This window comes from Micromonospora sp. NPDC048842 (genome assembly GCF_040649935.1).
Classification (GTDB): domain Bacteria; phylum Actinomycetota; class Actinomycetes; order Mycobacteriales; family Micromonosporaceae; genus Micromonospora; species Micromonospora hortensis.
This window is the reverse complement of the sequence record NZ_JBEZGK010000014.1, coordinates 56,158-166,251: the sequence shown is the minus strand read 5'-3', so window position 1 is coordinate 166,251 and position 110,094 is coordinate 56,158. Positions and strand designations below refer to the sequence as shown.

Genomic DNA, 110,094 nt, shown 5'->3' with positions numbered 1-110,094 from the left:
AGCGGATGCAGGGGCCGGATGCCCGGCCGCTGCCGTCGGCGGCGGCCGGGGTGAACGCGCACATCAACTTCGACCTGCCGTTCGCCCTGGTGACCACGTTCGATCACCTGGAGTCGGAGCCGGTTGACGGCAGCGACCAGCACCACGACTACCTCGAGATCAACAACATCTTCGCGGACAAGATCCCCGGCCTACGCCGGGGCTACCTGGAGCGGTGGCAGCTGCTCATCGACATGCTCAACGGCGACATCGACGACTGGTACCAGGGGGAACTGGTCGAGTACACCCGCGATGTCGCCTGGCGTAACGCGCAGAAGATCTGGCGGTGCCGGCACGATCCGGACGCCCGCGAGTGTGAGCGCACGCGGTTGGACGACAACGCCGCGGCGCTCGGCCGGTTGCTGCTCTCGCCCCTCGGGGCGTTCCTGCAGTAGCCGGGACGGGGGGCCTCCGCGCTCCGCCCCGTGGGGGGCGGCGGAGCGCGGGGGCGCGTCCCACCAGTTCCACCCCGCGTGGCCGCCCGAGGTCGGGTCGGTCACGCAGGGGACAGCCGGTCGGCCCGGGGGGTGTCGACCGTCTGCCACCGTCGGCCGGCCCGGGGGGTGTCGGCCGGCGGTGGGGGAGCGCCGAACGGGGGTCACGCCGACGGCGTGTGGATCCGGGGGTGTCGGCGGGCTCGGATCGGGTACGCCCGCGCCATGACCGTCCTGGCCCGGCGTCGGCCCGCCGCCCGCCCCCGGCCCGCGCGGCCCGGCCCCCTGCGGCCGGGCGGCCCGGTGTCGCGACCCACCGCTCGGCCCGGCGCCCGATGACCGGCGCCGTGGCCCGTTTCCCGTTCCGCTTCGATCCGGTCTTCCGCCCGGTGCTGGCGCTGCTGGGGGTCCGCCCGGCGACGGCCTGGGTCGCCGTCACCGAACGGGACCTGATGATCCGGTACGGGCCGTGGCGGCTGCGGACCGACCGGGACAACGTCACCGCCGTCGAGCTGAGCGGGCCGTACCGCTGGTGGCGGGCGATTGGTCCGCACCTGTCGCTGGCCGACGGCGGGGCGACCTTCGGCAGCAGTGCGGCCGGCGGGATCTGCCTGCGCTTCGGCGTACCGGTGGCGGCGCTGGTGCCCGGGGGGCGGCCCCGGCACCCGGCGGCCACTGTGACAGTCGCCGACCCGCCCGCGCTGGCCCGGCTGCTCGCCGTCGCGGACCTGTCCTGAGCAGGCCGAACAGGTGCCCGGTTCCGCCGATCGGGCGGCGGGGCACCGCCTACCGTCAGATCAGGACCTGTGAGGGTGGGACTGGCGATGGCTGACGAGCACCGGGCGAAACCACGGCGCTGGAGCGGGCGCCGCCACGCGCCGAGCGGGCCGGACCCGGCGCTGCGGGCGGCCCGCGATCCGGCGCGCCCACACCGGGGCGGCCGGCAGGGTGTCGTGGTGCCCGACCGCGTGGCCACCCCGACCCGCTCGGCGCCGCCGGCCAGCCCGCTGCGCCGGTGGCTCTTTCAGCACCAGGTGCAACCGCCCGGCCCCGAGGCGACCGAGGGACAGAACCGTCGGCACGCCTGGTGGCAGGTGATGTGCCTGACCGGCGTGGACTACTTCTCCACGCTGTCGTACCTGCCGGGCATCGCTGCGGTGGCGGCCGGGGCGCTCTCCCCGTTGGCGACCCTGTTGATCGTCGTGCTCACCCTGTTCGGCATGCTGCCGATGTACCGGCGGGTGGCCCACGAGAGCCCGCACGGTCAGGGTTCGGTGGCGATGTTGGAGCGGTTGTTGCCGTTCTGGCGGGGCAAGATCTTCGTCCTCGTGCTGCTCGGCTTCGTGGCCACCTCCTGGATCATCACGATCACCCTCTCCTCGGCCGACGCCACAGTGCACCTGCTGGAGAACCCGTACCTGCCGGACGTCCTGCACGGGTCCCTGGTGCCGGTGGTGGTGACCGTGGTGCTGCTGCTCATCCTCGGCGGGGTGTTCCTGCTCGGGTTCCGCGAGGCGGTGGTGGTGGCCATCCCGCTGGTCGCGGTCTTCCTGGTGCTCAACGCGGTGATCGTCGTGGTCGCGGTGGCCCGGATCGTCGAGGATCCGGGCATCGTGTCGAACTGGATGGCCGCGGTGACCTCGACCGGTGGCGGACCCGGCCAGGTGCTGTTCACCGCCGTGTTGGCGTTCCCGCTGCTGGTGCTGGGGCTGTCCGGTTTCGAGACCGGGGTCAGCATGATGCCCCTGGTGGCGGCCGACGGCCCGGACAAGCAGGCCCGCCTTGCCGCCCGGATCCGCAACACGCGCCGGCTGCTCACCACCGCTGCGCTGATCATGTCGGTGTACCTGATCTCGACGACCTTCGTGACCACTGCGCTCATTCCGGCGGAGGAGTTCCGGCCGGGCGGCGGCGCGAACGGACGCGCGCTGGCGTTCCTGGCGCACGCCTACCTGGGGGAGGTGTTCGGCAGCGTCTACGACGTGAGCAGCGTGCTCATCCTGTGGTTCGCCGGCGCCTCGGCGATGGCCGGGCTGATCAACATCGTGCCGCGCTACCTGCCGTCGTACGGCATGGCGCCGGAGTGGGCGCGGGCGGTACGCCCCGTGGTGATCGTCTACACCGTCGTCAGCGTCGCCATCACGATCGCCTTCCGCGCCGACGTCAACGCCCAGGCCGGGGCGTACGCCACCGGGATCCTGGCCATGATGGTGTCCGGGGCGGTGGCGGTGACGATCTCCGCGGCCCGTCACCAGCGGCGTGGCTCCGCGATCGGCTTCACAGCGCTGACCCTGGTGCTGCTGTACGCGCTGCTGGAGAACGTCATCGAACAGCCGGACGGCATCACGATCTCCGCGCTGTTCATCCTCGGCATCATCGTGGTCTCGTTGGTCTCCCGGGTCACCCGGACCACCGAGCTGCGCGCCGAGCGGATCGAGTTCGACGAGGCGGCCCGTCGGTTCATCACCGAGTCGCTGGCGCACGACGGGCAGCTGCACCTGATCGCGAACAAGCGGCAGAAGGGGTCGGTGAAGGAGTACACGCTCAAGGAGCGGGCGCAGCGCGGGATGAACCCGGTGCCCGGGGCCGCGGACGTGCTGTTCCTGGAGATCGATGTGGTCGATCCGTCGGAGTTCAGTCAGGTGCTGCGCGTGCACGGGATCGAGGTGGGCGGCTTCCGGGTGCTGCGAGCCAACAGCCCGGCCGCGCCGAACGCGATCGCCGCGATCCTGCTGGCCCTGCGGGACGCCACCGGGGTCCGGCCGCACGCGCACTTCGAGTGGTCGGAGGGCAGCCCGATCGCGCACCTGGCGCGCTACCTCATCCTGGGCCGGGGGGACACCCCGCCGGTGGTGCGGGAGATCATCCGACGGACCGAACGGGACCCGCTGCGCCGGCCCGGCATCCACGTGGGCGGGTGACCTCGATGCTGCTCTGACAGCTTTGAAGATGAAAGAGTGCACTCTTCACGTTCACGCCTTCCTGTCCGTATTGCGGACCTATCGTGACGTTTGGTAGCCGGCGAACACGTCGAGCCCCCCGCGCCCGAATCGGCGCGCGGCCACGTCACGTACGCAGGAAGGTAGGCACCGTTGATGTCCACGTACCGAGAGGGAGACCGCGCGACCCGACCCAGACGGCGCTCCCGATGGTTCCTAGCCAGCGGCTTGCTGGCGGGGAGCCTGGTCGTGGGAGCGGCCGGCGCGGCCGCCGCCGCCGACCGCGCCCTCACCCTCCCCGGACTGGCCCGGCTGACCCCGGCAGCCGACGACGACCGCCGCGACGGCGACCGGCGGGGTACGCAGCCCGGCCAGGACGACGCGGAGCGGGCCCGCCCGACCACCCCGGGCACCGGCAAGCGGGGCGTCGTGTCGGTGCCGTGCGACGCCGCGAAGCTGGTGGCGGCGCTGGTCACTGCCAACGCCGAGGGCGGCGGCGAACTCCGCCTCGCGCCCAAGTGCCGCTACACCCTCACCGAGGCGTTCCACGAGACCGACCAGTACGACGGCGGGATCCGTGACGCCCGGGAAGCCGCCGACGCCGCCGAGACACCCGGCGACGCCGAGGCGCCGCCACACAACCCGGCCGACGACACCGCCGGCCTGCCGGTGATCTACCAGCCGATCACTGTCGACGGCGCGGGCGCCACCATCGCCCGGGCCGCCCAGGCCGCCTCGTTCCGCTTCTTCACCGTCCGCGACGGCGGCGAGCTGACCCTGCGCGACGTGGAACTGCACAACGGCCGCTCGGCCATCGAGGGCGGCAGCGTGCACGTGGTGCACGGCGCCACCGCCGTTGTGGAACGTGTCACCGTCACGCAGAGCACCTCGCTGTCGCCCGAGGGGGGTGGCGGCGGCATCTTCAACGACGGCAACATGGTGGTCACCGACTCCACGTTCGTCGGCAACAGCGCCTCCGGCGCCGCGGGCAAGGGCGGGGGCCTGCTCAACGGCGGCGTGCTGACGCTGAAGCGCTCGGAGTTCCACCGCAACAGCGCCAACGCCTACGGCGGCGGGCTGGGCAACTACCGTGGTGCCGCCGAGGTGGAGAGCGCCTCCTTCACCCAGAACAGCGCCGGCCAGGGTGGCGGGCTGGCCAGCTTCTCGGCCCGGACGAAGGTCTCCGACACCGAGCTGCTGGACAACACAGCGCAGGTCGGCGGCGGTGCCGCCAACTCCGACGCGGTGCTGGTGATGCGCACGATGACCATCCGCGGCAACACGTCCACAGTCAACGGCGGCGGCGTCTCGACGGTGAAGGGCCTGACGCCGATCGACGACAGCGTGATCGACGGCAACACCACCCACGGCCTCGGAGCCGGCATCTACTCCGACAAGGCGAATCTGCTGGTCCGCGGCAGCGACGTGACCCGTAACGAGGCTGTCGGCGCCGCGTCCCAGGGCGGGGGCATCTACGCCAGCGCGGGCTCGGTGGCGATCTACACCAGCAAGATCACCCACAACGCGTCGACGGTGAAGCCCGGCGGCATCTTCGGCATGCACGCCCAGGTCAAGATCGACGATGAGAGCGTGGTGGTCGAGAACGAGCCGACCAACTGCGAGGGCAGCCAGGTGCCGATCGCGCACTGCTTCCGCTGAGCGTCGACCCGCGCACCATCCCGAGCGCGTTCATCCTGTGTGCACCGCCCGTCCGGACGATCGTCCGGACGGGCGGTGCACCGTCCTGCTCCTCGTCACGGCGTCAACCCATCGCGCGCAACCGGCCGGAGAGGTCGCCGGCGAAGAAGTCGAGGAAGCCGTCCGGGTCGGGGCCGGCGTTCTGCAGGACGATGTGGTCGAAGCCGGCCTCGACGTACGACCGGACCTTGGCGACGTGGGGTTCCGGGTCCGGGCCGATGGCGAAGAGCTGCCGGATGTGCTTCTCCTCGACGTACGCGCTGGCCGCGTCGAAGTTGACCGGGTTCGGCAGTTCGCTCATCACCTTCCAGCCGGTGACCATCCATCGGCTCGTCTGCAACACCGCCTGCACCGCCTGGTGCTCGTCGGTGGCCCAGGCCAGTGGCACCTCGGCGTAGCGCGGGCCCGAACCCTGGGCGCGTCGGTAGTGCTCGACGATCGACGCGTCCGGCTCGGTGGCGAACAGGCCGTCGCCCAACTCGGCGGCGAGCCGCGCCGACACCTCACCGCTGGCCGCCACCGCGATCACGGGCAGGGTGTCCGGCAGATCGAAGATCCGGGCGTCCTCCAGTTGCAGGTGCCGGCCCTCGTACGACTGGTAGCCGCCCTGCCAGAGCAGCCGGACGATCTCCAGCGCCTCGCGCAGTCGCTCGTGTCGCCCCCGCACGCTGGGGAAGCCCTGCCCGACGACGTGCTCGTTGAGCCGCTCTCCGGCGCCCACCCCGAGGGTGAACCGGCCGTCGGAGATCAGCGCCATGGTCGCTGCGGCCTGTGCGATGATCGCCGGGTGGTAGCGGACGGTCGGGCAGGTGACCCCGGTGGCCAGGCGCAGGGTGCTGGTCTTGGCCGCGATGGCGCCGAGCACGCTCCAGGTGAAGGACGAGTGCCCCTGAGCGTCCAGCCACGGGTGGAAGTGGTCGCTCATCTCGACGAAGTCGAAGCCGGCTCGCTCGGCCAGGACGGCCTGCCGGATGATCTCCTGCGGGCCGTACCCCTCTGCGGCCAGCTTGTAGCCGATCTGCATGCCCACACTCCCGATCCCGTTCGCTGACTGAGGCATCGGCGGTTCCCGGCCCCGGCGCGGACAAACGCCGACGGGCTGCAAACCAGCCTCCTAGGATGCCTAAGGCGGTGTGCGGAGGTCGACGTCAGGCATGAAGGACAACATCCAGCCGCCGGACATCGCTCAGCGCACCAGCAGATCAATGACGCCCGTCAGGTCCTCCTCGCCACCGCCCTCCGCCAGGCGGCGGCGCATCAGGTCGAAGTAGGGGCGGAGCAGTTCGGGGCTGACGCCCTGCTGCTCGGCGGTGCGCAGAAAGGTCGGCGTGCCGGCCACCTGCATGGCGAGAGGGGAGACGACGCCAGTGGTGTAGTCCCCGCTGCGCAGTTGGTCGGCTGTCTGGTGCACCGCCGGGACCATCGCGACGAGCCAGTCGGCGAGCAGTGGGGCGAGCGCCGCCGGGTCGATGTCCTCCCGACGGATCAGGGCGAAGGCGTGCGCGGCCCCGGCGAACATTCCGTACATGGCGCTGAGCAGAGCCACGTCGTGCAGGGCCGCGAAGCCCGCGTCCTCGCCGACGTAGGTGGTGCCGACCGGGACGCCCAGCGTCTCCCGGTGCCGTTCGAACAGCGCTGGCGAGCCGCTGTAGAAGACGTAGCCGCCGGCCTCCGGCACGCCGACCATCGGCGGGACAGCCATGATTCCACCGTCCAGGTAGCGGGCGCCGCGGCTGCGGGCCCAGGCCGCGCGGGCGCGGGCCTGGGCAGGGGTACTGGTGGTCAGGTTGACCAGATCCCGGCCGACCAGGTCGACACCAGCCAGCACCTCGTCGACCGAGCTGTCGTCCAACAGGCAGACGACGACCAGGGTGCTCGCCGCGACCGCCTCAGCGGCGCTGCCCGCGACCCTCGCCCCGTCGGACGCGAGCGCTGTCGCGCGGGCCGGAGTGCGGTTCCAGGCGGTGAGCGGGTAGCCGGCGGCAAGCCAGGCGCGGGACAGCGCGGTACCCATTGCGCCGAGCCCCAGCATCGTGACGCGGGGCTTCTCCACAGTGTTCTGTTGTTCCATGCTGATTAGGCTGGTCATCGGCCCCCAGGTGATCAAGTACGCACTTCGGAGTGCGTGGTTACCCGGGAGTGAGCGAGCACGTCGGAGGGGTGGGTATGGCGACGGTGAACCGGCCGGGCACCGCGGACGGACACATCTGCGGTATCGACACCGCGATGGAGGTGATCGGCGGCAAGTGGAAGGTGCTGATCCTCTGGGCACTCCACGAGCACCCCCTGCGTCGCTTCGGCGAGCTGCGTCGACTGCTTCCGGGGATCACCGAGAAGGTGCTGGCCTCCCACCTACGGGAGATGGAGGCGGACGGCGTCGTGCACCGCGCCTCCTACGACGAGGTGCCGCCCCGCGTCGAGTACTCGTTGACCGAGGACGGCACGCGCCTCAACGACGCCCTCGAGCCACTGGCCGCCTGGGGACGCGACCGGTCGACCGTTCGACGGTCGGGGGAGGAGACGGGCTAGTGCTCCCGAGCGACCTCGCCGAAACCGCCTCGGCCCGTGCCTCCGCAGTGGGGGCACGGGCCGGGATACGTCTGTCGTCTACTTGGAAGGCTCGGGCAGCTTGCAGTCGACCTTCGGGTTGGCGCCGATGTAGTTCAACGGCCCGGCCACGATGGTGACCAGGATGGTGCCGGCCTCGGCGCAGTTGGTGTCGTCGCCGCTGTAATAACCGCGCTGGCCACCGGCGATGGCGCCGATCACCAACCAGATCACGACGATGACTCCGAGAATCGAGGTGCCGCGCATCGCTGCCTCCTGAGGTATGTGGTGGATCTGAGGTGCAGCCGTTGTACCCAATCGGGTCGCGCGGCTAACGGTTGCGCGCGACGACCCCCCGCGGATCCCCCATCCGGCCGATGCCGTCCGCCGTTGTGTACCGCCCGGGCATCCGCCGCCCGCACCGGGTAGCGCCTGTCGGCTATCGGATCGGCGACCGACCTTGCCGTCATCCGGGTGGGTGGACGTAGAACTGCCTCACGGCCCCGCCGAGGAGGACTCATGGACGCCCCGACACCGCCCCTCTATATCGACCGCCCCGAGGACGTCGCGGTCGCGGCCCGCGCGCTTGCTGGCGGCGCGATCGTCGCGGCGGCGTTCGCCAACTTCTACGTCATCGTGACGCGTCCCGACGCGGCCACCGTGCGCCGGGTCAACCTGGCCAAGGGCCGACCTGTCCACCAGGTCGGCAGCATCACCACAGCGATCGGCCGGATCCCCGGGATGTTCGACTGGACGCGGATCTCGCCGCGGTTGCCGGTCGGTCGGGTGCGGGCGCTGATGGACGCCCTCTACGGGGCGGGGCCGTTCGGCTTCCGCGGGCCCGCGGCGGATCGGCTCCCCGAGCACCTCACCCAGATCGACCAGGGGATGCGGACCACCCAGGTGATCGCACCGGGGCTGACCTGCCCGTCCAACGCGTTCTTCGAGCGGGCGCTCGCCGAGACTGGAACGGATCACCTCTACATCACCTCGGCGAACCGGTCCCGGCATCTCACCGGAGCGGCGGAGGAACCGGCGCACTGGAAGGCGGGCGCCCTCGCCGCCGACTTCGCCCACCTCGACGATCTGGTGGTGCTGGTCCATCGGGACGAGGCTGCGGCCCGCGCCGCGTACCCGGGCTACCTCACCACCTCGGTCACCCTGCTCTCGTTCCACGCGCCCGAGGGTGACCTCGAAGAACCGCCGGTGCTCACCGTGGACCGGCACGGCTCGCTGCACCTGGACGATGTCCGCCGCGCAGCCGCGCCGCTCGGTCTCCAGGTGCGCCTGGCCGGAGGTGCCCGGGAACGATTGCAGGTCCGGGGGTACGCCGGGGCACTGGTGTGAGCGGCTATCGCATCGGCCTGGTGGTGCCCAGTTCCAACACCACGATGGAGACCGAGATCCCGGCGATGCTGCGCCGACGTGAGGTCGTCGATCCGACGGTCCGCTTCACCACCCACGCCAGTCGGGTACGGCTGCGTCAGGTGACCGCCGACGAGTTGGCCCGGATGAACCGCTCTGCCCTGCGGTGTGCCGCGGAATTGGCCGACGCCCGCTGCGACGTGCTCGCGTACGCCTGTCTGGTGGCGGTGATGTGCGAGGGCGCCGGCGCGCACGAGCGGGCCGAGCGGCGGTTGGGCCGCGCGGCCGGTCGCGCCGGGCACGACATGCCGGTGGTGACCAGTGCCGGCGCGCTGGTCGCGGGGCTGCGGGCGTTGGGTGCCCGGCGGGTGGCACTGATCGCGCCGTACCTGCCGCCGTTGACAGCCACCGTCGTCGCCTACCTCGCCGCGTACGGCGTGCAGGTGACCGACGCGGTGAGCCTCTGCGAGCCGGACAACGTGGCGGTCGGGCGCATCCCCGCGGAGCGGCTGGTCGAGCTGGCCGGTCGTCTGGACGTGACCGGCGTGGACGCAGTGGTCCTCTCCGCCTGTGTGCAGCTGCCGTCGTTGGCGGCCGTGCCGCTGGTGGAGGCCCGTCTCGGCCGCCCGGTGCTCACCGCGGCGACGGCGACAGTGCATCAACTGCTCAGCGGTCTGGGTGTCGAGCCGTACGTGCCCGACGCAGGTCGGCTGCTGGCCGGCCCGATTCCGCGGTGAGTGGCGGGCGTGGTTCAGTGCGGCGGTGAGGGCTTCTCCGGCGGCTTGCCGTGGCTGCGCCGGAAGTCCGCGTAGGCGACGCCCGCCAGCACCAGCAGCCCGCCGAGAGAGGCGAAGCCCGGCGGCAGGTAGAGCAGGGCGGGCGCGATGGTCAGCAGCGCCAGCACCCCACCGGGTCGGGACCACGACACCCGGCTGAAGACCTCGTACTCGAAGGCGGCACGGCCGGCCAGGAACAGTGCCGGGCCGCCGAGGATCACCGCCAGCCAGGCCGGTGGTGTCCGTCCGGTCGGCTCGTGCAGCACCAGGTGGAAGCCGGCCGCCGTGGTGACCACGCCGGCGATCATCACCAGATGGGTGTACGGGGCGCTGAACAGGAACTTGCTGGGCGACTCGGCGGCCTGGATGGCGGTCGGCAGCAACTCGCCGGACTTGTGTACGTAGATCCGCCAGAGCAGCAGCGTGGTCAGGAACGCCACAGCGAAGGCCCCGATGTTCTCGGCCTCGTTGTGCTCCATGCTGAACATGGTGCCGATCGTCAGGATGGCGTCGCCGAGCGCGATGATGAAGAACTGCTGGTAGCGCTCGGAGAGATGCTCCGCTGTGACGTTGCGCTGCTTCTCGGGCACCACCCCGAGCCCCGGCACCGGGTACGCGAGGCGGAAGCCGACGTAGTCGATGGCGAGCGCGATGGCCCAGCACACGATCCGGGCGTCCCCGCTGACGAACGCGCCGATGAGCCACGGGATCGCCGATACCGCGAACCAGAGGAAGATGCGGGCCGCCCGACGCTGGGTCTGTGGTTCGCGGCGTACCGCTGGCATCAGGAACAGGCCACGCCCGAGGTGGATCGCCACGTAGGTGCCGGCGAAGACGAGCCCCCGGTCGTTGAACGCCTCCGGGATTGCCGTGGTCATCAGCAGCGCGCCGAACATCACGGCGCTGATCAGTAGCTTGATCTCGGTGCGTTCCGGGTTGTACAGGTCGGTGACCAGCGTGGTGATCGTCCAGGTCCACCAGACGGCGGCCAGCATGATCAGTGCCTCGGCGGCGCGGTGCCAGTCGAGCTGCTCGACCATTCCCCGTGAGATGAGCGCCAGCGCGACCACGTACACCAGGTCGAAGAAGAGTTCGAGGAGGGTGACCCGGCGTGGGGCCTCCGGGTCGCGTACCGGCGGACCGCTGGCCCGTGGCGATCCGGGCTGCGGCGCGGCGAGGTGCACGGGATCTCCTGCGGAACCGCTCGACTCGATGGACCTGTCCGATCCACCTCTACGGACGGTAACGAGCGGGCGAACGCGGGATTCCGCGTTCGCCCGCTCGTCCCCCGACCGGGTCGTGTCGGGTGGTTATCCCGCTTGCGGGGATGGCGAAGGCTTCTCGCCGCCACGGGGGGCGGCGAGGGCGTCAACCAGGCGGCGGGCCGAGCCGGCCAGGTTCCATCGTTGGGCGAGCTCGAGCAGCCGGTCCGGGTCGGCCGGCGCGCTCGGCAGCGCGGTGGGCAGCTCCGGCAGGGGCACGTCCAGGGCGACCCGGACCACGGTCGGCGCGACGCCCAGGTAGTCGCGTGCCGCGACCAGCTTGGCGCGCAGGCCCGGTGCGAAGGACGAGTCGGAGTCGTCGAGGGCGGCCAGGATGCCGGCGATGCTGCCGTACCGCTCGATCAGCCGGGCGGCGGTCTTGTCGCCGACGCCGGCCACCCCGGGCAACCCGTCGCTCGGGTCGCCGCGCAGCGCGGCGAAGTCGGCGTACCGGTCGGCTGGCACACCGTAGCGGGCCCGCACGGCGGCGTCGTCGCAGTCGTCGAGCTTGGCGACGCCGCGCCCGACGTAGAGCAGCCGGACCGGTCGGGCGTCGTCGACGAGTTGGAACAGGTCCCGGTCGCCGGAGACCACCTCGACCGGGCCGGGCTGGGTCACCGAGAGGGTGCCGAGCACGTCGTCCGCCTCGTAGCCGGTCGCGCCGACCGCTGTGATGCCCACAGCGGTCAGCACCTCCAGGATCATCGGCACCTGCGGGGAGAGGGTGTCCGGAACGATCTCGCCGCCCTGCGGGGCGACCCGGTGCGCCTTGTACGACGGCAGCAGGTCGACCCGCCACGCCGGGCGCCAGTCGTAGTCCAGTGCGCAGATCATCCGGTCGGCGCCCCGCACCCGGATCAGGGTGGCGAGCATGTCGAGGAAGCCGCGCACCGCGTTGACCGGGGTGCCGTCCTCGGCCTTGGCGGCGGACTCCGGAATGCCGAAGTAGGCGCGGAAGTAGAGGCTGGCTGCGTCGATCAGCAGGATCGGGGGTCGGTGTGCCACGCCGGACAGCCTGGCACAACCGTCCGACGATCTGGCGTACGCCCGGCCGCTGGTGGTGTCAGCGTCGCTCGTTGGGCCGGTAGACGGTGTCCCGCCGGGCCAGGTGCTGCACGACGTAGCTGGTCACCAGCAGCAGGATCGCTACCACCACCTCGACCCAGGCCGCGACGCCGTCGGCGACGGTGACGCCGATGACCAGCAGGACCAGGCCGACGAGTGCGAGGACCCCGGCCCACAGTTGGCGGCGACGGCGGGTCGCCGCCCGGTTCGCCTGGTTCCCTGCCACGTCGGTCCTCCCGGTCGGGTCGCCCGCGCGGGCGTCCCGATCCCAGGCTAGGGCCGCGGGGACGCGCCGGGCCGGAAAACGCAGGCGGAGCACCTGCCGGCCGGTGTGCCGAAGTCGTGACGAGCTGGGCAATCGGGTGGCGACGTAGCGTCGATGTCGTCAGCGAACGGCACCGGTCGGCGGCGGGGTGTGAAATCGCCGTTGTGACAGAGAAGAGGAAATTCTCTGTCACGCCGCTGATGTCGTTCGGGTCTGAGACCGCGTGCCGCTGACGGTGCGTCCACGCCAGGGTGCCCCGGTCACCACCTGGGGCGGTGCGGCCAGGCCCGCTGCGGCATCTCCGCATCGGTTCACCGGCGAGAGCCGGTGTTATCGCTTCTGTCATCAATCCATCACCTTCAGTGACGGCTCTTTCCTGTCTGTCGATGGAAGGCTGTCGATGGCCATCCGACCCGCTGTGCCAGCCGTCGAGGGCCGAGCCGCCCATCAGGGGCAGACATTCCGCCGTTCTTCTTCAGAAGAGGTGTCACATCATGCGAGATGGATTCGCGGATCGAACCAACGACGAGTTCCTGCAAGAGGTGCTGAGCAAGGTCAACGAACTGCGGGCGCGGCACGGATCGTCGTTGCTCACCCTCGACCTGGAGCTCGTGGAGTACTCGAAGTCGCGGGCGTCCTTCATGGCCGAGAAGGGCAATCTCACCCACGAGGGTCTGCGACCGGACACCGGTGAGAACGGGTCGTGGGCGGGCGCCTCGACTGGCCCGACGGCAGGCTCCGGGACCGCTGCCGTCGACTCCTGGTACAGCGAGATCAGCAACTACGACTTCGCCACGGGGAAGGCCATCGACTCCACGAAGGCCATCGGGCACTTCACCGCGCTGGTCTGGAAGAACACCACGAAGCTGGGCGTGGGGCGGGTCGCCGGCCAGGGCACGAAATGGTGGGAGACCTACATCGTGGCCAACTTCTCGCCGCCCGGAAACATGGGAGGCCAGTACGTGATGAACGTGACGTCCGCGAGCTGAGACGCCGACCCCCGGGGGGCGTACCGGTGGTGACCGGTGCGCCCCCCGGGGCTGCCCCCGAACCGCCCTCAGGGCCGAGGCGACGGGTATGCCCGCCCCGCCCCGGCCCGTTCGTCGACGGGAATGTCGCCGTCCCCCGTTCGTCAAGCCGGCGCGTTCCAATCTGGAACGGACTATAGTCGGACGGGACCAATGGAGGTAGCCGGTGCGGCGAGAGGATCTCGCCGATGCGGACTGCGGCATCGCGCAGGCGCTCGGCGTACTGGGGGACTGGTGGACGTTCCTCATCGTGCGTGACGTCGCCGGCGGGACGACCCGCTTCGACGGGCTGCAACGCGAGCTGGGTGTCAGTCGGCGGGCGCTGACAGAGCGCCTCGGCGCGCTTGTCGAGCACGGTGTGCTGGAGCGCCGACCGTACTCACGACACCCGCCGCGCTACGACTACCTGCTCACCGCGAGGGGCGAGGGGCTGTTGCCGGTGCTGATCGCGCTGCAGGAGTGGGGGACGAGGCATCTGATGGGTGACGGTGACGTGACCGCGACGGCCGACGCCGGCTCGGCCGAGGCGCGCCGCGTGCACGACCTGGTCGGCCGACGGTTGCCCGATGTCGTCCTGACCGCCGCCGCCGGGCAACCGGTGGCGGTGGCCGCGACGGGTGCGTGGACGGTCCTCTACCTGTTCCCCGGGGCGTACGCGCCGGGGACGCACGGCTACCCGCCCGGCTGGGCGGAGATCCCCGGCGCCCGTGGGTGCACCCTGGAGTCGACCACCTACGCCGAGCGTCATCCGGACTTCGTGACCGCCGGTGTCCGGGTGTACGGCATCAGCACTCAGCGGCCCGACCAGCTCGCCGACTTCGCCGCGTACGCCGAACTGCCGTTTCCGTTGCTGTCCGATCAGGACGGTCGACTGGGGGCGGGACTGCTGCTGCCGGTGTTCCGCGCGGGCGGGGTGACCCGGTTCAAGCGGCTGACCCTGCTGGTCGACCCGACGGCGGTGGTGCGGGCCGTGCAGTTCCCGGTCACCGACCCGGCCGGCTCGGTGCAGGAGATGCTCGCGGTGGTCGGTGAGCACGCAGGGGCCCCCGGCTGACGCCTTCGCGTCGACCGGGGGCCCTACGAGCCGGCTGGTCCGGGGCCCTGCGGGCGCCAGCGTCAGGCCGGGAGCGTCCAGCGCTGGTTGGCGCCGGCGAAGCAGTCCCAGATCTGCAACCGGGTGCCGTCGGCGGAGCTGTTGTCACTGGCGTCGAGGCACTTGTTCGACTGCGGGTTGCGCAGCGTGCCGTTGGACTGCGCCTGCCAGACCTGCGCGCCGCTGCCGTTGCAGTCCCAGAGTTGGACCTTCGCGCCGTTGGCGGTGGAGCCGCTGGTGATGTCGGCGCACTTGCCGAGGGCGCGCAGCGTGCTGTCGCTGGCCACGGTCCAGGTCTGCGCGTTGGTGCCGTTGCAGCCCCAGAGCTGGACGGCGGCGCCGTTGGCGGTGCTCGCCGAGGCCACGTCGACGCACTTGCCGGCGATCCCGGTGATCTGACCGGTGCGACCGGTCGGCGGCGGGGTGGTGCCGCCCATGATGGTGTCGTACATGGCGCTGAGCAGTGAGGTCGAGCCGCTGGTGTCCTGCGACAGCTCCCAGTTCATCACGCCGCCGGCGTTTGCGAGGGCCCACTGCGTCTTGCGCTTGACCGTCGGAATGCCGTTCCAGCACTGCTGGCTGCCGCCGATGGTGGCGCAGTCCCGGTTGGCGTTCGCCGGGTCGAGTCCGACCAGGTACGAGTAGTTGTAGTAGACGGGGCGGCTGTAGAACGGGATGCCGAGGACGGCCTTGCTGGCCGGCAGGCCGCGGGCCTTCCACAGGTTGATGCTGTTGATCGACCAGTCGTAGTTGGCGTGTGGGCTGCCGCCGTCGTACGCCATGATGTTGAGCCAGTCGACCTGGTTGAACACTGCCGTCTGGACGCCCTGGACGCTGCCGCCCTCGCTGACCACGGCGGCGGTGAGCAGCTTGCCGCGACTGTGCAGGGCGCTGCTGAGCTGCGTCATGAGCGCCGTGTAGTTGTTGGCCGAGGCGCCCGGGTCCGGGTACTCCCAGTCCATGTCGACGCCGTCGAGGTTGTACTGGTTGACGAAGTTGATCAGATTGTTGACGAAGTTCGTGCGGCTGGTGGCGTTGGCGGCGAGTGTCTCGAAGGCCGAGTCGTTGCCGTCGTTCCAGCCGCCGACGGCGATGGAGACCTTGACGTTGTTGGCGTGCCCCTGGGAGACCAGCGAGGAGAGCCGCGCCCCGTCCACCCCTTGCAGGGTGCCGTTGCTGTTGGGCAGGACGAAGGCGTAGTTGATGTGGGTGAGCTTGTTGTACTGGATGGTGTTGATGTTGCCGGCCCAGGAGGGCATGTAGCCGACGCTCTTGAAGTTGTTCGGCAGCACGACGGCCTGCGCGGGGGCGCTGGTGACGGTGAGGGTGGCACCGGCAGTGGCCAGCGCGAGCAGGCCGGCGGCGAGGGCGCGGCGCAGTGGTGAGGACATCGGGGGCCTTCCCGTGGGCGGGGGACGACACCCGCCCGCGCAGGGTTGTCGCGGGCGGGGGGTGCGGGGACGCAGGGACGGGTGGGCCTCGAGGCAGCCAAATCTTAAAGAGTGTTAACTGTCCGCGTCAATCAACGTCGATGGATTTTCCGACGATCGGTGTCGATATGGGGTTTGCCCAAACGACCGTTAAGCTGACGGGGTGGGAATCGACGAGCTGTATCCGCCGGATCGGTTGATCGCCGCGCAGCGCGCGACGGCCGCCGCCGGTCTGGACGCCCTGCTGCTCACGCCCGGCTCCGACCTGCGGTATCTGACCGGGTACGACGCCCACGCGGGGGAGCGGCTGACCTGCCTGGTACTGCCCGCCGAGGGTGAGCCGACCCTCGTCGTGCCCCGGCTCGAACGCCCGGCCGCCGAGGCGTCCCCCGCGCCGGCGACCGGAGTGCGCATCGTCGACCACGTCGACGGCAGCGACCCGTACCCCCTGGTCGTTGCCGCCCTCGACGGCCCGGTCGCGGCGGTCGGGCTCGCCGACCGGATGTGGGCCGAGCAGGTCCTCGGCCTGCGCGCGGCGCTGCCCGACGCCGCGCAACGGCTCGCCGGGGAGGTGCTGCGCGAACTGCGGATCCGCAAGTCCCCGGCGGAGGTCGCGGCACTCGCCGAGGCCGGCGCGGCGATCGACGAGGTGCACCTGCGGATGGGCGAGTGGCTGCGCCCCGGTCGCACCGAGGCCGAGGTCGCCACCGACATCGCCGCGGCGATCCGCGCCGCCGGGCACGTCACAGTCGACTTCGTCATCGTGGCGGCCGGGCCCAACGGCGCCAGCCCGCACCACGGCACCTCCGACCGGCCGATCGGCGTCGGCGAGCCGGTGGTTGTCGACATCGGCGGCACCATGGCGTCGGGCTACCGCTCGGACTGCACCCGCACCTACCTGGCGGGCGGGTCGGCGCCGGCCGACTTCCTGGACTACTACGCGGTGCTGCGCGACGCCCAACGCGCCGCCGTCGAGGCGGTGCGGCCCGGGATCACCGCCGCGGCGGCCGACGCCGCTGCCCGCGCGCCGATCGCCGCCGCCGGCCACGGTCCCGCGTTCCTGCACCGCACCGGCCACGGCATCGGCCTGGACGGGCACGAGGAGCCGTACCTGGTGGCCGGCAACGACCGACCCCTCGACGCCGGCATGGCGTTCTCCATCGAACCGGGCATCTACCTGGCGGGCCGGCACGGCGCCCGCATCGAGGACATCGTCGTCTGCACAACGGACGGCGTGCAACGGCTCAACACCACCCCCACGGAGCTCATCGCGCTATGACTGTCGACCGGATCCTGCCCACCGACGAGGCCCACGACCTGCTGGGTCTCGCCACCGAGCTCGCCGACGGCGAGCTCGCGCCGAAGGCCGCGGCCTTCGAGGAACGCGCCGAGTTCCCCCGCGAGGTGCTGCGCACACTGGGCCGCGCCGGCCTGCTCGGCCTGCCCTACCCCGAGGAGTACGGCGGCGCGGCGCAGCCGTACGAGGTGTACCTGCAGGTGTTGGAGATTCTGGCCAGCCGTTGGCTCGCTGTCGCCGAGGCGGTCAGCGTGCACACCCTGTCCTGCTACCCGGTGGCGGCGTTCGGCAGCGACGAGCAGCGCAAGCTGCTGCCGGACATGCTCGGTGGCGAGTTGCTGGGCGCGTACTGCCTCTCCGAGCCCCAGGGCGGCTCGGACGCGGCGGCGCTGACCACCCGGGCGGATCGCGACGGCGACGCCTACCTGGTCTCCGGCACCAAGGCGTGGATCACCCACGCCCGCACCGCCGACTTCTACAACGTCTTCTGCCGCACCGGCGGACCCGGTCCGAAGGGGATCTCCTGCCTGCTCGCCGACGCGGGTACGGCCGGCATCACCCCGCAGGCGGCCGAGCGGACGATGGGGCTGCGCGCCTCCCCGGTGGCGCAGATCGCCTTCGACGACGCGCGGGTGCCGGCCGACCGGTTGATCGGCGGCGAGGGGATGGGCTTCACCATCGCCATGTCCGCGCTGGACTCCGGCCGGCTGGGCATCGCGGCGTGCGCTGTCGGGCTGGCCCAGGCCGCCCTGGACTACGCAGTCTCCTACGCCCGGGAGCGCCAGCAGTTCGGGCGCTCCATCATCGACTTCCAGGGGCTGGGGTTCCTCCTCGCCGACGCGGCCACCCAGATCTCCGCCGCCCGCGCGCTGACCCTGGCGGCGGCCCGGCTGCGCGACGCCGGCCGCCCGTACTCCATCGAGGCCGCCAAGGCGAAGCTGTTCGCCACCGACATGGCGATGCGGGTGACCACCGACGCGGTGCAGGTGCTCGGCGGCGCGGGTTACGTGGCCGACCACCCGGTGGAGCGGTACATGCGTGAGGCGAAGGTGCTGCAGATCGTGGAGGGCACCAACCAGATCCAGCGGATGGTGATCTCCCGGGCACTGGCCAAGGGCTGACATCGGCACGTGGTGGTGGGCCGCGGTGGGTGCGTCACGGCCCACCACGGTCCGCCACTCGGGTACCTCGTCGCCGTGCGACGGTTTTCCCGGTAGGTTGCACGCCGTGGAGGAGATCGACCGCGCTATCGTCGCCGCGCTGACCGCCGACGGCCGTCTGTCGTACACCGACCTGGCCGAGCGGGTGGGGCTGTCGGTGTCCGCCGTGCACCAGCGGGTCCGTCGGCTGGAGCAGCGCGGGGTGATCAAGGGGTACGCCGCCAGGGTGTCGTTCGAGGCGCTGGAACTGCCGCTGACCGCTTTCGTGGCGATCCGGCCGTTCGATCCGTCGCAGCCGGACGACGCCCCGGAGCGGCTGGCCCACCTGCCGGAGATCGACTCCTGCTACTCGGTGGCGGGGGAGGACTTCTACCTGCTGCTGGTGCGGGTGGCCAGCCCCACCGACCTGGAGCGGGTGCTCCAGGAGATCCGCACCTCGGCGAACGTCACGACCCGGACGACTGTGGTGTTGTCCACGCCGTACGAGAACCGGCCGCCGAAGATCAGCTCTGCGGCACCGAGTCGGTCGCGGTCCCGGGCGCCGGAGGAGCCGGCTGGTTCCACCGCAGGATGACCTGCCGGCCGTGTTCGTGACCGAGCGCGCTGACGGTGGCGGTCTCCAGGCGTAGCCGTCCGCCGGCGGACGGGGGCAGGCCGATCCAGCGGGCACCGAGCACCCGCAGGCTGTGCGCGTGCCCGACCAGCGCGACGGTGCCACGGTCGAGCAACGGCGTGACGCGGGCCAGCACCCGGTCGAGCCGCTCGCCCACCTGCGCGGGGGACTCTCCGCCGGGGCAGCCGTCGGTCCAGATGTTCCAGTGCGGATCGTCGTCGTGGATGTCGACTGTGGTGCGGCCCTCGTACTCGCCGTAGTTCCACTCGCTGAGGTCCTCGTCGACGGTGTCGACGGTGAGCCCGGCCAGCTGCGCGGTGCGCAGCGCCCGGGAGCGGGGGCTGGTCAGCACTGTGACGAAGCGCCGGCCGGCCAGGAACGCGGCCAGGGTGCGCGCCTGTCGCTCGCCGTCGGGGGTCAGCTCCAGGTCGGTGTACGAGGTGTGCCGCAGGCTGGCGCTCCAGGTGGTCTCGCCGTGCCGGATCAGCAGGAGCTCTCCCATCCGGTCAGTTAACCATCGTGGGGCGGTGCCGACAGGCGACCCTCCCACTACCTATCTTCCTAGGATGCCTTAGTGGGTGTGCCGACCGGCACTGCCGGTTTCGGCACCCGGAGACCGGGCAAGCGAGCCGGGACAACCGCCAGACCGAGGAGGCGCGATGAGCTTCACCGAGAAGGCAAAGAACAAGGTTGAGCAGATGGCCGGCGCCGCGAGGGAGCGCGTCGGCGATATGACCGACAACGAGCGGATGCGTGGCGAGGGCGCCAGCCAGCAGAGCGACGCGCGCGCCAAGCAGGCCGGTCAGAACGTCAAGGACGCTGGTCGCAACGTGAAGGACTCCTTCACGAAGTGACCTGAGCGGTCCACGGGTCCCCGGGCGCACCGTCGCCCGGGGACCTGTCGTGCCGGGGTTACCGCGCTGCCCTCTGCGCCGCGATCTTGCACTTACTGCTCCGACATAAGGGATATTCAAACCGATCTTGACAACGGAAAGTGCAAGATCGACGGGTCGGGCGTGAGTGGACGGGGCAGTGAGACGTTTTCGCGTCTGCGATGATCTGCGGCGTGATCCGACCCCGGCTCCGCCCACTGTGGTGTGGCGTACTGGTTGCGGCGGCCGTTGTCGGCAGTGTCGCGTGTACGGCGTCCCGGGTACCACCGCCGGAGGGGCCGGTCTTCGTCGGCTCGTCCGCCTCTGCGGCCGCGCCGCAGGCGGTTGCGACGCCGACGGCTGCCGCCACCCCACAGGGTGCCCCGACGCCGACGGTTGCGGCTGTTCCGGGGGCGACGCGGGTGGGGAGCAGGGCGCCGGTGGTGGATCACGGGCCGCGCACCGGCGCCACTGTCGCGCTGACCTTCGACGCGGACATGACCGACGGGATGTTGGCCAGCCTGCGGGCCGGCCGGGTGAAGTCGTACGCGAACCTGCGCATCCTCGACCTGCTGGAGCGCGAGCAGGTGCCGGCGACGTTCTTCCTGACCGGCAAATGGGTGAAGCGGTATCCGGACGTGACCCGGCGGATCGCCGGCAACCCGCGCTTCGAGTTGGCCAACCACACCTACGGGCACGCGGCGTTCACCGCCGACTGTTATGACCTGCCCCGGCTGCCGGTCGACGAACTGGCCGGCGATGTGGCGAAGACGTTCGAGGTGATCGCGCCGTACGGGGGTCGGCAGACCCGGTACTTCCGGTTTCCGGGGTTGTGCCACGACGCGGCGGCGTTGGACGCGTTGGCGCCGCTGGGTGTGACAGTTGTCGACGGGGATGTGGTGAGCGGCGATCCGTTCGCGACGGCGTGGAAGCCGTTGGTGCGGGCGGTGTTGGACCACGTACGCCCCGGCTCGGTGGTGATCATGCACGTGACCGAGGCGAACGCGGCGATGACCGATGAGGCGTTGCCGCACATCCTGGCGGGGTTACGGGAGCGAGGGCTGGTGCCCGCGCCGTTGTCCGAGGTGCTGGCCGAGGGCTGAGGCTCAGCTTCCCTGCACGTCGTCGACGGTCAGGACGATCTTTCCGCGGCGGGATCCGTGCTCGGCCGTCTGGTGCGCCTCGGCCGCCTTCTCAAGCGGGAAGGTGGCTTCGATGGGCACCCTGAACCGGCCCTCGGTGAACAGTTCGGCTGCGGCGGGCAGGCCGTGGCGGCCGTCGGGTTCGCCGGCCAGTTGCCCCATGGACAGGCGGACGCCGTGGGTGGGGGCGGTGAAGTCGGCCAGGGTGAGCACCGCTGTCGGGTCGCCGGTGAGGTGGAGCAGTTCGGGCAGGGACCCGGCGCCGGCGACGTCGAGAGCTCGGTCGATCCGGGTCACGCCCAGGGCGTCGAGGCGGCCTGTGAGGTCGGGGCCGTAGGTGACCGGTGTCGTCCCGAGTTGGCGGAGGAGGTCGTGGTTGTCGGCACGGGCGGTGCCGATGACGTGGACGCCGCGGGCGGTGGCGAGTTGGACGGCGGTGCTGCCGACGCCGCCGGCGGCCCCGTCGACGAGGAGCGTCATGCCGGGCCGTAGGTCCAGCATGTCGAGGGCCCGGGTGGCGGTCTCGATGCTGGTGCCCGCCGCGCCCGCCTGGGCCCATGGCATGGTGGTGGGTTTGTGCGCCCAGAGTTGTAGTACCGCGAACTGTGCGCTCGCGCCGCCGAGTCTGGCCAGCTCGACGATGCCGAAGACGTCGTCGCCGAGGGTCACGCCGTCGACGTCGTCGCCGATCTCGTCGACGATGCCGGCCGCGTCGACGCCCGGGATGTGTGGCAGCGGCAGTTGGGCGCTCATCGGGGTGCGGCCGGAGCGGAGGCCGACGTCGACGGGGGAGACACCGGCGGCCTGGACGCGGATGCGGATCTGGCCGGCCCGGGGCTGTGGTGCGTCGGTGCTGCCGAGGTGGAGTACCTCGGGACCGCCGAACCGGTCGTACTGCACGGCGAACATCAGGGGCTCCTCTGCCTGGGAAGACGGGGTGATGGTCGTACCGTAGGCCGGAAACGGAGCAGGCGTTCCGCTGTGGGGTCAAGTGAGAGGGAGGCCGGTCGGAGATGTCTCAGATGCAGCGTGCCGATGCCCGGTTCAACCGTGACCGGGTGGTGGCGGCGGCACGGGAGGCGTTCGCGTCGGCGGGGCTCGAGGTGCCCATGCGGGAGGTGGCGCGACGGGCGGGGGTGGGTGTGGCGACCCTGTACCGGCACTTCCCGACGCGTACGGAGTTGGTGGCGACGGTCCTGGCCGAGCGGGTGGACGACTGCGGTGTGCGGATGCGCCGCGCGCTCGACGACCCGGACCCGTGGCGGGCGCTGTCCGGCGTGGTGCGCGAGTTCGCCGAGCGGCAGATCCATGACCGGGCGCTCAACGAGGCGTTGTTGGGGCCGGGTGAGGTGAGTGCGGCGTTTCAGCGGGAGCGGCGGGAGCACGCGCAGGCGTTGAACGTGCTGGTCGGGCGGGCTCGGGCGGCGGGTGTGCTGCGCGACGGCGTCGACGCGGACGACGTGCGGGCAGGCCTGTTGGCCATCGCGTCGCTTCGGCGGTTGCCGGCGGCGACGAGCGCCCGGGTGATCGGTCGAGTCGCCGATCTGGTGCTCGCCGGTATCCGCGCCTGACCGGTGTGGGCTGTCACAGTTGTCGTCGCAGCGGACATGGACTGGATGTGAGCTCAGGGACAGAGCAGGACGAGGACCGCTTCCGGTGGGTCTACGCCGAGGACTTCGAGGCGTTGTTGGCGTACGCGTTGCGTCGGGTCGCGCATCCGGAGGATGCGGCCGACGTCGTCGCCGAGACCTTCCTGGTGGCGTGGCGTCGCCGGCAGGACATTCCGGTCGGCGGTGAGGCTCGGCTGTGGCTGTACGGGGTGGCCCGGCGGGTGTTGGCCAACCAGCATCGTGGTGGCGTTCGCCGGCAGCGCCTCGGTGAGCGGTTGCGCCAGCAGATCGTGGTTTGGGTCGCCGATCCGGGGAGTGAGGTGCCGGAGCGGCTTGCCGTTCGGGCGGCGTTGGCGGGTCTGGCCGAGGTGGACCGGGAGGTGCTGATGCTCACCGTGTGGGAGGGGCTGCGGCCGCATGAGGTGGCCGCGGTGCTGGGGGCGACTCCTGCCGCGGTGCGGACCCGGCTGGCGCGGGCGCGGGCGAGGTTGCGGGGGCTGGTCGGTGACGACCCGGGGCCGCCCGGACATGTGCTGGATGTGTTGACCGCGCCTACCCGTACGGAGGACTGATGAGCGGCGATGAGCGTGTTGACCGGCTGGTTCGGGATGCCGACCCGGGTGGGCTCGGTGGCGTCGGGGACCTCGCAGGGGTGAAGCGAACCCTCTTGGAGGAGATCGTGTCCGAGTCGGGGGTCGAGAGCGTCGCCAGGATTCCGCGGCGGCGGTTGCGGGTGCGTCGCTTCGCAGGCGTGGTGACGGCGGCAGCGGTGCTCATGAGCGTCGTGCCGGCCTCCATGGTGTTGCGGGGGCAGGCCGAGGGCGGTGGGGTTTCTCCGATCGTCGCCCCGGCCGAGGGGGTCGTCTTTTCGCCGTTGGTGATGGCGGCGGCGCAGCGGAACCCGCGGCTGCTGATCGATCGGTCTGGCTGGAAGGTGACTGATCTGTCGGGGTTCACCGAGGAGCTGGGCATGATCCGTTTTCGCCGGGGTGGGCAAGAGTTGGAGATGAACTGGTATCCGGCGTCCGGTTATGCGGGTCGTTATGCCGATCGACTCCAGGTGAATCGGCCGAAGTCGGTGCGGGTCGATGGCTGGCCGGGTGACCTGTTCGAGTATTCCGGCAGTGATTTTGCGGTGCTGACGCGTCCCCGCGAGGACATGTTCGTGGAGATGAGGACCTCCGGGGACTGGTCGCGTAAGGAATTCGCTCGGGTTCTCGCGGACATCGTCCGGGTGGACGCGCGGACGTGGTTGGCCGCGCTTCCGGCGGAGATGGTCATGCCGGTGCGGGAGCGGGCGGCGAAGGTGCTCGCCGACGTGCCGCTGCCGCCCGGGTTCGACGTCGCGGCGTTGGAGGACATTGGTGTGAGTGACTCGTACCATTTCGGTGTGGGTGTGACGTCCCGGGTCGGCTGCGGGTGGATCGCGGAGTGGCAGCGGGCGAGGGCGAGCGGGGACGAGGCCGGGGTGCGGCGGGCCGCCGACGCGTTGCGGAGCAGTCACGGGTGGCGGATGCTGCGGGACATGGACAAGGCCGGCGACTGGCCAGAGGTGTTCTGGGAGTACGCCGACGAGATCGCGGCCGGGACGTTGCGGGCAAGCTATTCGCAGGGTCTGGGCTGCGCCTGACCACGGAGTGCGCGACACCCCCGGGAGTGGTCTCCCCGGGGGTGTCGTCGTCGGTGGGTCAGTCGTCGCGGTGGTCGTTCCACCACTGCTGGCCGTCGGCGGGCAGGGTGTCGATCGGGTCGTAGTAGGCGTAGCGCTTGTTGAGCGCCTCCAGGTCGGCGGATTCGATGGAGGTGCGGTAGTTCTTCGTCCAGTAGGAGATGCCGCGCTCACGGTCGTAGTCGGTGAGCATGTGCACCCAGCGCTTACCGACGAAGGGGACGTCGCAGACGATGCGGGGGGTGGCGTAGCCGGGGAGGTAGCCCATGATGTCGTGCTGGAGTTGCTGGGCGTGCCAGACCGGGACCCGCCAGTGTTCGGCGTTGGGGATCATGTCGCACATGTAGAAGTAGTACGGCAGGATCCCGGCTTCGCCTTGCAGGGCGAAGCAGAGGTCGAGCAGTTCCGGGGTGGTGGCGTTGACGCCGCGCATGAGGACGCCCTGGTTACGGACGTCGCGGACGCCGACGTCGAGGGCGGTCTGTGCGGCCTTGGCGACCAGTGGGGTGAGTGACTGGGCGTGGTTGACGTGGGTGTGGATGGCGAGGTTGACGCCGCGGCGGGCGGCGGTGCGGGCCACCCGCTCCAGGCCCTCGACGACGTCGGGCTGCAGCCAGTGTTGGGGCAGGCCCATGAGGGCCTTGGTGGCGAGCCGGATGTCGCGGACCGTCTCCAGTTCCAGCAGGCGCATGAGGTACGACTCGAGGTTGCGCCAGGGGACGTTGGCCACGTCACCGCCGGAGACGACAACGTCGCGGACGCCGGGGTGGGTCTTGAGGTAGGCGATGTGGGCGTCGTAGCGGTCGACGGGCTTGAGGGTGAGTTTGAGTTTGTCGACGGCGGGGGTGGAGTTGCCGACGAGGTCCATGCGGGTGCAGTGCCCGCAGTACTGGGGGCAGGTGGAGAGCAGTTCGGCGAGGACCTTGGTGGGGTAGCGGTGGGTGAGCCCTTCGGCGACCCACATGTCGTGCTCGTGGAGGCTGTCGCGGCTGGCGTAGGGGTGTGAGGGCCAGTCGGTGCGTCGGTCGGAGGCGACCGGGATCATGTAGCGGCGGATGGGGTCGGCGAGCAGCGCCTCGGTGGTGAGGGTCGCGAACGGCACCATCGTGTTGATCATTTGTGGTGGCACCAGCATGGACATGGTGGCCATGGCCGACTGGTCGGCTTCGAGGTCGGCGTAGAAGGTTTCGTCGATCAGGTCACCGAAGACGGCGCGGAGCTGCTTGATGTTCTTGACGCAGTTGACGCGCTGCCACTGGGCGGATTCCCACTGGTCGCGGGTGACGTGGCGCCAGCCGGGGAAGCGGGTCCAGTCGGGTTCGACCAGGGGGCGGCGGTGGTACTCGTAGGGCTGCCCGGCGGTCGGTGTGGCGGCCGGGACGTGACGGGGGTGCGGGATGGTCTGGGTCACGGCCCCTCCTCGGTGTTACGGCTGATCATCGAAGCCCGAAGGCTACTGGAAAATATTCGGTACAGAAACTAGTCTGCCGTAAGTTTTCCCGTTACGCGAGCCTTGACCGGGGCTTCGGGCGGCTGGCAGGGGGAGGTTGGCGTGACGTCACCGGTGGGACTGCACCGCGTCGTGCAGCCGGCGGGGGTGCTGCCGCAGGCGGCCTGGCGCCTGGACACGTCGGCGGCGATCGCGCCGAACGAAGTGCGGATCCGGGTGCAGCGACTCAACCTGGACGCGGCGAGCTTCCGGCAGTTGTCGGAGAAGCACGGCGGCGACGGTGACGCGGTCCGCGCCGAGGTGCTGGAGATCATCGCGACCCGGGGGAAGATGCAGAACCCGGTGACCGGTTCCGGCGGGATGCTGATCGGCACTGTCGAGGAGGCCGGTCGACGGTCCCCGCTGGGGCTCCGGGCGGGGGAGCGGGTCGCGACCCTGGTGTCGTTGACGTTGACGCCCCTGGTGATCACCGATGGGTTGGCCCGCTGGGACGGGCGCAGCGAGCAGGTGCCCTGTGACGGGTGGGCGATCCTGTTCGCGCGCTCCATCGCCGCTGTGCTGCCCGACGACGAGGACCCGCAGTTGTCGCTCGCCGTGCTGGACGTGTGCGGGGCGCCCGCGCTGACCGCCCGGGTGGTGTCGCGCTACGTCGAGGAGCGTCGCCGTAGCGGTGATCCGACGCCGGTGCGGGTCGCGGTGATCGGTGGGGCGGGTAAGAGCGGGTCGCTGTCACTCGCCGCGGCGCGACGGGCGGGCGCCGCGCGTACCGTCGGGGTGGTTCCGGTGGCGGCGGAGCGCGACGCGCTGACGGCAGCCGATCTGGCGTCGGTGGTGGCGTTGGCCGACGCGCGTGACCCGGTGGGGTTGTCCACTGCGGTGACCACCGCGCTGGGGGTGCCGGCGGACGTGACTGTGGTCTGCGTGGACGTGCCGGGGTGCGAGCACGGGGCGGTGTTGGCCACCGCCGACGGCGGCACGGTGATCTTCTTCTCGATGGCGACGAGCTTCTCCGCTGCCGCGTTGGGCGCGGAGGGGTTGGCGGCGGACGTGACGATGCTGGTGGGCAACGGGTACGTGCCGGGGCACGCGGAGTTGGCGCTGGGGCTGCTGCGGGCCGAGCCTGGGGTGCGTCAGCTGTTCGCGGCGCGGGTCGCGGCACACTGAGGTCATGACGAACCCCTCGACGTTGTACCGCGGCGGCGTGCTGCACTGCCCCGCCGACCCGAGCGCCACCGCGCTGCTGGTGTCCGGTGGGCGGATTGCCTGGTTGGGGACCGACGGTGACGCGCCGCCGGCCGACCGGGTGGTGGACCTGGGCGGGGCGTTGGTGACGCCGGCGTTCGTCGACGCGCACGTGCACGCCACCGACACCGGGTTGGCGTTGTCGGGGTTGGCGTTGTCCGGGGTGCGCTCGGCGGGGCAGCTGCTCGACGCGGTGGCGGGGTTCGCGGCGGGTCTGCCGGCGGACGCGGTGGTGCTGGGGCACGGCTGGGACGAGTCGGGTTGGTCGGATCCGACGTTGCCGGACGCCGCGGCGCTGGACCGGGCGGCCGGTGGTCGGCGGGTGTACCTGTCGCAGGCGTCGATCCACTCGGCGTTGGTGTCGTCGGCGTTGCTGGCGGCGTGCCCGCAGGCGGCGCAGGCGGCCGGGTACGACGCGTCGGGCTGGTTGCGGCGCGACGCGCACCACGTGGTGCGGGCGGCCGCGCAGGCCTCGGTGAGTCGGGCGCAGCGGGTCGCGGCGCAGCGGGTGGCCCTGGCCCACGCGGCGTCGTTGGGGATCGCGGCGGTGCACGAGTGTGGTGGCCCGGAGATCTCCGACGAGGAGGACTTCACCGGTCTGCTGGGCATCTCCGGCGCGGGTTTGCCGGAGGTGTACGGGTACTGGGGTGAGTTGGGTGGCGCGGCGCGGGCCCGGGAGTTGGGCGCTGTCGGCGCCGGCGGGGACCTGTTCGCCGACGGGGCGTTGGGCTCGCGCACGGCGCACGTGTCGCAGCCGTACGGCGACGGTGACGGCTGCGGGCACGGGTACCTGTCGGTCGAGCAGGTCCGCGATCACCTGCTGGACTGCGCGGCGTACGGCATGCAGGGCGGTTTCCACGCCATCGGTGACGCGGCGATCGGCACCGTCCTGGACGGGTTCGCGGCGGCGGCGCGGACGGTGGGGGTGGAGCGGCTGCGCGCGGCCCGACACCGCATCGAACACGCGGAGATCATGAGCAAGGCGTTGATCGCGCGGTTCGTGGAGTACGGGGTGGTGGCGAGCATGCAGCCGGCGTTCGACCGGTTGTGGGGTGGCGCGGGCCGGATGTACGAGACGCGGTTGGGGTTGGACCGGGCGTTGGAGTCGAACCCGATGGGTGCGATGCACTCGGTGGGGGTGGCGTTGGCGTTCGGGTCGGATTCGCCGGTGACGCCGCTGGACCCGTGGGGTTCGGTGCGGGCGGCGGTGGCGCACCACAACCCGGCGCAGCGGATGAGTGTGCGTTCGGCGTTCGCGGCGCACACCCGGGGTGGGTGGCGGGCGGTGCACCTGGACGTCGAGGGGGTCCTGGCGTTGGGTGCGCCGGCGACGTTCGCGGTGTGGTCGACGCCGGCGGGGGTGGAGCGGGGTCTGCCGGTGTTGCAGGCCGAGGACCCGGAGGCGCGGGGTCCGGAGGACCCGACGCCGTTGCCGGTGTGTCGGCGTCTGGTGCTGCGCGGTGAGGTCATCTACGAGGAAGGGTCATCATGACCGGGAAGCTTGATCTTGATCCGGTGCTGGTGGCACGGGCGCGGGAGTTGGCGCGTCGGGCCGGGCAGCCGGTGGTGGACCTGGCGCGCAGCCACACCACGGTGTCGGTGGAGCGGGCGGTCCTGCGGTTGGCCGGGGTGACCGGCGCCGACCCGGACGGCATTCCGTGGGTGAACCGGCTCGTCGACGCGGTCGCTGCGGACGTGGGGTTGGGTCACGGGGTGGCGGTGCCGGTGTTCGACGCCCTGGTCCGTGAGGGCAGCACCGACGTGACGTTGCTGGCGCAGAAGGCGGCGGCCGGGTCGGTGCGGTTCACCCAGCCCGCCGGGCGGGCGGCCACGGCGGCCCGCTCGGCGGCGCGTAAGGCTGTCGGCGCGGGTATTCGGCGCATCGACCGGCGGCGCGCCGAGCGGGACCGGCTGGTGAAGCGCCACGGCGACCCGGCGCAGCGGCCGTGGATCTACCTGATCGTCGCCACCGGCGACATCTATGAGGACATTCCGCAGGCGCAGGCGGCGGCGCGGGCCGGTGCGGACGTGATCGCGGTGATCCGCTCCACCGGGCAGTCGTTGCTGGACTACGTGCCCGAGGGCGCGACCCGGGAGGGTTTCGCCGGCACGTACGCCACCCAGGAGAACTTCCGGCTGATGCGCGCGGCGTTGGACGAGTCGTCGAAGGAGGTGGGCCGCTACGTGCGGTTGACCAACTACGCGTCCGGGCTGTGCATGCCGGAGATGGCGACCCTGGCCGGGTTGGAACGCCTCGACATGATGTTGAACGACTCGATGTACGGGATCCTGTTCCGCGACATCAACCCGGTGCGCACGTTCGTCGACCAGCGGTTCTCCCGGCAGGTGCACGCCCGCGCCGGGATCATCATCAACACCGGTGAGGACAACTACCTGACCACCGCCGACGCTGTCGACGAGGCGCACACGGTGACGGTGTCGCAGCTGCTCAACGAGTTCTTCGCCCACGAGGCGGGGTTGGCGGACTGGCAGTTGGGGTTGGGGCACGCGTTCGAGATCAACCCGGAGGTGCCGGAGTCGTTCCGGTTGGAGTTGGCGCACGCGTTACTGGCCCGGGAGTTGTTTCCCGACGCGCCGTTGAAGTGGATGCCGCCGACGAAGCACATGACCGGTGACGTGTTCCGGGGCAACCTGCTCGACGGGTTCTTCAACCTGGCCGGCGCGCTGACCGGTCAGGGCATCCTGCTGGTGGGGATGATGACCGAGGCGGTGGTGACGCCGTGGTTGTCCGACCGGGACATCGCCCTGCAGAACGTGCGTTACGTCCTCGGCGCGGCCGGTGGGTTGCACGAGGACTTCGTGCCGGCGCCGGGCGGGTTCATCCGCCGCCGCGCCAACCAGGTCCTCGGTGAGGCACTGGACCTGCTGGACCGCATCGGGGAGCAGACGCTGCTCACGGCGATCGCCGAGGGCACCTTCGGGATCATGAAGCGGCCCGCGGACCGCGGCAAGGGCCTGTCCGGGGTCGCCGCGCACGAGGCCGACTACTGCAACCCGGCCACCGACATCCTGGAGGCGGCGGCGTGAGCGGGGAGAAGCAGATCGTGCGCCCGTACGGGGACACCACCGGTGACGGCATGGTGCAGGTGTCGTTCACCCTGCCGGTGGCCCACGACAAGCGCGCCGAGGGCGCGGCGGTGCAGTTGGCCAACAAGATGGGTATCGACCCGGCGATGGTGGTGCACGCCAAGCCGATGGGCGACGGGTTCACGTTCTTCGTCGTCTACGGGCGGGTCAACCACCTGGTCGACCTGGGCGCCGTGCAGGTGGTGGAACGCGACTTCGCGTTGCTGTCGGCGAAGGACGTCAACACGGTGATCAAGCAGCGGTTGCGGCGCAAGCTGTCAGTGGTCGGGGCGTGCATCGGCACCGACGCGCACACGGTGGGCATCGACGCGATCCTCAACGTCAAGGGCATCGCGGGGGAGAAGGGCCTGGAGTACTACCGGGAGTTGAAGGTCACCAACATGGGCGCGCAGGTCAGCGTGCCGGAGTTGGTGGAGACCGCCCGGGCGGAGAAGGCCGACGCGGTGCTCGTGTCGCAGGTGGTCACCCAACGCGACGCGCACCTGCACAACACCCGGGAGATGTCCGCGGCGTTCCGGGAGGCGATGCCGGCGGGGCGGCGTCCGCTGCTGATCGTCGGTGGTCCCCGCTTCGACGAGACGATGACCGACGAGTTGGGCGTGGACCGGATCTTCGGTCGGGGCACCACGCCCGGCGAGGTGGCCAGCTACCTCGTGCACGCCCTGATCACGCAACGGAAGGCGATGGCATGACCGACGCACGGCTCGGGTTGACGGTGACGCACCGGCGGTATGTGCCGTACTCGCACGCCCACTACGCCGGCAACCTCGTCGACGGGGCGTACGCCCTCGGGTTGTTCGGCGACGTCGCCACCGAGGTGTGCATCCGCACCGACGGCGACGAGGGCCTGTTCGCCGGGTACGCCGACGTGCGCTTCCACGCGCCCATCCACGCCGGGGACGTCATCGAGGTCACCGCGCAGGTGTCGCGGGTGGGCACCCGCAGCCGCACCCTGGAGCTGAGCTGCGCGGTGGTGTGCCGGGGCCGACCGGAGCGCTCCGCGTCCGCCGCGGAGGTCCTCGACCCGCCGATCGTGGCGGTCACCGCGACCGGCACCGTGGTCGTCCCCGCCGGAAAGTCGTGACCCTGGCGGTCTGCGCCGACGTCGGCTCCACGTACACGAAGGTGGCGGTGGTGGACCTTGCCGCCGGTGTCCTGGCCGGCGCGGCGTCGGCGCCCACCACTGTGGGCACCGACGTGCTGCACGGCCTGGACGCCGCGGTCGCGGCGGCCACCGCCGGGCTCGGCGTGCGCGAGATGCCCTGGTACGTGTGCTCGTCGGCCGGTGGTGGTCTTCGGCTGGCCGTGATCGGCTACGAGCCGCTGGTCACCGCGCAGGCCGGCCGGCGGGTCGGGTTGTCCGCCGGCGCGCACGTGGTGCACGTCGCGGCCGGTCGGCTCGGTGCCGCCGACCTGACGGCGTTGCGGGCGGCCCGCCCGGACGTGGTGCTGCTCGTGGGCGGCACCGACGGCGGCGACGCCGACACGGTCACCCACAACGCCACCCGCCTGACGCGGGCCCGGTGGCGCCGGCCCGTGGTGTACGCGGGTAACGCCGACGTGCGCGAGCAGCTCACCGGGTTGCTGCGTGACGCCGGGGTGCCGGTCACCGACGCCGACAACGTCCTGCCGCGCATCGGGGTGCTCGCCCCCGCGTCGGCGCGGGCGGCGATCCGCGCGGTGTTCCTGCGCCACGTCATCGGTGGTAAACGACTGTCGCGGGGTGCCCGGTTCGCACGGTTGGTGCGGGCGGCCACCCCCGACGCGGTGCTCACCGGTGTGGAGGTGCTCGCCGACACCCTCGGCGGTGACCTGGCCGTGGTCGACGTGGGTGGGGCCACCACCGACGTGTACTCGGTGCTCACGCCCGACGAGCGGGCCACCGGGCCGGGCCGGGAGGTCGCCGGCAGTCTGTGGCGGGCCCGCACCGTGGAGGGCGATCTGGGCATGCGGTGGAGTGCCCCCGGGGTGGTGCGGGCCGCCGCGGAGGAGCGGCTGCTCGCCGACGGTGAGGCCGACGATCTGGGTGCCGCGGCGGCGCGCCGCGCGGCCGACCCGGCGTTGCTGGCCGTCGACGACGTCGAGCGGGCCGTGGACCGGCGCATCGCCACCCTCGCCGCGACGGTGGCGCTGCGCCGGCACGCCCGGGGCGCCGCCACCGGTGAGCGGGCCGGGCGGGACCTGCGCGACGTGCGGATGCTGGTGGGCTCCGGTGGGGTGCTGCGGCACTCGCCGGCGGACGTGTCCGGGCGGGTGCTGACGGCGGTCCTGGCCGACCACGCCGGCGGGTGGGCGCTGCCGCGCGCCGCCGCGGCGGTGGTCGACGCCGACTACGTGTTGGCCGCCGGAGGGCTGCTCGCCGAGGAACACCGGGGGGCCGCGCAGGCGCTGCTGCGTCAGCATCTGCGGACGCATTGAGACTCGCCGACCCGACACGCCGTGTCGCAACACACGACAGGCCGGCTGCGGGTTGACAACCGACGGGGGTCGGCACGTACCGTCTTTGAGTCCTACCACGGGAAGCGGCTGTTGTTCGCTTCGTCCCTTCGTCCGCTGGCCGAGCGACATTTTTGAGCGTCATCGTCGCGGCGGCCAGGTCCAGCGGGCGGGGGTCGGCGGGGCGGCGCGAACCGGCCGCGGTTACCGGTGTACGGGCAGGGTGAGGTGCACGGCCAGTAGACAACGGCCCGGCGGGGGCAGCCAGTCCACGTCCGGTCGGTCCGAAGGTCGTCGTGCCCCATCCTCGCCACACCGGCCGGGAAGGGCCTGGGAGCATCGGGGCGCGGCGCGAGCCGCGCCCCGATTTCATGTTCCCCGGGCGGTTCGTGCCCCGACGGCCCGACGCGGCCGGTGCACCCGCCAGCCAGGTAACCTTCGCCCCGTGATCGAGGTGAAGCGGTGACGACCCTGGACCGGGACGAGACCCACACGCCGGCGGCGCTGCCCCGGCCGGTCGTTCCCGGTCGGCCGCTGCCGCTGCGGGTCGCCGTGACCCTGGCCGTGGCCGCCGGGCTGGCCCTGCTGGTGGCGTTCCCCCCGTACGGGGTGTGGCCGCTCGCGCCCGTCGGGGTGGCGTTGCTGGCCGCCGCCGCGCACCGGCGGCGGTTGCGCGCCGGCGCCGGCCTGGGCTTCCTGACCGGTGTGGCGTTCTTCGCCCCGCTGCTGGCCTGGACGAACCTGCACACCGGCTACCTGCCGTGGGTGCTGCTGTCGCTGCTGCAGGCCGGCTACCTGGCGTTGCTGGGCGCGGCCACCGCCTGGGTGTCGCCGCTGGTCGACCGCGCCCGCTGGGCGTGGCCGGCGCTGACCGGGCTGCTCTGGGTCGGGCAGGAGGCGCTGCGCGACCGCACCCCGTTCGGCGGGTTCCCGTGGGGGCGGTTGGCGTTCAGCCAGGACGGCTCACCGTTGCTGCGCCTGGCCGCGCTGGGCGGCGCCCCGTTGGTCACCTTCGTCGTGGCCCTCATCGGTGGGTTGCTGGTCACCGCCGTCTGGCGGGGCTGGGTCACCGCCCAACGCCGCGTAGCTGAGCCCACCACCGCCCCGAGCGACGCCGCGCCGGGCGCTGAGGGCCCGCTGGACGGCCCGGCACGCCCCGGGGGTGCGGCGGCGCGGCGGTGGACGCCAGTGGTCGTACCGGCCGTCGTGGCCGTCGCGCTGACCGTCGGGGGTCTGCTGGTGCCGGTCGCCACCGCCGGGTCCGGCGACACCGTCACCGTGGCGATCGTGCAGGGCAACGTGCCTCGGCTGGGCCTGGACTTCAACGCCCAGCGGCAGGCGGTGCTCAACAACCACGTCGACGCCACCATCGAACTGGCCGGGCAGGTCGCCGCCGGGCAACAGCGGCGACCCGACCTGGTGGTGTGGCCGGAGAACTCCAGCGACATCGACCCGCTGCGCAACCCCACCGCCGGTGCGCGCATCTCCCAGGCCGCCGACACCATCGGCGCGCCGATCCTGGTCGGCGCGGTGCTGCTGGGCCCCGACGCCGGGCAGGTCCGCAACGCGGGCATCCTGTGGCGCCCCGGCACCGGTCCGGACCTCGGGCAGTTGTACACGAAACGCCACCCGGTGCCGTTCGCCGAGTACGTGCCGCTGCGCGACGTGGCCCGCATGGTCAGCAAGAAGGTCGACCTGGTCCGCAGCGACTTCGTGCCCGGAAGCACCCCGGGCGTGGTACGCGCCGGCCCCGTCGTGCTCGGTGACGTGATCTGCTTCGAGGTCGCCTACGACGAGGTGGTCCGCGACACCGTCACCGGCGGGGCGCAACTACTGGTGGTGCAGACCAACAACGCCACCTTCGACGTGGCGGAGGCCCGCCAGCAGATGGCCATGGTGCGGTTGCGGGCGGTCGAGCACGGACGGCCGGCGTTGATGGCCTCCACGGTCGGGGTGTCCGGGTTCGTCGCACCCGACGGGCGGGTAAGCGATGCCACCGGGTTCAACACCCGGGAGGTCGTGGTGCGGCAGTTGCGGCTCGACGACGGACGCACCCTCGCCACCCGCCTCGGCTGGTGGCCCGAGGTGGCGTTCGCCGCGCTGGCCGCGGCGGCCCTGGTCGGCGCGGCGATGCTGCGCCGGCGGCAGCGGGTCAGGCCCGGATAGCAACAGCCGGTACGCCGGCGGGAGCGGAGGAACCGTGATCCAGGCGACCGATACGATCCGACGCGCGGACGAGGTGCCCGGGGTGGGCCGGGTTCTGGTGGTGATACCCACCTACAACGAGGCCGACAACATCGCCGTGATCGTGGGCCGGGTCCGGCGGGCCGCCCCGGCGGTGCGGATCCTCATCGCCGACGACAACAGCCCCGACGGCACCGGCGCGATCGCCGACGCCCTCGCCGACGGCGACGCGCACGTGCAGGTGCTGCACCGCCAGGGCAAGCAGGGCCTCGGTGCGGCGTACCTGGCCGGGTTCGGGTGGGCGCGCGAGCGTGGCTACCAGGCGGTCGTGGAGATGGACGCGGACGGCTCGCACGCCCCGGAGGACCTGCCGGCGTTGCTGGACGCCGCTCGCGACGCCGACGTGGTGATCGGCTCCCGGTGGACCAGTGGCGCGCGGGTGCTCAACTGGCCGCTGCGGCGGTTGTTGCTGTCGCGTGGCGGCAACCTGTACGCGCGTCTGGCGCTGGGCATGCCCGTCTCGGACGCCACCGGCGGTTACCGGGTGTACCGGATCAGCGCGTTGGACGCCATCGACCTGGAGTCGGTGACCTCGCAGGGCTACTCGTTCCAGGTGGAGCTGTCGCGGCTGGCGCACCGGGCCGGGGTGCGGATCGTCGAGGTGCCGATCACCTTCGCCGAGCGGGAACGCGGCGACAGCAAGATGAGTCCGAAGATCGTGGCCGAGGCGCTGTGGCGGATCACCGCCTGGGGGGTGCGCGACCGGCGTCAGGCGGTGCGCCGGGGCCTGCACGGCACCGCCACCGGCCAGGCACGGTGGCCGTGAGCGCGGCCGTGTCATGCTGGATGAGCGGGACACGTCCGTGGTGTCCGCAGGAATGGCGATGAGGTGAGATGCGCCGAGGACTGAGGTTCGTACCGTTGGCCCTGTTGCTGGCGGTGGTGCTGGAGCTGGCGGTGTTCGTCGGTGTGGGACGGGCGCTGGGGTTCGGCGCGGCGGTGCTGCTGGTGTTCGCCGCGTCCCTGCTGGGGTTGGTGCTGCTGCGCCGCGAGGGGATGCGCGCCTGGCGTGGGTTCCGCGCCGCTGCGGCGGCCGGGCAACCCCCGGGTGGGCAGGTGACCGACGGGCTCGTGGGGTTGGCCGGAGCGCTGTTGCTGGCGGTTCCCGGCCTGGTCAGCGGGCTGGTCGGGTTGCTGCTGCTGGTGCCGCCGGTGCGTCGACTGGCCCGCGCCGGAGTGCGCCGCGCCACCGAGCGGCGGGTGTCGTCGATGGTCGCCGGTGACCTGTTCGGGCCCCGCACGGTGCGGGTGCGCCAAGGTGCGCCGCAACCCACCCCGCAACCGACTCCACAGCCGGAACAGCCGGTGGTGGTCGACGGCGGTCGGGCCATCGAGGGCGAGATCGTCGAACCCGGCCGGCACTGAGACCAGGCCAGCTACACCGCTGAAGACAGACACGACGGCGCCCCCGGGGAGAACCCCGGGGGCGCCGTCATCGTGCGTCGTGCGGCTCAGACGCGGCCGCGGCGGGTCCGAACCTCCTGTAGGCGCTCCTCCAGGATGTCCTCCAGCTCGGCGATGGAACGCCGCTCCAGAAGCATGTCCCAGTGGGTACGCGGCGGCTTGGCCTTCTTCTGCTCCGGCTCGCTGCCGTCGACGAGTCGGGCGACGCTGCCGTCGAACTTGCATTCCCAGGTCGTCGGGACCTCGGCGTCGACGGCGAACGGCACCTCGAACTGGTGGCCCTTGGCGCAGAGGTACTCGCGGGTCTGACGCGGCGCGAGCTCCGTGTTGCGGTCGGATTCATAGCTCACCGCGCCAAGGCGGCTTCCGCGCAGCATACGCTCGCCCATGATCGACTTCCCCTCGTTCGTGGTGCTGGTCTTCTGGGTGTAACGGTGCGTCCCCGTCGAGCCATTCCCGCCCGAGGGCGTGAGGCATCCACGGGTGGGCCGGGACCAAGGGTAGCCGGCCGGGACAGTCACCCGGTGAGGTGATCCCCAGGCGGGTCGGGACAACGGTGTGTGTCCGCCGCCACCGGGGTGGTTAACCGCCCGAGCCTACCTAAGGTTGCGCCACGATCATCAGGTGGCCTCGCTGGGAGTGGCGGCGCCGAGGCGGGCCAGCGCCAACGCCAGGTCACTGACCTGGTCGCCGAGCTGCGCCACCCGCCGCTGGGCGAGGTCCCGGTCGGTCTCGGCGGCGTCGAGTCGTACCGTCAGGGCGGTGCGGTGACCCTCGGCGGTCGCCGCGGCCTGCCGGGCCACTGTCAGCTCGGCGGTGAGCGTGTCGCGCTGGGCGGCCAGGGCCTCCACCTCCGCGCGCAGCCGCGCGGCCAGCTCCGCGGCCTCCTGCCGGGCGCCGTCGGCCTGCCGGGCGGCGACCTCGGCGCGGTCGCGGGCCCGGTCGGCCTGCTCGCGCGCCCGGGCGGCGTCGGCGGCCTCGGCGCGGGTCCGCGCCGCGTCGGCGCGGGACTGCTCGATCTGTCGCCGGACGTCCTGCACCTCGCCCTGCCACCGCCCGGCCCGCTCGGTCGCCTCGGCGGCGGCCCGGCTGGCCCGTTCGGCCTCGGCGCGCAGCGCGTCGCGTTCCACGCTCAGGTCGGCCACCCGCTGCCGTTCGGCGTCGCGCTCCGTGCGCAGGTCCCGCGCCTCGACGCGGGCCTGGTCGCGGTCACGCTCGGCCTGGGCGCGCAGCGCCTCGGCGGCGCTGGCATCGTGGCGTGCCTGGTCGCGGGCGGCCTCGGCGTGCTGTGCCCGCTCGTCTGCGGTGGTGGCCTGCCGCTGCGCCAGCTCGGCGCGCTGGCGGGCGTCGTCGGCCTCGGCGCGGGCCTCGCGGGCCTGCTCGCGGGCGCGCGCCGCGTCGGCCGCCGCGATCTCGGCGTCGTCGCGGGCCTCGTCGCGTTCGGTCTGCGCCGCGGCGATCTCGGTGGTGGCCTCCGCGCGGACCTGCGCGAGCTGCCGCTGCACACCCACCGGGGACAACTCGGCGTGCAGCGACTCGGTCAACGTCTCGACGATCTGGTCGAGTCGGTCCACCGCCTCCCAGGTGCGGGCGACCTGCCCGGGCAGACCGGGGGCGTTGCGGTGGCGCATCCGGCTGTTGCGGGAGGCGCGCTGACAGGCGCCGTCGTTGTCGCGGCAGTAGCGAAACGGTCGGCCCGCGCCGACTCGCTGCGGCACCGGCGCTCCACAGTGGGCACACGGGCGGGTCTCGGTGGTGCTGGGCTGGGCGTCCATCGAGGGCGAAGTCTAGTGCCGGACGATCAGCTCGCCGCCCGGGCCGTCGCGTCCAGGGTGTAGCGGCGTTGCAGCAGCAGCGCCACGAGCATCGCCACCGCCGGCAGCAACCCGAAGCCGTAACGGACCGCTGCGAGCGCGGCGTCCGGCTGCACCGGCGACTCACCGGCGCCCGACGCCACGAAACCGCCCACTGTCAGGCACAGCGCGTACGCGTACGGGCCCAGGGCCGCGCCGGTGGCCTCGGTGGCCGTCCACACCCCGGTGTAGGTGCCGGCCCCGGTGCTGCCGGCGTTGCTGGCGGCGCGGATCACGTCGGGCAGCATCGAGAACGGCAGCAGTTGCATGCCGGCGAACGCGACCCCGAGCACCGCCACCGCGGCGACCAGCACCGGCAGGCCGGCCGGTCGGCCCACCGCCAGCACCAGGGAACCGATCGCGAACGCGCCCTGCGCACCGAGCAGCGCCCGCTGCTTGCCGACGCGTCGGGCCACCACCAGCCAGGCCGGGGTGACCAGCAGCGCCGGCGCCACGAACGCGGCCACCAGCACCGTGGTCAGACCGGGCGCGCGCAACTCGTACTCGGCGTAGTAGGGCACCCCGGCGAGCACCAGGTGGGTGGTGGTGGACATCGCCAGGTACGCGGCGACCAGCCACCGGAACTGCGGATCGCGCAGCGCCGTGCGCAATGCCCGCCACCCACCGTGCCCGGACGCGGCGCTGGCCGGCGCGGACCCGCGCAGCCGGGCGATGCCGGCGACACCGACCAGCATGGCCACCAGCATTCCCACTGCCAGGACCACGCCCATCCGCTGGTAGCCGTCCCGCGTCGCGGCGTCGCCGCCGGTGAGCAGCGGGGCCAGCAGGCCGGAGACCAGGATGCCCAGGGTGAGCACCACCATCCGGAACGCCATCAGCCGGGTGCGTTCGTGGTAGCCGATGCGCAGGTCGGCCGGGGTGGACAGGTAGGGGACCTGGTAGGCGGCGAAGAGCAGGTTGCCGGCTATGAAGAACACCGCCACCCACGCCGCCGCCGGCGCGCCGGTCAGGCCGCCGGGCACCGCGAAGAGCGCGGCGAACGCGACAGGCAGGGCGCAGCCGAGCAGCAGCAGGCGACGACGGTCGCCGCGTCGGGTCTGCTCGACGTCGGCCCGGTGCCCCACCCAGGGGTGCAGCAGCACGTCGGCGATCTTCGGCAGCAGCAGCGCCAGGCCGGCCAGCCACGGCCCGACGGCCAGCACGTCGGTGAGGAAGTAGAGCAGCAGCAGGCCGGGCACTGTCACCCAGACACCCATGCCGAGCGAGCCGGCCGCGAAGCCCGCCAGGGGCCCGCGCGGCAGCGTCGCGTCGGTGGCGGCCGCGGGCCGCCGGTCCAGCCCGGTCATCGCCGCATCCTCTCCGCAATCCAACGGTTGCTGGATTCTAGGGGCAGAATGGCGGCCATGACCATGCCCCGCCGCCGCCCGGGTCGGCCCCGCCGCGACGAGAGCCGGCCGACCCGCGAGGTGGTGCTCACCGCGGCGACCGCGCTCTTCGCCGAGCGGGGCTTCGACGCCGTCGGGCTGCGCGAGGTCGCCGCCGCCGCTGGCGTCGACGTCGCCACCGTCGCGCACCACACGGGTACGAAGGCGGCGCTCTACGACGCGTGCTTCGCCCGGGTGTTCGCCGCCGAGCGGGACGTGCTGACCGACGCCGCCGAGCAGGCCCGTGTCGCTCTCGACGCCGGTCCGGACGCGGCACGACGGGCCCTGCACGAGCTGGTCGACGTCTTCGTCGACTTCCTTGAGGACCGCCCCGAGACCACAGCGCTGTGGCTGCGCCGCTGGTTGGAACCGCAGCGGCACGCCGAGCTCGACCAGCGCTACGCCGATCCGTTGTACCGGCTGGTCGCGGAGCTGCTCACCGCCGCCGCGGCGACCGGCGCGCTGGCCGAGCCGACCCCGCACATCACCGTGCGGAGTCTGGTGTGGGCGACGCACGGGCACGTGGTGGCGCTGGCCGCGGGCGCGCCCGGCGCTCGGGAACGGCGCGAGTTCCGGGCGTTCGTGCATCGCCTGCTCGACGGCCTGTACGGATCGCCGACCCCTTGACGGGCCGCCGCCACGCGACGATTATCCATCGGACGTTGGATTAATGGGGGCGGCAATGGGCGTACCACAGCGGGTGGCGGTGATCGGGGCCGGCGCCGCCGGCCTCGCCGCGGTCAAGGCACTACGCGACGCCGACGTGCCAACTGTGGGCTTCGAGGCCGCCGAGCAGGTCGGTGGCCTCTGGGTGTACGGGGCACCCGACTCGCCCGCGTACCGCACGCTGCACCTCAACACCAGCCGTGGTCGCACCCAGTTCGCCGACCACCCGATGCCGACCGACTGGCCCGACTACCCCGACCACCGTCGTGTCGCCGGTTACCTCGCCGACTACGCCACACGCTTCGGGCTGGCCGACACCATCCGGCTGCGCCACACCGTCGAGCGGGTCACCCAGCACCCCGACGGCACCTGGACGGTGACCGCCAGCGGCCCGACCGGCCCGGTCGAGGTCACCGTCGACGCCGTGGTCGTCGCCAACGGGCACAACCGGGTGCCCCGGCGGCCCGACCCCGGCTACCCCGGCACCTGCACCGCCGAGCAGATCCACAGTCACGACTACCGGGGCCCGGAGCAGTTGGCCGGCAGGCGGGTCCTGGTCGTCGGCGGCGGCAACTCCGCGATGGACATCGCCGTCGACGCGTCGTACGCCGCCACCCGCACCCTGCTGTCGCTGCGCCGGGGTGTCTGGGTGGTGCCGAAGTACCTGCTGGGGCGCCCCTCGGACACCCTCAACGGAGCGTTGGCCCGCCGGCTGCCGTGGCGTCTGCGCCAACGCATCAGCCAGACGATGCTGAGCACCACCGTCGGCAACCCCGCCCGCTACGGGCTGCCCGCACCGACGCACGGCTTCCTCCAGGACCACCCGACGCTCTCCGACGGGTTGCTGTCGCGGCTGACCCACGGTGACGTCGAGGCCCGACCCGGCGTCGCCGCCCTCGACGGCGACCGGGTGGAGTTCACCGACGGCCGCAGCGACAGCGTCGACCTGATCATCTGGTGCACCGGTTACCGGGTGGACGTCCCGTTCCTCGACCCGGCGCTGCTCGCCGGAGGCGCCGACACCCTGCCGTTGTACCGGCACGTGTTCCACCCCGACGCCCCCGGGCTGAGCTTCGTCGGGTTGATGCAGTCCACCGGTTCCGCGTTCCCCCTGGTCGAGGCGCAGGCCAAGCTGATCGCGGCGCACGTCGCCGGCCGGTACGCGCTGCCGGACCCGGAGCGACAGCGCGCCGCGTGCCGGGCCGAACTGCGGGCCGCTACCGCCCGCTGGGGTCAGCGCCGCCCGGCGATGCGGGTGGACTTCGACGTCTACCTGGCCGAGCTGGCCAGGGAGTTGACCGCCGGGACCCGCCGCGCCCGCTCCGGCGCGACGCCCCCGGTGGGGGCACCCCGGTGAGGGACCGAACACTTGCCGGTCGGCGGGTGCTGGTCACCGGGGCGAGCGGGACCTTCGGCCGCCACCTCGGCGCCGCCCTGAGCGCGGCCGGCGCCCGGGTGGTGGGGCTCGACCTGCACGCCCGTCCCGACGACGACGTTCCGGTGCTGGGCTGCGACCTGACCGACCCGGACGCCGTGCCGGCGGCGGTGCGGGCCGCCGTCGACCGACTCGGCGGGCTCGACCTGCTGATCAACAACGCCGGGGTCGGTGGTCCCGCTCCGGCCGAGTTGCCGCCCGACGAGGTGGTCCGCCGGCAACTGGAGGTCAACCTGCTCGCCGCCTGGCGCACCACCGCCGCCGCGCTGCCCCCGCTGGTCACCGCACGCGGACGGGTGATCTTCGTATCCAGTCGGATGGCGGTGCTGCCGCTGCCGCTCGCCGCCGCGTACGGGGTGAGCAAGCGGGCCCTGGTCGCCTACGCCGACGCGCTGCGCCACGAGGTGGGCACCCACGTCGGTGTCAGTGTCGTCTACCCGAGCATGGTCGCCTCACCGATCCACGACAGCACCGCCGAGGCCGGGCTGTCCCTGCGAGGGGTGTCGCGCCCCGAGCCCGTCGAAGGGGTGGTCGCGGCGATCCTGCGGACCGCCACCGCCCGACGGGCGCCCCGGGACGTGGCCACCACCGCACGCGGCAGGTTGGAGATGGCCGTCGGCCGGCACGCGCCCGCGCTGGCCGACCGGCTGGTGCGCCGTACCCTCGCCGCCCGGCTCGCCGCCGGTGACCTGGACGCCGCGCCGCTGGCCGCCGGGATGCTCGGCCGCCATCGGGGGCACTGAGCACCGGGTCAGGGCGTGGCGACGGCCGCGCGGGAGCGGTCGGCGGCGATCCGTACGGCCAGCGCCGCGAGCGCGGTGCCTGTCACCCACCGCTGCACCCGTAGCCATCCCGGCCGGCGGGCGAAGAACCCGGCCAGCGCGCCGGCGGTGAGCACGATCAGCGCGTTCACGATCAGCGCCACGGCGATCTGGGTCAGACCGAGCAGGAGGCTCTGCATCGCCACGTGGCCCCGCGTCGGGTCGATGAACTGCGGTAGCAGCGACACGTAGAGGATCGCGATCTTCGGGTTCAGCAGGTTGGTGACCAGGCCCATGGTGAACAGGCGCCGGGGCGGGTCCGGCGGCATCGGCGTGGGCGTGAACGGCGAGTGCCCACCGGGACGCAGCGTCCGCCAGGCCAGCCAGAGCAGGTAGCCGGCGCCGGCCAGCTTCACCACCGCGTACAGCGTCGGCACCAGGACGAAGACGGTGGCCAGGCCGGCGACGGCCGCCGCCAGGTAGACGCCGAAGCCGGCGGCCACCCCGAGCAGCGAGACCAGCCCGGCACGGCGGCCCTGCGCCACCGAGCGGGACACCAGGTAGACCATGTTCGGGCCGGGCGTGAGCACCACCCCCAACCCCACCAGCGCGATGCCCAGCAGTGCACCAGTACTCACCACGACGCTTCCCCCGTTCGGTAATCCCCACAGCGACCGTAATCGGGATGAACGTCCCATTCCAGGGCCACCTGGCAGGCCGTGGCCTGCGATCCGGGCTGATCCATTCGCGTTCGGTAGGACGGCAGCACTTCGGCGGGAATGCGCACAGTCGCGGGCGTGCTGACCCCTGACAAGCGCGTGTCGCCTGCCGGAGGCGGCGCGTTACGGTGGCCAGGGAGGTGCCGCACGGTGACAGAGGCGTGGGAAGCGTCAGTGGAGGCGAAGATCCAGGATGCCGTTCAGCGCGGCGAGTTCGACGACCTGCCCGGCATGGGCAAGCCGATCCCCGGTCGGGGAGCGCCGTACGACGAGGCGTGGTGGATCAAGAGTTTCCTGGAGCGCGAGGCGCTCCCCAGTGACCTGCTCCTGCCCACGTCCCTGCAACTGCGCCGACGCATCGAGCAGGTCCCCGGCGAGGTCCGTGACCTGCCCACCGAACAGTCCGTCCGCGATTTCGTGGGGCAGTTGAACGCCCAGATCGTGGCGTGGCTGCGCTTCCCCGACGATGGCCCCCGGGTCGCGGTGCGCCCGGTGAACACCGAGGACGTGGTCCGCCGTTGGCGCGCCGAGCGTGCCCGCCCCAAGGTGACGACGACCGCCGCCGACGCGGCGGCCGTTCTGCCGCCGGCACGCCGGCCCCGCCGTAGCTGGTGGCGGCGGTGGCGCCGTCGGGGCTGACCCCCGGGCCACGGCCACGGCAGACTGTGCCGATGTTGATCGAATCGCTGTCACCCGACATGCCCTCGACGCCGGGTGTCGCCCTGCGTCAGTGGTGCGCCGACGACCTGGATGAGCTGGTGCAGGCGTACCGGGATCCGGTCCTGCGCCGCTGGACCAGAGCTCCGGTGACCACCGCCGCCGAGGCACGACGGTGGCTGGAAGGCGCGCAGCGCGACTGGGCCGACGGCCGGCGGTACACCTTCGCCGTCCTCGACGAGCAGGCCGACGGTGCCCGGCTGGTGGGCAACGTGGTGCTCAAGGGGGTCACGCCGGAGCGCCCGGCCCCGGAGGTGGGCTACTGGACGGCGTCGTGGGCGCGCGGCCGCGGCGTCGCCCCGCGCGCGGTCACCGCGCTGAGCCGCTGGGCGTTCGACAGGTTCCCCGAGGTGGCGCGTCTCGACCTGCTGCACCAGGTGGACAACGTCGCCTCCTGCCGGGTGGCGCAGAAGTGCGGCTTCGTGTTCCAGGAGGTGTTGCCGGCCCGGCCGCCCTTCCCACTCGACGGCCACCGGCACTCGCTGCACGCCGGCTAGCCGGACGGCACTCTCGACACCCTCCCCGCGCCGACCGTCCGACCTGTGGCGAACGGATCCGAACAGGTCCGAACGCTGGCTCTCGGCCTCGACGACGCGAACGCGGATACGGTCTGGGCCGAGCGCCCAGACGAGGGCCGGCACGGGAGGGACGGGGTGACGTGACCGAGCGCGCCGCGACGTACGCCGAGGTGTTCGCGGTACGCGAGTACCGCCACCTGTTCGGTGCGTACCTGCTGTCCCTGGCCGGTGACCAGCTCACGGCCGTGACCGTGGCGTATCTCGTCTTCAGCGAAACCGGCTCGGCCGCGCTGGCGGCGGCCGCCTACGCCAGTTCCTACCTGGCCTGGCTCACCGGTGGACCGCTGTTCTCCGGCCTGGCCGACCGGTTCCCCCGGCGAAGCGTGATGATCGCGTGCGACCTTGGCCGCGCGGCGCTCATCCCGCTGGCGGCGCTGCCGGACCTCCCCGCGCCAGCCCTGGTGGTGCTCCTCTTCGTGGTCAACCTGATGCGGCCACCGTTCGTGGCGGCGCGGGCGGCGTTGATGCCGGAGGTGCTCGACGACGACCGTTACGCGGTGGCCAACGGCGTGGACAATATCTGCGCCCAGGTTGTTCAGGTGGTCGGCTTCGCCGTCGGGGGGAGCCTGGTGGCGGTGCTGTCGTTGCGCGGTGCCCTGCTGGTGGACGCCGGCACGTTTCTGGTGTCGGCTCTTCTGATCGGGATCGGTGTGCGTTCCCGCCCCGCGCCTCGAGCACGGTCGAGCCCGACCGGTGAGGGCCGGGCGGTCGGTCTGCGGGTGATTTTCGCCGATTCCCGGCTGCGGTCCTACGTTCTCCTCCTGTGGACGGCCAGCGCCTTCACCTACGCGGCCGAGGGATTGATGGCGCCGCTGGCCCGACAGTACGGTGGCGGCGCCGCCACCGTCGGGCTGTTGCTGGCGGCGGCGCCGTTGGGGATGTCCCTCGGCGGGGTCGCGTTCACCCGGTTCTGTCCACCGGCGGCCCGCCAACGGCTCATCCTGCCGTTGGCCGCGACGTCGGCCGGCGTGCTGGCGGTGGCCTGGCTCGTCCCTCCGCTGTGGATGATGCTCCTGCTGTTGGTGCTGGCCGGAGCCGCGAGCGCCTTCGCCATCCCTCTGAACGCGTTGTTCGGCCGGGCGGTGCCGACGCAGTACCGGGGACGCGCCTTCGGGGTGGCCATCACCGGTCTCAGTGGGCTACAGGGGACGGCGATGGTCCTCGCGGGTCTGGGCGCCGACCGGTGGCCGGCCACCACTGTGATCGGGTTCAGCGGCCTGGCGGGCGCGGTGGCGGTTCTCGCTGTCGTGCCGCTGTGGCAGCGGCGACCCGACTCCAGACCTGCGAGGTCCGAGTCTCCGGTCGAACAAGCCCGAACGACTCCGAACGCCGACATCAGTACCGCCGAGGCAGGTCGTGGCCGACGCTGAGGTCACCTGGCGGGCACGGGGCCCGTCACCGAGCAGAGAGGAGAAGGGCATGCGCAGCGTTCGCAACCGTGGCATCAGCTGGACCTGACCCTGACGCTCCAACCGGGTGGTCGCCCGGAAGGCGACCACCCGCCCCTCAACGTTGGTGCGAGTCAGTCGACTGCGGCCCGCCAGCTCCAGGAGGTACGTCGGGCCCGGCCGGGCAGCTCACCGCGGCCGGTCATCCAGAGCAGCACCTCGGGTACCGCCCCGGCCGGGGCGTCCGGGAAGAGTCGCCGCAGCACCAGCGCGCTCAGCCGCTGCGGCGGCTGCCACGGCACACCGAGACCGAGGGTGACGTCGTGGGTGTGCAGCACGGTCTCGGCCACGCCCATGGCGGCGAAACCGGCCGGATCACACGGACCGAAGTGCCAGGCCCGCACGTCCGACGCGGCGGCGTCGACGGCGGCGGCGAGCAGACCGGCGCAGGCCCGCACCACTGTGAGCACCTGCGTCGGGCTCGCGTCGGGGGAGACCCGCAGGTCGTACGGCAGATAGCCGTCATCCGGGCGGCCGGTGACCTGGCCCGCGTACGCCAGGAGGTCGTGCGCGACGTGCGCCGCGGTGGTCCAGCAGCTCCAGCTCAGCGAGCCGGCCGGCACCGACCAGTCGCGTTCCCGGTGCGGCAGCAGCACCCGGGTCATCTCGTCGGCTGCCTCCCGCAGGTCGGCACCGGTCACCGCCGACATTCGCCAACCCGCCGGGCAGCACCGGACGTGGGAATCCCGTTATGGGTGAAGAAAGTCGAGGCATGCAAGAATCCATCCTTGCATATGGGTGGAGGCGAGCGGAGTGTTGCCCAACCTCGTGGTGGACACGACGGTGCTGCCCCCGGCGGACCGGTTCGCGTTCTGGTACGCCCTGGTCGCTCAGGAGACAGCGCCGGCGCACATCAGCAGCGGCCACCTGGACAACTTCGTGGCCTACGCGCAGGCCATCGATCTCGGTCGCATTCGGATGACCTCGCTGCGCTACCCGTCGCTGGACTCGATCCGGCCCACGAAACTGGTCCGCCGAGCCGAGGGGGACATGTATCAACTCGCGCTACCACTGACGGGTCGCAGCTCCCTGATCCAGGACCGCACCGAGTCCACGCTGGAAGCCGCGAACCACTTCACGCTCCTGGACACCGCGCGGCCGCACGTCGCCCGGCATCACGCTGACGGTCCCGATCCCGCCACCACGATCACCGTGCAGATACCGCACGCGGCGCTGCCCCTGGCACCGGACCGGCTCCGCCGCCTGCTGGCCACGCCGATGCCCTCGCACGTCGGCGTCGGCGGCCTGTTGGCCCACCACCTGCGCGGCATCGCGGCGCACCCGGAGCAGTTCGAGCCGGCCCAGGCCGAGATCCTGGGCGGGGTGGCGGTGGACCTGCTCACTGCCGCGCTCGCTCAGTACCTCGACATCGAGGACACCCTCTCACCGGAAGCGCGGCAGACCGCACTGCGGGCCCGGGTCGTCGAATTCATCGACCGCCACCTCGACAATGACGAGCTCAGCCCTCGCAGCGTCGCCGCCGCCCACCACATCTCACCGCGGTCGCTGCACCGCCTGTTCGAGGCGGAGGCGACGACGGTCGCCGAACTCATCCGCGCCAAGCGCCTGGAGCAGTGCCGGCGTGATCTCGGCAACCCGCTGCTGCGGCAGCCGATCCATGCCATCGCCGCCCGCTGGGGTTTCCCGGACAAGGCCCACTTCAGCCGCCTCTTCCGTGCCCACTACGGACGTTCGCCGCAGGAATACCGCAGGGGCGTCGCTCGCCAGGATCGGTGACCGCCCTCCCGACCGCTACCGCCGGCGGTCGGTCGGGTCGTCCTCGACGAAGTCACGGATCGCGGCGCGGACGCTCTCGCCGTACGGGTCGTCCGGCAGTCGCACCAGGTGTTCGCGGGCTCGGGCGAGGTGTTCCCGGGCCGGACCGACGTTGCCCAGGCGCCGGTGGCAGTCGGCCAGGTTGAGGTACAGCGACGGCAGGAACGCCTGGACCTGGAGCGAGGACAGATACCGCTGGGCGCGTTCGTCGGTCAGGTCGGACACGGCGGCCAGGGCACGTTCGTCCCAGGCCAGCTCCGCCTCGGTGGTGTCCTGCAGGTCGGCGAGATAGTGCGCCAGGGTGCAGCGGTGCAGGGCGTCACCGGTGGGGCCGAGTTCGTCCCACAACGCGGTCAGGGCGTCGCGGGCGGGGCCGTGCTGCCCCGATCGGCCGAGCTGCACCGCCTCGCCGATACGGGTCATTGTCGGGTCGGGAGTTGGTTGGTCGTCCATGTCGCCGATGGTCGGGCCTCGACAGGGTCGAGGGTCAAATCCGCCACGTGTCAGAAAATTACAAAGCACTGCCCAGATCTTGCACTCCAGTGTCGAGTTTCCCTAGGCTGCCGGGGTGAGCGAACATTCGCTGGTCGAGGCGAGAGATCTGACGAAGGTCTATCCAGCACGTGGGTCCACTGCGGAGTTCCGGGCGGTCGACGGCATCGACTTCGCACTTGAGCGGGGGGAGTCGTTCGGGCTCCTCGGCCCCAACGGCGCCGGCAAGTCCACCACCATGCGGATGATCGCCGCCACGTCGCCGATCAGCGGCGGCAGCCTGCGCGTGCTGGGCATGGACCCGATGAGGCAGGGGCCGGAGATCCGCGCCCGGCTGGGCGTCGTCACCCAGGACGACTACCTGGACAACGAGCTCACCGTGCGGGAGAACCTGCACATCTACGGGCGATACTTCGGCCTGTCGCGGGCCGTCATCCGGGACCGCGCGACCCGACTGCTCGACTTCGCCCAGCTTCAGGAGAAAGCCGGCGACCAGGTCGAGACGCTCTCCGGCGGCATGCGGCGGCGGCTCACCATTGCCCGCTCCCTGATCAACGAACCGGACATCCTGCTGCTCGACGAGCCGACCACCGGCCTCGACCCGCAGGCCCGACACGTCCTGTGGGACCGGCTCTTCCAGCTCAAACAGCAGGGCGTGACGCTCATCCTCACCACGCACTACATGGACGAGGCCGAGCAGCTCTGCGACCGGCTCATCGTGGTCGACCACGGCCGCATCGTCGCGCAGGGCTCACCCCAGGAACTCATCACCAGGTACGCCACCCGGGAAGTTCTCGAACTCCGCTTCCGCCTCGACGAGCGCGACACCGCGGCGGAGAAACTGCTGACATCGGTGCTGGCCACCGGCGGCAACGACGACGAGGGCCGCGTCGAGCTGCTCCCCGACCGGGTGCTCGTCTACACCGCCGACGGCGAGGCGGCCCTCGCCACGGTGCACGCCATGTCGCTCACGCCGCTCACCGCGCTGGTCCGCCGCGCGACGTTGGAGGACGTGTTCCTCAAGCTCACCGGCCGATCGCTCATCGAGTAGCAGGAGAGGTCACTGGTGTTTCGTGTATTCAGGTACTGGTTGACGCGCTACCGGCGTACCTGGCGGGGCTCGATCGTGATCAACGTGTTGAACCCGTTGCTGTTCCTCATCGGCATCGGCGCCGGGCTGGGCGCCCTGGTCGACGACAACGCGCCCGCCCAGATCGCCGGCGTCTCCTACGCGGCGTTCTTCGCCCCGGGCATGCTGGCCGCCGCCGCGATGCAGAACGCGTTCCTGGAAGGTGCCCCGGGGGTCGCCCGCGCTGCCGGCTTCGGGGCGTACCGCAGCGCCACGCCAACGCCGCTGAGACCGGAGCAGCTCGCCGCCGGGCACCTGCTCTTCATCACCTTCCGGGTGCTCATCGCCAGCGGTGCCTTCATCGTGGTGATGGCCGCGTTCGGGTTGATCGGGGGATGGTGGGCCCTCGGAGCCCTGCTCGGCGCGACGCTGACCGGGGTCGCGTTCGCGGCACCCGCCGCCGCGTGGGCGGTCGGCGTCCGCAAGCTGCGCCACATCGACACGGTGTTTCGCTTCGTCATCATGCCGCTCTACATGTTCTCCGGCACGTTCTTCGCGGTCTCGCAGCTGCCCGAGTGGATCCGACCGGTGTCCTACCTGCTGCCGCTGTGGCACGGGGTGGAGCTGTGCCGCACGCTCAGCCTCGGCACGGCGACGATCACCGGCAGCTCCGTCCACATCGGCTACCTGCTGGCACTCGCGATCGGCGGCTTCCTGGTAGCGCGGGTCACCTACCGCCGACGGTTGCACCCGTGACGGCCCACGCCCAGAGCATCGTGGAGGCACCATGACCACCGTCGTCGTACCCACCTGGACGAGACGCCGGGCCCTGGCGCTCATCGAACGCAACTTCATGATCTACCGCCGGTCGGTCACGCCGCTGCTCAACGCGCTCGTCGAACCGATCCTGTACCTGCTGTCGATCGGCGTCGGCGTCGGGATGCTCGTCGGCACGGTCCCCGGCGTCGACGTCCCGTACGCCGCCTATGTGGCCCCGGCGATCCTGGCCACCACGGCGATGAACACGGCGTTCAACCAGACGAGCTTCGGTGTGTTCATCCGGATGAGGGTCGAGAAGACCTACGAGGCGATCCTGCCGACACCGCTCTCCGTCACCGACATCGCCGTCGGCGAGGTGACCAGCGCGATGATCAACGGGCTGCTGACGTCGATCGGATTCCTCATCCTCATGGCCGTCGGTGGGCTGCTCACGTCAGCCTGGGTGCTGTTGGCCCTGCCTGCGTCGCTACTGATCTCGTACGCGTTCGCGGCCGGCGGGCTGGCCGTCACCACGTACCTGCGAGACTTCCCCGACTTCCAGTACATCCAACTCTTCATGCTGCCGATGTATCTGTTCGCGACGACGTTCTACCCCCTGTCGGTCTACCCGGAGGCGGTGCGGCCCCTGATCCAGGTGCTGCCGCTCTACCACAGCATCGAGCTGGTCCGGGAACCCGCGTTGGGCCACCTCGGCTGGGAGCTGCTGATTCCGGTGGCCTACCTCGTCGCGTTCGGCTCGATCGCGATGTACGTCGCCACCCGTCGAATGACCCGGGCAATGCTGCGCTGACCGGCTCGAGATCGCGTCATCGCTGGGCGACGATGGCCTCGAGCACCGAGCGGACGGATGTCGGGTGGTGGCCGATGACTGCCTCCAGCGTCGGATCGGTCACGGCGAACTCCTTCTCTCGTGCCGCGCGGTACATGCCGAGAGTGAAGTCGGCCGCCGCCGGGGGCATGCCACGCGCGATGACGGATGCCCTCCACTCGTCGTCCTGCGCGACGACCCGTTCGACGGTGCGGCCCGTGATGTCGCTGAGGATGGCGGCCACCGCTTCGAGGTCGAGCGCCTCCGAGGCGGTCAGCGGTGCCGTCACCCCGTCGAGGACGCCGTCCTCGCTGAGGGCGACGGCTGCGGCCTCGGCCAGGTCGGCGTGCGCGGTCCAGGACACCGGGCCGTCCGCCGGCGCCACGAGTTGCCCGGTCTCCAGGGCCGTGCCGATGGAGAAGCTGAGCGTGCTCGCGTAGAACCCGTTGCGCAGGGCGGTGAAGGGAACTCCCAGTCCGGCCAGGTGTTCCTCGGTCGCGGCGTGCGTGGGCTGGGCGGCGAAGAGCGAGTCCCGGGAGGCGGCCTGGTGGCTGGTGTAGAGGATCCGGTTGGCTCCCGCGTCGTGGGCGGCGTCGATGGCGGCCCGGTTCGCGACGAGCGCGCCGGGGCCGCGGATGGCGGCGGAGACGATGAGGACCTTGTCGGCACCCTCGAAGGCGTGCCCCAGCGTGGCCGGGTCGGTGAAGTCTCCGACGCGCACCCGCACACCCCGCTCGGCGAGGCCGGCGGCCCTATCGACGTCACGCACGCTCACGCCCACGGCGTCGGGCGGTAGCCGGTCGAGCAGGCGGTCGACGATCTGGGACCCGAGGTTTCCAGTGGCACCGGTGACGACGATCATGATGACACTCCTTGTTATCGTTGATACGCAGCGAACGTTAGCATCGGTAAATCGTGGATAACAAGAGACTGTTAGCATCGGTACATGGTGACGACGCAGGACACCCGCGACGACGTCCGTGCGGGCATCGTCGCGGCGGCGACCCAACTGCTGCGGGAGAAGGGCGCGAACGCGGTGACGACGCGCGCCGTCGCCCAGGCCGCGGGCGTGCAGGCGCCGACCATCTATCGCCTGTTCGGCGACAAGGACGGCCTCATCGACGCCGTCGCCGAGCACGTCATGGCCACCTACGTCAGCGGCAAATCGGTCGCAGCGGACGCCGCGACGGGCGACCCGGTCGCTGACCTGCGCGCCGGATGGCGCGCACACGTGAAGTTCGGCCTGACAAACCCCGAGTTGTACGCGCTGATCGCCACCCGGGGGAGCGGTGCACCCTCGCCGGCAACAATCGCCGGCCTCAAGGTGCTACGTCGTCGCGTCCGACGACTCGCCACAGCCGGCCTCCTCCGGGTCGACGAGGAACGCGCGCTAATGATGATCCACTCGGCGGGCAACGGCACCATCCTCACACTGCTGGGAATGCCCGCCGACCAGCGCGACCTCGGTCTGGGTGAGGCCATGCTCGACGCCGTGCTCGCCAGCATCCTGGCGACAACTCCGGTCACACCCGACACCACCGCGAACGCGGTCGCGGTGACCTTCGCGACGGTGCTGCCCGACCTCGCGGGGCTCACCGACGCCGAACGCGCGCTGATGGCCGAGTGGCTCCACCGGTCGCTGACCCACCAGACGCCGTGATCACCTGGCGAGGAAACAACTCGACGCGACCGCGCCGGGGGAGATAGCTTGCAGTCGACTGCGACACCGCCCGAGGAGGTGAGACCCATGAACGTTGTAGCGATGTGGGTGCTCCCCCTCGCCGTCCCGGTCGGGCGATTGACGTAGGTGTCGCCGGGAGCGCCTTGCCAACACGGCACTCCCGAAAGGCAACACCTATGTACCCTCCGCGATTCACCGCCGAGCCGCCGTCGACCGATCGCACGCCCCGAACGTACGACGTGATCATTGCCGGCTGCGGGCCGACCGGTGCGATGCTCGCCGCCGAACTACGACTGCACGACGTACGGGGCCTCGTACTGGAGAAGGAGACCGAGCCGGCATCGGCCGTCCGCATCGTCGGCCTGCACATCCGCAGTCTCGAGCTGATGGCGATGCGCGGGCTGCTGGACCGCATCCTCCCGCACGGGCGGCAGCGTCCGGCCAGCGCCTTCTTCGCCGCCATCCCCAAGTCCGCGCCCAAGGGCCTGGATTCCCGGTACGCCTACCTGCTGGGCATCCCGCAGCCGGTCATCGAACGTCTACTCGAAGAGCACGCCATCGAACTGGGCGCGCAGGTCCGGCGCGGTTACGCGGTCGTCGGTCTCGAGCAGGACGACGAGGGTGTGACAGTCGAGCTGGCCAACGGGGAACAGCTGCGATCGCACTACCTGGTCGGCTGCGACGGCGGGCGCAGTACCGTGCGCAAACTGCTCGGCGTCGGCTTTCCCGGCGAGCCCGCAAGGACCGAGAGCCTGATGGGCGAGATGGAAGTGGGCGTCCCGCAGGAGGAGATCGCCGCCAGGGTGGCCGAGATCCGCGAGACCCATCAGCGATTCTGGCTCCGGCCGGCAGGCGTCGGGGTCTACAGCGTCCTGGTCCCCGCCGCCGGGGTCAGCGACCGCGCCGAACCGCCCACCCTCGACGACTTCGCACGCCAGTTGCGCGCCATCGCCGGGACAGATTTCGGCGTGCACTCCCCGCGCTGGTTGTCCCGCTTCGGCGATGCCACCCGGCTGGCCGACAGTTATCGGGTCGGGCGGGTGCTGCTGGCCGGTGACGCGGCGCACATCCATCCGCCCATCGGCGGACAGGGCCTCAACCTGGGTGTCCAGGACGCATTCAACCTCGGCTGGAAACTGGCCGCGCAGATCCGCGGCTGGGCGCCGGAGGCACTGCTGGACACCTACCAGGCCGAACGCCGTCCGGTCGCCGAGGCGGTGCTGGACAACACCCGAGCCCAGACGGAGCTGCTGTCCACCGAACCGGGCGCACAGGCGGTGCGGAGGCTGCTCATCGAGCTGATGGAGTTCGACGAGGTGAACCTCCATCTGCTGGAGAAGATCACCGCCGTCGGCGTCCGCTACGACTTCGGCGCCGGCCCCGACCTGCTCGGTCGCCGCCTGCCCGACATGGACATCACACAGGGGCACCTCTACGGTCTGCTGCACCGCGGCCGCGGCCTGCTGCTGGACCGCACCGAACGCCTGACCGTCGGCGGCTGGTCAGACCGGGTCGATCACCTCGCGGATTTCACTGCGGCACTGGACGTTCCGGCCGTCCTGCTGCGCCCCGACGGCCACGTCGCCTGGATCGGCGACGACCAGCAGGACCTGGACGAACGCCTCTCCCGCTGGTTCGGCAAGCCCGCCCACTGATCTCGGGCCGGCGGCCTCAACGTCAAGGTTGGGGAATTCGCGGGGGCATAGCCGAGCACGGGGAATCCTTGCCCGGCCATGCCCCCGGCCGACGTCATTGTTGTGCGGCTGTGGCCTCAGGCGTGCGTGTGGCGCTTCTGTCGAACATCCCCGAGGAACTCGCCGCTTACTACGAACAGCACCACATTCGCTGGCTGCACCACATCGAACTCATCGCCTTCTCGTGCCGCATCGGCCAGGCCAAACCGGTGGGCGGACAGCTACGGGTGATCCGAGTTCGGTGAGAATCGGGTGTAGTCGATCGGCCAGGGCCGGGTCCGAGCGAGTGAGCTCTGCAGTCAGGGCCGTTGCGGCGGCCGAGAGTGCGCGACGTAACTCAGTCTCGTCCGTGGAGCGAACCAGGGTCGTTTCGAGCGGTCCGGTGATGTCGGCGGGTAGTAGGTGGACACCTTTGGCGTAGCTGGTGGGGTGGCCCAGACGCTGGCAGGCGAGCGCGATTGTCTGGGTGCGCATGGCGCCGATCCAGTGCTCCGCTTGCCAGTATCTCCCTCGTTCGATGCTGATCCGCGCGTGTAGTGCGTGGTGCCATGCCAGGCCGGCGATCTCGTCGTGGCGGTTCGTCGTGGCGGCCGGGGGTGTTGTCGATTGCCCGAACACGAGTCGCCAACTCGGGCCTCGCGGCCCGAATTCGGCTTCCGGGCTGAACGCGAGGTCGACTTCCAGGCAGCGAGGCAGGAGGAACACCCGGTAGATCGCAGACCCGGACGTCAGATCCCAGTGGTGGACTGCGGCGAAGTCCCGATACAGCTGTTGTGTCCAGCGATGCATGACGGCGTCGAGCGGGTCGCTGACCGCGAAGGCCAGATCGATGTCCGACCAGCGATCCTCATCGCCGGTGGCGTGTGAGCCGGTGATCGCGGCGGCGACGACAGCGGGATCGTGTTCGGCCAGGTGCAGCAGCCGCTGCCGGATCAGGTCGCGTTCCTCTACGGAGAACATGGGTTCAGCTGCTCCATGAGCGTGTCGTCCTTCATGCCGTGCTGCCCTGTTGATCCTGACAGACTGCGCGCATGACAGGTCTGACAGCCGAACTCGTGGTCGATGGTCGTGGCCCGCAGACCCCGGCGCTCGCCCCGAACGGGCGCCTGCTCTGCTACGTCCTGGCTCCCATCGGCCGGACCGGTGACCACCTCGACACCGAACTCTGGCTCGTACACAACGATGGCGCCGTCGCGTCACGCCGGGCGACCGGCGACACCGCGACCGAGTCCCAGCCGTGCTGGTCGGCCGACTCGGAAATGCTGTTCTTCCTGTCCGACCGCGCCGACCGCGGTACCCCGCAACTGCACGGGCTCACCCTCACCGACGGCACGATGACCACGTTGACCAGTTGGCGCGGCGGCGTCCTCGACCACCTGCCGCTCAGCAACCCCAACCTGGTCGCTCTGCTCGCCGAGGACGAACCCACCGAGCAGGACACCCTCCGTGCCCGGGACCGTCATGACGCCATTGTCGTCGGCAAGGGCGAACCACGTGCTCGGTTGCGCCTGCTGGACCTGCGCACCGGCCGGGTCACCACCCCGAGTGTGTTCGGTGATCGGCACGTCGTGGAACTGCGGCAACGTCCCGACGGCGGCCCACTGGCCGTGCTGACCTGGGCCAGCGCTGACAACGACTACGGTCCGCGCACCGGCCAACTGCACCTATTCGACCCCACGACCGGGACCGTGGAGAACCTCGGACCGGTCGACGTCGACGCGCGATCTCTGACCTGGTGGCACGGCGCAGACGGTTGGCACCTCGGATACATCGCGCTCACGCCACCGGGACTGCAGGCCGGCACCGCCGTGTTCGACCTGGCCATGGAGAGCCGCGTCCTGCGCAACCGCACCGCTGGTCTCTCGATGTGCCCCACCGAACTTCGCCAGACCGACGCCGCCCCGCTGGTGGTGCTCGCCGACGGCCTGAACACGACCCTGTCTCGGCTCGACCCCACCGACCTCACGACACTGTCGCATCACCCTGGACGCCTCGACAACCTCACCATTACTGCTACCGGCGACGCAATCGCGCTGCTCACCGGCACCCGCTATCAGCCCCCGAACGTTCACATCGGAGCGCCAACCGGGCCGCTGCGAAGGATCACCAACACCCGGCCGGAGCTGGACGGCATCGCACTCGGCACTCAACAGCCGCTGGCCTACCGCGCCGCCGACGGGCTCGACCTGGACGGCTTGCTCGTACTGCCGGTCGGAAGAACCGCGTCGGAGGGCCCGTTCCCGCTGGTAACGATCGTGCATGGAGGCCCGTACGATCGCTACGCCGATCGTTGCCAGCTGTTCTGGTTCCCCAGTGCGCAGTGGCTGGCCGCCGCCGGCTACGCGGTGTTGCTGCCCAACCCGCGCGGCGGCCAGGGCCATGGCCACCAGTTCGCCGCCAGCGTCGCCGGTCGGGTCGGCCAGCAGGAGTGGACCGACATCCTGACCGGCATCGACCTCCTCATCGCCGAGGGCATCGCCGACCCTGACAGGCTGGGCATCGCCGGCTGGAGCCACGGCGGCTTCATGTCCGCCTGGGCCGTCGGCCAGACCGACCGCTTCCGCGCCGCGCTGGTCGGCGCCGGCGTCGTCGACTGGGGGATGCTCGCCGCGACCGGGGAGAACGGCCAGTTCGAAGCCGCGCTCGGTGGCAGCACCGGCTGGTCCGGCATCGGACCACACCCACACGACGCGGTCAGCCCGATCTCCTTCGCCAGCAACATCCGCACTCCGGTGCTCATCCTGCACGGCGCCGAGGACACGAACGTTCCCCTCGGACAGGCCGTGTACCTCCACCGGGCGCTGCGCCACTTCGACGTCGAGCACGAGTTCGTGATCTACCCGAGAGAGGGCCACTCGATCCGGGAACGCCACCACCAGATCGACGTCCTGCACCGGACCCGCGCCTGGTTCGATCGCTGGCTCTGACCCTGATCGGGGGCGCGTGGATCAGATGTTGTTGCTTCCCGACCGGTCGTCGCTGACGACAACTCGCCGCCCTGACCCGTCGGCGGACCTCGACCGCGGACGGGCCACGCACGTCTCGTGAGCAAATAGGCTGGCAGTGCCGGCCGTCGTAGCTGATTCAGGCGACATCCCGGCCCAGGCAATCGGCGTGCGTGGTGATCCACGTAGCGTCGCGTTGGTAGAGCTCGACGTGACGGCGAATGTCCTCCTGTCCCTGAACAGCCCGCGCCTCGGTGAAGGCGGCGAGGTCGTGTAGCCGATGGACTGCGACCTGGAGGATGCGAGCAGGATCTTGCTCGGAGCCGTAGGCACCGCAGAGCAGGCGCAGCCGACGTGCCCGCTCGCCCAGGTCACTGTCGATTGCGTCGCCGTTGTCGGGATGGGCCAGCGGCACCAGTCGGTAGGCAAGGTAGGCCAGATCCCACGATCGGGGACCGGGCGAGGCCGTGTCCCAATCGATGACGCCGGTCAGTCGCCGGTCGCTGAAGACCATGTTGTACGGCGCGAAGTCGTTGTGACAGATGACCTCAGCTGGCTGTCGTACCGGGAACTGCCATACTCCGCCGACGGTGTCGAAGCTGGCGCTGGCGTGGTGAAGGCGTGCGAGGTAGACACCTGCGTCGGTGAGGACGCCATCGCTCCAGATCCAGTCCGGCAACGGGTACTGCGGCACGAGGCCCGGCAGGTACGAGACGCTGTCGCGTCCGTGCTCATCGGTCCCGAGCGGTTGCGGAGCCCAGGTGCCGCCGCGCTCACGCAGGTGCCGTAGGAGGCGTTGAATCGTCGGGCTCCACGCCCCGGCGGTCCGCCGGACAGTGGCACCGACACGTGTTGCACCCCCCATGTTGCCGCCGGGTAGCGCTTCCTCCTGCTCGCCGACTGCGTTCGCGCTGTGGTCATTCATGCCGACATCCTCAGCGCGTGTGGGCCGCAGAGCCACCGCGTTCCCGAGGCGAGGCCGAAGCCCGGCGGAGCCAATTACTGGATTGTTATTAACAACGATCCAGTAATTACCTGGGACGAAAGGTGCGAAACGTACATGCATCATAATGACAGTTATGCTGCCTAACGACTGGGGATGGTGTAAGCCCCAGACAAGCCAACTGTCCTGTCCCGACGGGCTTGATGCGGACCGCTGCCGGTGAGGCGTCTGCCAGGATGACTTCCTCGATCGGTGGGGCGTGCTGTGCTTTTGCGGTCATGGATGGAGGAACGGCGTGGGCGTCGTGCGGGGGCAACTGCTTGACCACGTCGCTGACATGGTTCCGACGATCCTGGACCTTGCGTGGCGGACCGCCGCGCCGGGCACGGTACTCATCGTCGACGGGTTGTTCCTGCACCGTGACGAGCTGGTGCAGTTCTGGGACCTCTCCGTCTTCCTTGACGCGCCGTTCGCGGTCACCGTGGCACGGATGGCTCGACGCGACGGCTCGCATCCGGATCCCGAACATCCCAGCCTCGGCCGCTACGTCGGCGGCCAGCGGCTGTACTTCGCCGCCTGCGCGCCGCACGAACGCGCGGACGTCGTCATCGACAACCAGGATGTGACCCGACCGGTCCTCGCCAAGGCCGACATCGGTCGACGATGATCGGGATGAGTGAGAACGAGCCGAGCCGGACCGCTGGTTCTCATGGGCAACTTGATCGGCGTCATTCGGTGACTTAGGAGGGCGGATCGATGAAGTTTCTTCTCACGTCGTCGGGCATCTGCAATCCGAGCATCTCCGACGCGCTCGTCGACCTGCTGGGCAAACCGATCGTCGAGGCCACGGCCCTGTTCGTCCCCACCGGTGTCTACCCCTTCCCCGGCGGAGGCGAGAGGGCGTGGAAGGCGATCCACGGCCGGCCTTCGATCCCGCTGTCCCAGCTCGGTTGGAAGTCCCTGGGGGTGTTGGAGCTCACCGCGCTGCCGACCATTCGAGAAGAGAACTGGGTCCCGGCGGTCCGGGGGGCCGATGCCCTTCTGGTCTGGGGCGGCGATGTGCTGTACCTGACCTACTGGATGCGCCAGTCGGGCCTGGCCGACGTCCTGCCGTCGCTGAGTGACACGGTTTATGTGGGGGTCAGCGCCGGGAGCATCGCTGTCACCCCGTACAACTGCGACGCCGAGTTCGACAGTCAATTCGTCCCTGACGGCAGCGACATGGCCCAGGGTGCCGACCGGGCGCTGGGGCTGGTGGATTTCACGCTCTACCCCCACCTCAATCATCCGGACATGGAGGACACCGACCTGTCCGACATCCAGAGGTGGGCGTCCAAGATCCCGGTCCCGACGTACGCCATCGACGACAACACCGCCATCAAGGTGGTCGGTGGCACCGTCGAGGTCATCTCCGAAGGAGACTGGAGACTGATCAACCCCTGACCGGGACGTCCCTCCAGACACCGACGCGAGCGCTTGCTGGTCACCGGGTTGCGGGGCGCCTGCTACCGCGGCAACCGCACTGCTCCTGATGCTTCAGATCGAGTTGCGATACCCGTCGGGTACGACGCCGCAGTTTCGGCAGGCCCTTCCGGGGCGGGAATCGTCGTCGCCGCAGACCAGGCATCGTCCGGCCAGGTCGACCCCTGCGGCGTACGCATCGAGCACCCGCTCCACCACGATCGAGAGCTCCCCGGTGGGATGCTTCCGCGGATCGGGGCAGTAGGCGATGTCGTGGCAACCCCACGAGTCCCACGGATGCGGAGTGGTGGGGGTTCGTCGGCCCGCCTGCTTCTGCAGTCGCCGCTGGGCCGCGAAGGCGACTGCCCTTGCCAGCACCAGAGCGCGGGCTGTCTCGAGTTCACCGAGGGCCCGGACCAACGACGGGGGATCGCCTTCAACGTCGCGGGGGATGCGGTGCCGGGTTGCCAGGTGGTGCCAGGTGGCGTGGAAGCCGTACGGCGCGAAGTGGTAGAGGCAGTCCCGTAGATGCGACCGGCGCCGTCGAGGGCTGAGGCTCTCGTCCCGCACCCGGCGGGCGGTCGCGGGGAAACTGGTCATCTCAGGATTATCGCTACGAGCGGCCGTACGCGGCGCGGGCCTGGGCTACCTCGGCGGCCTCACGTTCACGCCACCGGCGCTGAGCCTCCCGGTTGCAACTGCGACAGACCCGACGGTACCGGCCGGTGGCCGGGTCGAGCTCACGGTCGTGTCCGTTGCGGCACTGTGCCGGCTGGTTGCGGCTGCGGCAGGCCTCGGCCCGGCTGAGCTGGCGCAGATGTGTCGGCTCGATACAGTCGGCGGCGGCACAGGTCTGGTCGACGTCGAGGGCGGGGTCGTACCCGCCGACGAGGACGACGTACGCGGCAATGTGCGCCCACGCGCGGCCAGCGACCTTCTGGTGCACCCCGCGTCGCCGCCCGTAACCTTCGATGACCAGGCAGCCGTTCTCGGTGCGGTGTGAACGCTCCAGCAGGTAGGCGCGCAGCGACTCCTCGGTGTGGTACCGGGACAGACCCTTCACGGCTGAGAGCACATTGTCACCGTACCCACGGCACCCAGCATCGTCGAACGACGCTTGCCTGCCTGCTCGACGGCCAGTCGGCGTCACCGACATTCTTCGAGTTCGGTGACGCCGACGACCGGCTCAGGTGCGGATGCGGTAGTGCAGGGAGGCCACACCGTTGCTGAATCGGCGATTGCTCAGTAGCTCCAGCTCAAGGCGGGTGCCGCTGGGCAGCCCGGGCTTGCCTCCGCCGGTGAGGATGGGATGGATCAGCAGGTGGCACTCGTCGATCAGCCCGGCCTGGAATGCCTGCGCCGCGAGGTGTGCGCCACCGATGGTGAGGTCACTGGTGGCCGAGGCTTTCACGGCGCGTACCGAGGCGGGGTCGAAGCTCCGTTCGAGCCGGGTGTTGGCGGTCGAGGTCGCGTCCAGCGTTGTGGAGTAGACGATCTTGTCCGCTGTCTGCCAGACGTCGGCGAAGTCGGCAGTGAGCTTCGATCGCGACGCGAGGGAGGGCTCGGTCTCCCAGAGGGCCATCGACTCGTACAGGCGCCGGCCGTAGAGGTAGGTGCCCATGGGCCGGACCAGGTCGGTGACGAACGCGAAGTAGTCGTCGTCGGGTGGGGTCCAGTCGAAGCGGCCCTGTTCGTCCTCGATGTAACCGTCGAGGGACACGTTCGTCACGTAGATCAGCTTGGCCATGGCGCTACACCTCGACGTCGACTGCGACGGGGTGGACATTCCTCAGTGCCGCGTCCAGCTTGGTGAAGGCCTCGTTCCAACCCTGATGGGCGGGACCAAGCACCCGCCCCGGGAGCCACTGACGGATCTCGAGGCGCGTCCGTCCATCGGCCTCGTCGTGGAACTCGACCCGCATCCTTGTCTCGTGCGGCTCAACGCCCTCCGGCAGGTGCCCGGTGACGTGCGCGACGCCGTCGAGCAGTTCGCCGTCCACGACGTGGGTGAGGTCGATGTGGACCTCGACTCGAAGGCCGGGTTGGCTTGGAAAGACCTCGGTCCACCGCTGGTAGCCGCCAGGCCGAACGTCGAACTCCATCTCGTCGCGGGGCAGTGAGTTGCCGATCGGTCCCCACCATGCCGCCAGGTGGTCCGGGTCGGTGAACGCTCGGTAGACCAGCTCCCGTGGCGCGTCCACCACTCGCGAGATGACGATTGGCGGCTTGTCGCTGTCCATCAGTTCTCCTTGTCGTGAGCCTTGCTCGGGGGTTCCCGGTCGGGAAAAGCCGAGCCGTGGGCCGTTCGGTCCGCGGGGCGGCCGGCGGCCTGCACTGCCGTGAGGTGGGCGTCGAGGCGGGTGAGGGAGGTGTCCCAGATCCGCCGGTAGCGGTCGATCCACTCGGCCGCTTCGCGCAGCGGGGCGGCCTCGATGCGACTCATCCGCAATTTCCCCGACCGGGTGCGTGAGATGAGCCCGGCGCGCTCAAGCGCCTTGAGGTGCCGCGACACCGCCGGCATCGAGATCGGTAGCGGAGCGGTGAGCTCGGTGACCGTGGCGTCGCGGTCGGCCAGCTCGGCGAGGATCGCCCGTCGAGTCGGGTCGGCGAGCGCCGAGAACACCGCGCTGAGTTGATCGCTGCCAGACACCAGAGCCTCCCAGTCACTTAACCAACACGTTAAATGTAGTGCGGGATGAACGCGTGTCAACACGCCGAGGCATCGCTGCGGTCAACGGACCGCCGTAGCGCGCGTCGATCACTGACCCCAGGGCGGTAGCCAGACCTCGATGTCGGGCGACTGCACTCGCCGGGAGGCGAGGTAGTCGCGCAGCGCCCGCAGCGCGGGATGGGGGTTGTCGTCGCGCCAGATGAGTGACATGGGGTAGACGGGCGCCGGGTCGCGCACCGGTACGCGCCGCAGGTCGTAGCTGTCCGGCCACAGGTACCGGGTGCGAACGCCGGCGAGTGTGGCCAGCTCCGCTGAGTCGGCGATCTCGGCCAGCAGCGCCTCGTTGCCAAAGACCGGCCCGACCAGGTCGATGGTGAGGCCGAACGCGGCGGCGAGCTCGTCGTAGTAGTCGGCCCATTCGGTGCCGGGGGCCATGCCGGGCATCCAGATGCGGTGCTCGGCGAGCTGCGCGGGCGTGACGGTGCGGGCGTTGGCGAGCGCGTGGCGGGGGCCGACGAGCAGTTCGTGGTGCTCGTCGATCACGCGGGTGGTCCTGATCGCGGCGGGCAGGTGACGCGCGGCGACGGTGACGGCGTGGAAGGTGGCGTCGATCGTCCCCACCTCGACGGCCGCCATCGCGGCGTGTACGTCGGCGTCGAGGGTGACGACGTCCAACTCGATGTGGGGATGCGCGCGGTGGAAGTCCTGCAACAGCACCGCTGGTGCGATCCGTCGGCTGTGCACGTCGACGCGCAGCGCCCGTCGGCCGGGGCGTACGGAGGCGTCGGCGCGCGCCTCGGCCCGGAGCAGTTCACGGGCGTGCGGCAGGAAGGTCTGACCGTCGACGGTGAGGTGGGTGCCGCGCGCCGTGCGGGTGAACAGTCGTACCCCGAGGTCCTTTTCCAGTGCGGCGATGCGCTTGGAGACGGCCTGCTGGGTGATCGACAGCGCCGCGGCGGCGTCCTGGAACTGGCCGGCGTCGACGGCGGCGACGAAGGTGCGGACGGCGTCGAGATTCACCCGGCAAACCCTACTGACACAACCTCGGGTTGTGGCGCGCCGCTCATGCGGTTGTTTGATCCCTCGTCACTGGGCTTGCTTTGATCGCGCGGTCAACGACGGGTTGTCGGAAGCGGGAGGTGCGGGCTTGTCCACGAGGAGGGCCATGGGGCGGCGGTTCGGCTGGTTGTGGGCGTCGTACGCGGTCAGCGCCTACGGCTCGGGGCTGGGTTTCGGGGCGTTGCCGCTGATCGCCGTGCTGGTGTTGCAGGCCAGCCCCGCCCAGGTGTCCGTGTTGGCCGCGCTGGGGCCGGCCGTGGGCGCGCTGATCGCGTTGCCACTCGGGCCGTGGGTGGAGTTCCACCGCAAGCGGCGGGTGATGATCGCGATGGATCTGGCCCGGTTCGCGGTCCTGCTGACGATCCCCGTCGCGTACGCGCTGGGCCGGCTCAGCTTCGGGCAACTGCTGGTCGTCTCGGCAGTGCTCGCCACTGCCAAGATCGCCTTCAACGCGGCCAGCGGCGCCTTCCTCAAGGCCCTCGTGCGGCCGGACGACCTGCTGGTGGCGAACGCGCGGTTCGAGTCGACGACCTGGAGCTCGATCGCGCTCGGGCCGCCGCTGGGCGGTGCCGCGGTGGGACTGTTCGGGCCGGTCGTCACCGTCGTGGCCGACGCGCTGAGCTACCTACTCTCGGCGCTGGGCCTCACCGCCATTCGCGGCACCGAAGAACGCCCCCGTCGCACCGGCGCGGGCCGGGTCCGGGCCGGGGAGCTGTTCGACGGCTGGCGGCACCTGCTGACCCACCCCGGTCTGCGGGCGCTCTACCTCAACCAGTTGCTCGTTGCTGGGCTGATCATGGCCACCGAGCCGCTGCTGGCAGTGCTCCTGCTCGGCGAGCTGGGCTTTCCGCCCTGGCAATACGGCCTCGCCTTCGCCGTGCCCTGCGTCGGCGGACTCATCGGGTCACGCCTGGCCCGTCGGGTGGTGGCCCGCCACGGCCAACACCGGATCATCCGCACCGTGGGCACGCTGCGCGCGATCTGGCTGATCGGCCTCGCGTTCGTCCAACCCGGCGTGGTCGGTCTTGCCACGGTGATCGTCGTCGAGTTCGCGATCATCATCAGCATGAGCCTGTACAACCCGGTGCTCGCCACCTACCGCCTTCAGCAGACTCCGAAGGATCGCATCGTCCGTACCCTCTCTGCCTGGTCGATCGGCAGCAGCGCGACGATCGCCATCCTCAGCGCGCTCGGTGGGCTGCTCGCGCAGGCCACCAGCCCGCGTACGGCGATCACGGTCGCCGGGCTGGTGATCTTCGCGAGCCCGCTGCTGCTGCCCCGGCGCCCGGACGCCGATCGGGCGGCACCGGAGCGCTCCGCATGTGTCTCTACGATCGCGTGATGTTCCAGCCGACCTACCCGATCCGCACCGCACGGCTCACCCTGCGTCCGGTCACGATCGACGACCTCGACGACGTGTACGCGTTTCAGCGCCGACCCGACGTCGTCCGGTGGATGCTCGGCGCGGAGCCGCGTACCCGTGAGCAGTCGCGGGTTTCGGTGCTCGCCATGGCGGGCGAGGACGCGTGGCGCGCGGAGGGTGACTGCCTGACGGTGGCTGTGGTCACCGACGCCGGGGTGATCGGGATCGTGGAGTTGGTGTGGCGCAGCCGGCTGGAGCGTACCGCCGAACTCGGCTTTGTCTTCCACCCCGACCACGGCGGTCGCGGGTTGGCGACGGAGGCCGCCACGGCGATGCTGGCCTGGGGGTTTGCCGAGTTCGGGTTGCACCGGGTCTACGGGCGGTGCCACGCTCGCAACACCGCGTCTGCCCGGCTCATGGCGCGGCTCGGCATGCGGCAGGAGGCACGGCATGTCGAGAGTTACCTGTTCCGGGGGGAGTGGGCAGACCAGCTCGTCTTCGCGATCCTGGAGCGCGAGTGGCGGGCCGGGACCCGCACGCCGCCGTCGTGATCGTCCGTCACGGCGACGTGCGGATCAGGTGGACACCTCAGGCCTGGCGGCCGAGCCACTCCCGATAGGCGGTGGGCGCGATGACGGCGTCGTCGCCTGCGATGAGGACATCGCCGGACATGGCGGCGAACATGCCGGCGCCGTTGTCGGTGGTGACGGTGCGCTGGTCACCGCGGGCGGCGAGCGTGATCCGCCCCAGCTCGTCGAGGGCGAAGACGTCGGGCCCGGCGACGTTGCGGATGCCCTGCAACGGCGCGCCCATGCTGACCTCGGCGACGGCCTGCGCCACGTCGGCGGCGGCCATCGGCTGCACCGGCGTGCTGGGCAGGCGGACCGTGGTGTCGTCGGCCGTCCAGGACAGGATCGACTCGACGAACTCGAAGAACTGGGTGGCCCGGACGATCGAGTACGGAATGGGACCGGCCGTGAGGATCTCCTCCTGGAGGGTCTTGGCGCGGTAGTAGTCCAGGTCGGGCACCTTGTCGACGCCGACGATGGAGAGGATCACCGCGTGGCGGACGCCCGCGCGAGCGGCTGCGGCCAGCAGGTTGTCCATGGTCGTCTGGAAGAAGGCGGGCGAGGCCTCGTCGAAGGTCGGCGAGTTCGTCAGGTTGACGACGACCTCGGCACCGGCGAGCCCGTCGGACAGGCCCTGCCCGGTGAGCAGGTCCACCCCGGTCGACGGCGACAGCGGCACCGCCTCGTGCCCCGCGGCCTGCAGGATCTTGACGACCTGCGACCCGATGAGGCCGGTCCCGCCCAGTACGGCGATCTTCATGCCATGCACCTTCCCGTGACTGTGTGGCCCGACTGGCTGAGGTTCAGCCGTTACTCGGACCTTCCTTGTCCGAGTAACTATACTCGGACACAATGAGTCCGAGTAACGGGGTGGCTAGGGTGATGTCATGAAGATGTCCGGCGGGGTCGAGTGGGCGCTGCACTGCTGCGTGGTGCTCACCGTCAGCCACACGCCCGTTCCGGCGGCCAAGCTGGCGGAGCTGCACGACGTCTCCAGCAGCTACCTCGCCAAACAGCTCCAGGCGCTCGCCCGCGCCGGCCTGATCCACTCCGTGCAGGGCAAGTCGGGCGGCTACGTGCTGACCCGCGCACCCGAGAGCATCACCCTGCTCGACGTGGTCCGGGCCGTCGACGGGCCCGGCCCGACCTTCGTCTGCACCGAGATCCGCCAGCGCGGCCCGTTCGCGACCCCGGCCGACGCCTGCACCACGCCGTGTCCGGTGTCGCGCGCCATGTGGGCGGCCGAGGACGCGTGGCACCAGGCGCTCGCCGCGGTCACCATCGCCGATCTCGCCCGCGACGTCGACGCCACCTCGGGCCCGGAGACCCTGGTCGGCATCCAGGCCTGGCTGACCGGCGGAGCCTGACCCAACCCGCCAGCGCCGGGTGAACACTGTCAGCCGGTGTGGCGTACCTCGATGTCCCAGATCTGCGCCCACGGACGCCGCAGCCCCCGGCACACGTGGATCGGGCCGCCGTTCTCCTCGTTGTCCACCTCGACGCGCTGGTCCACCCGCCCGGCGAGGGTGCACTGCTCGAACCAGGTGGTGAGCTGGTCGGGGCGCTCCCAGCCGACGGCGATGACCACGTCCGCGTCCGCGGGCGGCCGACCGAAGTCGACCATGCTGTTGTGCCCCGAGTACGCCCGGGGCAGACCACGGGCCGGCCCGTAGCGGGCCACGGCACCGGCCTCGCCGTAGTTGCCGGTGAGGACGACCGCCCGCGAACGCTCCTGCGGCGGCAGCCCACGGTGGACGGCCGCGAGAGAGTCGGCGAACTCCGGCCAACCGATCGTCTCGCCTGCGTCGTAGTTGACGTCGACCACGAAACCGGGCAACCGGTCGGCCGGCAGCACCGGCAGCAGCAGCACGACGTTGGGCAGCAGGAACGGCACCACGCCCAGCGTGAGCAGCCCCCGACGCCACCAGAGCGACCCGCGCGAGGCCCATGCCACGGTGACCAGCGCCCCGGCGGCGGTGAGGACCAGCAACAGTGGCGCGTCGTAGTAACCCTTGCCGCCGGCGATCAGCACGACGCCGACGACGACCACCCAGGCCCAGCCCACCGCCCGGTAGGCCCGCCACGCCGGTCGGCGTAGCAGCGCGACGAGGCCGGCGATCCAGATCGGTACGGCGTACGGGCTGATGATGACGAAGTGGAGGGTGAATGCCTCCAGGCGGCCACTGTAGGAGCTGTCACCGTCGGAGATGGAGGCCGCCACGCCGAGCTGCGGGAAGCCGTTGGCCGCCTGCCAGATCAGATTCGGCGCGGCCAGCAGCACGGTGATCCCGGCGGCGGCGAGCACCCACCGGTCGCGCAGCAGCCGACGCGGCCCGGCGATGAGCACCCCGGCGACCAGGCCGACGGCCAGCAGCGCGGGCAGCAGCTTGCTGAGCATTCCCACACCGAGCGCCAGCCCGATGCCCAGCGCCCAGTGGCTGTCACCGGTGCGCAGCAACCGCACCGCACACCACGCCGCGACCAACCAGACCAGCAGGTCGACGGTGGTGGTGCTGAGCAGGTGACCACTGGCGAGCACGATGCCGGAGAGCGCGGCGAGCACCGCCGCGAAGAGCTGCCCGCCCCGGCCGGCGCCCAGTTCCCGAGCGATGGCGGCGACCAGCAGCACCGCACCGCCGGCCAGCACCGCCGACGGGGTACGCAGCACCACCAGGTTGCCCGGGGCGATCGTGTCGAGCAGCCGGGCCAGCACCGGGACCAGGGGCCCCTGATCGACGTAGCCCCAGTCGAGGTGCCGACCGGCGAGCAGGAAGTACAGCTCGTCGCGGTGATAGCCGTAGCGGCCTGCGAGAAGCAGGAGCGTCACTGTGGTCGCAGCGGCCACCAACCACGGGCCACGGGTACGAATGCCGGGCTCCGGCGGCCGCCCCGACGGCGGCGACTGGGTCGGCCGCTGAGGTCGGTCGATCTCGATCGCGGGCTCGCTCACCCGCTCATGATGACCGGCGACGTCGCCGCGTGGGTGCCCCTACCGGCGTTCGGCACTGTCCCGAATGCGGGTGGCCGAGGCGGGTGCGAAGATCAGCTTTGTCACTTGGACCGAAAGGACGATATGCGCTATCGCACTCTGGGCAGCACCGGCACCGTGGTGTCGACCCTGTGTCTGGGCACGATGACCTTCGGCGCGGAGACCGACGAGGCCGGCAGCTTCGCCCAACTGGACCGCTTCGTCGAGGCCGGCGGCACCTTCATCGACACCGCTGACGTCTACTCCACCGGCGTCTCCGAGGACATCATCGGACGCTGGCTGCGCAGCCGACCCGACCTACGCGACAGCCTGGTGATCGCCACCAAGGGGCGGTTCCCGATGGGCCCGGGAACCAACGACGCCGGCCTGTCCCGGGTGCATCTCACCCGCGCCCTGGACGCCAGCCTGCGCCGACTCGGCGTCGAGGCCGTCGACCTGTACCAGGCGCACGCCTGGGATCCGCTGACCCCGCTGCCGGAGACGCTGCGGTTCTTCGACGACGCGATCAGCGCCGGCAAGATCCGCTACGCGGGGGTCAGCAACTTCACCGGCTGGCAGTTGCAGAAGGCCGCCCTGCTCACCCAGCACCTCAACCTCACCCCGATCGTGACCCTGCAACCGCAGTACAACCTGCTGGCCCGGGAGATCGAGTTCGAGTTGGTGCCGGTCTGCGAGAACGAGGGCATCGGCATCCTGCCGTGGTCACCGTTGGGCGGCGGGTGGCTGACCGGCAAGTACCAGCGTGACAGCACGCCCACCGGGGCGACGCGGCTCGGCGAGAACCCGCAGCGTGGTGTCGAGGCGTACGCGGGCCGCAACGCTGAGGAGCGCACCTGGCGGGTGCTCGACGCGGTCCGCCAGATCGCCGCCGACCGCGACGTGTCCATGTCGGCGGTGTCCCTGGCCTGGCTGGCGGCCCGACCGGCGGTCACCTCGGTGATCCTCGGCGCGCGGACCACCGAGCAGCTCGACGACAACCTGACCGCCGCCGACCTGGTCCTCGACGCCGAGCAGATGCGGCTGCTGGACGAGGCGAGCGCCCCGCTGGTGGGCGACTACCCGTACGGCGCGGCCGGCGTGCGCCAGCGTGCACGTGACCTGCCGGCCGGATCATGACGTCGTTTCCCGAGCCCACCGACCCTGCCGGCAGCCGCACCGAGGTCTTCCTGCGCTACCTGGACTACTTCCGTGAGTCCGTGGTGGCCAAGGTATCGGCGCTGGCCGAGCCGGAGCTTCGGCACAGCCGGCTGCCGTCCGGATGGACCCCACTGGAGCTGCTCACCCACCTGCGCCACGTCGAGCTGCGCTGGATCGAGTGGGGTTTCCAGGGCCGGGACGTCGCCGAGCCGTGGGGCGACCGCCGCGACGACCGCTGGTACGTGGCTCCCGACGAGACCCGCGCGGATCTGGTGGCGGCGCTGCGGGCGCAGGGCGAGCACACCACGGCCGTGGTGACGGCGCACGACCTGGCCGAGGTCGGCGCGCCGGGCCCGCGCTGGAGAGGCGCGGACCCGGCGTCGCTGGAGCGGGTGCTGTTCCACCTGGTGCAGGAGTACGCCCGCCACCTGGGCCATCTCGACGTGGTCGCCGAACTCGCGGGCGGCCCGGCCGGGAAGTGAGGCCGTCGGCTCGATAATGGGCTGATGCCGCTGCTCGTCGCACCAGCCCTGCCCGCCGGGAGCCTCGCCGCCCAGGAGCAACCCCACCTTCCGGTACGTCCCGGGCTGGCCCTGCGGCCGTGGCGCGACGACGACGCCCCGGCCGTCCGGGTGGCCTTCGACTGTCCGCAGATCCAGCGGTGGCACGTCCGGCGCATCGACGGCGACGACGAGGCGCGGTCGTGGACGGCCCAGTGGGCCGGTCGTTGGCGTGACGAGACGGCCGCCAGTTGGGCGATCGTCGACGCCGACGACCGACCTCTGGGTCAGGTGGGGTTGCGGGGCGTGCTGCTGGTTGAGGCGTCGGCGCAGCTGTCGTACTGGTTGTTGCCCGCCGTGCGTGGTCGGGGCGTCGCCACCGAGGCGCTGCTCGCCCTGACCCGGTGGAGTTTCACGCGGGCCGGTCTGCACCGGCTGGCCCTGGAGCACTCGACGGTCAACGCGGCGTCGTGCCGGGTGGCCACGCGGGCCGGCTTCACCGAGGAGGGTATGGCCCGGGGGTCGGTTCGCCACGCCGACGGCTGGCACGACATGCATCTGCACGCACGGCTGCGCACCGACGGCCCGATCTGATCAGATGGTCGGCGCGGGTGGCGTCGGCGTCGCGCCGTCCTCGTCGGCCCGTCGCATCGCCCGCGGCAGTCGCAGCGCGACGACTCCGGTGGCCACCAGCCCGCCGACGCCCGCGACTATCAGGGTCACCGGGGCGGACGTGGCGTCCAGCAGGACACCACCCGCGAGGTAGGACGTCGCGGCGGCGACCCCGATCGCACCGTACAGATTGCCGAAGACCCTGCCGAGCATGCCCGCTGGCACCGTACGTTGCAGCAGCGTGCTGGAGGCGACGTCCATGGCCGCCAACCCGAACCCACGGACGGCCTGCAGGGCGATCGCGGCGGCGACGGCCCAGGCCAGCCCGGTCAGCAGGTTGCCGACACTACTGACGGCGAAGCCCGCGATCAGCAGCAACGGCATCGACGCCCGGGTGCCCCATCTGGACAACATGGCGTATCCGGCCACCAGTCCGACACCGACCGCGCCCAGCAGCAGCCCGACAGCTGATTCACCGACGTGGAAGGTCTTCTGGGCCAGCAGCACCAGGGCCACGTCGTCGACCCCGTTGAAGGCGACCACAGCGGTGAAGCCAAGGAAGATCACCCGTACCGTCGGAACACTCAACAGATAGCCGATGCCCGCTCTGGCCTGTCGCAGCAGGGACGGCTGGTGCCCGTCGCCGGTCGCCGGCGGAAGTGAGGGGAGCGTCGCGAGCAGTACGGCCGAGACCAGGAACGACACGGCGTCGACGAGCAGCACACCACGCAGTCCGACCAGCGGGAACAGGGCCGCTGCGAGTAGGGGGCCGACCGCCTCCGCCGCGTTGGAGCCGAACCCGAGGGTGGAGTTGGCGGTCTCCAGGTCACTGTCACCGACCAGTGCGGGCACCGCCGCCCGAGACGCTGGTTGGAAGAGCTGCGAGGCGGTGGCGCGAATCGCGACGAGAGCCAGCAGCATCGGCAGCGAGGGCATTGTCAGCACGATGACCAGCAGGACCACAGCTTGGATGAGTTCGCAGACGACCATCAATCGTCGGAGATTGAGCCGATCGGCGAGGGCGCCGGTGAAGGGGCCCAGCAGGGATGGCGCGAAGTCTCCGACAAGGAGCAGAAGCGCGACTGCCAGCCCCTTACCCGTCGTCTCGGCGACGTGGAAGATCAGCGCGACAAGGCTGAGTGAATCGCCCGCGTACGAGACGAGCCGTGCCGAGAAGAGCGTTCGGAATGGCCTGTTGCGGCGAAGCAGCTGGGTGGGACGCAACGGCGCAGCGTCTGCCGTGGCGGACGCTGCGCCGGACATCTCGAACTTCCCCTGTCGCCGAGGGTTGCGGTGAGGCGTGGTGCTGCCGATACCCGGGACTGGTGAACCAGCCTGTGGGTGAAGGTAGCCATCACAGCGCCGGTGAGCGCGGTATTTACCGTTGCCGGGGAGCTGATTCAGGAACCGACCGGGACGTCGGTGGTGGTCCCGTTGGCGTCGGTGACCCTGACCTCGGTCGCATTCGCGGGCAGGAGTGCCGCGGTGCGGCCGGCGTCCTGCCACTGGCCGTCGCCGGCTCGGTAGCTCAGCGCCGCCCCTTCGGCGGCGACGAGAACGCCCTGGTCGTCGGGCAGTCGTAGCCGCACAGGTAGGGGCGCCGACCAGTCCGCTGTCGTGCTGGCCACCGCTTCGAATGGAAGATATTTTCCGGCGAGCAGCGCGATGACGTGGGACGGGCCGTCGTCGTACTGGACGGTTTCCACGAGGAGCCGCCGGCCGTCGGGGGTTGCCCCGTAGACCCACAGGAGGGGAGAGCCGTTGTGCGTGTGCGCTCCGGCAGTGTCGAGGTATTCGGCGAGGGCTTCGGTCGGCGCGTTCACCTCTTTGACAGCCGGGTCCATCCCCCAGACCTGTTCCGCGCCGGGCAACGTGTGGCGAATCAACGGCGGCGCCGGCCGATCCTTGTTGCCGGGGAACAAGACCTCGCTCGTGCCCTCGATAGGCATCGCGTTGCGCCGTTCAACAGGAGTCCGGGAGAGCGCGACGGTGAGCTTCGTGCGCTGTGGCGGCACCGACAACACCGCCGCACCGTCTTGGAACGCCACCGGCTCGAAGGTCCGCTCGATCTTGCCATCGGGCGCATACCGCAGTTGCGCAGAGAACTCCACCGGTTGCCCGAAGTCGAGCACGAGCAGCACGTCGCGCTGCGGTCCGAGCAGTATCGCCTGCTCGAGGCCGTCCGTTCCGGTGTCGGTGGCCTGCGTCAGGGTGCCGACGCGCGGCCCGTCGGCGGTGGGTTTGACGAACCCCATCGTCATGCCGTGCGCGCTACGTTGGGCGACGTAGGCGGCCGAACCAGCGGGCGTTCGTCCTGCCCACACGACGTTCGGTTCGCCGCGCGGCCGATCATCGGCCTGCTCGGTGCCGCGCTGCCACGCCTCGCGGACCTGCCGCAGGTACCCTTCGTCGGCGGCCAGATCGCCGCGAGTGGGCTCGTCCAACAGCGGCGAAGCGACTTGTGGATCGCCGGCGTTGCCGGGCAGGTCGAGGACGCCGGCCACGGGAACGGCCACCACGGCCGCGCAGACCGCCGCCAACACGGCTCGCCGGCGCACCACCCGCCGCCGCCCGCCCCGACGCACCTCAGCGAGCAGGTCCGGCGGGCTGACCAGGTCATTCGTCGCGCGATGCAGGATGCCGCGTACGTCACTGTCGTTCATGGTCATCGCGAGCTCCCGGTTCCAGTGATGGGCATGACGAGGTTCGATCCGGCCAGCGCCTCTCGCAGCCGAGCGACCCCACGGGAGGCGTGACTCTTCACCGCGCCCTCGGAGCAGCCCATCGCCGCCGCGACGTCGACGACCGGCAGGTCTTCGAGGTAACGGAGCACGACAGCGGCCCGCTGCCGAGGTGGCAACGCCCGCAGCGCCCCGACGACCAGCTCGCGAACCGCCACCACTTCGGCGTGGTCCCGGGCAACCCCGTCGTGGTCGCCCAGCGACTGTTCCGGACGGCGGGCACGCCGCCGCCACCGGTTGATCGACCGATTGACCAGGGCACGTCGCGCGTACGCCTCCGGGCTGCTCTGCACCCGACGCCAGCGCACGTACATCTGCTCCAGCACCTCCTGAAGCAGGTCCTCCGCCGCGTGCCGGTCCCCGGTCAGCAGGAAGGCAACCCGCAACAGCACCCCCGACCGTGAGCGGACGAAGTCGTCGAACTCCGCCCCACGCAAATTTCTCATCTGACCTCCCGGCCTCGTCAACCAGCAAGACACCAGGTGGGGTCGCGGGGTTTACCGGTCCGGCAACTTCGCGCGGGTCGGACCCGGTGATCCGGGTGGCGCGGGTGGTGGACGGCCAGCGGTCAGTAGGGGCAGGACCGCCCGTCGCGCACCATCTGCGCGTACTCGGCGCCGGTGATGCGCAGCCGATCGGTCTTGGTGCCGTCCTTGGCCCGACAACCGTCGAACGGACTGAGGTAGATCCAGGCGTAGGCCGAGTCGTCAGCGCGTCCGGTCACCTCGAACGGCTTGTCGCCGGGTGCCGAGATCACCATTGTCTGGCGTCGTCCGTCGGCGAGGTAGTCCAACTCCAGTCGCCATCGGCAGTGCTGCTTCGCGCTGAGCGCTCGTACCTGGATGACGTTCTTCTCACCCTTGGGCAGGGTGATCTTGTGGGTGGAGAAGAACGGGGCGCCGGCATCCTCGCCGTCCGGGTCGTCGACGAGCATGCGGGGATTCGGTCGATCCACGTGCGTCACGAGGACGATCTTCTGGGAGTCGCCCTGGGATTCGTTGGGTTCCTGAATCCCGGTGAGTGGGGGGCGGCAGGGCTCGACGAGGACGGGCCGGAGGTCGACGGCCTCGGCGGCCTCGTCCCGGGTGCCGACGAGGGTGATCTCCCAGGTGCTCCGTTCGATGTCGACAGCGCCGGCCTCGATGGTCGGGTCGTCCGGCCGTTTGGCGTCCAGGCGAGCCAGGTCGGAGCTGGCGGGGTAGACGTAGTCGAGCGCACCCTCCTGCGGGTACGGAACGTGCTTCAGGTCCAGGACGACGACAGGCCCCCGCCCGGCCAACTGCTCGGCCAGCTCGTTCGCGGGCTTCCACTGGTTGATCGCGCCGAGAACGACGGCGCCGAGCCAGGCGGCGACGGCACCGACCACGATCGTCAGCAGCCAGGTGACGGGACGTTTCCACCAGGCGACAGGTGCCGGCACCGGGGCCTTGCGGCGACGCGGACGCTTGTTACGTGGACTCATGGACCGGAGTCTCCTGCGTGTCAGTGGACGTGTCCGTGGACGTGTCGGTGTCGAAGAGCCGACGGGCCAGCAGCACGGGCAGCGCGACGAGCCAACCCCAGGCCGCGCCGAACCGCAGCGAGGAGGTCAATTGCGCGCCCAGGGACTCCCACGGGGCGCAACCGGTGGGGGAGTCCGAGATGGCGCAGCCGACGAGGACATCGGACGTCGCGGTCAGCGCGGACGCCGCGATCGTGGCACCCCAACAGACGACGACGAGCCCGAGGCGGTGCCCGGAGTTTGGCAGGCCGGGGAGCAGCGCCCAGAGCAGGAGCCACAGCACCAACAACAGGGCGAGGGCGAGCACCGACCTGTACACCCAGACGTCCATCGACAGGGGATTCGGATCGACCTCGTGGGTCAGCCGGTATTCCACGTCATCGGGTGCGCGTGGCGGCGGGGACAGGGCGGGGCGGGACAAAAACACCCTGAGCAGCGCCAGGAAACCCCTCCCCGAATAGCTGTCCCACACCGCCTGGGTGCCGTTGACCAGCATGAGGACCAGCACCGGAAGGACGCCGGCCAGGGCAAGGTTCGCGCTGCGCCCCCGTACGTCGCCGATCAGCGGAACGCGGGGCGCGGCATCGACAACCGCGACCTGGGTCTCGTCGTCGCCCTCGTCAGCGCCTTTGTCTCTGCTGAGCCGGTCCAGCAGCAGTATCGCCAGGCTGGTGCCACCGACCAGGGATGCGTTCGTGAACGCCAGCAGGCAGCCGAGAAAGAGGGCGTCGGACGTCCAGCCGGTCAGCGTCAGGTGCGCGCTGGCGAGGAGCGTGGAATGGTCCAGTGCCTCGTTGGCGTACCAGCCGGCGGGGGCGGTGTGGACACGGACCACGAGGGTGGCCCACCAGAGCAGGTCCCCGATCGCCGTAGCGGTGAGGGCGGCGGCCGCGCCGGTCATCGCCGCGACGAACGGGTGCGTCCGCTGGGTGACGAGGCCGCAGGCCAGGTACGTCGACACTGCTATCAGCAGGATCACGACCCAGCGGATCAGTGGCGTCACCGCGTCCATCATGGGAGCGGCCGTGGCGTCGAGAGGGGCGAAGAAGGCCATTCCCTTCCCGAGGAACGTCGGAAGGTCGACAGCGGTCCGGGCGACGGTGAACGGGCCCGTCATGGCGCGGGCCTTGGCGGCGACCACCACATACAGGGAGATGGGGCCCGCCGTCGAGAACACGGCGACGAAAATCCTGAATGGTCGGCTCATCTTGCCGACCTCATCCCGGTGCGGGTCGTCACGCCGTCAGTCTCCCGCATCGCGCTGACTCGTACAGACCCCGGGAGGTGGTTGACGACCGCCTCAGCGGGTCTCCGCCCAGCCGACAAAGCGCGGGGTCAGATCGGGCAGCGCGACGTCCGGGTTGAGCTTGGTGAAGTCGGCAGTGGCTTCCTCCTGGACCTTCGCCAGGTGGCGTGACTTCGTCGCGATGGCCCGCGACGCCGGCTGACAAACCACATCGGACGTTGGCTCCCGGCGCTGGCCGGGAGCCTTCGTCGTGGGTGGGCCCGGCCGTCGCTCACCGCGCATCGACGATCGATCTGATCATCGCACGGCGGCGGGGTCGGCCGGTTGCGGTTGCGGGGTCGCCGGCCAGGTGAGTCGGCGTACGCCGGGCACGAGGGCGGTGCCCGCGCAGGAGGCGAGGACCAGCAGGCCCGCGACGGCCAGCGGGACGGGTGCGCCGAACGCGTCGGCGGCCAACGGCGCCAGGGCGTAGCCCAGCGGCATGGCGCCCAGCGACACCAGCCAGTCGTACGAGGTGACGCGGGCCAGGACCTCCGGCGGGAAGTGGTGCTGCACGACGGTCTCCCACACCGGGTTGAGGTAGCCGAGGGCGGTCAGCGCCACCGCGTAGGCGACGATCACCGCGGGGGCCGGCGCGGCGACGGCGAGTAGGAACAGCGGCGCGGCGTAGCAGGCCAGCCCGAGGTTGGCCAGCAGCACCGGCCGGTGCAGCCGGACCCGCCCGGCCAGCAGCGATCCGCTGAGCATCCCGATCGCGCCGGCCTGCAACAGCAGCACCCAGGTCGTCTCGCCGCCCAGGCGGTCGATGGCGACTGCCGGTCCGAGGGTCATCAGCACGGCGGCAGCGCCGTTCCACACGCCGTGCCCGAGCAGGCTGGTCCAGAACCAGTCGCGGGCGCGTACCTCGCCGAAGCCGTGGCGCAGGTCGGCGAGGACGGAACGGCGGGGCACCGGCACGTGGCGGACCCGCACCAGCGCGAGTAGCGCGGCGCTGAGCGCGAACGACGCGCCGTCCAGGATGAACGCCCAGCCGGGTCCGGCTGCCCAGACCAGCGCACCGGCCAGGGCCGGTCCGGCGAGGCGGCTGGTGTTGGCGGTGATCCCCATGAGGGCGTTGGCACGCTGCCGGTCGGCCGGTTCGACGGTGCCGGCGACCAGCGGGGACGCTGTCGGAATGGCGAACGCCGAGGCGGTGCCGCCGAGCGCGGACGCCACCACCACTGTGGTCAGCGACGGCTCGCCGCCGAGCAGCTCCACGCCGACTGCGAGCTGCGTGGCGCAGCGGACCAGGTCGGCCAGGAGGGCGACCCGGCGGGCGTCGAACCGGTCGGCCACCACGCCGCCTAACGGCAGCAGGACCAGCCGGGGGACGACCGCCGCGGCGAGGACGACGGCCAGCGCGCCGGTGGAGCCGGTGGCCCGCAGCACGGCCAGCGCCAGCGCGGCGGGCACCACCGCGTCGCCGAGGGCGGAGATGGTGCGACCCAGGAACAGCAGCCGGAAGGAGTGGTTGCGCAGTGGGTGAGCCATGCCCACAACATACTTCGACGTCGAATATTTCGGCAATGAATATTTCGGTGCTGAGGTAAGCTGACGCGGTGACCACGACTCCGGACGCCGTCGACCGGCACATCGAACGCTGGCTGCCAGTGGTGCCCGACCTCGACGCGGACGTCGAGGGGGCGGTGACCAGGATGATCCGACTGACCCGGCATCTGCGGGCCGTCAAGGAGCGGGTCCTGGTCGACCTCGACCTGCCGGCCCACGAGTACGACACCCTGCACGCCCTGGCCGGCCGCGGTGGCCGGGCCGCACCCTCGGACCTCGCTGCGGACCTCACGATGGCCCCCGCCTCGATCACCGCGCGGGTGGACGCGCTGCTGCGGCGGGGCTTCGTGCAACGGATTCCGTCGACAGTCGACCGTCGCCGCGTCGACGTGGAGCTCACCGAGGCGGGTAAGGCCGCGTGGCGCGGGGCGATGGAGGTCCAGGGTGCCGAGGAGCATCGCCTGCTCGGCGCGCTCACCGCGACCGAGCGGCGACACCTCTCCGACCTGCTGCGCCGGGTGCTGCTCGTCGCCGAACAGCCACCGAGCACGCCGCAGACCGACTGAACGGACCGCCTATCGACTGAGCGGGGCCGAAAATCGCCTGGCGGTCCGCGTACCGCTGATGCGAGGGTGACCGGCGTGACTGCGCATGTGCTGGCCGGGGCCCTGGCCGACGACGGACGGCGACGAATCTTCGCGGCGATCGTGCTGGGTGCGACAAGCGCGACCGAGGTCGCCGAGCGGACCGGCCTCCCGGCGCGGGTGGTGCTCACCGGGGTCCGCCGGCTCAGCGACGCGGGCCTCGTCACCGGCGCGGACGGAGCGCTCGCGCCCGACGAGGCGTCGCTGCGGGCCAGCGCGCGTGACAGTCGCCCGGCCGACGACGCCGAACCCGGCGTCGACCCGGTGCTGCGGACCTTCCTGCGGGCGGGCGTCCTGGTGGGTCTACCGGCCCAGCGGGGTCGACGGCGGGTAGTGCTCGCGCACATCGCCGAGCAGTCGTTCGAGCCGGGCACCCGCTATCCCGAGCGGGCCGTCGACGACGCGCTCAAGCCGTGGTGCGCCGCAGGAGGGTCGGATCACGCGACGCTGCGCCGGTATCTGATCGACGAGCAGTTGCTCATCCGCGAGCACGGCATCTACCAGCGGCTCTGACCGTCCGCCGCGCGAACGGTCTGGTTGCGGAGGATCTTGCTAGCCTCGGCGCATGACCTCCTGCACGCCCTCCGATGGCCCGCCGGACCTGTTGTTCCTGCTCTCCTGGGCGAGTCACGCGTTGCAGACCGAGCACGCCGCCGGGCTGGCCGAGCTTGGCATCTCGCCGCGGGCGCACTACGTGCTGGCGCAGGCCCACACCGGTGAGCTGACCCAGCGGGAGATCGGCGAGCGGTGCGGTGTGGACAAGACCACGATGGTCGTGACGCTCGACCAGTTGGAGCGGGCCGGGCTGGCCGAGCGCCGTCCGGTGCCAACGGACCGACGGGCCCGGATGGTGGCTGTGACACCGGCGGGGGAGCAGGTGCTGCTGCAGGCGCAACAGGTGGTCCGGCGCATCCAGGACGACCTGCTGGCAACCCTGCCCGAGCAGGACCGGGAGGTGTTCCTGCGGGCTCTCCTGGGGCTGGTGAGCGGACCACTGGCCAACACCTCCCCGTACGCGCCGGGAGCCCGCTCCGGCTGTTAGTTCCGAGAAAGATAGTTCCGAACAAGACTATCTGTTACGGTCGTACTCGTTCGTGTCCCCTGAACGAGGAGCCGTCATGAGTGCTGTCACCGTCACGACCCCCGCCCCCTCACCACTGCGCCGCCGCGTCCTCGGCGTCGCCGCCGCCGTCGTGGCACCCCTGGCCGTCTGGGTGATCGGCGCGCTGGCCGGAGTCGACTACACAGTCGAGAGCCCGGGCCAGCCCGCCACTGTCATCGGGGCCGGCGCGATCGTCATGATCTCCCTGGGAGCCGCACTGCTCGGCTGGGCGGTGCTGGCGCTGCTGGAGCGGTTCGCCACCCGGGTCGCCCGACCGGTCTGGATCTCGCTGGCCATCGTCGTGACGGCGCTGTCCTTCGCCCCGGTGCTCGCCGTCGAGGCCACCGGCGGCGCCAAGCTCGCCCTCGGCGCGACGCACGTGGCAGTGGCTGTCGCGCTGATCGCCCTGCTGCCCCGCCCGCGCCGGTAGGCGGCCCGCTGCTATTCCCCCCGCCCACCTCGTGTCGCGCTGACCACGGGGTGGGCGAAATCCTCGGGAGTTGACGCGCCAAGGTTGCTAGCATCGCCGTCATGGCACGAGGTATCTGGTCGCAGAAGGTCCGCTCCGCCCGCTGACGGCGGCGCCCTTCGTTCGGCTGAGTTCGCGCTCGCCGTCCCGGTTCCCGCCGGGCGGCCGTTAGCTGCTGCCCGGCTCCATCGCGAGCTGCGGAGCACCGTTGAACCTCACCCCGAACCCCGAAACCATGTCCCGGCCCGTCGAGGCCGGCAGCGCGCACGTGCGCGCCACCGACGTCACGGTGACCCGCGGGTCCCGGCGCGTCCTGACCGACGTCTCGGTCACCGTCTCCGCCCGGTCGAGGGTGGCGGTCGTCGGCGAGAACGGTCGCGGCAAGACGACACTGCTGCACGTCCTCGCCGGGCTGATCACGCCGGACGACGGCACCGTGCAGCGGGCCGGCACGATCGGCCTGGCCCGCCAGGAGCTGCCCGCCCGCGACGGCGAGACGGTCGGCACCCTCACGTCCGAGGCGCTTGCCACGTCGCTCACCGCCCTCGCCGCGCTGGACGAGGCGACCCTCGCCCTGACCGCTGGCGATCCGAGCGCCGAGGACCGCTACGCCGCCGCGCTCGACGCGGCCACCCGCCTCGACGCGTGGGACGCCGAACGTCGCGTCGACGTGGCACTGGAGGCCCTCGACGCCTGCACCGACCGCGACCGTCCCCTGGCGACGTTGTCGGTGGGGCAGCGCTACCGGGTGCGGCTGGCGTGCCTGCTCGGCGCGCGCCACGACGTGCTGCTGCTCGACGAGCCGACCAACCACCTCGACGCCGACGGCCTGGACTTCCTGACCCGCCGGCTCCGCGAGCACGACGGCGGTCTCGCGATCGTCAGCCACGACCGGGCGCTGCTGCGCGACGTCGCGGACCGGTTCCTCGACCTCGATCCGACCCACGACGCGAAGGCACGCATCTACGCCGGCGGTTACGACGCCTGGCAGGACGCGCGACGGCGCGAGCGGGAGCACTGGGAGCAGGAGTACGAGCAGCAGCAGGCCGAGCGTCGACGACTCCAGGACGCGGTGTCGAAGGCCCGCGACCGGCTCTCCACCGGCTGGCGGCCGGACAAAGGGACCGGCAAGCACCAGCGCCAGTCCCGCGCGCCGGGCGTCGTGCAGGCTCTGAACCGACAGCAGGACGCGCTCCAGGCACACCGGATCGACGTACCGAAACCACCGCCGACGCTGCGGGTGCCGGACCTCGGTGTACGGCAGGGCACGCCGCAGGTACGCGCGCAGGGCGTCGCCGTCGACGGGCGGCTCGCCGGCCCGGTCGACCTCACCATCGACGGCGGCGACCGGCTGCTCGTCACCGGGCCCAACGGCGCCGGGAAGTCCACACTGCTCGCGGTGCTCGCCGGAGCGCTCGCACCCACCGACGGGTACGCCTGGACGGCGAGGGAGGCCCGGGTCGCCCGGCTCACCCAGGAGACCGCCGGGCAGGCCCCCGACCTCACCGCCGACGAGGTGTACGCCGGCCAGGTGGGACGGCTGGTGTCGCGTGGGGTGCTGCCCGCCGCCGAGGCCGTGTCGCTCGGATCGCTCGGGCTGCTGGACTCCGCCGCGACGCGTACGCCCGTCGGGCGGATGTCGCAGGGGCAGCAGCGCCGCCTCGACCTGGCACTGGCGCTGGCCGGGCGGCCCACGCTGATCCTGCTCGACGAACCGACCAACCACCTGTCGTCGACGCTTGCCGACGAGCTGACCGCCGCGATCCGCGCGACGAGCGCCGCCGTCGTCGTCGCCACCCACGACCGGCAGTTGCTGCGGGACCTGGCCGACTGGCCGCTGCTACGGGTCGGTGAGCCGCCGATCCGGGCGACCGGATAAAGCCGTTGACCGGGCGGTGATGATCAACAGGTGACCATCACCGCCCGGTCTGCCTGGACGACCAGCACCAGCCGGCCCGACCACCCCGACGCAGTGCTGCTGCTGCGCGCGTACATGACCGAGATGGTGGTTCGCTATCACCGCCGCCCGGCCCTGCCCGGCGAGGTCGACGCGGCGCTGGCCGAGCTGCCCAGCGACGACCTGACCGCCCCGAGCGGGCTGCTCCTGCTCGCCCACCACGGCCCCGACCTGGCCGGCTGCGCAGGGCTGCGCTGGCATCCCGGCTGGGCCGAGCTGACCCGGGTGTTCATCCGCTCCGAGCACCGCGGCGCCGGTGGTGGCGCGGCGCTGCTGGCCGCCGTCGAGGAGCAGGCCAGCACGGCAGGGGCGGACCGGATCCGGCTCGACACCCGGCACGACCTGGTCGAGGCCCGCGCCCTGTACGCCCGGCACGGCTACACCGAGATCCCGGCGTACTCGCGGGGCCCCTACGCCGAACACTGGTTTGAGAAGCGGCTGCGCTGAGCAGTTGACGTCGGCGCGCGGACGCGCTAAATAAGAAGAGGAAGTTGAGTCGACCCGGCTCAACTCATCACCTTCGGCCAGGAGAACCGAGGAGGCATGACCATGTTGATGCGTACCGACCCGTTCCGCGAGATCGACCGGCTCGCCGAGCAGTTCTTCGGTACGGCGGCACGTCCCGCGACGATGCAGCTGGACGCCTACCGCGACGGCGACCACTTCTACGCGGCGTTCGACCTGCCCGGCGTCGATCCGGACAGCATCGACTGCACAGTCGAGCGCAACGTGCTCACCGTCCGCGCCGAGCGTCGCCGGCCCGCCGGCGATGGCGTCGAGCTGGTCGCCGCCGAACGCCCGATGGGCACCTTCACCCGGCAACTGTTCCTCGGCGACACGCTCGACACCGACAAGCTGGAGGCCGGCTACGAGCACGGGGTGCTGACGCTGCGCATCCCGGTCGCCGAGCGTGCCAAGCCCCGCCGGGTCACCATCCAAGCCAACGGCAGCGCCCGCCGAGAGATCAACGCCTGATCCGACACGCTGACGGGTGGGACCGGCGCGCCTGCACGCCGATCCCACCCAAGGCTGAGAGCCTTTTTCACATGGTGTTCTCCGACGCTCCGGTGCTCGCCCGCCCATCCGCGCCACCGGCGCTGCCGAGCGGGCCGGTCGAGGTCACCGAGGCGTGGCTGCGCAACCGGCGGCTGTCCGAGCACACCCGCGACGCCTACCGACGCGACGTCACCGGCTGGCTCCGCTGGTGCGCCGATCACGACCTCGACCCGCTGCGGGCCACGTTCCTGCACGTCAACGAGTACGCCCGCGCGCTGGAGAGCAGCGTCGGCGCCCGCAGCGGCCGCCCACTGACCCCGGCGACCGTCGCGCGTCGACTCTCGGCACTGTCCAGTTGGTACGACTTCCTGGTCAAACTGAGCGCCGTGCCGGCCAACCCGGTCTCCGGCGCCGACCGCCCCCGCGTCGACCGGGACCACTCCGCCACCGTCGGGCTCACCCCCGAAGAGGTGGACGCCCTGCTCAGCGCCGCCGACGCGGACACCGGCGCGACCGCCGTACGCAACCGGGCGGCGCTCGCGCTCCTCGCCGACCTGGGTCTGCGGGTCGGGGAGCTGATCTCGCTGGACCTGACCGACCTCGGCACCGAACGCGGCCACCGCAGCGTGCGTTTCATCGGCAAGGGCGGCAAACAACGTCGCCGCGCCCTCACCCCCGGCACCGGGCACGCCCTGGACGCCTACCTGGCCCAGCGGGCCGCCGCCACCGGCGTGCCGGTGCCGCAGCTCACCGGCCCGCTGCTGGTCACCGCCAGCGGCGCCCGACTGGACCGGCACTCGGTGTTCCGGATGGTCCGTCGGCTCGCCCGCGCCGCCGGCATCCCGGCCTGGGCGAAACTGTCCCCACACTCGCTGCGGCACGCCTTCGCCACCACTGCCCGCTCCGAAGGCGTGCCGTTGGAGGACGTCCAGGACGCCATGGGGCACGCCGACCCGCGCACCACCCGCCGCTACGACCGGGACCGGCACAACCTCGACCGCGACCCGGCCTACGCGGTGTGGGCGGCGCGGTCACGTCGTCGCGGCTGAGTGCTACACGCCCGACGTCGGGTCGTCGGTCAGTCGAGAACCGCAGTGGCTTCGACCTCGACGAGGAGATCAGGCTCGCCCAACGCGCTGACACCCAGCAGCGTGATGGGCTTGACCAGGTCAACTCCCAGCTTCGCACCCGCCCGAGCGACGCCTTCGCCCAACAGGGGCATCTTGTCGGGCGACCAGTCGACGACGTAGATGGTCAGTTTCGCCACGTCACCGAACGACCCACCGATCTCGGCCAGGGCGGTGCCGATGTTGAGATAGCACTGCTCGACCTGCGCGGCGAGGTCCCCCTCGCCGACTTTGCGCCCTTCGGCGTCGCGAGCCACCTGACCGGCGAGGAAGACCAGCTTGGACCCGGTTGCGATCGACAACTGGCGGTAGACGTCAGGCTTCGGTAACCCGTCCGGATTGACGAGAGTGATCGCCATGCTGACTCCTTCTGTCGTTGCGCCGGGCCGTCTCAGCTCTGCGGGCGGGGGCAGATGCAGAACGGCTGCCCGATCGGGTCGAGAAGCACCACCCACCGCTCGCCGCCGGGCTGGAATGCCGGCTTCGACGCGCCCGCGGCGACGAACTTCTCCTCCGCCGCCGCCAGGTCGTCGACGTAAAGATCCAGGTGGTAGCGCTTGTCGCCGGTCTGGTCGGGCCAGGAGGGCGGTCGGTAACCCTCGACCAGCCCGAAGCCGATGGAGACACCACCGGAGCTGATCATCGCGTACTCCGGTTGGCTGTGGGTGACCTCCCAGCCCAGCGCCTCGCGGTAGAACGCGGCGTGGCCGGGGGGATCGGAACTGTCGAGGTTGACCATCGCGAGGTCGGCAGAAGCTGTCACGCCGGCAGTATGCCGCCCGGGCCCGACAACTCCGGCCCGCGACACCGGCCCGCGAGTAAAGGTCAGGGGGCGTCGAGGGGCCAGAACGTCACGCGGGCCGTGCCGTCGCGGCAGATCAGCCCGGCGCCGACCCGGCGGCAGTCGGTCACACCCGCCGGGAGCACCGCTGACACCCGATGACCGTCGCGCCCCACCGTCGCGACCAGGGAGCGCCTGCCGTCCGCCGCCATTCCCAACACCACCAGGGATTCCGTGGTGCCCCGTGGGCCCCCCACGGTGCGCCAGCGCGCCCCGGCCGGCCACGTCCACACCCGCGCCCCGCTGCCCGCGTCGATCGCCCAGCGTCCCTGCTCGTCCTGCCCACAGAGCAGACCCTGGCAGGGCCGCAGGATCAGCTCACCCGGCTGCACCGGCACCTGCCAGCGTCGTACCAGCCCGGGTAGGTCGTAGCCGGTCAACACCACCGCGCCGCCGCTGGGGTGGCGCAGCACCAGGTGCGCGCCGACGACCTGGGGATTGTCCGGGCCGTAGTCGGCCGGCGGAAGCTGTCCCCGCCCGCGTTCGGTGCCGTCACGGGCGTCGAGCAGCCGGACCAACCCGTCGTCCTGCACCAGCAGCACCCGCCCGGGTAGGCCGGGCAGCGCCCGCAGCACCGCAGTGGAGGGCAGCGGGACCGACCACCGGTTCGCGCCGGTGACCGGGTCGACGCCGTGCACAGTGCCCTCGACCCGCCGACCCGGTTCGGCGGCGCTGCGCACCTCGCGCACCGCGACCGCCTCGTTTCCGGCCGCGTACACCCGCTCGGGCCGCCGCCACACCGGCTGGCCGGTACGCAACGACCGCGCGGTGGTCACCCGCGCCCCGAGCGCCTGGTCGCGCTCGACAAGCAGCAACAGGTCACCGGCGACCTCGGCGGACCACCCGGCGGCGGGCGGCACTGTGACCCGCCAGCGCGGCGGGCCGTCCGGGGCGGCCGAGTCGTAGGCGCTCAGCGTCGGCGGGTTCGGCTCGGGGTCGACGACCAGCAGCAGCGACCCCGCGCCGAACACTGTCGCCCGAGCGGGCACCGCCGGCCCGACCTGAGTCGTCAGGCGCGCGGCCGGGGCGGCACCACCGAGTAGGACACAGACCGCCACCAGCACCGCCACCCGCCACCGGCGGGACACCTGCGGCGGTGGCCGAGGCTCCTCCAGTGGCGCGCCCCGGTCGTCACCCAGCTCGATCAGCACCGACATGAGCGCCCACCCGTCCGCTCGCGCCGGCCGGTCAGCAGAGCAGGTCGAGGTGGCGGTGGGCGTCCTCGGCGATCTCCTCGTGCCGCAGCCAGCGGCGCGCCCACAGCCGGGCGGCCAACTCCGCCTGCTCGTCGCCCCACGCGGCGTGCTCGACGAGCAACGCGGTGGTCAGCGCGTACGCCAGGCGCAACGCCAGACCACGGGCGCCCGCGAGCACCGCCGACGCGTTCGGGTCGAAAGTCACCGCTGTGATGGTCTCCTGCAACTGCGCAGCGGCGGCGGCCAGGGTGTCGGCGAGCACCGGCGACAGCGGCCGAGCCAGGTCGACGGCGGCGGTCAGCCGGCTCAGCAGCGGCGCACCGGCGTCCTCCCGGGCCAGCGCGCGCAGCACGTCCACTGCCAGCACATTGGTGGTGCCCTCCCAGATCGGCAGCACCTGGGCGTCGCGCAGCAGCCGGGGCACGCCGGTGTCCTCCACGTAGCCGGCACCGCCGAAGCTCTCCACGTACTCACTGGCGGAGCTGACGGCGAGCCGGCCGGTGGCCAGCTTCGCCAACGGCGCCACGATGCGCAGCTCGGCGGCGGCCTCCGGGTCGGCGCCGACCTCGACCCGGCCGAGCAGGGCGAAGGCGTGCCCGGCGAGGGCGAACGCGCCCGCCGCGTCGACAGCGAGGGTGCCCAGGGTGGCCCGGTGCAGGGGCGAGGACACCAGCGGGCCGCCGGCGACGTGCCGCACCTCGGCGTACGCGCGGGCGTAGGCGAGGCCCCGTCGCATCCCGCCGGCCGCCGCCGCGGCGTTGTGCACCCGGGTCACCACGACCAGTGTCATCGCCCGGACCAGACCGGGCACCGCCGGATCACCCAACGGGAGGGCGTACGCGTCGCGCAGGCCGATCTCGGCGGTGGGAAGCGCCCGGGTGCCGAGCTTGTCCTTGAGCCGGTGCACAGTGACACCCGGTGCGGGTGCGCCCGGCGCCGCGCCGTCGGCCAGCGGTGAGTCGACCGCGTACCGGGGAACGAGGAACGGGGCGAGAACCCGGCTGCCCCGCCCGGCGCCCTCCGGCCGGGCCAGCGCCACCGCCATCGCCGCGTCGGCGGCGGAGCAGAACCACTTTTCCCCGGTCAGCCGCCACGAACCGTCCGCCGCGGGTCGGCCGAGCGTGCTGGAGCGGCCCAGATCGGAGCCGCCCTGCGACTCGGTCATCCACTGCCCGCTGGTGATCGCCGTGGCCGGGTCCGTGGAGATCAGCCGGGGCAGCCACGCGTCGCGGACCGTGGCGTCGACGTCGGGCATGCTGAGCAGCGCCGCCGCCCCGTCGGCCATCGCCACCGGGCAGGAGAACGTCGCCGACTCCGGCCCGTACAGGTGCAGCAGGGCGTGCTGCACGACCCGCGCGGCGGCACCCCAGGTGCCCCGGGCGTCCGGCAGGTAGGGCAGCGCCACCACGGCGTGTCGGGCGGCTGCGGCGCGTTGCGCCTGCCAACCGGCGGAGGTGTCGATCCGGTCGATCCGGGCACCCCACGGGTCGTAGCGGACCAGCGTCGGCGGGTGCGCCTCCGCGTCGGCGTGCGCCGCACGCAGCGGCCCGGTGACGTCGGCGGCCAGGTCCGCGAGACGGCCCTTCGCCGCGGCATGCCCGCCCGAGCCGAGGTGACGCTCCAGCCAGGACCGCAGCAGGCCATCGCCGGCGTACGGGTCGACGGGGGGTGGTACCGGCTGCACGAAGCGGCTCATCGATCGGCTCCTGGCACTGCTCGGGGGTGTGCGCCGACGGTAGACGATGCGGGGCCGCCGCGAACAGGGCACACCCGCCCATCGGGCGCACCCAGTTTCCGGCTTGTCGCCCGTCAGCGTGACCGTCTTCTCTACGGTCGGTAGTCGTGGGTGCGGGCCAGTCGTGGAGCCGACCGGCCCGGCGTCACCGCCCGATGCGCACCGGGTTGGCGTTCGCCGGGTTCGGTGTGGCGCTGTGCTGCGTGGGGGTGGCCGGGTTGGGCGCCTGGAACCTCCAGACCGTCCGGCAGGCCGCCGGCCCGATCCGGGAGACCGCCGACGGTTTCCTCAGCGAGGTGGCCCTCGGCGACAGCGACCGGGCGTACGAGCGGCTGTGCGAGGACGCGCGCAGCCGGTGGAGCGCGATCGGCTTCACCAGTTGGGTGCGGACACCACCGATGGTCACCGACTACGAGATCACCGACGTGTCGGTCGCCACCCGCAGCGGACGACCGCACGGCACGGTGACGGTGAAGGTGACCCGCGACGGCGGGCTCAGCGAGGAACGTCGCCTGCCAGTGGTCCGTGAGGACGGGAACTGGCGGGTGTGCGGTGACCCCTTCTAGGCCCCCGGTCGCCCCGCCGGTCCGCCCACAGCTGCTGCGACCACGCGAGGGAGTGCAGCCGACCACCTCGACGGAACTCTTCTTCGATCTCGTCTTCATCTTCAGCATCACCCAGTTGTCGCACTACCTGCTCGCGCACCTGGACTGGCGGGGCGCGGGGCGTACCGGCCTGTTGCTGGCGCTGGTGTGGCTCGTCTGGGTCTACACCACCTGGCTGACCAACTGGCTGCAACCGGACCAGGGGCCGGTGCGCACGATGCTGATCGGGGTGGGGCTGGGCAGCCTGCTGCTGTCGGCGACGATCCCGGAGGCGTTCGGCTCCACCGGCCTGCTCTTCGCGCTGGTCTACGTCACCGTGCAGGTGGGCCGCACCGTGTTCGCGTTGTGGGCGGTGCAGGGCAGCCCGTGGTTGGTGGCCGGATTTCAGCAGTCGCTGCCGTGGATCACCGGCACGTCGGTGCTCGTGGTCATCGGTGGCCTGGTCGGCGGTGCCGCCCGGGACGCGGTGTGGACGGCGGTGATCGTGATCGAGGTGGTCGGCCTCTCGATCGGCTATCCGCTGCCACGACGGGGACGCAGCCGACCCGAGCGGTGGATGGTGGAGGGTGGGCACCTGGCCGAACGGTGCGCGGCGTTCGTCCTGATCGCACTGGGGGAGTCGATCCTGGTCACCGGCAGCACCCTCACGTCGCACGTGGACCTGGTGACGTCCGGGGCGTTCCTGCTGGCGTTCGGTGGTTCGGTGGCGCTGTGGTGGGTGTACTTCGCCCGATCGGCCCCGGCCGCCACGGAGTTCATCGCCCACGCCGGGGCGCGCACCGGGGCGTTGAGCCGGGTCGCGTTCAACTTCCTGCACCCGGTGATCGTCGCCGGTGTCGTCGTCACGTCGGCGGCCGACGAGCGGTTGCTGCGGGAGCCCGGCGCCCCGGCCACCACTGTCGACGTGCTGCTCACCCTGGGCGGTCCCGCGCTGTTCCTGGCCGGGCACGCCGCCTACAAGGCGCTGTTGTGGCGGACCCTGCCGATCAGCCGGGTCACTGCGGTGGTGGTCCTGCTGGCGCTGATGCCGATCGGTGTGCTGCTGGAGGCACCCGTCGCGGTGTGCGCCGCTGTGGCGTTGGCGGTGACTGTCGCCGTGATCCTGACCGACCGGTTCCGGTCACTGGCGGCCGCGCGGTGACCGGCGCGTCGCCAGGACGCGGTCCACGTCATCCGCAGTTACTGCGCCCGCGCCGTGGCGTGGAGCGGACCACCTCCACCGAGCTCTTCTTCGACCTGGTCTACGTCTTCACGATCATCCAGCTGTCGCACTACCTGGCCGAGAACCTCAGCTGGCAGGGCGTCGGACGGACAGCGGTGCTGCTGAGCCTGGTCTGGCTGGTCTGGATCTACACGGTGTGGGCGGGTAACTGGCTGCACCCGGACCGGACACCCGTGCGGGCCACGCTGCTGGTGGTGACGCTGGGCAGCCTTCTGCTCGCCGCCGCGCTGCCCACCGCCTTCGGCGACAACGGCCTGCTCTTCGCTTTGGCGTACGCGGCGGTGCAGGTGGGTCGCACGGCCTTCTCCCTGTGGGCGATCCGGGGCGAGCCCTGGCTCGGCGACAGCTTCCGGCAGTGTTTCGTCTGGATCGCCGGTACCGGGGCGCTGGCGGCCGTCGGCGGGCTGGTGGACGCCCCGGCCCGGGAGCTGATCTGGATCGCGGTGATCGTCGTCGACTCGATCGGGCTGGCGACCGGGTTTCCGGTGCCCGGGATGGGGCGCAGCAGGCCGGAGCACTGGCGGGTGGAGGGCGGGCACCTGGCCGAACGCTGTCAGGCGTTCATCCTCATCGCGCTGGGGGAGTCGCTCCTGATCACCGGTGGGACGCTGACGCAGCGGTTGGACCGGGTGACCATCGCCGCGTTCCTCCTCGCGTTCGCGGGTTCGGTGGCCCTGTGGTGGGTGTACTTCGACCGGGCGCAGGCCAGCATGGCGGCGTTGGCGGCCGCGGGTGAACGGGCCGGGCGGCTCTCCCGGCTGGTGTTCAACTATCTGCACCCGGTGATGGTGGGCGGCATCGTCGTCACGGCAGTCGGTGACGAGCGGCTGCTGCACGATCCCGGGGAACCTGTCGGCTGGGCGAGCGCGCTGGTCGTCCTTGGCGGTCCCGCGTTGTTTCTGGCCGGGCACGCCGCGTACGAGATGGCACTCGGCGAGGCCGGGGTGGTCGCCCGGGTCGCGGCGACGCTGCTGCTGCTCACGCTGTCCCCGGCGGCGGTGGCGTTGCGGGCGCCGATCGCGGTGGCCGCCGGGGCTGCGCTGCTGATCACTGTCGGGGTGATCGTGGCCGACCGCATGTCGGCGCGGCGGGCTGCTCAGTCGCGGGGGCCGAGGTCGCCGCTGCGGTAGTGCCGGCGGCAGAGCACCTGGTAGCGCACCTCGGCGGTGTCGACGGTGTCGCCGATGACGACCTGGGCGCCCTCACGGACGACCCGCCCGTCGACGACTCGGGCGTTGAGCAGCCCTTCGCGGCCGCACCAGCAGAGCACCTCGACCTGGATGCGGGCCACCTCGTCGGCCAGCTCGAACAGGCGCTGCGCGGCGGGGAACATCCGTGAGCGGAAGTCGGTGGCCAGGCCGAACGCGAACACGTCGACGTCGTAGCTGTCGACCAGCTCGGCCATCTGCTCGACGTGCTCGACTGTGTAGAAGCACGCCTCGTCGCAGATCAGGTAGTCGACGCGTACCCCGTCGGCCCACCGGCCGCGCACCAGGGCCCGCAGGTCCAGGTCGTCGGTGACCTCGATGGCCTCGTGGGCCAGGCCGATCCGGGTGGTGACCTGCGGTCCGAGCGACCTGTCGATGCGGGTGGTGACCAGACCGCGCCGGCCCTGCCGGGCGTGGTTGTAGTTCATCTGCAACGCCATCGTCGACTTGCCGCAGTCCATCGGCCCCCAGAAGAACTTCAACGCCGCCGCGTGCACCGGACGCCCGTCGAGCCCGCGCGCGGCCGCGCACCCGGCCGGGGCGTGTGGCTGGCCGGGGAACGGGTGGGCCAGGCAGGTCGGGGCGGTGGCGGCGTCGTCGGTCACGGTCGGGCAGCCTAGCCGATCGACCGCCCCTGATCTGTCGCGCGCGGGACGCGTGCTCAGAGCACTCGGGGTGGGGTGTTGCCGGCGGCGACGATGGCACGGCGGATCGGCACGGCGGCCAGGAGTAGGAAGCCGACCACGAAGAAGATCAGCAGTGAGACCAGGCCCACCCGGTAGGAGGAGGTGAGTTGGAACACCAGACCGAAGGCGAGCGGGCCGAGCCAGCTGGTGCCCTTGTCGCTGATCTCGTAGAAGCCGTAGTACTCGCCTTCCTTGCCGACCGGGATGAGCTGGCTGAACAGCGACCGGCTCAACGCCTGGCTGCCGCCGAGGACCAGGCCGATGCCCGCGCCGAGGATCATGAACGGCACCGGCGCCTCGGCGGGCAGCCGGAACGCGGCGATGATCACACCGGTCCAGAGCACCAGGCTGAGCAGCACGGTCTTCCACGCGCCGATGCGCCGGGCCAGCGCGCCGAGGCTCAGCGCGCCGCCGAAGGCCAGGAACTGCACCAGCAGGATCGTGATGATCAGGGTGCTCTGCTCCAGGCGCAACTCCTCGGTGCCGTACTGGCTGGCCAGGGTGATGACCGTCTGGATGCCGTCGTTGTAGACCAGGAACGCGAGCAGGAAGAACAACGTCAACGGGTACGCCTTGATCTCGCGCATGGTGCGGCCGAGCTGCCGGAACCCGTCGGTGACCACGTTGCCATTGCCGCCGGCCAGGGCCGCCGCGCTGGGGTGCTCACGCATCCAGCGCAGCGGCACCAGCGTGAACACCGCCCACCACACCCCGGCCGACACGATCGACCAGCGGGCCAGGTCCAGGGTGCGTTGCGGGTTGTCCCCCTCGTCGAGCAGGGTGATCGCGACGAGGTTGAGCGCCAGCAGCAGACCGCCGCCGAGATAGCCGATCGCCCAGCCGCGGCTGGAGATGCCGTCGCGTTCGTCGGGGCCGCCGAGCTGCGGCAGGAACGAGTGGTACACCACGACCGCCGCGCCGAAGGAGATGTTCGCGATCAGGAACAACGCCCCACCGAGCAGGTAGCGGTCGCCGGTGACGAAGGCCATCAGGATCGTCGCGCCGGCACCGGTGAACGCGGCCCCACCGAGTAGCCGCTTCTTGTGCGCCGACCGGTCGGCGATCGCCCCGATGACCGGCAGCACGAACACGGTGAGGAACACCGACAGCGAGATCAGGTACGGGTAGTAGGACCCGGCGGCGATCTTGATGCCCAGCGGGTAGACGGAGCCGTCGCAGGAGTCCGCGCCGAGTTCGCAGCCGGCCGCCAACTCGGCGACGGTGGTCAGGAACGGGCCGAGGAACACGGTGATCACGGTGGTCTGGAACGCGGAGTTGGCCCAGTCGTAGATGTACCAGCCCCTGCGCTCGCGGCGGGTGCTCGCCGGGGGCGGGGTGTCGTCCACCGTGGGGGTCACGGTCTCGGCCATCCGGGGGTCCTTCGACGGTTCAGGCGGCCCAGTGGCCGCGGCTGCGGTAGACGTCGCGCAGCACGCCGACGTGATCGGTCATGATGCCATCCACACCGAGATCCAGTAAGTCGTGCATCTGGTCGGGTTGGTCGATCGTCCAGACGTGCACCTGAAGGCCGATGCGGTGGCAGTAGTCGAGGAACCGGCGGTCGACCACCGGCACCCGCCCGTAGCGCGGCGGCACCTGCGCGGCGACCACCGACGGCGGCAGCCGCAGCGGCCGCCCGTGCAGGGAGGCCAGTCGCAGCCGGGCGACACCGCGCATGCCCAGGCTGGTGGCGACCCGGCCTTCGGTGAGCGCGCGCAGCCGGGTCAGCCGGGCGTCGCTGAACGAGGCGAGCAGCACCCGGTCGCCGGCGCCGGCCCGGGTCACTGTCGCGACCGTCGGCTCGACGCCGCCGTCGGCCTTCACGTCGATGTTGAAGCGGACCTGCGGCCACGCCCCCAACACCTCGTCGAGCCGGGGTACGACGGCAGCGCCGCCCACGCGTACCGAGGCGAGGTCGGCCCAGCTCATGTCGGCGATGCGTCCCGCCTCGCCGGTGACCCTGCGCAGCGTCGGGTCGTGGAAGATCACCGCTACGCCGTCCGCTGTGGCGTGCACGTCGGTCTCCACGTACCGGTAGCCCAGCCCGACGGCCCGGGCGAACGCCTCGGTGGTGTTCTCGTCGCCCTCGGCGGCGCCGCCACGGTGGGCGAACGCCAGCGGCGCGGGCGCGTCGAGGTAGCCGAATCGGGTCAACACGCGACGCAGTATGCCCTCGGTTGGTGGAGCGCGGATGGCCTGCCGGCGAAAATCAGGCCCGTGGCACCGGGTGCCACCCCCACCGCGCCGATCGTGCGGTTTCGGTCGTGGATACGCGTGGAACGTTCCTTATGTCGGGACAGCATGTGCAAGATCGCGAGAGGGTGGGACGGGTGCGGTCAGCTCCAGTCGGTCTGGTAGCCGTCGTGGCGCAACAGGTCCAGCAGTTCGGCGTCGCTGGGTCGGTGGGCGTGGGTGAGCGCGGCGGTCAACTCCTCGACGCCGACCGGGTCCGGCCCCTGCACCTCGATCGCCCGTACCGTGGCGCCGTCGGTGCGGTAGAGGGCGATGGACGGGTCGCTGTTGTCGGTCTCGTGAGTCACGATCAGTGTGCTCCCGCCGCCCAGGTCGGTGCAGGTGCGCAGCCGCGGCGAGCCGCAGTCGACGCCGTCGGGTAGCCCGCTCGCGGCCTGCGGCACGCGCAACCGCCAGAGCACGGGCACAGCCCGGCCGTCGGTGGTGCGCAGCGGGTAGGCGATATCGAGACCGCCACGCTCCAGCCAGCCGACGGCGCCGGAGCGGGTCACGTCGTCGGGGATCAGCAGCTGATCTCGAGACCACGGTGACGACCGCGTCAGGTCGGCGAGGTCCCGCTGGTCCTTGGCGTGGTGGTACTCGATCCGCAGACCGGCGTAGCCGATCCCGCCGACGACGACGAGTACCAATGCGGCGAGGACGAGACTACGGCGCGACACGTGATCATTGTCCCCGTCGCCGGTTCGGCTCAGGTGCCCGGGCACCTGAGCCGAACCGGTCAGCGCCCCAGGAGCCGGAGCGTCTCGTCCCAGAGGACGTCGGCGTTTCTGTCATCGAGGGCGTACGGGAGCACGCCGCTCCTGTCGTCGGACCGCTCGGCGATGAGCGGGGCCTCGTTGCCGTCCTCGAAATAGCGGCCGGTCACACCCTCGACCTCGGGGCTGGCGGCCAGCAGGACCGAGGTGGCCGCGCCCTGCTGGGGGGTCTTCCAGCCCGGCGGCACCTCCAGGCGGTTGCCCTGCTCGTCGAGCGCGCCGACCCAGCGCAACTGCGCGTCGTCGAGGTGCCGTTGCAGGTTGGTCATGATGCCGCCGGGGTGCAGGGCATTGGCGGTGATGCCGTCGGCGGCCCACTTCTTGGCCAGGGCGACAGTGAACAGGATGGCGGCGGTCTTCGACTGGCCGTACGCCGACCATGCCTCGTAGGGCCGGGCGGTGAAGTGGATGTCGTCGAAGACGACCGGGGACTGCTGGTGGGCCGACGAGCTGACGACGACGATGCGGGCGCCCCGCGCGGCGGCCAGTGCGTCGCGCAGACCCAGGGTCAGTGCGGCGTGACCGAGGTGGTTGATGGCGAACTGCGCCTCCCAGCCGTCGGCCGTCCTGGTCAGCTCGGGCACGGCCATGATGCCGGCGTTGTTCACCAGGATGTGCAGCGGGCCTGTCCAGCCGGCCACGAAGGCGTCGATGGAGGCGCGGTCGGCCAGGTCGAGGTGGTCGACCCGGACCTTGCCGGATGCCCCGCCGGCCGTGATGTCGGCGGCGGCGCGCTCACCGGCGGCGGTGTCGCGTACGGCCAACGTCACCTCGGCGCCGGCGTTGGCCAGCGCCCGGGCGGTCTCCAGGCCGATCCCGGACGCCCCGCCGGTGACGATGGCCCGCCGGCCGGTGAGGTCGACGCCGTCGATCACCTCAGCGGCGGTCGACTGGGCCGAGTACGGCGTGATGATTCGTGACATTTCGGGCCTCCAAGGGTGCAAGATCATGGCGTTTCAGTGCGGGGTGTGTCAGCGGTGGAGCAGCCGCAGAGACCGGCGCAGCCGGTCGCGGAACTCGCCCCTGGAGGTCGAGGTCGACTTCCAGGTGAGCGCTGCGGAGAAGAGCAGGTCCATGACGTCGTCAGCGGTCCGCCCCTCGTCGAGCAGACCGGCCGGGGCGACGGCCTCGATGTGGGCTCGCAGTGCCGCTTGAGCCCGCACCTGGTAGTCGTGGAACATCGAGCCCAGCTGTGGCTCGCTGTTCTCCAGCAGGTCGTTGAGGTCACGGGCCATCTGGGTGTCGATGTACGAGCCCATCAGGGCGTCCAACCCGGCCACGACCCGCTCGTCGAAGCTCGTCGACTGGTCGGCGAGGCAGGTTTCCATGGCGTGCTGGGCGCGTTCCATGACGCCCTGCATGGTGGCGCGGTACAGCTGCTCCTTGTTGGGGAACATCAGGTACAGGCCCGGCCGGGAGATGCCCGCCGCCTTGGCGACCGCCTCCATCGACGTCTTCTGGAAGCCGTAGCGCCCGAACACCGCGACCGCCGCCGCCAGGACGGCGGCGCGCTTCGGGTCCTCGACAACCGCCTCTGCTGTGCTCACGTTTGACAGATTAGACGACTTTTCGAAACTTGTCTAACGCGTCCAGTGGGCGGGCGTCAGGCCGAGCGGCGGCGGTGGAGCCGGGTGAGGTCGCTCGGGCGGCCCGGGTCGACGTGGCGGGGCAGGTCCGGCTCGTCGGGGCGCAGCGGGGCGAGGGTGTCGGTGAGCGCGTCGATGATCCGGTCGGTGGCGCGGCGGGCCGCACCGGGGTTGGCCGCGGCCGTCTCGCCCAGGTCGACAGGGGTGCCGAAGTGCACCCGGATCACCGGTCGACGCCACAGCGAACGGGCTATGCCCCGCAGCATTCCGCGGGGCGCCTGATACGGCAGCACCTCGTGCGAGCCCCACTGGGCAACCGGGACAACCGGGGCGCCGCAGGCCAGGGCGAGGCGGGCGGCGCCCGTCTTGCCGCGTTCGGGCCACAGGCCGGGGTCCAGGCCGATGCGCCCCTCGGGGTAGATGAGGATCACCGAACCGCGCGCGACGGCAGTGGCGGCGTCGTCGAGGGCCCGGTGCACGGCGCTGGTGCCCCGGTCGACCCGAATGTGCCCGGCGTGGCGCATGGCGGCGCCGAACACCGGGACGCGGAACAGTCCGGCGGTCGCCATGATCCGCGGGGCGACGCCACGGGTCTGGCAGGCGGCGGCCATGACCACCGGGTCGAACGGGCTGATGTGGTTGGCGGCCAGCACCAGCGGGCCGCGACGCAGGTGCGCCGGGACGTCGCCGGTGACCTCGAGGCGGGCGAGCAGGCCGACCAGGCCCCGGGCCAGCAGCAGGGCGGCGCGCCAGATCAGCGGCGGCTGCCAGGTGGTGTGTGCGGTGTCCATCAGCGCGCCATCGTCGCACGCGCCGGCGGGGCCGCGGGGGCGGGTCGGGTGATCAGGGTCATTGGTCCCGGGAGGGCGCGGGCCGCCCACCCTTCTACGACGAGCAGTAGTATTTACTACGTCTCGTAGTACGGATGGCTGGGGGTTTTCAGGTGGACGCGTTGGACGTTGCCCGCTGGCAGTTCGGTGTCACCACCGTCTACCACTTTCTCTTCGTACCGCTGACCATCGGCCTCTCCGTGCTGGTGGCCATCCTGCAGACGATGTGGCACCGCACCGGCAACGAGCGCTACCTCAAGCTCACCAAGTTCTACGGCAAGCTGTTCCTGATCAACTTTGCCATGGGCGTGGTCACCGGCATCGTGCAGGAGTTCCAGTTCGGCATGAACTGGAGCGACTACTCCCGCTTCGTCGGCGACGTCTTCGGCGCGCCCCTGGCCATCGAGGCGCTCGTCGCGTTCTTCCTCGAATCCACCTTCATCGGCCTGTGGATCTTCGGCTGGGACCGACTGCCCAAGCGGGCGCACCTGGCCAGCATCTGGGCCGCCGCGATCGGCACCAACCTCAGCGCGTACTTCATCCTCGCGGCGAACTCGTTCATGCAGAACCCGGTCGGCTATCGGATCAACCCCGACAGCGGGCGCGCCGAGCTGACCGACTTCCCGGCCGTACTGACCAACAAGGTCGCCCTGATCACCTTCCCGCACACCCTTGCCGGCTCGTTCCTGGTCGCCGGGTCGCTCATCGTCGCGGTCGGCCTGTGGCACGTCATCCGCAACCGCGACTCCGTCGACACCGGCGCGTACCGCTTCGCCACCAAGTTCGGCTCCTGGGTGGTCCTGGTCGCCTCCGCGGCCGTGCTGTTCACCGGCGACATCCAGGGCAAGATCATGACGGACGTGCAGCCGATGAAGATGGCCGCCGCCGAGGGCCTCTACACCACCGAGAGCCCCGCCTCGTTCTCCGTGCTGACCATCGGCAGCCTGGACGGCAGCCGCGAGGTGTTCGCCATCAAGATCCCGTACCTGCTGTCGTACCTGGGCACCGGCGACCCGAACGGCACAGTGCACGGCATCAACGACCTCCAGGCCCAGTACGCCACGCAGTACGGCGCGGGCAGCTACACCCCGATCATCCCGGTCACCTACTGGAGCTTCCGCTTCATGATCGCCTTCGGGATGGCAGCCGGCGCGATCGCCCTGCTGGTGCTCTGGAGTCAGCGCAAGGGCCGCACCCCGAGCAGCAAGTGGCTGCTGCGCGCCGGGCTGGCCATGCCGGTGCTGCCGTTGCTGGCCAACTCCTTCGGCTGGATCTTCACCGAGATGGGTCGCCAGCCGTGGATCGTCTTCGGCGAGATGCTCACCCGCAACGGGGTGTCCCGCAGCGTCTCGCTGGCCGAGGTGCTCACCTCGTTCACCGCCTTCACGCTGATCTACGCCACCCTCGCCGTGATCGAGGTCAAGCTGCTGCTGCGCTACGCCAAGGCCGGCGTGCCGGACGTCAGCGAGCAACCCCCCACCGACGACACCGACGACGCCGAGCGCCCGCTCGCCTTCGCCTACTGATCCCGGAGCCCATCGTGGAACTGACCACCATCTGGTTTCTCCTCGTCGCCGTGCTGTTCACCGGGTACTTCATCCTGGAGGGCTTCGACTTCGGCGTCGGCATGCTGCTGCCCGTGCTCGGCCGTGACGACCGGGAACGCCGCGTCCTGATCAACACCATCGGCCCGGTCTGGGACGGCAACGAGGTGTGGCTGATCACCGCCGGTGGCGCCATGTTCGCCGCGTTCCCCGAGTGGTACGCCACCCTCTTCTCCGGCTTCTACCTGCCGCTGCTGCTGATCCTGCTGGCCCTGATCGCCCGGGGGGTCGCCTTCGAGTACCGGCACAAGCGCCCCGAGGCGTCCTGGAAGCGCCGGTGGGACGCGGCGATCGTGGTCGGCTCGCTGCTGCCGGCGATCCTGTGGGGCGTCGCCTTCGCCAACATCCTGCGCGGCGTGCCGCTGGACGCCGACCACGAGTACGTCGGCGGCCTGTTGAACCTGCTCAACCCGTACGCCCTGCTGGGCGGCGCGACCACCCTCGCGCTGTTCCTCACCCACGGCGCGGTGTTCCTCGCCCTGAAGACCACCGGCGACATCCGCGAGCGCGCGGGCGCCCTCGCGGTGCGCCTGGGTGTGGGCGCCGCAGTGCTCTCGGTCGGGTTCCTGACCTGGACGTTGAGCATCCGCTCCAGCGCGGCCGCCGTCGTGCTCGCCGTCGGCGCGGCCCTCGCCCTGCTCGGTGCCCTGGCCGCCGCCCGGGTACGCCGGGAGGGCTGGGCGTTCACCGGCACCGCAGTGGCGATCGGTCTGGCGGTGGCGACCCTGTTCGCGGCGCTGTTCCCGAACGTGCTGCCCTCCACCCTGGACGCGGCCGGCACGCTGACGGCCACCAACGCCGCGTCCACCCCGTACACCCTGAAGATCATGACCTGGGTGGCGGTGATCTTCACGCCGGTGGTGCTGGCCTACCAGGGGTGGACGTACTGGGTGTTCCGCAAGCGCATCGGCGTGGCCAACATCCCGCAGCACTGACCGAGAGGGCCCTGGTCTGCGCCGATCTTGCAGTTTCGGTCGCCGTGATGCGTGGGATGCCCCGTATGCCGCGACAGGAACTGCAAGATCGCGACTAGTTGATCATGCCGCGAGTAAATCGGCCTTAGGTGCGCGGCCGTCTCGCTACGGTGTGCCGATGCCTGCCACCGTGCACGTTCGTGAACTCACCGCCGACGACCTCGACGCCGCCTGGGAGCTGGGCCGGTTCGCGTTCGGCTCCGACCCGCAGCGGCCCGCGCAGGCCACCGCCACGCCCGCCGGCCTGACCCGCTACGGCGCGTTCGACGAGGCCGGTCGGCTCGTGGGCAAGGCCGTCGACCTGCATCACGACCAGTGGTGGTCGGGCCGAGCGGTGTCGGCAGCCGACGTGGCCGGGGTGGCTGTCGCTCCCGAGGCCCGTGGTCGGGGCGTGGCCCGCGCCATGCTCACCGCCCTGCTGAGGGGCGCACGCGAGCGCGGGGCGGCGGTCAGCGCGCTCTACCCGACAGTCGCCGCCCCGTACCGGGCCTGCGGGTGGGAGGCCGCCGGTGTGCTGCGTACCGTCGACCTGGCCACCGCCGCGCTGCCCCGACACCGGCCCGCGTCGCACCTCACCGTCCGGGCCGGTACGCCCGCCGACCTGCCTGCCGTCGCCGGCCTGTACGAGCGGGTCACCCGGCACCGCAACGGCATGCTGACCCGCCGGGGTGAGCTGTACGACTTCTTCGCCGCCGACCGGGGTCTGCCCGGCGACGGTCTCACCCTCGTCGAGCGCGACGGCGACCTGGTCGGCTACGCCACCTGGCAGAGGGGCCGAGGCTACGGCGCAGATTCCGTGCTCACCGTCGACGAGGCGCTGGCCGTCACCGCCGAGGCCGCCCGGGAACTCGTCGGGGTGCTCGGCAGTTGGGCCAGTGTCGCGCCGACCCTGCGGCTGTGCCCGCTCGACGGGGACGCGGTCAGCCCTCACCTGCCGTTGGAGTCGGCCCGTGACCACGAGCGGGACCTGTGGATGCACCGACCGGTCGACGTCGCCCGCGCGGTGAGCGCGCGGGGGTGGCCGGCGCACGCCCGGGGCGCCGTCGACTTCGGCCTCACCGACCCGCTCGCCGACTGGAACTCCGGCACCTGGCGGTTGGCTGTCGCCGACGGCGCCGCCGAGCTGACCCGCGTCGACGGCGAGGCCGAGCTGCGGCTGGACGTGCGCGGTTTCGCCCTGCTCTACGCCGGGGCCGCGCCCGCCCGCTCGGTCGCGCAGGCCGGGCTGCTGCACCACAGCCCGGGCGTCGACCCGGCCGCGCTCGACCTCCTGGCCTCCGGCGGCCCCGCGCAGTTGCTCGACTACTTCTGACCGGCGGCCGACGGTTTCCGCCTCCGAAGTGGGAACTCAGCGGCGGCAGCGGACAGATACAGGTGTGACAGCCGAGATGCGCGCCCGGATCCGGGCCGGAGACTCCGATGCGTTGGGTGAGCTCTTCGACGAGCACGCCGACGCGGTTCATCGACATGCGCTGTGGAGCGGAAGCGATCCGGCGCACGCCGAGGACGTGGTGTCGCTGACCTTCCTCGAAGCGTGGCGGATCCGCGAATCCCTGCGTCCGGATGGGGACAGCCTGCGGCCGTGGCTGCTCGGGATCGCGACAAACGTGCTGCGCAATCGCCGGCGGGCAGCGCGCCGGCACCGGGAGGCGTTGCGGCGGCTGCCGGTACGCGACACCGTCCCGGACTTTGCCGACGCGGTGGTCGACCGGATGCACGACGCCGACCAGGTGGCCGCCGCCATGGCGGGACTGCGGGCGTTGCGCCGCGCCGACCGGGAGGTGTTCCTGCTCTGCGTGTGGTCGCAACTGGACTACGCGGCGGCGGCCGAGGCGCTGGGCGTACCCGTCGGGACCGTGCGCTCCCGGCTGTCGCGGGCCCGGGCCCGGTTGCGAGCGCTGGCACAGCAGGAGCTGGCCGGCATCCGGATGACCCCCGTCGAGCAGGGAGAGTACCGATGACAGAGCCGACCGCCGCGCCCGTGCCGGCCCTGCCGGCGATGCGCCGACAGGTACTGCGGCATCATCTGCTGACCGAGATCCGGCGGCCGTCGCGGCGGCCACGACGGATGCGGGTGCTCGCGCCCGTGGCGGGCGTGCTGACCGTCGCGGTCGCGGCCGGGATGATCGCCCAGCCGTGGTCGGCGGACAGCGCGCCACTGATCGTCCCGGTCGAGCAGGGGGAACGCGTCGGGGCGTCACTGCTGCTGAACCGGATGGCCGCGGTGGCCAGCGACAAGCCGGGACCACCCTCCGGCGCGGGCGGGTACGTCTACATCAGGAGCCGGGGTGCCTTCGCCGAGCTCGGTGACGGCCCGGCGCGGCTACGGCCGGTGCACGAGCGGGAGATCTGGATCCCCCGGAACGAGCGGGGTGACGGCCTGTTGCAGCAGCCGTTCTTCCACGCGCCGATCATCGGTGTGGTCCCGCAGCGCGAGACGCTCACGGACGTGACGCCGAACGCGGCGCTGGTCGACCTGCCCGAGGACCCGGACGCCCTGCTGGCGAAGCTGTACGGGGAACGCCAGCAGCGGGGCCGGGGCAACAGCCGCGACGGCGCGGCGTTCACCGCGATCGGCGACATTCTGCGCGAGTCGTTGGTGCCGCCGGTCACGAGCGCCGCGCTCTACCGGGCCGCGGCGAAGATCCCCGGGGTCGAGGTGGTGCGCGGGGTCGCCGACGCGGCTGGGCGGCGGGGGATAGCCGTCGCGCACACCGAGCGGAGCCGCCGCGACGAGTGGATCTTCGATGAGCGGACCTTCGACTACCTCGGTGAGCGCAGCTATCTCGTGGCGGACACCGTCGACGGGCCGGCCGGGACGGTGCTGGGCACGACCGCGGTGCTGCAACGGGCCGTGGTGTCGGAGCTCGGGCAGCGCCCGGCGCGGTAGGTGGTCCGGGCGGCCGGCCCCAGGCTCAGCGTCCTGGGCGCCGGTCGCTCGGTCGCGGTGTCCGGTCAGGCCGGGATCACCGCCACCACGGGCCTTGGCGCGGTCAGGCCGGGATCGCCGCCAGCTCGGCGTTCGCGCGTTGGGTGACGATGGTGAGCACCCGCGCTGCCGTGCTGGCCTCGTCGGTGGGGATCTGCGCGTACAGCCGGGCGCTGAGGTCGGCGACGGCGGCGACGACGCCGCGCTGCACGGCGCGACCGGTGTCGGTGAGCGCCAGCCGTGGCTCGTCGCCGCCGGCCGCGCCGTCGACCTGCGCGAGGTCGGCGTCGACGAGTTGGTCGACCACCTGGCGCACGGCCGACTCGTCGATCTTGAGTGTGCTGGTGACCCGGTGCGTGAGGTGTGCGCGTTCGACCGGGCCCTGGGCGAGGACGTGCAGCGCGACCACCTGGTCGAACGTGACGCCGAGGGGGCTGATGGCCCGTTCGAGCAGGGCCCGGGTGGCGTAGTGGGCGTGGCCGATGACCTGGCCGTTGAGGGCGGGGATGGTGGACATGACGCCTCCTTCGATACGTTGGCGCGTCCAACGTTGGTTGCACCAACGTAACACCGATCGTGGGTCGCGCCAACGATTACTGCTAGGCTGCGCCGCATGGACAACGCGGCCCGGCAGTCACCCGCCGGGCTCAGCACCACCCCGAGCTGGCTGCTCAACCAGACCGCCGGACACGCCGCCCGCCTGCTCAGCGAGGGCTTCGCCGCGCACGACCTACGCGGCTACCACTACCGGCTGCTCGCCACCCTGGCCGAGGACGGGCCCGCGAGCCAGGCCGACCTCGGCCGGCGCTGCGGCATCGACCGCAGCGACGTGGTGGCCGCCATCAACGACCTGGCCGGCCGAGGGCTCGTGGTGCGTGCCCCCGACCCGGCCGATCGCCGCCGCAACGTCATCAGCGCCACCGACGCCGGCGCCGACGAGGCCCGCCGGATGGGAGTGACCCTCGAGCGCGTCCAAGCCGACCTGCTCGCCCCGCTGTCCGCCGCCGAGCGCGAGCAGTTGACGCGACTACTTACCCGACTGCTGCACCACCACAGCCGGCACTGACCCGCCTCAGCGGGCCTCGCGCAGCTCCGCCAGCCGGGCCTCGATCTCGGCCAACTCGGCGCGCAGCTTCTCGGCCTGCTGCTCCGCCTCGGCCCGCTCGGTGCCGAGGATCTGCTCCACCGCCTCCTGCACCCCCGGCACGTCGACCAGGGCCACCATCTTCAACGCCTCCGCCGGCTTCACCACGTACGGCTTCGCCAGTGCCTTGCTGCCCTGCTGCGCGGCGACGGTCCACTCACCGTCGGCGTACGCCAAGGTCACTGTGAGACCCGCGGGGCCCTTCGGCTTGACGGCCTTGACCGCCCGCCGCGCCGGCGGCTTCTCCGTCTGCTCCACCTTCGGCTCCTCCTGTCGCTGCGCGGGCACCCGCGGCGTGTCCAACACGAACTCCGGTGCGGCCGCCGCTGGCGGCTCGGGCTCGGGCTCCGGCTTCGGCTCCACCACCCGACGAGTCACGCCCTTGGGCGCCACGGCCAGGTCGGCGGGGGAGAACGGCAACTCGTCGCGACCGAAGCGCACCACCACGAACTCGTCGGACACCTCCGGGTCGGTCAGCTCGATCACCTGACCGACCTGACCGGCGATCTGCCCCGCCGCAGCGGTGAACACCACCCGCGGCTTGCGCCCGGCGGCCAACGACTCCCGGATGCTCTGCACCTCGCTAGTGGACAAACCCTGGCCGGCATCCATCACAACCCTCTTCCGTACACCTGTTTGATTGCTGTCTTGATACCAGCCGACTGCGACACCCGCCGCACGGGGCTCACGCCCGCTCAGCCGCCCAGCGCGCGCAGCGCCCGGTCCGCGTGCTCGTTCATGCTGACCTCGCTGTGGATCACCTCGACGACCCGCTGGTCGGCGCCGATGACGAACGTCATGCGCTTCATGCTCAACGGCCCCAACGGCACCCGCCGCTTGACGCCGAACTGCTGCGCCACCGCGCCGTCGGCGTCCGACAGCAGCGGATAGTCGAAGCCGTGCAGCTTCGAGAACTCGGCCTGCTTCGCCACCGGGTCGCGGCTGATGCCCACCCGCGTCGCGCCCAGCGCCGTGAACTCCGCAGCGAGGTCGCGGAAGTGGCAGCTCTCCGCCGTGCACCCCCGGGTCATCGCCGCCGGGTAGAAGAACAACACCACCGGCCCGGCCGCGAGGAACTCCGACAGCCGCCGCGGCGTGCCCGTCTCATCCGGCAGCTCGAAATCCTGTACCACGTCGCCGACACCCACACCCGCCACCGCGCACCTCCATTGTCCGATCGACCGTCGTCTGATCGACCGCGCGGTGAGCGTAAGCGATCACGCCCAGAGCGCCGCCACCTCGTCGGCCACCAGGTCGGCCTGGGCCCGCCCGGCCCGCGCCGCGCTCGCGCGCCGCGCCGGGTCCAGCACGTTGCGGCCGATCGCCGTGCGCGCCGCCGCGTCCGGCGTCAGCACCACCACCCGCGACCCCGCCGCCCGCAACGCGTCCACCTGCGCCGACAGCCGTGGCATCGGCCCGAACGCCGCCGACGTCGGCGCGAGCACCAGCACCGCCCGCGCGTCCGCCGCCAGGTCCGCGTTCACGCTCGAGCGCATCCCACCGTCGACGAAGCGGCGCGTGCCGATCGTCACCGGCGGCCACACCCCGGGCACCGCGCAACTCGCGCCCACAGCGTCGACCAGGGACACCCCGCTGTCGCTGTCGAACACCACGAACTCCCCGGACGACGCGTCCACCGCCGTGACCAACAGCCGCCGCTGCGGCCACTCCTGCTCCGGCAGAAGGGCCTCGATCACCACCCGGCGCGACGCCTCCGACTGGGTACGGGCCGCCACCGCCATCGCCCCGATCCGCGCCCGCGAGCGCACCGCGTCCCGGGTCCGACCACCGGCCCAGATCAACCGCGCCAGCGTCGTGAAACCCAACCGTGCCGCCAGCTCACTCGACGGCGGCGCCAACTGCTTGCTGTAGAAACGCTCGACGGGCAACCCGGAGCACACCTGCGCGCCGACCACCGAACCCGCCGACGTGCCCACCACGAGATCGGCCTCGGTGACCGGCACGCCCCGCTCGACCAACCCGGCCAGCATCCCCCACTCCCAGGCCACCCCGGTCACCCCGCCACCGCCGAGCACCAACGCGCGCTGCATGTGACCCTCCTCTCGACGACCGACCCGCGCCGGTCACGGTAGCGTCGGCAAAGCCCTTGCGCAGACCCTGGGAGGCACCATGGCACCCGTCACCGTCATCACCGGCGGCGGCCGGGGCATCGGCGCGGCCACCGCCCGCCGGCTCGCCGCCACCGGTCACCACGTCGCCCTGTGCTACCGCCGCGACGAGGCCGCCGCCACCACCGTCCTGGCTGACCTGCGGGCCGCCGGCGCACAGGCCATCGCGGTACGCGCCGACACCACCGACCCTGAGCAGGTGCGCGCCCTGTTCGACGCGGCCGCCCAGCTCGGCCCGCTCACCGGCCTGGTCAACAACGCCGGCGTCACCAGCCTGATCGGGCCGTTCACCGAGTTGCGGGTCGAGGACCTGCGCCGGGTCGTCGACGTCAACCTCGTCGGCTACGTCCTCTGCGCCCAGCAGGCCGCCCGCCGGCTCACCGACGGCGGGGCGATCGTCAACGTCTCGTCGGCGGCCGCGACCATCGGCAGCCCGGGGGAGTACGTGCACTACGCCGCCGTGAAGGCCGCCACCGACACCCTCACCGTCGGCCTGGCCAAGGAACTCGCCCCGAGGGGCATCCGGGTCAACGCCGTGGCGCCCGGCATCGTGCGCACCGACATCCACGCCGACTCCGGGGTGCCCGACCGCGCCGACTCCGCCGTCGGTCGCATCCCGCTGGGCCGCGCCGGCGAACCCGACGAGATCGCCGCCGCCATCGCCTGGCTGCTCGGCCCGGACGCCTCGTACGCCACCGGGACCGTGCTGCGCGTCTCCGGCGGTCTCTGACCACGCGTCCGTCCGGTCGGAGACCGCCGGGCGTCTGCGCGGTCGGAGACCGCCGGGTGTCTGTGCGGTCGGAGACCGCCGGGGCGTTCACCCGCTCGTAGACCGCCGGATCCGGCTCAGTGGGTGAACAGCTTCGCCGCGGTGACGACGGTCTGGGCGACCCCGTAGCCGAGCAGCGCCGCCACCACCAACCAGGAGATCCACAACCGGGTCTGCTGCCCGGGTCGGCTGTCCTCACTCATCGCGTACCACTCCTCTGCGCCGTCGTGTCCTCGTCCATGTCCCGATCCGCTTCCTCATCCGCGCCCTGTTGCGGGTTCTGCTCCGTCGCCGGTTCGTGGTAGCGCTGCGGCACCGGGCGCACCAGCAGGTTCGCCACGAAGCCCACGGCCAGCACAGCCACCATCGTGAACAGCGCCGGACGGTACGCCGCGGCGGTCAGCGAGCCCGGCTCGCCCTGCGCGTCGAGGAACCCGTTGACGATCAGCGGTCCGGCGATCCCCGCCGCGGACCACGCCGTCAGCAGCCGACCGTGGATCGCACCGACCTGGAAGGTGCCGAACAGGTCCCGCAGGTACGCCGGCACTGTCGCGAAGCCACCGCCGTAGAACGACAGGATCACGCAGGCCAACAGCACGAACAGGGCCGTCGAGGTCTGCCCGACGAGCGCCAGCAGCGCGTAGAGCACCATGCCGACACCCAGGTACACCAGGTAGATCGGTTTGCGGCCGATGATGTCCGAGGTGGACGACCACACGAACCGACCGGCCATGTTGAACAGCGACAGCAGACCCACGAACCCGCCGGCCGCCGCGACTGTCACCGCCGAGGTGCCGTTGTCGCGGAAGAAGTCCTGGATCATCGGGCTGGCCTGCTCGAGGATGCCGATGCCGGCGGTCACGTTGCAGAACAGCACCACCCAGAGCAGCCAGAACGAGCGGGTCTTCACCGCGTTCGCCGCCGACACGTTCGCCGTGGTGACCAGCGGCTTCGCCGCCACGCTGGCGGGGTCGAAGCCGGCCGGCCGCCAGTCCTGCGCCGGCACCCGCACGTTCGCCACCCCGAACATCATGATCACGAAGTAGCCCAGACCGAGGGTGACGAACAGCCATACCAGGGCGCTGCCCGACGCCGTCGACCCCGCGTTGGCCGGGTCGTAGCCGGCGTCGTAGAACGACAACAGTTGCCGTGACAGCGGAGAGGCGACCATCGCCCCACCACCGAATCCCATGATCGCCAATCCGGTGGCCAGTCCCGGCCGGTCCGGGAACCACTTGATCAGGGTGGAGACGGGGGAGATGTAGCCGATGCCCAGCCCGATGCCGCCGAGCAGCCCGTAGCCCAGGTACAGCAGCCACAGCTGCTTGGTGGCGATGCCCAGCGAGCCCACCAGGAAACCCGCCGCCCAGAAACAGGCCGAGACGAACATCGCCTTACGCGGGCCGTTCGCCTCCACCCAGGTCCCGGCGACAGCGGCGGACAACCCGAGCATCACGATCGCGATGCTGAAGATCACCCCGATCGCCGTCTGACTGGTGTCGAAGTGGGCGATCAGGGAGTTCTTGTAGACGCTGGTCGCGTAGACCTGACCGATACAGAGGTGGATGGCCAACGCCGCCGGAGGGATGAGCCACCGGCTGTAGCCGGGCGGCGCGACGGTGTGCCGACGATCGAGTGCGGAAAGCATGCGCTGCTTCCTCTCCGATGAGGACGAGAAACGTGGTCCCCAACGTGCCCACAGCACTCGTTAGCGGCAAACCTCACCGTCGCCGGACGGTCGTTCCGCTGAGCTGAGCGGTCAGTCAGCGCCCGCGCCGCGCGCTGCGCGATCGACTCGGCTTCCGGCCGCGACTACCGCACGTCCGGCAGGTGCCAGCCGCCGGCCAGCGCGTCGGCGTCCGTCGGACCCCAACTGCCCTTCTCGTACGACTGCACCGCCGTCGGCAGATCCAGGATCGGCTCGACGATGCGCCACTCCTGCTCGATGGTCTCGGCACGCGCGAAGCGCAGGTGCTCTCCGTCCATCGCGTCGTCGAGCAGCCGCTCGTACGCCTCCTGCCGGCGACCGAGAGCCGAGCCGAAGTCGACGGACAGGTCCACCGGACGGCTCGCCACCTCGGCACCCGGGCTCTTCGCCTGGATCGACATGGTGATGCCGTCACCGCGTCCGAGGCGGAAACGCAGCAGGTTCGCGGCCCTCGCCGTGCCCCGCTCGGCGGGGATCAGCGAGCGCTGCGGCTGCTTGAACTCGACCACGACCTCCGTCGCCGTCCCCGGCAGGGACTTGCCGGTGCGCAGGTAGAACGGCACGCCCGCCCAGCGGGGGGAGTCGACGGTCAACCGGGTGGCCACGAACGTCTCCGTGTTCGAGTCGACCGCCACGCCCGCCTCGTCGCGGTAGCCGGCGTACTGCCCCCGGACGGTGGACTCCGGCGACAGCGGCGCGACCTGCCGCAGCACCGCGGCCTCCGCCTCCCGGAACGCCGCGGTGTCCTCGCTGGCCGGCGCCTCCATCGCGATGAGCGCCACGACCTGAAGGATGTGGTTCTGCAACACGTCCCGGGTCGCGCCCACAGTGTCGTAGAACCCGGCCCGGCCCTGGGTGCCGAACCCCTCGGCGAGGGTCACCTGGATGTTGTCGATGTGCTCGTTGTTCCACAGCGGCTCGAACAGCCGGTTGGCGAACCGGAAGGCGTAGAGGCTCTCGACGGCTTCCTTGCCGAGGTAGTGGTCGATGCGGAACACGTGCTCCGGCGCGAAGGCCGCGCCCAGTGTGCGATCCAGTTCGCGGGAGGACTCCAGGTCACGCCCGAACGGCTTCTCCACGATCACCCGACCCCGGTCGGCCAGACCCACGGCCGCCAGGCCCTCGACGACGGAGCCGAACACCGCCGGAGGGATCGCCAGGTAGAAGACCGGCCGCTCGGCGTCGCGCAGCCGCTCAGCCAGCCGTTGGTACGTCGTCGGGTCCGCGTAGTTGCCGGAGATCATCGAAAGGTTGTCCGCCAGCCGATCGAAGGTCTCGTCGTCGATCTCGTCATTGGCCTCGGCAACCGACTTGCGGGCCATGGTGACCAACTGCTGATCATCCCAGGGGGAGCGGGCCACGCCGATCACCGGAACGTCGAGGCGGTCGCGCCGGGTCAACTCGTACAGCGCCGGAAACAGCTTCTTCGAGACGAGGTCTCCCGTGACGCCGAACAGCACTACCGCGTCTGAGCGCATGTGCATGGCACTTCCCATTCGATCATCCGAACCTGATCTTCCGAACGGACAACCGCACGACCCACTCCAGGAATTCCCCAGCGTGCGGTGTACGTGAGGTCGGCGACAACACTGTCTCGACGAGCCCTTATGTTAAGGAAGGTTTACAGTACAGGCGAAACGCCGGTAGCCTGCGACTCTAATCGACGAAGGTCGATCACCACGAGGCCTGGAGGTACCGTGCGTCGCCGACACACCACCACACGGCTGCTGGCCCTAGCCGCCCTCGCGCTACCAATCATCCTGCCCACAGCGCCCGCCACCGCCGCGACACCCACCGCACCAACCCGACACCTCAGCGACGTCATCCCCGCACCCGTCGAAACCCACCCCGACGCGCACAACACCTTCCGGATCACCCCCCTGACCGTCATCCGCACCACCCCCGGCTCAGCCGCCGCCCTGCGCATCGGTCACCAACTCGCCACCACACTGCGCCCCGCCACCGGCCACCCCCTGCCCGTCCTGCCCGTACGCTCCACCCCGCTACCCGAGATCGCCCTGCTCATCGGCGGCGCCGACGACCGCATCGGCCAACAGGGCTACCAACTCGACGTCACCCGCCGCGGCGTCACCATCCGCGCCAACACCCCCGCCGGGCTGTTCGCCGGCACCCAGACCCTGCGCCAACTGCTCCCCGCCGACATCGAAGCACCCGACCGGCAGCGGACCACCTGGACAGTCCCCGGCGGACGAATCGTCGACTACCCACGCTTCGCCTACCGCGGCGCGATGCTCGACCTCGCACGCCACTTCCACACCGTCGACGACAT

Annotated in this window: 118 protein-coding genes (2 of these 118 cut by a window edge); 66 read left to right on the top strand and 52 right to left on the bottom strand. The window is 71.4% G+C overall.

What is annotated here, in order from left to right; genetic code table 11:
- The 4 genes from AB0C19_RS21120 to AB0C19_RS21105 all read left to right on the top strand — a co-directional run.
- A protein-coding gene (locus AB0C19_RS21120; RefSeq protein ID WP_354942729.1) for a DUF5995 family protein crosses the window boundary here: on the top strand, positions 1 to 434 show its 3' portion. Its footprint begins 337 nt before the window's first position; only the last 434 of its 771 coding nucleotides appear in the window; the start codon falls outside the window, past its left edge; its stop codon occupies positions 432 to 434.
- A 374-nt stretch (positions 435 to 808) separates the two neighbouring features.
- The gene (locus tag AB0C19_RS21115; RefSeq protein ID WP_357187834.1) at positions 809 to 1,210 is read left to right on the top strand and encodes a hypothetical protein; all 402 of its coding nucleotides are present in this window, start codon (positions 809 to 811) and stop codon (positions 1,208 to 1,210) included.
- Positions 1,211 to 1,297: 87 nt separating this feature from the next.
- Positions 1,298 to 3,394, top strand: coding sequence for an amino acid transporter (locus AB0C19_RS21110; protein WP_357187832.1), 2,097 nt, complete (start codon positions 1,298 to 1,300; stop codon positions 3,392 to 3,394).
- A 174-nt stretch (positions 3,395 to 3,568) separates the two neighbouring features.
- Entirely contained in the window at positions 3,569 to 5,071 is a 1,503-nt protein-coding gene (locus AB0C19_RS21105; protein ID WP_357187830.1) for a hypothetical protein, read from the top strand.
- Between the two features lie 103 nt (positions 5,072 to 5,174).
- On the opposite strand, the gene AB0C19_RS21100 is transcribed toward AB0C19_RS21105, so the two are convergent.
- Positions 5,175 to 6,134 carry a TIGR03557 family F420-dependent LLM class oxidoreductase gene (locus AB0C19_RS21100; protein ID WP_357187828.1) on the bottom strand — a complete coding sequence of 320 codons (960 nt, stop codon included), beginning with the start codon at positions 6,132 to 6,134 and terminating at the stop codon, positions 5,175 to 5,177.
- A 162-nt stretch (positions 6,135 to 6,296) separates the two neighbouring features.
- Complete coding sequence (locus AB0C19_RS21095; protein ID WP_357187826.1) at positions 6,297 to 7,181, bottom strand: NAD(P)-binding domain-containing protein; 885 nt, start codon at positions 7,179 to 7,181, stop codon at positions 6,297 to 6,299.
- A 95-nt stretch (positions 7,182 to 7,276) separates the two neighbouring features.
- Here AB0C19_RS21095 and AB0C19_RS21090 point away from each other — a divergent pair, with 95 nt between their 5' ends.
- Complete coding sequence (locus AB0C19_RS21090) at positions 7,277 to 7,639, top strand: helix-turn-helix domain-containing protein (RefSeq protein WP_357187824.1); 363 nt, start codon at positions 7,277 to 7,279, stop codon at positions 7,637 to 7,639.
- A 78-nt stretch (positions 7,640 to 7,717) separates the two neighbouring features.
- On the opposite strand, the gene AB0C19_RS21085 is transcribed toward AB0C19_RS21090, so the two are convergent.
- Positions 7,718 to 7,924 carry a hypothetical protein gene (locus AB0C19_RS21085; RefSeq protein WP_007460667.1) on the bottom strand — a complete coding sequence of 69 codons (207 nt, stop codon included), beginning with the start codon at positions 7,922 to 7,924 and terminating at the stop codon, positions 7,718 to 7,720.
- A gap of 252 nt (positions 7,925 to 8,176) precedes the next feature.
- Here AB0C19_RS21085 and AB0C19_RS21080 point away from each other — a divergent pair, with 252 nt between their 5' ends.
- Entirely contained in the window at positions 8,177 to 9,004 is an 828-nt protein-coding gene (locus AB0C19_RS21080) for a hypothetical protein (protein ID WP_357187821.1), read from the top strand.
- Positions 9,001 to 9,759 carry an Asp/Glu racemase gene (locus AB0C19_RS21075; protein WP_357187819.1) on the top strand — a complete coding sequence of 253 codons (759 nt, stop codon included), beginning with the start codon at positions 9,001 to 9,003 and terminating at the stop codon, positions 9,757 to 9,759. Before AB0C19_RS21080 ends, AB0C19_RS21075 begins: the two co-directional genes overlap by 4 nt.
- Before the next feature lie 14 nt (positions 9,760 to 9,773).
- Here the strand turns inward: AB0C19_RS21075 and AB0C19_RS21070 are convergent, their stop codons facing one another.
- The 3 genes from AB0C19_RS21070 to AB0C19_RS21060 form a co-directional block, all read right to left on the bottom strand.
- On the bottom strand, positions 9,774 to 10,982 hold the full coding sequence (locus AB0C19_RS21070; protein WP_357187817.1) for a low temperature requirement protein A: 1,209 nt from the start codon (positions 10,980 to 10,982) through the stop codon (positions 9,774 to 9,776).
- Positions 10,983 to 11,108: 126 nt separating this feature from the next.
- Positions 11,109 to 12,065 carry a 5'-3' exonuclease gene (locus AB0C19_RS21065; protein ID WP_357187815.1) on the bottom strand — a complete coding sequence of 319 codons (957 nt, stop codon included), beginning with the start codon at positions 12,063 to 12,065 and terminating at the stop codon, positions 11,109 to 11,111.
- A 58-nt stretch (positions 12,066 to 12,123) separates the two neighbouring features.
- Complete coding sequence (locus AB0C19_RS21060; RefSeq protein WP_357187813.1) at positions 12,124 to 12,351, bottom strand: hypothetical protein; 228 nt, start codon at positions 12,349 to 12,351, stop codon at positions 12,124 to 12,126.
- Between the two features lie 533 nt (positions 12,352 to 12,884).
- Between AB0C19_RS21060 and AB0C19_RS21055 the strand changes: the two genes are divergently transcribed.
- Together AB0C19_RS21055 and AB0C19_RS21050 are read left to right on the top strand one after the other, a co-directional pair.
- Positions 12,885 to 13,379, top strand: coding sequence for a CAP family protein (locus tag AB0C19_RS21055; RefSeq protein ID WP_357187811.1), 495 nt, complete (start codon positions 12,885 to 12,887; stop codon positions 13,377 to 13,379).
- A gap of 205 nt (positions 13,380 to 13,584) precedes the next feature.
- On the top strand, positions 13,585 to 14,472 hold the full coding sequence (locus AB0C19_RS21050) for a winged helix-turn-helix transcriptional regulator (protein ID WP_357187809.1): 888 nt from the start codon (positions 13,585 to 13,587) through the stop codon (positions 14,470 to 14,472).
- A 62-nt stretch (positions 14,473 to 14,534) separates the two neighbouring features.
- Here the strand turns inward: AB0C19_RS21050 and AB0C19_RS21045 are convergent, their stop codons facing one another.
- Complete coding sequence (locus AB0C19_RS21045; RefSeq protein WP_238685567.1) at positions 14,535 to 15,902, bottom strand: glycosyl hydrolase family 18 protein; 1,368 nt, start codon at positions 15,900 to 15,902, stop codon at positions 14,535 to 14,537.
- 202 nt (positions 15,903 to 16,104) lie between these two features.
- On the opposite strand from AB0C19_RS21045, the gene AB0C19_RS21040 reads away from it, so the two are divergent.
- The 3 genes from AB0C19_RS21040 (at position 16,105) to AB0C19_RS21030 (ending at position 18,972) form a co-directional block, all read left to right on the top strand.
- Complete coding sequence (locus AB0C19_RS21040) at positions 16,105 to 17,220, top strand: Xaa-Pro peptidase family protein (RefSeq protein WP_357187807.1); 1,116 nt, start codon at positions 16,105 to 16,107, stop codon at positions 17,218 to 17,220.
- On the top strand, positions 17,217 to 18,359 hold the full coding sequence (locus AB0C19_RS21035) for an acyl-CoA dehydrogenase family protein (RefSeq protein WP_357187805.1): 1,143 nt from the start codon (positions 17,217 to 17,219) through the stop codon (positions 18,357 to 18,359). The genes AB0C19_RS21040 and AB0C19_RS21035 overlap by 4 nt, the downstream gene beginning before the upstream one ends.
- Positions 18,360 to 18,465: 106 nt before the next feature.
- Positions 18,466 to 18,972, top strand: a complete 507-nt coding sequence (locus tag AB0C19_RS21030; RefSeq protein ID WP_357187803.1) for an Lrp/AsnC family transcriptional regulator — start codon at positions 18,466 to 18,468, stop codon at positions 18,970 to 18,972.
- On the opposite strand, the gene AB0C19_RS21025 is transcribed toward AB0C19_RS21030, so the two are convergent.
- Positions 18,902 to 19,513, bottom strand: a complete 612-nt coding sequence (locus tag AB0C19_RS21025) for a histidine phosphatase family protein (RefSeq protein ID WP_357187801.1) — start codon at positions 19,511 to 19,513, stop codon at positions 18,902 to 18,904. The two genes, AB0C19_RS21030 and AB0C19_RS21025, sit on opposite strands and share 71 nt — an antisense overlap.
- Positions 19,514 to 19,670: 157 nt before the next feature.
- Between AB0C19_RS21025 and AB0C19_RS21020 the strand changes: the two genes are divergently transcribed.
- Both AB0C19_RS21020 and AB0C19_RS21015 read left to right on the top strand, forming a co-directional pair.
- Positions 19,671 to 19,865: a CsbD family protein gene (locus AB0C19_RS21020; protein ID WP_088989634.1), complete on the top strand. Its 195-nt coding sequence runs from the start codon at positions 19,671 to 19,673 to the stop codon at positions 19,863 to 19,865.
- A 458-nt stretch (positions 19,866 to 20,323) separates the two neighbouring features.
- A complete protein-coding gene (locus tag AB0C19_RS21015) occupies positions 20,324 to 20,986 on the top strand; it encodes a polysaccharide deacetylase family protein (protein WP_145788528.1) in 663 nt (220 codons plus the stop codon).
- 3 nt (positions 20,987 to 20,989) lie between these two features.
- Here the strand turns inward: AB0C19_RS21015 and AB0C19_RS21010 are convergent, their stop codons facing one another.
- Positions 20,990 to 21,934: an NADP-dependent oxidoreductase gene (locus AB0C19_RS21010; protein ID WP_357187798.1), complete on the bottom strand. Its 945-nt coding sequence runs from the start codon at positions 21,932 to 21,934 to the stop codon at positions 20,990 to 20,992.
- Between the two features lie 113 nt (positions 21,935 to 22,047).
- Between AB0C19_RS21010 and AB0C19_RS21005 the strand changes: the two genes are divergently transcribed.
- From AB0C19_RS21005 to AB0C19_RS20995, 3 genes are read left to right on the top strand one after another with little or no spacing between them, the layout of a single operon-like run.
- Positions 22,048 to 22,596, top strand: coding sequence for a helix-turn-helix domain-containing protein (locus AB0C19_RS21005; RefSeq protein ID WP_357187796.1), 549 nt, complete (start codon positions 22,048 to 22,050; stop codon positions 22,594 to 22,596).
- A gap of 47 nt (positions 22,597 to 22,643) precedes the next feature.
- Positions 22,644 to 23,207 carry an RNA polymerase sigma factor gene (locus tag AB0C19_RS21000; protein WP_357187794.1) on the top strand — a complete coding sequence of 188 codons (564 nt, stop codon included), beginning with the start codon at positions 22,644 to 22,646 and terminating at the stop codon, positions 23,205 to 23,207.
- The gene (locus tag AB0C19_RS20995) at positions 23,207 to 24,265 is read left to right on the top strand and encodes a hypothetical protein (RefSeq protein ID WP_357187792.1); all 1,059 of its coding nucleotides are present in this window, start codon (positions 23,207 to 23,209) and stop codon (positions 24,263 to 24,265) included. The genes AB0C19_RS21000 and AB0C19_RS20995 overlap by 1 nt, the downstream gene beginning before the upstream one ends.
- A 58-nt stretch (positions 24,266 to 24,323) precedes the next feature.
- On the opposite strand, the gene AB0C19_RS20990 is transcribed toward AB0C19_RS20995, so the two are convergent.
- Entirely contained in the window at positions 24,324 to 25,715 is a 1,392-nt protein-coding gene (locus AB0C19_RS20990) for a lysine 2,3-aminomutase (RefSeq protein WP_357187790.1), read from the bottom strand.
- 153 nt (positions 25,716 to 25,868) lie between these two features.
- On the opposite strand from AB0C19_RS20990, the gene AB0C19_RS20985 reads away from it, so the two are divergent.
- The 9 genes from AB0C19_RS20985 (at position 25,869) to AB0C19_RS20945 (ending at position 36,149) form a co-directional block, all read left to right on the top strand.
- Positions 25,869 to 26,918: a zinc-binding alcohol dehydrogenase gene (locus AB0C19_RS20985; protein WP_357187862.1), complete on the top strand. Its 1,050-nt coding sequence runs from the start codon at positions 25,869 to 25,871 to the stop codon at positions 26,916 to 26,918.
- A 4-nt stretch (positions 26,919 to 26,922) separates the two neighbouring features.
- The gene (locus tag AB0C19_RS20980) at positions 26,923 to 28,488 is read left to right on the top strand and encodes an amidohydrolase (protein WP_357187788.1); all 1,566 of its coding nucleotides are present in this window, start codon (positions 26,923 to 26,925) and stop codon (positions 28,486 to 28,488) included.
- The gene (locus AB0C19_RS20975; RefSeq protein ID WP_357187786.1) at positions 28,485 to 30,044 is read left to right on the top strand and encodes a lysine 5,6-aminomutase subunit alpha; all 1,560 of its coding nucleotides are present in this window, start codon (positions 28,485 to 28,487) and stop codon (positions 30,042 to 30,044) included. The genes AB0C19_RS20980 and AB0C19_RS20975 overlap by 4 nt, the downstream gene beginning before the upstream one ends.
- Positions 30,041 to 30,796, top strand: coding sequence for an OAM dimerization domain-containing protein (locus AB0C19_RS20970; protein WP_112587992.1), 756 nt, complete (start codon positions 30,041 to 30,043; stop codon positions 30,794 to 30,796). The genes AB0C19_RS20975 and AB0C19_RS20970 overlap by 4 nt, the downstream gene beginning before the upstream one ends.
- The gene (locus AB0C19_RS20965; protein ID WP_357187783.1) at positions 30,793 to 31,188 is read left to right on the top strand and encodes a hotdog domain-containing protein; all 396 of its coding nucleotides are present in this window, start codon (positions 30,793 to 30,795) and stop codon (positions 31,186 to 31,188) included. The genes AB0C19_RS20970 and AB0C19_RS20965 overlap by 4 nt, the downstream gene beginning before the upstream one ends.
- On the top strand, positions 31,185 to 32,522 hold the full coding sequence (locus AB0C19_RS20960) for a glutamate mutase L (RefSeq protein WP_357187781.1): 1,338 nt from the start codon (positions 31,185 to 31,187) through the stop codon (positions 32,520 to 32,522). The genes AB0C19_RS20965 and AB0C19_RS20960 overlap by 4 nt, the downstream gene beginning before the upstream one ends.
- A 522-nt stretch (positions 32,523 to 33,044) precedes the next feature.
- Positions 33,045 to 34,706 carry an apolipoprotein N-acyltransferase gene (gene lnt, locus AB0C19_RS20955; protein WP_357187860.1) on the top strand — a complete coding sequence of 554 codons (1,662 nt, stop codon included), beginning with the start codon at positions 33,045 to 33,047 and terminating at the stop codon, positions 34,704 to 34,706.
- 34 nt (positions 34,707 to 34,740) lie between these two features.
- Positions 34,741 to 35,550, top strand: coding sequence for a polyprenol monophosphomannose synthase (locus AB0C19_RS20950; protein ID WP_357187778.1), 810 nt, complete (start codon positions 34,741 to 34,743; stop codon positions 35,548 to 35,550).
- 68 nt (positions 35,551 to 35,618) lie between these two features.
- Positions 35,619 to 36,149, top strand: coding sequence for an FxsA family protein (locus AB0C19_RS20945; protein ID WP_238681388.1), 531 nt, complete (start codon positions 35,619 to 35,621; stop codon positions 36,147 to 36,149).
- 86 nt (positions 36,150 to 36,235) lie between these two features.
- On the opposite strand, the gene AB0C19_RS20940 is transcribed toward AB0C19_RS20945, so the two are convergent.
- The 3 genes from AB0C19_RS20940 to AB0C19_RS20930 form a co-directional block, all read right to left on the bottom strand.
- The gene (locus tag AB0C19_RS20940; RefSeq protein ID WP_357187776.1) at positions 36,236 to 36,577 is read right to left on the bottom strand and encodes an RNA polymerase-binding protein RbpA; all 342 of its coding nucleotides are present in this window, start codon (positions 36,575 to 36,577) and stop codon (positions 36,236 to 36,238) included.
- A gap of 231 nt (positions 36,578 to 36,808) precedes the next feature.
- Entirely contained in the window at positions 36,809 to 37,963 is a 1,155-nt protein-coding gene (locus AB0C19_RS20935) for a hypothetical protein (protein ID WP_357187774.1), read from the bottom strand.
- Positions 37,964 to 37,989: 26 nt separating this feature from the next.
- Entirely contained in the window at positions 37,990 to 39,348 is a 1,359-nt protein-coding gene (locus AB0C19_RS20930) for an MFS transporter (protein WP_357187772.1), read from the bottom strand.
- Positions 39,349 to 39,405: 57 nt separating this feature from the next.
- On the opposite strand from AB0C19_RS20930, the gene AB0C19_RS20925 reads away from it, so the two are divergent.
- Genes AB0C19_RS20925 through AB0C19_RS20915 form a run of 3 tightly spaced genes read left to right on the top strand, consistent with a single transcriptional unit; the run spans position 39,406 to position 42,270 of the window.
- Positions 39,406 to 40,053, top strand: a complete 648-nt coding sequence (locus AB0C19_RS20925; protein WP_357187770.1) for a TetR/AcrR family transcriptional regulator — start codon at positions 39,406 to 39,408, stop codon at positions 40,051 to 40,053.
- Positions 40,054 to 40,108: 55 nt separating this feature from the next.
- A complete protein-coding gene (locus AB0C19_RS20920; RefSeq protein WP_357187768.1) occupies positions 40,109 to 41,449 on the top strand; it encodes an NAD(P)-binding domain-containing protein in 1,341 nt (446 codons plus the stop codon).
- Positions 41,446 to 42,270 carry an SDR family NAD(P)-dependent oxidoreductase gene (locus tag AB0C19_RS20915; protein WP_357187766.1) on the top strand — a complete coding sequence of 275 codons (825 nt, stop codon included), beginning with the start codon at positions 41,446 to 41,448 and terminating at the stop codon, positions 42,268 to 42,270. Before AB0C19_RS20920 ends, AB0C19_RS20915 begins: the two co-directional genes overlap by 4 nt.
- 8 nt (positions 42,271 to 42,278) lie before the next feature.
- Here the strand turns inward: AB0C19_RS20915 and AB0C19_RS20910 are convergent, their stop codons facing one another.
- Positions 42,279 to 42,929, bottom strand: a complete 651-nt coding sequence (locus tag AB0C19_RS20910) for a LysE family translocator (protein WP_357187764.1) — start codon at positions 42,927 to 42,929, stop codon at positions 42,279 to 42,281.
- A gap of 228 nt (positions 42,930 to 43,157) precedes the next feature.
- Between AB0C19_RS20910 and AB0C19_RS20905 the strand changes: the two genes are divergently transcribed.
- From AB0C19_RS20905 to AB0C19_RS20895, 3 genes are all read left to right on the top strand, one after another.
- A complete protein-coding gene (locus AB0C19_RS20905) occupies positions 43,158 to 43,646 on the top strand; it encodes a DUF1992 domain-containing protein (protein ID WP_357187763.1) in 489 nt (162 codons plus the stop codon).
- A gap of 32 nt (positions 43,647 to 43,678) precedes the next feature.
- Positions 43,679 to 44,221 (top strand): GNAT family N-acetyltransferase, encoded by a 543-nt coding sequence (locus tag AB0C19_RS20900; RefSeq protein ID WP_357187761.1) that lies wholly within the window; start codon positions 43,679 to 43,681, stop codon positions 44,219 to 44,221.
- A 161-nt stretch (positions 44,222 to 44,382) separates the two neighbouring features.
- Positions 44,383 to 45,672 (top strand): MFS transporter, encoded by a 1,290-nt coding sequence (locus tag AB0C19_RS20895; protein WP_357187759.1) that lies wholly within the window; start codon positions 44,383 to 44,385, stop codon positions 45,670 to 45,672.
- A 152-nt stretch (positions 45,673 to 45,824) separates the two neighbouring features.
- Here AB0C19_RS20895 and AB0C19_RS20890 read toward each other — a convergent pair whose 3' ends face one another.
- Positions 45,825 to 46,400 carry a maleylpyruvate isomerase N-terminal domain-containing protein gene (locus tag AB0C19_RS20890; protein WP_357187757.1) on the bottom strand — a complete coding sequence of 192 codons (576 nt, stop codon included), beginning with the start codon at positions 46,398 to 46,400 and terminating at the stop codon, positions 45,825 to 45,827.
- 88 nt (positions 46,401 to 46,488) lie between these two features.
- Here AB0C19_RS20890 and AB0C19_RS20885 point away from each other — a divergent pair, with 88 nt between their 5' ends.
- Positions 46,489 to 47,487, top strand: a complete 999-nt coding sequence (locus AB0C19_RS20885) for a helix-turn-helix domain-containing protein (RefSeq protein WP_357187755.1) — start codon at positions 46,489 to 46,491, stop codon at positions 47,485 to 47,487.
- Between the two features lie 15 nt (positions 47,488 to 47,502).
- Here AB0C19_RS20885 and AB0C19_RS20880 read toward each other — a convergent pair whose 3' ends face one another.
- On the bottom strand, positions 47,503 to 47,979 hold the full coding sequence (locus tag AB0C19_RS20880; protein WP_357187753.1) for a hypothetical protein: 477 nt from the start codon (positions 47,977 to 47,979) through the stop codon (positions 47,503 to 47,505).
- A 130-nt stretch (positions 47,980 to 48,109) separates the two neighbouring features.
- On the opposite strand from AB0C19_RS20880, the gene AB0C19_RS20875 reads away from it, so the two are divergent.
- From AB0C19_RS20875 to AB0C19_RS20865, 3 genes are read left to right on the top strand one after another with little or no spacing between them, the layout of a single operon-like run.
- Positions 48,110 to 49,069, top strand: coding sequence for an ABC transporter ATP-binding protein (locus AB0C19_RS20875; protein WP_357187858.1), 960 nt, complete (start codon positions 48,110 to 48,112; stop codon positions 49,067 to 49,069).
- 15 nt (positions 49,070 to 49,084) lie between these two features.
- Positions 49,085 to 49,843 carry an ABC transporter permease gene (locus AB0C19_RS20870; RefSeq protein WP_357187752.1) on the top strand — a complete coding sequence of 253 codons (759 nt, stop codon included), beginning with the start codon at positions 49,085 to 49,087 and terminating at the stop codon, positions 49,841 to 49,843.
- Between the two features lie 31 nt (positions 49,844 to 49,874).
- Complete coding sequence (locus tag AB0C19_RS20865) at positions 49,875 to 50,657, top strand: ABC transporter permease (protein ID WP_357187750.1); 783 nt, start codon at positions 49,875 to 49,877, stop codon at positions 50,655 to 50,657.
- 16 nt (positions 50,658 to 50,673) lie between these two features.
- Here AB0C19_RS20865 and AB0C19_RS20860 read toward each other — a convergent pair whose 3' ends face one another.
- A complete protein-coding gene (locus AB0C19_RS20860) occupies positions 50,674 to 51,537 on the bottom strand; it encodes an NAD(P)H-binding protein (RefSeq protein ID WP_357187748.1) in 864 nt (287 codons plus the stop codon).
- A gap of 84 nt (positions 51,538 to 51,621) precedes the next feature.
- Between AB0C19_RS20860 and AB0C19_RS20855 the strand changes: the two genes are divergently transcribed.
- Both AB0C19_RS20855 and rox read left to right on the top strand, forming a co-directional pair.
- Positions 51,622 to 52,335: a TetR/AcrR family transcriptional regulator gene (locus tag AB0C19_RS20855; RefSeq protein ID WP_357187746.1), complete on the top strand. Its 714-nt coding sequence runs from the start codon at positions 51,622 to 51,624 to the stop codon at positions 52,333 to 52,335.
- Positions 52,336 to 52,532: 197 nt separating this feature from the next.
- The gene (gene rox, locus AB0C19_RS20850) at positions 52,533 to 54,011 is read left to right on the top strand and encodes a rifampin monooxygenase (protein WP_357187744.1); all 1,479 of its coding nucleotides are present in this window, start codon (positions 52,533 to 52,535) and stop codon (positions 54,009 to 54,011) included.
- 210 nt (positions 54,012 to 54,221) lie between these two features.
- On the opposite strand, the gene AB0C19_RS20845 is transcribed toward rox, so the two are convergent.
- Complete coding sequence (locus AB0C19_RS20845; protein WP_357187742.1) at positions 54,222 to 55,010, bottom strand: nucleotidyltransferase domain-containing protein; 789 nt, start codon at positions 55,008 to 55,010, stop codon at positions 54,222 to 54,224.
- Positions 55,011 to 55,081: 71 nt separating this feature from the next.
- Between AB0C19_RS20845 and AB0C19_RS20840 the strand changes: the two genes are divergently transcribed.
- A complete protein-coding gene (locus AB0C19_RS20840; protein ID WP_357187740.1) occupies positions 55,082 to 56,977 on the top strand; it encodes a prolyl oligopeptidase family serine peptidase in 1,896 nt (631 codons plus the stop codon).
- 157 nt (positions 56,978 to 57,134) lie between these two features.
- On the opposite strand, the gene AB0C19_RS20835 is transcribed toward AB0C19_RS20840, so the two are convergent.
- Positions 57,135 to 57,920, bottom strand: coding sequence for an aminoglycoside phosphotransferase family protein (locus AB0C19_RS20835; protein WP_357187739.1), 786 nt, complete (start codon positions 57,918 to 57,920; stop codon positions 57,135 to 57,137).
- 313 nt (positions 57,921 to 58,233) lie between these two features.
- On the opposite strand from AB0C19_RS20835, the gene AB0C19_RS20830 reads away from it, so the two are divergent.
- Positions 58,234 to 58,605, top strand: coding sequence for a hypothetical protein (locus AB0C19_RS20830; RefSeq protein WP_357187737.1), 372 nt, complete (start codon positions 58,234 to 58,236; stop codon positions 58,603 to 58,605).
- Positions 58,606 to 58,694: 89 nt separating this feature from the next.
- Positions 58,695 to 59,381, top strand: coding sequence for a Type 1 glutamine amidotransferase-like domain-containing protein (locus AB0C19_RS20825; protein WP_357187735.1), 687 nt, complete (start codon positions 58,695 to 58,697; stop codon positions 59,379 to 59,381).
- A 93-nt stretch (positions 59,382 to 59,474) separates the two neighbouring features.
- Here AB0C19_RS20825 and AB0C19_RS20820 read toward each other — a convergent pair whose 3' ends face one another.
- From AB0C19_RS20820 to AB0C19_RS20795, 6 genes are all read right to left on the bottom strand, one after another.
- Positions 59,475 to 59,999, bottom strand: coding sequence for a hypothetical protein (locus tag AB0C19_RS20820; RefSeq protein ID WP_357187733.1), 525 nt, complete (start codon positions 59,997 to 59,999; stop codon positions 59,475 to 59,477).
- A gap of 13 nt (positions 60,000 to 60,012) precedes the next feature.
- Positions 60,013 to 60,474 (bottom strand): HNH endonuclease, encoded by a 462-nt coding sequence (locus AB0C19_RS20815; RefSeq protein ID WP_357187731.1) that lies wholly within the window; start codon positions 60,472 to 60,474, stop codon positions 60,013 to 60,015.
- 111 nt (positions 60,475 to 60,585) lie between these two features.
- Positions 60,586 to 61,146 (bottom strand): dihydrofolate reductase family protein, encoded by a 561-nt coding sequence (locus AB0C19_RS20810; RefSeq protein WP_357187729.1) that lies wholly within the window; start codon positions 61,144 to 61,146, stop codon positions 60,586 to 60,588.
- A gap of 4 nt (positions 61,147 to 61,150) precedes the next feature.
- The gene (locus AB0C19_RS20805) at positions 61,151 to 61,639 is read right to left on the bottom strand and encodes an SRPBCC domain-containing protein (protein ID WP_357187727.1); all 489 of its coding nucleotides are present in this window, start codon (positions 61,637 to 61,639) and stop codon (positions 61,151 to 61,153) included.
- A complete protein-coding gene (locus tag AB0C19_RS20800; RefSeq protein ID WP_357187725.1) occupies positions 61,639 to 62,049 on the bottom strand; it encodes a metalloregulator ArsR/SmtB family transcription factor in 411 nt (136 codons plus the stop codon). The genes AB0C19_RS20805 and AB0C19_RS20800 overlap by 1 nt, the downstream gene beginning before the upstream one ends.
- Positions 62,050 to 62,157: 108 nt before the next feature.
- A complete protein-coding gene (locus AB0C19_RS20795; protein ID WP_357187723.1) occupies positions 62,158 to 63,090 on the bottom strand; it encodes a LysR family transcriptional regulator in 933 nt (310 codons plus the stop codon).
- Positions 63,091 to 63,217: 127 nt separating this feature from the next.
- On the opposite strand from AB0C19_RS20795, the gene AB0C19_RS20790 reads away from it, so the two are divergent.
- Both AB0C19_RS20790 and AB0C19_RS20785 read left to right on the top strand, forming a co-directional pair.
- Positions 63,218 to 64,471 (top strand): MFS transporter, encoded by a 1,254-nt coding sequence (locus AB0C19_RS20790; RefSeq protein WP_357187721.1) that lies wholly within the window; start codon positions 63,218 to 63,220, stop codon positions 64,469 to 64,471.
- On the top strand, positions 64,471 to 65,043 hold the full coding sequence (locus AB0C19_RS20785; RefSeq protein ID WP_357187720.1) for a GNAT family N-acetyltransferase: 573 nt from the start codon (positions 64,471 to 64,473) through the stop codon (positions 65,041 to 65,043). Before AB0C19_RS20790 ends, AB0C19_RS20785 begins: the two co-directional genes overlap by 1 nt.
- 37 nt (positions 65,044 to 65,080) lie before the next feature.
- Here the strand turns inward: AB0C19_RS20785 and AB0C19_RS20780 are convergent, their stop codons facing one another.
- A complete protein-coding gene (locus tag AB0C19_RS20780) occupies positions 65,081 to 65,821 on the bottom strand; it encodes an NAD(P)H-binding protein (protein WP_357187718.1) in 741 nt (246 codons plus the stop codon).
- 127 nt (positions 65,822 to 65,948) lie between these two features.
- Here AB0C19_RS20780 and AB0C19_RS20775 point away from each other — a divergent pair, with 127 nt between their 5' ends.
- Positions 65,949 to 66,428, top strand: a complete 480-nt coding sequence (locus AB0C19_RS20775; RefSeq protein ID WP_357187716.1) for an Rrf2 family transcriptional regulator — start codon at positions 65,949 to 65,951, stop codon at positions 66,426 to 66,428.
- A 29-nt stretch (positions 66,429 to 66,457) separates the two neighbouring features.
- Here AB0C19_RS20775 and AB0C19_RS20770 read toward each other — a convergent pair whose 3' ends face one another.
- Positions 66,458 to 68,011 carry a glycosyltransferase family 39 protein gene (locus AB0C19_RS20770; protein ID WP_357187714.1) on the bottom strand — a complete coding sequence of 518 codons (1,554 nt, stop codon included), beginning with the start codon at positions 68,009 to 68,011 and terminating at the stop codon, positions 66,458 to 66,460.
- Positions 68,012 to 68,134: 123 nt separating this feature from the next.
- On the opposite strand from AB0C19_RS20770, the gene AB0C19_RS20765 reads away from it, so the two are divergent.
- Genes AB0C19_RS20765 through AB0C19_RS20755 form a run of 3 tightly spaced genes read left to right on the top strand, consistent with a single transcriptional unit; the run spans position 68,135 to position 70,281 of the window.
- On the top strand, positions 68,135 to 69,166 hold the full coding sequence (locus AB0C19_RS20765) for an aldo/keto reductase (protein WP_357187712.1): 1,032 nt from the start codon (positions 68,135 to 68,137) through the stop codon (positions 69,164 to 69,166).
- Positions 69,163 to 69,669: a DUF664 domain-containing protein gene (locus AB0C19_RS20760; protein ID WP_357187710.1), complete on the top strand. Its 507-nt coding sequence runs from the start codon at positions 69,163 to 69,165 to the stop codon at positions 69,667 to 69,669. Before AB0C19_RS20765 ends, AB0C19_RS20760 begins: the two co-directional genes overlap by 4 nt.
- A 24-nt stretch (positions 69,670 to 69,693) precedes the next feature.
- Complete coding sequence (locus AB0C19_RS20755) at positions 69,694 to 70,281, top strand: GNAT family N-acetyltransferase (RefSeq protein ID WP_357187708.1); 588 nt, start codon at positions 69,694 to 69,696, stop codon at positions 70,279 to 70,281.
- On the opposite strand, the gene AB0C19_RS20750 is transcribed toward AB0C19_RS20755, so the two are convergent.
- From AB0C19_RS20750 to AB0C19_RS20720, 7 genes are all read right to left on the bottom strand, one after another.
- Positions 70,282 to 71,523 (bottom strand): MFS transporter, encoded by a 1,242-nt coding sequence (locus tag AB0C19_RS20750; protein WP_357187706.1) that lies wholly within the window; start codon positions 71,521 to 71,523, stop codon positions 70,282 to 70,284.
- 176 nt (positions 71,524 to 71,699) lie between these two features.
- Positions 71,700 to 72,803, bottom strand: coding sequence for a hypothetical protein (locus AB0C19_RS20745; RefSeq protein ID WP_357187704.1), 1,104 nt, complete (start codon positions 72,801 to 72,803; stop codon positions 71,700 to 71,702).
- A 161-nt stretch (positions 72,804 to 72,964) separates the two neighbouring features.
- Positions 72,965 to 73,486 (bottom strand): SigE family RNA polymerase sigma factor, encoded by a 522-nt coding sequence (locus AB0C19_RS20740; RefSeq protein ID WP_357187702.1) that lies wholly within the window; start codon positions 73,484 to 73,486, stop codon positions 72,965 to 72,967.
- 122 nt (positions 73,487 to 73,608) lie between these two features.
- Complete coding sequence (locus AB0C19_RS20735) at positions 73,609 to 74,502, bottom strand: hypothetical protein (RefSeq protein ID WP_357187700.1); 894 nt, start codon at positions 74,500 to 74,502, stop codon at positions 73,609 to 73,611.
- Positions 74,489 to 75,748 carry a hypothetical protein gene (locus tag AB0C19_RS20730; RefSeq protein ID WP_357187698.1) on the bottom strand — a complete coding sequence of 420 codons (1,260 nt, stop codon included), beginning with the start codon at positions 75,746 to 75,748 and terminating at the stop codon, positions 74,489 to 74,491. Before AB0C19_RS20730 ends, AB0C19_RS20735 begins: the two co-directional genes overlap by 14 nt.
- Before the next feature lie 93 nt (positions 75,749 to 75,841).
- Entirely contained in the window at positions 75,842 to 75,997 is a 156-nt protein-coding gene (locus AB0C19_RS20725) for a hypothetical protein (RefSeq protein ID WP_357187696.1), read from the bottom strand.
- An 87-nt stretch (positions 75,998 to 76,084) separates the two neighbouring features.
- Positions 76,085 to 77,317 (bottom strand): MFS transporter, encoded by a 1,233-nt coding sequence (locus AB0C19_RS20720; RefSeq protein WP_357187694.1) that lies wholly within the window; start codon positions 77,315 to 77,317, stop codon positions 76,085 to 76,087.
- Positions 77,318 to 77,385: 68 nt separating this feature from the next.
- Here AB0C19_RS20720 and AB0C19_RS20715 point away from each other — a divergent pair, with 68 nt between their 5' ends.
- The 8 genes from AB0C19_RS20715 (at position 77,386) to AB0C19_RS20680 (ending at position 83,552) form a co-directional block, all read left to right on the top strand.
- Positions 77,386 to 77,901, top strand: coding sequence for a MarR family transcriptional regulator (locus AB0C19_RS20715; protein ID WP_357187692.1), 516 nt, complete (start codon positions 77,386 to 77,388; stop codon positions 77,899 to 77,901).
- Between the two features lie 75 nt (positions 77,902 to 77,976).
- On the top strand, positions 77,977 to 78,492 hold the full coding sequence (locus tag AB0C19_RS20710) for a DUF2087 domain-containing protein (protein ID WP_357187690.1): 516 nt from the start codon (positions 77,977 to 77,979) through the stop codon (positions 78,490 to 78,492).
- Between the two features lie 52 nt (positions 78,493 to 78,544).
- A complete protein-coding gene (locus AB0C19_RS20705; protein WP_357187688.1) occupies positions 78,545 to 79,021 on the top strand; it encodes a MarR family winged helix-turn-helix transcriptional regulator in 477 nt (158 codons plus the stop codon).
- Positions 79,022 to 79,097: 76 nt separating this feature from the next.
- The gene (locus AB0C19_RS20700) at positions 79,098 to 79,511 is read left to right on the top strand and encodes a DUF6069 family protein (protein WP_357187686.1); all 414 of its coding nucleotides are present in this window, start codon (positions 79,098 to 79,100) and stop codon (positions 79,509 to 79,511) included.
- A gap of 247 nt (positions 79,512 to 79,758) precedes the next feature.
- Complete coding sequence (locus AB0C19_RS20695) at positions 79,759 to 81,429, top strand: ATP-binding cassette domain-containing protein (RefSeq protein ID WP_357187684.1); 1,671 nt, start codon at positions 79,759 to 79,761, stop codon at positions 81,427 to 81,429.
- A gap of 30 nt (positions 81,430 to 81,459) precedes the next feature.
- Positions 81,460 to 81,954 carry a GNAT family N-acetyltransferase gene (locus tag AB0C19_RS20690; RefSeq protein WP_357187682.1) on the top strand — a complete coding sequence of 165 codons (495 nt, stop codon included), beginning with the start codon at positions 81,460 to 81,462 and terminating at the stop codon, positions 81,952 to 81,954.
- A gap of 102 nt (positions 81,955 to 82,056) precedes the next feature.
- Positions 82,057 to 82,482, top strand: coding sequence for an Hsp20/alpha crystallin family protein (locus AB0C19_RS20685; RefSeq protein WP_357187856.1), 426 nt, complete (start codon positions 82,057 to 82,059; stop codon positions 82,480 to 82,482).
- A 71-nt stretch (positions 82,483 to 82,553) separates the two neighbouring features.
- Entirely contained in the window at positions 82,554 to 83,552 is a 999-nt protein-coding gene (locus AB0C19_RS20680; protein ID WP_238685628.1) for a tyrosine-type recombinase/integrase, read from the top strand.
- A gap of 29 nt (positions 83,553 to 83,581) precedes the next feature.
- On the opposite strand, the gene AB0C19_RS20675 is transcribed toward AB0C19_RS20680, so the two are convergent.
- From AB0C19_RS20675 to AB0C19_RS20660, 4 genes are all read right to left on the bottom strand, one after another.
- Entirely contained in the window at positions 83,582 to 83,989 is a 408-nt protein-coding gene (locus AB0C19_RS20675; protein ID WP_203120462.1) for a RidA family protein, read from the bottom strand.
- 32 nt (positions 83,990 to 84,021) lie between these two features.
- Positions 84,022 to 84,393, bottom strand: a complete 372-nt coding sequence (locus AB0C19_RS20670) for a VOC family protein (RefSeq protein WP_357187680.1) — start codon at positions 84,391 to 84,393, stop codon at positions 84,022 to 84,024.
- Positions 84,394 to 84,455: 62 nt separating this feature from the next.
- Complete coding sequence (locus AB0C19_RS20665) at positions 84,456 to 85,628, bottom strand: PQQ-binding-like beta-propeller repeat protein (RefSeq protein WP_357187678.1); 1,173 nt, start codon at positions 85,626 to 85,628, stop codon at positions 84,456 to 84,458.
- Positions 85,629 to 85,659: 31 nt separating this feature from the next.
- Positions 85,660 to 87,363 (bottom strand): acyl-CoA dehydrogenase family protein, encoded by a 1,704-nt coding sequence (locus AB0C19_RS20660; protein WP_357187676.1) that lies wholly within the window; start codon positions 87,361 to 87,363, stop codon positions 85,660 to 85,662.
- A 194-nt stretch (positions 87,364 to 87,557) separates the two neighbouring features.
- Between AB0C19_RS20660 and AB0C19_RS20655 the strand changes: the two genes are divergently transcribed.
- Genes AB0C19_RS20655 through AB0C19_RS20645 form a run of 3 tightly spaced genes read left to right on the top strand, consistent with a single transcriptional unit; the run spans position 87,558 to position 90,359 of the window.
- Complete coding sequence (locus AB0C19_RS20655) at positions 87,558 to 87,968, top strand: hypothetical protein (RefSeq protein ID WP_328655304.1); 411 nt, start codon at positions 87,558 to 87,560, stop codon at positions 87,966 to 87,968.
- A complete protein-coding gene (locus AB0C19_RS20650) occupies positions 87,955 to 89,148 on the top strand; it encodes a low temperature requirement protein A (RefSeq protein WP_357187674.1) in 1,194 nt (397 codons plus the stop codon). Before AB0C19_RS20655 ends, AB0C19_RS20650 begins: the two co-directional genes overlap by 14 nt.
- 59 nt (positions 89,149 to 89,207) lie before the next feature.
- Complete coding sequence (locus AB0C19_RS20645) at positions 89,208 to 90,359, top strand: low temperature requirement protein A (RefSeq protein WP_357187672.1); 1,152 nt, start codon at positions 89,208 to 89,210, stop codon at positions 90,357 to 90,359.
- Here the strand turns inward: AB0C19_RS20645 and AB0C19_RS20640 are convergent.
- The 7 genes from AB0C19_RS20640 to AB0C19_RS20610 all read right to left on the bottom strand — a co-directional run bounded on the left by AB0C19_RS20640 (position 90,326) and on the right by AB0C19_RS20610 (position 96,508).
- Positions 90,326 to 90,934 (bottom strand): thymidine kinase, encoded by a 609-nt coding sequence (locus AB0C19_RS20640; RefSeq protein WP_238688998.1) that lies wholly within the window; start codon positions 90,932 to 90,934, stop codon positions 90,326 to 90,328. The two genes, AB0C19_RS20645 and AB0C19_RS20640, sit on opposite strands and share 34 nt — an antisense overlap.
- A 164-nt stretch (positions 90,935 to 91,098) precedes the next feature.
- Complete coding sequence (locus AB0C19_RS20635; protein WP_357187670.1) at positions 91,099 to 92,493, bottom strand: MFS transporter; 1,395 nt, start codon at positions 92,491 to 92,493, stop codon at positions 91,099 to 91,101.
- A 19-nt stretch (positions 92,494 to 92,512) separates the two neighbouring features.
- On the bottom strand, positions 92,513 to 93,280 hold the full coding sequence (locus AB0C19_RS20630) for a glycerophosphodiester phosphodiesterase (RefSeq protein WP_357187669.1): 768 nt from the start codon (positions 93,278 to 93,280) through the stop codon (positions 92,513 to 92,515).
- Positions 93,281 to 93,459: 179 nt separating this feature from the next.
- Positions 93,460 to 94,035 (bottom strand): hypothetical protein, encoded by a 576-nt coding sequence (locus AB0C19_RS20625; RefSeq protein ID WP_357187667.1) that lies wholly within the window; start codon positions 94,033 to 94,035, stop codon positions 93,460 to 93,462.
- Between the two features lie 59 nt (positions 94,036 to 94,094).
- Positions 94,095 to 95,054 carry an SDR family NAD(P)-dependent oxidoreductase gene (locus AB0C19_RS20620; RefSeq protein WP_357187665.1) on the bottom strand — a complete coding sequence of 320 codons (960 nt, stop codon included), beginning with the start codon at positions 95,052 to 95,054 and terminating at the stop codon, positions 94,095 to 94,097.
- A 48-nt stretch (positions 95,055 to 95,102) separates the two neighbouring features.
- Entirely contained in the window at positions 95,103 to 95,678 is a 576-nt protein-coding gene (locus AB0C19_RS20615; protein WP_357187663.1) for a TetR/AcrR family transcriptional regulator, read from the bottom strand.
- Positions 95,679 to 95,734: 56 nt separating this feature from the next.
- Entirely contained in the window at positions 95,735 to 96,508 is a 774-nt protein-coding gene (locus AB0C19_RS20610) for a lysophospholipid acyltransferase family protein (RefSeq protein WP_357187661.1), read from the bottom strand.
- A 152-nt stretch (positions 96,509 to 96,660) separates the two neighbouring features.
- Here AB0C19_RS20610 and AB0C19_RS20605 point away from each other — a divergent pair, with 152 nt between their 5' ends.
- The 5 genes from AB0C19_RS20605 to AB0C19_RS20585 all read left to right on the top strand — a co-directional run bounded on the left by AB0C19_RS20605 (position 96,661) and on the right by AB0C19_RS20585 (position 102,015).
- Complete coding sequence (locus AB0C19_RS20605; RefSeq protein WP_357187853.1) at positions 96,661 to 98,073, top strand: cytochrome ubiquinol oxidase subunit I; 1,413 nt, start codon at positions 96,661 to 96,663, stop codon at positions 98,071 to 98,073.
- Between the two features lie 14 nt (positions 98,074 to 98,087).
- A complete protein-coding gene (gene cydB / locus AB0C19_RS20600; protein WP_357187659.1) occupies positions 98,088 to 99,086 on the top strand; it encodes a cytochrome d ubiquinol oxidase subunit II in 999 nt (332 codons plus the stop codon).
- A 157-nt stretch (positions 99,087 to 99,243) separates the two neighbouring features.
- Complete coding sequence (locus AB0C19_RS20595; RefSeq protein WP_357187657.1) at positions 99,244 to 100,437, top strand: GNAT family N-acetyltransferase; 1,194 nt, start codon at positions 99,244 to 99,246, stop codon at positions 100,435 to 100,437.
- A 64-nt stretch (positions 100,438 to 100,501) separates the two neighbouring features.
- A complete protein-coding gene (locus AB0C19_RS20590; protein WP_357187655.1) occupies positions 100,502 to 101,086 on the top strand; it encodes an RNA polymerase sigma factor in 585 nt (194 codons plus the stop codon).
- Positions 101,083 to 102,015, top strand: a complete 933-nt coding sequence (locus tag AB0C19_RS20585; RefSeq protein WP_357187653.1) for a CU044_5270 family protein — start codon at positions 101,083 to 101,085, stop codon at positions 102,013 to 102,015. The genes AB0C19_RS20590 and AB0C19_RS20585 overlap by 4 nt, the downstream gene beginning before the upstream one ends.
- A 103-nt stretch (positions 102,016 to 102,118) precedes the next feature.
- On the opposite strand, the gene AB0C19_RS20580 is transcribed toward AB0C19_RS20585, so the two are convergent.
- Entirely contained in the window at positions 102,119 to 102,571 is a 453-nt protein-coding gene (locus AB0C19_RS20580) for a MarR family winged helix-turn-helix transcriptional regulator (RefSeq protein ID WP_357187650.1), read from the bottom strand.
- 96 nt (positions 102,572 to 102,667) lie between these two features.
- Between AB0C19_RS20580 and AB0C19_RS20575 the strand changes: the two genes are divergently transcribed.
- The gene (locus AB0C19_RS20575; protein WP_357187647.1) at positions 102,668 to 103,120 is read left to right on the top strand and encodes a MarR family transcriptional regulator; all 453 of its coding nucleotides are present in this window, start codon (positions 102,668 to 102,670) and stop codon (positions 103,118 to 103,120) included.
- Positions 103,121 to 103,126: 6 nt separating this feature from the next.
- Here the strand turns inward: AB0C19_RS20575 and AB0C19_RS20570 are convergent, their stop codons facing one another.
- The 3 genes from AB0C19_RS20570 to AB0C19_RS20560 form a co-directional block, all read right to left on the bottom strand.
- Positions 103,127 to 103,810 (bottom strand): hypothetical protein, encoded by a 684-nt coding sequence (locus AB0C19_RS20570; protein ID WP_357187644.1) that lies wholly within the window; start codon positions 103,808 to 103,810, stop codon positions 103,127 to 103,129.
- Positions 103,811 to 103,893: 83 nt separating this feature from the next.
- A complete protein-coding gene (locus tag AB0C19_RS20565; RefSeq protein ID WP_357187641.1) occupies positions 103,894 to 104,355 on the bottom strand; it encodes a peroxiredoxin in 462 nt (153 codons plus the stop codon).
- A 60-nt stretch (positions 104,356 to 104,415) separates the two neighbouring features.
- Positions 104,416 to 105,249, bottom strand: a complete 834-nt coding sequence (locus tag AB0C19_RS20560) for a patatin-like phospholipase family protein (protein WP_357187638.1) — start codon at positions 105,247 to 105,249, stop codon at positions 104,416 to 104,418.
- 79 nt (positions 105,250 to 105,328) lie between these two features.
- Here AB0C19_RS20560 and AB0C19_RS20555 point away from each other — a divergent pair, with 79 nt between their 5' ends.
- The gene (locus AB0C19_RS20555) at positions 105,329 to 106,057 is read left to right on the top strand and encodes an SDR family oxidoreductase (RefSeq protein ID WP_357187635.1); all 729 of its coding nucleotides are present in this window, start codon (positions 105,329 to 105,331) and stop codon (positions 106,055 to 106,057) included.
- A gap of 116 nt (positions 106,058 to 106,173) precedes the next feature.
- On the opposite strand, the gene AB0C19_RS20550 is transcribed toward AB0C19_RS20555, so the two are convergent.
- The 3 genes from AB0C19_RS20550 to zwf form a co-directional block, all read right to left on the bottom strand.
- A complete protein-coding gene (locus AB0C19_RS20550) occupies positions 106,174 to 106,299 on the bottom strand; it encodes a hypothetical protein (protein WP_266302508.1) in 126 nt (41 codons plus the stop codon).
- Entirely contained in the window at positions 106,296 to 107,744 is a 1,449-nt protein-coding gene (locus AB0C19_RS20545; RefSeq protein WP_357187632.1) for an OFA family MFS transporter, read from the bottom strand. The genes AB0C19_RS20550 and AB0C19_RS20545 overlap by 4 nt, the downstream gene beginning before the upstream one ends.
- Positions 107,745 to 107,908: 164 nt before the next feature.
- Entirely contained in the window at positions 107,909 to 109,288 is a 1,380-nt protein-coding gene (gene zwf / locus AB0C19_RS20540) for a glucose-6-phosphate dehydrogenase (RefSeq protein WP_357187629.1), read from the bottom strand.
- Between the two features lie 213 nt (positions 109,289 to 109,501).
- On the opposite strand from zwf, the gene AB0C19_RS20535 reads away from it, so the two are divergent.
- On the top strand, positions 109,502 to 110,094 hold the 5' end (the start) of the coding sequence (locus tag AB0C19_RS20535; RefSeq protein ID WP_357187626.1) for a beta-N-acetylhexosaminidase. Its footprint extends 1,006 nt past the window's final position; only the first 593 of its 1,599 coding nucleotides appear in the window; the start codon lies at positions 109,502 to 109,504; its stop codon lies off the right edge, out of view.

What these genes read in the sequence shown, in the direction of transcription:
- AB0C19_RS20610 (WP_357187661.1), bottom strand. Translation starts at nt 96,508, where the DNA reads ATGGACACCGCACACACCACCTGGCAGCCGCCGCTGATCTGGCGCGCC.
- AB0C19_RS20845 (WP_357187742.1), bottom strand. Translation starts at nt 55,010, where the DNA reads ATGTTCTCCGTAGAGGAACGCGACCTGATCCGGCAGCGGCTGCTGCAC.
- AB0C19_RS20755 (WP_357187708.1), top strand. Translation starts at nt 69,694, where the DNA reads ATGCCGCTGCTCGTCGCACCAGCCCTGCCCGCCGGGAGCCTCGCCGCC.
- AB0C19_RS20810 (WP_357187729.1), bottom strand. Translation starts at nt 61,146, where the DNA reads ATGGCCAAGCTGATCTACGTGACGAACGTGTCCCTCGACGGTTACATC.
- AB0C19_RS20825 (WP_357187735.1), top strand. Translation starts at nt 58,695, where the DNA reads ATGAAGTTTCTTCTCACGTCGTCGGGCATCTGCAATCCGAGCATCTCC.
- AB0C19_RS20550 (WP_266302508.1), bottom strand. Translation starts at nt 106,299, where the DNA reads ATGAGTGAGGACAGCCGACCCGGGCAGCAGACCCGGTTGTGGATCTCC.
- AB0C19_RS20595 (WP_357187657.1), top strand. Translation starts at nt 99,244, where the DNA reads ATGCCTGCCACCGTGCACGTTCGTGAACTCACCGCCGACGACCTCGAC.
- AB0C19_RS20900 (WP_357187761.1), top strand. Translation starts at nt 43,679, where the DNA reads ATGTTGATCGAATCGCTGTCACCCGACATGCCCTCGACGCCGGGTGTC.
- AB0C19_RS21085 (WP_007460667.1), bottom strand. Translation starts at nt 7,924, where the DNA reads ATGCGCGGCACCTCGATTCTCGGAGTCATCGTCGTGATCTGGTTGGTG.
- AB0C19_RS20880 (WP_357187753.1), bottom strand. Translation starts at nt 47,979, where the DNA reads ATGGACGACCAACCAACTCCCGACCCGACAATGACCCGTATCGGCGAG.
- AB0C19_RS21095 (WP_357187826.1), bottom strand. Translation starts at nt 7,181, where the DNA reads ATGGAACAACAGAACACTGTGGAGAAGCCCCGCGTCACGATGCTGGGG.
- AB0C19_RS21035 (WP_357187805.1), top strand. Translation starts at nt 17,217, where the DNA reads ATGACTGTCGACCGGATCCTGCCCACCGACGAGGCCCACGACCTGCTG.
- AB0C19_RS20925 (WP_357187770.1), top strand. Translation starts at nt 39,406, where the DNA reads ATGACCATGCCCCGCCGCCGCCCGGGTCGGCCCCGCCGCGACGAGAGC.
- AB0C19_RS20920 (WP_357187768.1), top strand. Translation starts at nt 40,109, where the DNA reads ATGGGCGTACCACAGCGGGTGGCGGTGATCGGGGCCGGCGCCGCCGGC.
- AB0C19_RS20580 (WP_357187650.1), bottom strand. Translation starts at nt 102,571, where the DNA reads ATGTCCACCATCCCCGCCCTCAACGGCCAGGTCATCGGCCACGCCCAC.
- AB0C19_RS20865 (WP_357187750.1), top strand. Translation starts at nt 49,875, where the DNA reads ATGACCACCGTCGTCGTACCCACCTGGACGAGACGCCGGGCCCTGGCG.
- AB0C19_RS20685 (WP_357187856.1), top strand. Translation starts at nt 82,057, where the DNA reads ATGTTGATGCGTACCGACCCGTTCCGCGAGATCGACCGGCTCGCCGAG.
- AB0C19_RS20635 (WP_357187670.1), bottom strand. Translation starts at nt 92,493, where the DNA reads ATGGCCGAGACCGTGACCCCCACGGTGGACGACACCCCGCCCCCGGCG.
- AB0C19_RS20735 (WP_357187700.1), bottom strand. Translation starts at nt 74,502, where the DNA reads ATGAGTCCACGTAACAAGCGTCCGCGTCGCCGCAAGGCCCCGGTGCCG.
- AB0C19_RS20720 (WP_357187694.1), bottom strand. Translation starts at nt 77,317, where the DNA reads ATGGCTCACCCACTGCGCAACCACTCCTTCCGGCTGCTGTTCCTGGGT.
- AB0C19_RS20555 (WP_357187635.1), top strand. Translation starts at nt 105,329, where the DNA reads ATGGCACCCGTCACCGTCATCACCGGCGGCGGCCGGGGCATCGGCGCG.
- AB0C19_RS21090 (WP_357187824.1), top strand. Translation starts at nt 7,277, where the DNA reads ATGGCGACGGTGAACCGGCCGGGCACCGCGGACGGACACATCTGCGGT.
- AB0C19_RS21110 (WP_357187832.1), top strand. Translation starts at nt 1,298, where the DNA reads ATGGCTGACGAGCACCGGGCGAAACCACGGCGCTGGAGCGGGCGCCGC.
- AB0C19_RS20775 (WP_357187716.1), top strand. Translation starts at nt 65,949, where the DNA reads ATGAAGATGTCCGGCGGGGTCGAGTGGGCGCTGCACTGCTGCGTGGTG.
- AB0C19_RS20620 (WP_357187665.1), bottom strand. Translation starts at nt 95,054, where the DNA reads ATGTCACGAATCATCACGCCGTACTCGGCCCAGTCGACCGCCGCTGAG.
- AB0C19_RS20930 (WP_357187772.1), bottom strand. Translation starts at nt 39,348, where the DNA reads ATGACCGGGCTGGACCGGCGGCCCGCGGCCGCCACCGACGCGACGCTG.
- AB0C19_RS21115 (WP_357187834.1), top strand. Translation starts at nt 809, where the DNA reads ATGACCGGCGCCGTGGCCCGTTTCCCGTTCCGCTTCGATCCGGTCTTC.
- AB0C19_RS20705 (WP_357187688.1), top strand. Translation starts at nt 78,545, where the DNA reads ATGACCTCCTGCACGCCCTCCGATGGCCCGCCGGACCTGTTGTTCCTG.
- AB0C19_RS20785 (WP_357187720.1), top strand. Translation starts at nt 64,471, where the DNA reads ATGTTCCAGCCGACCTACCCGATCCGCACCGCACGGCTCACCCTGCGT.
- AB0C19_RS20665 (WP_357187678.1), bottom strand. Translation starts at nt 85,628, where the DNA reads ATGTCGGTGCTGATCGAGCTGGGTGACGACCGGGGCGCGCCACTGGAG.
- AB0C19_RS20760 (WP_357187710.1), top strand. Translation starts at nt 69,163, where the DNA reads ATGACGTCGTTTCCCGAGCCCACCGACCCTGCCGGCAGCCGCACCGAG.
- AB0C19_RS21025 (WP_357187801.1), bottom strand. Translation starts at nt 19,513, where the DNA reads ATGGGAGAGCTCCTGCTGATCCGGCACGGCGAGACCACCTGGAGCGCC.
- AB0C19_RS21105 (WP_357187830.1), top strand. Translation starts at nt 3,569, where the DNA reads ATGTCCACGTACCGAGAGGGAGACCGCGCGACCCGACCCAGACGGCGC.
- AB0C19_RS20575 (WP_357187647.1), top strand. Translation starts at nt 102,668, where the DNA reads ATGGACAACGCGGCCCGGCAGTCACCCGCCGGGCTCAGCACCACCCCG.
- AB0C19_RS20740 (WP_357187702.1), bottom strand. Translation starts at nt 73,486, where the DNA reads ATGAGAAATTTGCGTGGGGCGGAGTTCGACGACTTCGTCCGCTCACGG.
- AB0C19_RS21080 (WP_357187821.1), top strand. Translation starts at nt 8,177, where the DNA reads ATGGACGCCCCGACACCGCCCCTCTATATCGACCGCCCCGAGGACGTC.
- AB0C19_RS20700 (WP_357187686.1), top strand. Translation starts at nt 79,098, where the DNA reads ATGAGTGCTGTCACCGTCACGACCCCCGCCCCCTCACCACTGCGCCGC.
- zwf (WP_357187629.1), bottom strand. Translation starts at nt 109,288, where the DNA reads ATGCACATGCGCTCAGACGCGGTAGTGCTGTTCGGCGTCACGGGAGAC.
- AB0C19_RS20805 (WP_357187727.1), bottom strand. Translation starts at nt 61,639, where the DNA reads ATGGACAGCGACAAGCCGCCAATCGTCATCTCGCGAGTGGTGGACGCG.
- AB0C19_RS20840 (WP_357187740.1), top strand. Translation starts at nt 55,082, where the DNA reads ATGACAGGTCTGACAGCCGAACTCGTGGTCGATGGTCGTGGCCCGCAG.
- AB0C19_RS20835 (WP_357187739.1), bottom strand. Translation starts at nt 57,920, where the DNA reads ATGAATGACCACAGCGCGAACGCAGTCGGCGAGCAGGAGGAAGCGCTA.
- AB0C19_RS21055 (WP_357187811.1), top strand. Translation starts at nt 12,885, where the DNA reads ATGCGAGATGGATTCGCGGATCGAACCAACGACGAGTTCCTGCAAGAG.
- AB0C19_RS20765 (WP_357187712.1), top strand. Translation starts at nt 68,135, where the DNA reads ATGCGCTATCGCACTCTGGGCAGCACCGGCACCGTGGTGTCGACCCTG.
- AB0C19_RS20560 (WP_357187638.1), bottom strand. Translation starts at nt 105,249, where the DNA reads ATGCAGCGCGCGTTGGTGCTCGGCGGTGGCGGGGTGACCGGGGTGGCC.
- AB0C19_RS20965 (WP_357187783.1), top strand. Translation starts at nt 30,793, where the DNA reads ATGACCGACGCACGGCTCGGGTTGACGGTGACGCACCGGCGGTATGTG.
- AB0C19_RS20730 (WP_357187698.1), bottom strand. Translation starts at nt 75,748, where the DNA reads ATGAGCCGACCATTCAGGATTTTCGTCGCCGTGTTCTCGACGGCGGGC.
- AB0C19_RS20855 (WP_357187746.1), top strand. Translation starts at nt 51,622, where the DNA reads ATGGTGACGACGCAGGACACCCGCGACGACGTCCGTGCGGGCATCGTC.
- AB0C19_RS20940 (WP_357187776.1), bottom strand. Translation starts at nt 36,577, where the DNA reads ATGGGCGAGCGTATGCTGCGCGGAAGCCGCCTTGGCGCGGTGAGCTAT.
- AB0C19_RS20570 (WP_357187644.1), bottom strand. Translation starts at nt 103,810, where the DNA reads ATGGATGCCGGCCAGGGTTTGTCCACTAGCGAGGTGCAGAGCATCCGG.
- AB0C19_RS20860 (WP_357187748.1), bottom strand. Translation starts at nt 51,537, where the DNA reads ATGATCGTCGTCACCGGTGCCACTGGAAACCTCGGGTCCCAGATCGTC.
- AB0C19_RS20655 (WP_328655304.1), top strand. Translation starts at nt 87,558, where the DNA reads ATGCGCACCGGGTTGGCGTTCGCCGGGTTCGGTGTGGCGCTGTGCTGC.
- AB0C19_RS21100 (WP_357187828.1), bottom strand. Translation starts at nt 6,134, where the DNA reads ATGCAGATCGGCTACAAGCTGGCCGCAGAGGGGTACGGCCCGCAGGAG.
- AB0C19_RS20660 (WP_357187676.1), bottom strand. Translation starts at nt 87,363, where the DNA reads ATGAGCCGCTTCGTGCAGCCGGTACCACCCCCCGTCGACCCGTACGCC.
- AB0C19_RS20585 (WP_357187653.1), top strand. Translation starts at nt 101,083, where the DNA reads ATGACAGAGCCGACCGCCGCGCCCGTGCCGGCCCTGCCGGCGATGCGC.
- AB0C19_RS21045 (WP_238685567.1), bottom strand. Translation starts at nt 15,902, where the DNA reads ATGTCCTCACCACTGCGCCGCGCCCTCGCCGCCGGCCTGCTCGCGCTG.
- AB0C19_RS20980 (WP_357187788.1), top strand. Translation starts at nt 26,923, where the DNA reads ATGACGAACCCCTCGACGTTGTACCGCGGCGGCGTGCTGCACTGCCCC.
- AB0C19_RS21005 (WP_357187796.1), top strand. Translation starts at nt 22,048, where the DNA reads ATGCAGCGTGCCGATGCCCGGTTCAACCGTGACCGGGTGGTGGCGGCG.
- AB0C19_RS20675 (WP_203120462.1), bottom strand. Translation starts at nt 83,989, where the DNA reads ATGGCGATCACTCTCGTCAATCCGGACGGGTTACCGAAGCCTGACGTC.
- AB0C19_RS20935 (WP_357187774.1), bottom strand. Translation starts at nt 37,963, where the DNA reads ATGGACGCCCAGCCCAGCACCACCGAGACCCGCCCGTGTGCCCACTGT.
- AB0C19_RS20780 (WP_357187718.1), bottom strand. Translation starts at nt 65,821, where the DNA reads ATGAAGATCGCCGTACTGGGCGGGACCGGCCTCATCGGGTCGCAGGTC.
- AB0C19_RS20945 (WP_238681388.1), top strand. Translation starts at nt 35,619, where the DNA reads ATGCGCCGAGGACTGAGGTTCGTACCGTTGGCCCTGTTGCTGGCGGTG.
- AB0C19_RS20545 (WP_357187632.1), bottom strand. Translation starts at nt 107,744, where the DNA reads ATGCTTTCCGCACTCGATCGTCGGCACACCGTCGCGCCGCCCGGCTAC.
- rox (WP_357187744.1), top strand. Translation starts at nt 52,533, where the DNA reads ATGTACCCTCCGCGATTCACCGCCGAGCCGCCGTCGACCGATCGCACG.
- AB0C19_RS20820 (WP_357187733.1), bottom strand. Translation starts at nt 59,999, where the DNA reads ATGACCAGTTTCCCCGCGACCGCCCGCCGGGTGCGGGACGAGAGCCTC.
- AB0C19_RS20995 (WP_357187792.1), top strand. Translation starts at nt 23,207, where the DNA reads ATGAGCGGCGATGAGCGTGTTGACCGGCTGGTTCGGGATGCCGACCCG.
- AB0C19_RS20890 (WP_357187757.1), bottom strand. Translation starts at nt 46,400, where the DNA reads ATGTCGGCGGTGACCGGTGCCGACCTGCGGGAGGCAGCCGACGAGATG.
- AB0C19_RS20680 (WP_238685628.1), top strand. Translation starts at nt 82,554, where the DNA reads ATGGTGTTCTCCGACGCTCCGGTGCTCGCCCGCCCATCCGCGCCACCG.
- AB0C19_RS20975 (WP_357187786.1), top strand. Translation starts at nt 28,485, where the DNA reads ATGACCGGGAAGCTTGATCTTGATCCGGTGCTGGTGGCACGGGCGCGG.
- AB0C19_RS21020 (WP_088989634.1), top strand. Translation starts at nt 19,671, where the DNA reads ATGAGCTTCACCGAGAAGGCAAAGAACAAGGTTGAGCAGATGGCCGGC.
- AB0C19_RS21010 (WP_357187798.1), bottom strand. Translation starts at nt 21,934, where the DNA reads ATGTTCGCCGTGCAGTACGACCGGTTCGGCGGTCCCGAGGTACTCCAC.